The 113,709-nt window shown below is 63.6% G+C and carries 101 protein-coding genes and 1 tRNA gene (2 of these 102 running past the window's edge); 58 read left to right on the top strand and 44 right to left on the bottom strand.

What is annotated here, in order from left to right; translation table 11 throughout:
• A protein-coding gene (locus LB519_RS04835; RefSeq protein WP_013528951.1) for an IclR family transcriptional regulator C-terminal domain-containing protein crosses the window boundary here: on the bottom strand, positions 1 to 607 show its 5' portion. 164 nt of this gene lie to the left of the window's left edge; the window shows 607 of its 771 coding nt (coding positions 1–607); the start codon lies at positions 605 to 607; the stop codon falls past the left edge of the window.
• A 121-nt stretch (positions 608 to 728) separates the two neighbouring features.
• On the opposite strand from LB519_RS04835, the gene LB519_RS04830 reads away from it, so the two are divergent.
• The 7 genes from LB519_RS04830 (at position 729) to LB519_RS04800 (ending at position 8,510) form a co-directional block, all read left to right on the top strand.
• Positions 729 to 1,586, top strand: coding sequence for a CoA transferase subunit A (locus LB519_RS04830; RefSeq protein ID WP_013528952.1), 858 nt, complete (start codon positions 729 to 731; stop codon positions 1,584 to 1,586).
• Positions 1,583 to 2,383 carry a CoA-transferase subunit beta gene (locus LB519_RS04825; protein WP_127366786.1) on the top strand — a complete coding sequence of 267 codons (801 nt, stop codon included), beginning with the start codon at positions 1,583 to 1,585 and terminating at the stop codon, positions 2,381 to 2,383. The genes LB519_RS04830 and LB519_RS04825 overlap by 4 nt, the downstream gene beginning before the upstream one ends.
• Before the next feature lies 1 nt (position 2,384).
• Positions 2,385 to 3,590 carry a 3-oxoadipyl-CoA thiolase gene (gene pcaF, locus LB519_RS04820; protein WP_013528954.1) on the top strand — a complete coding sequence of 402 codons (1,206 nt, stop codon included), beginning with the start codon at positions 2,385 to 2,387 and terminating at the stop codon, positions 3,588 to 3,590.
• Between the two features lie 143 nt (positions 3,591 to 3,733).
• The gene (locus tag LB519_RS04815) at positions 3,734 to 4,765 is read left to right on the top strand and encodes a BMP family protein (protein ID WP_224618883.1); all 1,032 of its coding nucleotides are present in this window, start codon (positions 3,734 to 3,736) and stop codon (positions 4,763 to 4,765) included.
• A gap of 237 nt (positions 4,766 to 5,002) precedes the next feature.
• Positions 5,003 to 6,514, top strand: a complete 1,512-nt coding sequence (locus LB519_RS04810) for an ABC transporter ATP-binding protein (protein WP_127366317.1) — start codon at positions 5,003 to 5,005, stop codon at positions 6,512 to 6,514.
• Complete coding sequence (locus LB519_RS04805) at positions 6,514 to 7,569, top strand: ABC transporter permease (protein ID WP_224618881.1); 1,056 nt, start codon at positions 6,514 to 6,516, stop codon at positions 7,567 to 7,569. The genes LB519_RS04810 and LB519_RS04805 overlap by 1 nt, the downstream gene beginning before the upstream one ends.
• Complete coding sequence (locus tag LB519_RS04800; RefSeq protein ID WP_063169487.1) at positions 7,566 to 8,510, top strand: ABC transporter permease; 945 nt, start codon at positions 7,566 to 7,568, stop codon at positions 8,508 to 8,510. The genes LB519_RS04805 and LB519_RS04800 overlap by 4 nt, the downstream gene beginning before the upstream one ends.
• Before the next feature lie 27 nt (positions 8,511 to 8,537).
• On the opposite strand, the gene LB519_RS04795 is transcribed toward LB519_RS04800, so the two are convergent.
• Positions 8,538 to 9,305, bottom strand: coding sequence for an SDR family NAD(P)-dependent oxidoreductase (locus tag LB519_RS04795; RefSeq protein WP_024504731.1), 768 nt, complete (start codon positions 9,303 to 9,305; stop codon positions 8,538 to 8,540).
• Positions 9,306 to 9,594: 289 nt separating this feature from the next.
• Here LB519_RS04795 and LB519_RS04790 point away from each other — a divergent pair, with 289 nt between their 5' ends.
• Both LB519_RS04790 and LB519_RS04785 read left to right on the top strand, forming a co-directional pair.
• Positions 9,595 to 9,750, top strand: a complete 156-nt coding sequence (locus LB519_RS04790; protein WP_013528960.1) for a hypothetical protein — start codon at positions 9,595 to 9,597, stop codon at positions 9,748 to 9,750.
• A 111-nt stretch (positions 9,751 to 9,861) separates the two neighbouring features.
• On the top strand, positions 9,862 to 10,803 hold the full coding sequence (locus LB519_RS04785) for an LLM class flavin-dependent oxidoreductase (RefSeq protein WP_224618880.1): 942 nt from the start codon (positions 9,862 to 9,864) through the stop codon (positions 10,801 to 10,803).
• A gap of 6 nt (positions 10,804 to 10,809) precedes the next feature.
• Here LB519_RS04785 and LB519_RS04780 read toward each other — a convergent pair whose 3' ends face one another.
• The 5 genes from LB519_RS04780 to LB519_RS04760 all read right to left on the bottom strand — a co-directional run bounded on the left by LB519_RS04780 (position 10,810) and on the right by LB519_RS04760 (position 18,436).
• Complete coding sequence (locus tag LB519_RS04780; protein WP_013528962.1) at positions 10,810 to 11,496, bottom strand: cysteine hydrolase family protein; 687 nt, start codon at positions 11,494 to 11,496, stop codon at positions 10,810 to 10,812.
• 36 nt (positions 11,497 to 11,532) lie between these two features.
• On the bottom strand, positions 11,533 to 13,257 hold the full coding sequence (locus tag LB519_RS04775) for an ABC transporter ATP-binding protein (protein ID WP_224618878.1): 1,725 nt from the start codon (positions 13,255 to 13,257) through the stop codon (positions 11,533 to 11,535).
• 109 nt (positions 13,258 to 13,366) lie between these two features.
• Entirely contained in the window at positions 13,367 to 15,370 is a 2,004-nt protein-coding gene (gene fhuB / locus LB519_RS04770; RefSeq protein ID WP_224618876.1) for a Fe(3+)-hydroxamate ABC transporter permease FhuB, read from the bottom strand.
• Entirely contained in the window at positions 15,367 to 16,227 is an 861-nt protein-coding gene (locus tag LB519_RS04765) for an ABC transporter substrate-binding protein (RefSeq protein WP_063169484.1), read from the bottom strand. Before LB519_RS04765 ends, fhuB begins: the two co-directional genes overlap by 4 nt.
• A gap of 25 nt (positions 16,228 to 16,252) precedes the next feature.
• Complete coding sequence (locus tag LB519_RS04760; RefSeq protein ID WP_224618874.1) at positions 16,253 to 18,436, bottom strand: TonB-dependent siderophore receptor; 2,184 nt, start codon at positions 18,434 to 18,436, stop codon at positions 16,253 to 16,255.
• Positions 18,437 to 18,648: 212 nt separating this feature from the next.
• Here LB519_RS04760 and LB519_RS04755 point away from each other — a divergent pair, with 212 nt between their 5' ends.
• The 4 genes from LB519_RS04755 to LB519_RS04740 all read left to right on the top strand — a co-directional run bounded on the left by LB519_RS04755 (position 18,649) and on the right by LB519_RS04740 (position 21,890).
• Positions 18,649 to 19,440 (top strand): ATP-binding cassette domain-containing protein, encoded by a 792-nt coding sequence (locus LB519_RS04755; protein WP_224619138.1) that lies wholly within the window; start codon positions 18,649 to 18,651, stop codon positions 19,438 to 19,440.
• Positions 19,441 to 19,505: 65 nt separating this feature from the next.
• Complete coding sequence (gene exbB / locus LB519_RS04750) at positions 19,506 to 20,477, top strand: tonB-system energizer ExbB (protein WP_224618872.1); 972 nt, start codon at positions 19,506 to 19,508, stop codon at positions 20,475 to 20,477.
• 4 nt (positions 20,478 to 20,481) lie between these two features.
• Positions 20,482 to 20,949 carry a TonB system transport protein ExbD gene (exbD, locus tag LB519_RS04745; protein WP_013528969.1) on the top strand — a complete coding sequence of 156 codons (468 nt, stop codon included), beginning with the start codon at positions 20,482 to 20,484 and terminating at the stop codon, positions 20,947 to 20,949.
• Positions 20,946 to 21,890: a TonB family protein gene (locus tag LB519_RS04740; protein WP_224618870.1), complete on the top strand. Its 945-nt coding sequence runs from the start codon at positions 20,946 to 20,948 to the stop codon at positions 21,888 to 21,890. Before exbD ends, LB519_RS04740 begins: the two co-directional genes overlap by 4 nt.
• A 148-nt stretch (positions 21,891 to 22,038) precedes the next feature.
• On the opposite strand, the gene LB519_RS04735 is transcribed toward LB519_RS04740, so the two are convergent.
• From LB519_RS04735 to LB519_RS04710, 6 genes are all read right to left on the bottom strand, one after another.
• Positions 22,039 to 22,359, bottom strand: coding sequence for a hypothetical protein (locus LB519_RS04735; protein WP_024504723.1), 321 nt, complete (start codon positions 22,357 to 22,359; stop codon positions 22,039 to 22,041).
• Positions 22,360 to 22,487: 128 nt separating this feature from the next.
• Entirely contained in the window at positions 22,488 to 22,748 is a 261-nt protein-coding gene (locus tag LB519_RS04730; RefSeq protein WP_024504722.1) for a hypothetical protein, read from the bottom strand.
• A 4-nt stretch (positions 22,749 to 22,752) separates the two neighbouring features.
• On the bottom strand, positions 22,753 to 23,007 hold the full coding sequence (locus LB519_RS04725) for a hypothetical protein (protein ID WP_024504721.1): 255 nt from the start codon (positions 23,005 to 23,007) through the stop codon (positions 22,753 to 22,755).
• Positions 23,008 to 23,075: 68 nt separating this feature from the next.
• The gene (locus tag LB519_RS04720) at positions 23,076 to 24,038 is read right to left on the bottom strand and encodes a SagB/ThcOx family dehydrogenase (protein ID WP_224618868.1); all 963 of its coding nucleotides are present in this window, start codon (positions 24,036 to 24,038) and stop codon (positions 23,076 to 23,078) included.
• 530 nt (positions 24,039 to 24,568) lie between these two features.
• Positions 24,569 to 25,318, bottom strand: a complete 750-nt coding sequence (locus LB519_RS04715) for a helix-turn-helix domain-containing protein (RefSeq protein WP_013528976.1) — start codon at positions 25,316 to 25,318, stop codon at positions 24,569 to 24,571.
• Positions 25,319 to 25,649: 331 nt separating this feature from the next.
• Positions 25,650 to 25,725 (bottom strand) — tRNA-Ala (locus tag LB519_RS04710).
• A 160-nt stretch (positions 25,726 to 25,885) separates the two neighbouring features.
• Here LB519_RS04710 and LB519_RS04705 point away from each other — a divergent pair.
• Together LB519_RS04705 and LB519_RS04700 are read left to right on the top strand one after the other, a co-directional pair.
• Entirely contained in the window at positions 25,886 to 26,176 is a 291-nt protein-coding gene (locus LB519_RS04705) for a YggT family protein (protein WP_013528977.1), read from the top strand.
• A gap of 13 nt (positions 26,177 to 26,189) precedes the next feature.
• On the top strand, positions 26,190 to 26,507 hold the full coding sequence (locus tag LB519_RS04700; RefSeq protein WP_013528978.1) for a DUF167 domain-containing protein: 318 nt from the start codon (positions 26,190 to 26,192) through the stop codon (positions 26,505 to 26,507).
• 16 nt (positions 26,508 to 26,523) lie between these two features.
• On the opposite strand, the gene LB519_RS04695 is transcribed toward LB519_RS04700, so the two are convergent.
• From LB519_RS04695 to LB519_RS04685, 3 genes are read right to left on the bottom strand one after another with little or no spacing between them, the layout of a single operon-like run.
• Positions 26,524 to 27,405, bottom strand: coding sequence for a MurR/RpiR family transcriptional regulator (locus LB519_RS04695; RefSeq protein WP_013528979.1), 882 nt, complete (start codon positions 27,403 to 27,405; stop codon positions 26,524 to 26,526).
• 10 nt (positions 27,406 to 27,415) lie between these two features.
• On the bottom strand, positions 27,416 to 28,483 hold the full coding sequence (locus LB519_RS04690) for an ABC transporter ATP-binding protein (RefSeq protein WP_013528980.1): 1,068 nt from the start codon (positions 28,481 to 28,483) through the stop codon (positions 27,416 to 27,418).
• 2 nt (positions 28,484 to 28,485) lie between these two features.
• Entirely contained in the window at positions 28,486 to 29,274 is a 789-nt protein-coding gene (locus LB519_RS04685; RefSeq protein ID WP_013528981.1) for an SDR family oxidoreductase, read from the bottom strand.
• Between the two features lie 183 nt (positions 29,275 to 29,457).
• Here LB519_RS04685 and LB519_RS04680 point away from each other — a divergent pair, with 183 nt between their 5' ends.
• The 4 genes from LB519_RS04680 to LB519_RS04665 all read left to right on the top strand — a co-directional run bounded on the left by LB519_RS04680 (position 29,458) and on the right by LB519_RS04665 (position 34,372).
• Positions 29,458 to 30,690, top strand: coding sequence for an ABC transporter substrate-binding protein (locus LB519_RS04680; RefSeq protein ID WP_013528982.1), 1,233 nt, complete (start codon positions 29,458 to 29,460; stop codon positions 30,688 to 30,690).
• Positions 30,691 to 31,180: 490 nt separating this feature from the next.
• Positions 31,181 to 32,050: a carbohydrate ABC transporter permease gene (locus LB519_RS04675; protein WP_013528983.1), complete on the top strand. Its 870-nt coding sequence runs from the start codon at positions 31,181 to 31,183 to the stop codon at positions 32,048 to 32,050.
• Positions 32,047 to 32,871 carry a carbohydrate ABC transporter permease gene (locus tag LB519_RS04670; RefSeq protein WP_013528984.1) on the top strand — a complete coding sequence of 275 codons (825 nt, stop codon included), beginning with the start codon at positions 32,047 to 32,049 and terminating at the stop codon, positions 32,869 to 32,871. The genes LB519_RS04675 and LB519_RS04670 overlap by 4 nt, the downstream gene beginning before the upstream one ends.
• Before the next feature lie 25 nt (positions 32,872 to 32,896).
• Complete coding sequence (locus LB519_RS04665; protein WP_224618867.1) at positions 32,897 to 34,372, top strand: M81 family metallopeptidase; 1,476 nt, start codon at positions 32,897 to 32,899, stop codon at positions 34,370 to 34,372.
• Between the two features lie 164 nt (positions 34,373 to 34,536).
• Here LB519_RS04665 and LB519_RS04660 read toward each other — a convergent pair whose 3' ends face one another.
• The 6 genes from LB519_RS04660 to LB519_RS04635 form a co-directional block, all read right to left on the bottom strand.
• The gene (locus LB519_RS04660) at positions 34,537 to 36,591 is read right to left on the bottom strand and encodes a M3 family metallopeptidase (protein ID WP_224618865.1); all 2,055 of its coding nucleotides are present in this window, start codon (positions 36,589 to 36,591) and stop codon (positions 34,537 to 34,539) included.
• Positions 36,592 to 36,687: 96 nt separating this feature from the next.
• Positions 36,688 to 37,122: a hypothetical protein gene (locus LB519_RS04655; RefSeq protein WP_013528987.1), complete on the bottom strand. Its 435-nt coding sequence runs from the start codon at positions 37,120 to 37,122 to the stop codon at positions 36,688 to 36,690.
• On the bottom strand, positions 37,119 to 37,763 hold the full coding sequence (locus LB519_RS04650; RefSeq protein ID WP_013528988.1) for a carbonic anhydrase: 645 nt from the start codon (positions 37,761 to 37,763) through the stop codon (positions 37,119 to 37,121). The genes LB519_RS04655 and LB519_RS04650 overlap by 4 nt, the downstream gene beginning before the upstream one ends.
• 148 nt (positions 37,764 to 37,911) lie before the next feature.
• The gene (locus tag LB519_RS04645; RefSeq protein ID WP_224618864.1) at positions 37,912 to 38,682 is read right to left on the bottom strand and encodes a DUF429 domain-containing protein; all 771 of its coding nucleotides are present in this window, start codon (positions 38,680 to 38,682) and stop codon (positions 37,912 to 37,914) included.
• Positions 38,679 to 39,563, bottom strand: a complete 885-nt coding sequence (gene pdxY, locus LB519_RS04640) for a pyridoxal kinase PdxY (protein WP_064995967.1) — start codon at positions 39,561 to 39,563, stop codon at positions 38,679 to 38,681. Before pdxY ends, LB519_RS04645 begins: the two co-directional genes overlap by 4 nt.
• 13 nt (positions 39,564 to 39,576) lie before the next feature.
• Positions 39,577 to 39,828 (bottom strand): hypothetical protein, encoded by a 252-nt coding sequence (locus LB519_RS04635; RefSeq protein ID WP_013528991.1) that lies wholly within the window; start codon positions 39,826 to 39,828, stop codon positions 39,577 to 39,579.
• 163 nt (positions 39,829 to 39,991) lie between these two features.
• Between LB519_RS04635 and LB519_RS04630 the strand changes: the two genes are divergently transcribed.
• The 6 genes from LB519_RS04630 to ppa all read left to right on the top strand — a co-directional run bounded on the left by LB519_RS04630 (position 39,992) and on the right by ppa (position 44,460).
• On the top strand, positions 39,992 to 40,630 hold the full coding sequence (locus LB519_RS04630) for a LemA family protein (RefSeq protein WP_224618863.1): 639 nt from the start codon (positions 39,992 to 39,994) through the stop codon (positions 40,628 to 40,630).
• 177 nt (positions 40,631 to 40,807) lie between these two features.
• Positions 40,808 to 41,659: a TPM domain-containing protein gene (locus LB519_RS04625; protein WP_063173306.1), complete on the top strand. Its 852-nt coding sequence runs from the start codon at positions 40,808 to 40,810 to the stop codon at positions 41,657 to 41,659.
• A gap of 4 nt (positions 41,660 to 41,663) precedes the next feature.
• Positions 41,664 to 42,542: a TPM domain-containing protein gene (locus LB519_RS04620; protein WP_224618862.1), complete on the top strand. Its 879-nt coding sequence runs from the start codon at positions 41,664 to 41,666 to the stop codon at positions 42,540 to 42,542.
• Between the two features lie 8 nt (positions 42,543 to 42,550).
• Positions 42,551 to 43,189 carry a TPM domain-containing protein gene (locus tag LB519_RS04615; RefSeq protein ID WP_224618860.1) on the top strand — a complete coding sequence of 213 codons (639 nt, stop codon included), beginning with the start codon at positions 42,551 to 42,553 and terminating at the stop codon, positions 43,187 to 43,189.
• 118 nt (positions 43,190 to 43,307) lie between these two features.
• Positions 43,308 to 43,814 carry a GNAT family N-acetyltransferase gene (locus LB519_RS04610; RefSeq protein ID WP_013528996.1) on the top strand — a complete coding sequence of 169 codons (507 nt, stop codon included), beginning with the start codon at positions 43,308 to 43,310 and terminating at the stop codon, positions 43,812 to 43,814.
• Between the two features lie 112 nt (positions 43,815 to 43,926).
• Positions 43,927 to 44,460 (top strand): inorganic diphosphatase, encoded by a 534-nt coding sequence (ppa, locus tag LB519_RS04605; protein ID WP_013528997.1) that lies wholly within the window; start codon positions 43,927 to 43,929, stop codon positions 44,458 to 44,460.
• 9 nt (positions 44,461 to 44,469) lie between these two features.
• Here ppa and LB519_RS04600 read toward each other — a convergent pair whose 3' ends face one another.
• A complete protein-coding gene (locus LB519_RS04600) occupies positions 44,470 to 45,063 on the bottom strand; it encodes a hypothetical protein (RefSeq protein ID WP_224618858.1) in 594 nt (197 codons plus the stop codon).
• Positions 45,064 to 45,108: 45 nt separating this feature from the next.
• Complete coding sequence (locus tag LB519_RS04595; RefSeq protein WP_013528999.1) at positions 45,109 to 45,726, bottom strand: TetR/AcrR family transcriptional regulator; 618 nt, start codon at positions 45,724 to 45,726, stop codon at positions 45,109 to 45,111.
• A 74-nt stretch (positions 45,727 to 45,800) separates the two neighbouring features.
• Between LB519_RS04595 and LB519_RS04590 the strand changes: the two genes are divergently transcribed.
• Entirely contained in the window at positions 45,801 to 47,084 is a 1,284-nt protein-coding gene (locus tag LB519_RS04590; protein WP_224618857.1) for an MFS transporter, read from the top strand.
• Between the two features lie 195 nt (positions 47,085 to 47,279).
• Positions 47,280 to 48,839 carry an alkaline phosphatase D family protein gene (locus LB519_RS04585; RefSeq protein ID WP_263484558.1) on the top strand — a complete coding sequence of 520 codons (1,560 nt, stop codon included), beginning with the start codon at positions 47,280 to 47,282 and terminating at the stop codon, positions 48,837 to 48,839.
• A gap of 46 nt (positions 48,840 to 48,885) precedes the next feature.
• Here LB519_RS04585 and LB519_RS04580 read toward each other — a convergent pair whose 3' ends face one another.
• Entirely contained in the window at positions 48,886 to 49,167 is a 282-nt protein-coding gene (locus LB519_RS04580; protein ID WP_224618852.1) for a hypothetical protein, read from the bottom strand.
• Positions 49,168 to 49,364: 197 nt separating this feature from the next.
• Between LB519_RS04580 and typA the strand changes: the two genes are divergently transcribed.
• Entirely contained in the window at positions 49,365 to 51,194 is a 1,830-nt protein-coding gene (gene typA / locus LB519_RS04575; RefSeq protein WP_013529003.1) for a translational GTPase TypA, read from the top strand.
• 61 nt (positions 51,195 to 51,255) lie between these two features.
• Here typA and LB519_RS04570 read toward each other — a convergent pair whose 3' ends face one another.
• Positions 51,256 to 51,882: a DUF1062 domain-containing protein gene (locus tag LB519_RS04570; protein WP_224618850.1), complete on the bottom strand. Its 627-nt coding sequence runs from the start codon at positions 51,880 to 51,882 to the stop codon at positions 51,256 to 51,258.
• A gap of 394 nt (positions 51,883 to 52,276) precedes the next feature.
• On the opposite strand from LB519_RS04570, the gene LB519_RS04565 reads away from it, so the two are divergent.
• Positions 52,277 to 52,891, top strand: coding sequence for a LysE family translocator (locus tag LB519_RS04565; RefSeq protein ID WP_224618848.1), 615 nt, complete (start codon positions 52,277 to 52,279; stop codon positions 52,889 to 52,891).
• A gap of 9 nt (positions 52,892 to 52,900) precedes the next feature.
• On the opposite strand, the gene LB519_RS04560 is transcribed toward LB519_RS04565, so the two are convergent.
• Together LB519_RS04560 and LB519_RS04555 are read right to left on the bottom strand one after the other, a co-directional pair.
• Complete coding sequence (locus LB519_RS04560; RefSeq protein ID WP_013529006.1) at positions 52,901 to 53,224, bottom strand: hypothetical protein; 324 nt, start codon at positions 53,222 to 53,224, stop codon at positions 52,901 to 52,903.
• Between the two features lie 138 nt (positions 53,225 to 53,362).
• The gene (locus LB519_RS04555) at positions 53,363 to 53,926 is read right to left on the bottom strand and encodes a peroxidase-related enzyme (protein WP_013529007.1); all 564 of its coding nucleotides are present in this window, start codon (positions 53,924 to 53,926) and stop codon (positions 53,363 to 53,365) included.
• 136 nt (positions 53,927 to 54,062) lie between these two features.
• Here LB519_RS04555 and LB519_RS04550 point away from each other — a divergent pair, with 136 nt between their 5' ends.
• Complete coding sequence (locus tag LB519_RS04550; RefSeq protein WP_224618846.1) at positions 54,063 to 58,877, top strand: NAD-glutamate dehydrogenase; 4,815 nt, start codon at positions 54,063 to 54,065, stop codon at positions 58,875 to 58,877.
• 80 nt (positions 58,878 to 58,957) lie between these two features.
• Here the strand turns inward: LB519_RS04550 and LB519_RS04545 are convergent, their stop codons facing one another.
• Positions 58,958 to 61,102, bottom strand: a complete 2,145-nt coding sequence (locus LB519_RS04545) for a TonB-dependent siderophore receptor (RefSeq protein WP_224618844.1) — start codon at positions 61,100 to 61,102, stop codon at positions 58,958 to 58,960.
• 354 nt (positions 61,103 to 61,456) lie between these two features.
• Here LB519_RS04545 and LB519_RS04540 point away from each other — a divergent pair, with 354 nt between their 5' ends.
• Entirely contained in the window at positions 61,457 to 62,833 is a 1,377-nt protein-coding gene (locus LB519_RS04540) for an MFS transporter (RefSeq protein ID WP_013529010.1), read from the top strand.
• A gap of 250 nt (positions 62,834 to 63,083) precedes the next feature.
• Here LB519_RS04540 and purH read toward each other — a convergent pair whose 3' ends face one another.
• From purH to htpX, 4 genes are all read right to left on the bottom strand, one after another.
• Positions 63,084 to 64,700 carry a bifunctional phosphoribosylaminoimidazolecarboxamide formyltransferase/IMP cyclohydrolase gene (purH, locus tag LB519_RS04535; protein WP_224618843.1) on the bottom strand — a complete coding sequence of 539 codons (1,617 nt, stop codon included), beginning with the start codon at positions 64,698 to 64,700 and terminating at the stop codon, positions 63,084 to 63,086.
• Between the two features lie 85 nt (positions 64,701 to 64,785).
• Positions 64,786 to 66,510: a heparinase II/III family protein gene (locus LB519_RS04530; RefSeq protein WP_013529012.1), complete on the bottom strand. Its 1,725-nt coding sequence runs from the start codon at positions 66,508 to 66,510 to the stop codon at positions 64,786 to 64,788.
• A gap of 147 nt (positions 66,511 to 66,657) precedes the next feature.
• The gene (locus LB519_RS04525) at positions 66,658 to 68,085 is read right to left on the bottom strand and encodes an RsmB/NOP family class I SAM-dependent RNA methyltransferase (protein ID WP_224618842.1); all 1,428 of its coding nucleotides are present in this window, start codon (positions 68,083 to 68,085) and stop codon (positions 66,658 to 66,660) included.
• The gene (gene htpX, locus LB519_RS04520; protein ID WP_224618841.1) at positions 68,043 to 69,062 is read right to left on the bottom strand and encodes a zinc metalloprotease HtpX; all 1,020 of its coding nucleotides are present in this window, start codon (positions 69,060 to 69,062) and stop codon (positions 68,043 to 68,045) included. Before htpX ends, LB519_RS04525 begins: the two co-directional genes overlap by 43 nt.
• A gap of 105 nt (positions 69,063 to 69,167) precedes the next feature.
• Between htpX and LB519_RS04515 the strand changes: the two genes are divergently transcribed.
• On the top strand, positions 69,168 to 69,389 hold the full coding sequence (locus LB519_RS04515) for a DUF1674 domain-containing protein (RefSeq protein WP_024504209.1): 222 nt from the start codon (positions 69,168 to 69,170) through the stop codon (positions 69,387 to 69,389).
• A 7-nt stretch (positions 69,390 to 69,396) separates the two neighbouring features.
• Here LB519_RS04515 and LB519_RS04510 read toward each other — a convergent pair whose 3' ends face one another.
• Positions 69,397 to 70,062 (bottom strand): HAD-IA family hydrolase, encoded by a 666-nt coding sequence (locus LB519_RS04510; RefSeq protein WP_063169463.1) that lies wholly within the window; start codon positions 70,060 to 70,062, stop codon positions 69,397 to 69,399.
• Between the two features lie 165 nt (positions 70,063 to 70,227).
• Here LB519_RS04510 and LB519_RS04505 point away from each other — a divergent pair, with 165 nt between their 5' ends.
• The 3 genes from LB519_RS04505 (at position 70,228) to LB519_RS04495 (ending at position 74,736) form a co-directional block, all read left to right on the top strand.
• Positions 70,228 to 71,097, top strand: a complete 870-nt coding sequence (locus tag LB519_RS04505) for a transglutaminase-like domain-containing protein (protein WP_013529017.1) — start codon at positions 70,228 to 70,230, stop codon at positions 71,095 to 71,097.
• A gap of 527 nt (positions 71,098 to 71,624) precedes the next feature.
• Positions 71,625 to 73,103, top strand: coding sequence for a TadE/TadG family type IV pilus assembly protein (locus tag LB519_RS04500; protein WP_224618840.1), 1,479 nt, complete (start codon positions 71,625 to 71,627; stop codon positions 73,101 to 73,103).
• A 364-nt stretch (positions 73,104 to 73,467) separates the two neighbouring features.
• Positions 73,468 to 74,736, top strand: coding sequence for an SAM-dependent methyltransferase (locus tag LB519_RS04495; RefSeq protein WP_224618838.1), 1,269 nt, complete (start codon positions 73,468 to 73,470; stop codon positions 74,734 to 74,736).
• A gap of 1 nt (position 74,737) precedes the next feature.
• Here LB519_RS04495 and LB519_RS04490 read toward each other — a convergent pair whose 3' ends face one another.
• Both LB519_RS04490 and acs read right to left on the bottom strand, forming a co-directional pair.
• Positions 74,738 to 75,481 (bottom strand): MOSC domain-containing protein, encoded by a 744-nt coding sequence (locus LB519_RS04490; RefSeq protein WP_063169460.1) that lies wholly within the window; start codon positions 75,479 to 75,481, stop codon positions 74,738 to 74,740.
• Positions 75,481 to 77,436, bottom strand: coding sequence for an acetate--CoA ligase (gene acs, locus LB519_RS04485; protein ID WP_013529021.1), 1,956 nt, complete (start codon positions 77,434 to 77,436; stop codon positions 75,481 to 75,483). Before acs ends, LB519_RS04490 begins: the two co-directional genes overlap by 1 nt.
• 302 nt (positions 77,437 to 77,738) lie before the next feature.
• Between acs and LB519_RS04480 the strand changes: the two genes are divergently transcribed.
• The gene (locus LB519_RS04480; RefSeq protein WP_013529022.1) at positions 77,739 to 78,011 is read left to right on the top strand and encodes an usg protein; all 273 of its coding nucleotides are present in this window, start codon (positions 77,739 to 77,741) and stop codon (positions 78,009 to 78,011) included.
• Between the two features lie 241 nt (positions 78,012 to 78,252).
• Here the strand turns inward: LB519_RS04480 and LB519_RS04475 are convergent, their stop codons facing one another.
• Both LB519_RS04475 and LB519_RS04470 read right to left on the bottom strand, forming a co-directional pair.
• Complete coding sequence (locus tag LB519_RS04475) at positions 78,253 to 79,287, bottom strand: aldo/keto reductase (RefSeq protein WP_224618836.1); 1,035 nt, start codon at positions 79,285 to 79,287, stop codon at positions 78,253 to 78,255.
• A 51-nt stretch (positions 79,288 to 79,338) separates the two neighbouring features.
• Positions 79,339 to 80,520, bottom strand: coding sequence for an MFS transporter (locus LB519_RS04470; RefSeq protein ID WP_024504216.1), 1,182 nt, complete (start codon positions 80,518 to 80,520; stop codon positions 79,339 to 79,341).
• A 125-nt stretch (positions 80,521 to 80,645) separates the two neighbouring features.
• Here LB519_RS04470 and LB519_RS04465 point away from each other — a divergent pair, with 125 nt between their 5' ends.
• Entirely contained in the window at positions 80,646 to 81,548 is a 903-nt protein-coding gene (locus tag LB519_RS04465) for a LysR family transcriptional regulator (RefSeq protein ID WP_224618834.1), read from the top strand.
• Positions 81,549 to 81,592: 44 nt separating this feature from the next.
• On the opposite strand, the gene LB519_RS04460 is transcribed toward LB519_RS04465, so the two are convergent.
• The gene (locus LB519_RS04460) at positions 81,593 to 82,642 is read right to left on the bottom strand and encodes an aldo/keto reductase (protein WP_063169457.1); all 1,050 of its coding nucleotides are present in this window, start codon (positions 82,640 to 82,642) and stop codon (positions 81,593 to 81,595) included.
• A gap of 110 nt (positions 82,643 to 82,752) precedes the next feature.
• On the bottom strand, positions 82,753 to 83,415 hold the full coding sequence (locus LB519_RS04455; RefSeq protein ID WP_024504219.1) for a YggS family pyridoxal phosphate-dependent enzyme: 663 nt from the start codon (positions 83,413 to 83,415) through the stop codon (positions 82,753 to 82,755).
• Positions 83,416 to 83,570: 155 nt separating this feature from the next.
• Between LB519_RS04455 and leuS the strand changes: the two genes are divergently transcribed.
• From leuS to LB519_RS04440, 3 genes are all read left to right on the top strand, one after another.
• Positions 83,571 to 86,195: a leucine--tRNA ligase gene (leuS, locus tag LB519_RS04450; protein WP_127371019.1), complete on the top strand. Its 2,625-nt coding sequence runs from the start codon at positions 83,571 to 83,573 to the stop codon at positions 86,193 to 86,195.
• Positions 86,182 to 86,760, top strand: coding sequence for an LPS assembly lipoprotein LptE (gene lptE / locus LB519_RS04445; RefSeq protein ID WP_013529029.1), 579 nt, complete (start codon positions 86,182 to 86,184; stop codon positions 86,758 to 86,760). The genes leuS and lptE overlap by 14 nt, the downstream gene beginning before the upstream one ends.
• A 300-nt stretch (positions 86,761 to 87,060) precedes the next feature.
• Complete coding sequence (locus LB519_RS04440; RefSeq protein WP_224618833.1) at positions 87,061 to 89,742, top strand: DNA translocase FtsK; 2,682 nt, start codon at positions 87,061 to 87,063, stop codon at positions 89,740 to 89,742.
• A 103-nt stretch (positions 89,743 to 89,845) separates the two neighbouring features.
• Here the strand turns inward: LB519_RS04440 and LB519_RS04435 are convergent, their stop codons facing one another.
• Complete coding sequence (locus LB519_RS04435; RefSeq protein WP_127218570.1) at positions 89,846 to 90,229, bottom strand: hypothetical protein; 384 nt, start codon at positions 90,227 to 90,229, stop codon at positions 89,846 to 89,848.
• Positions 90,230 to 90,574: 345 nt separating this feature from the next.
• Entirely contained in the window at positions 90,575 to 91,231 is a 657-nt protein-coding gene (fsa, locus tag LB519_RS04430) for a fructose-6-phosphate aldolase (RefSeq protein ID WP_024504222.1), read from the bottom strand.
• A gap of 90 nt (positions 91,232 to 91,321) precedes the next feature.
• Between fsa and LB519_RS04425 the strand changes: the two genes are divergently transcribed.
• The 8 genes from LB519_RS04425 to LB519_RS04390 all read left to right on the top strand — a co-directional run bounded on the left by LB519_RS04425 (position 91,322) and on the right by LB519_RS04390 (position 100,172).
• Positions 91,322 to 93,505, top strand: a complete 2,184-nt coding sequence (locus LB519_RS04425) for a primosomal protein N' (RefSeq protein WP_224618830.1) — start codon at positions 91,322 to 91,324, stop codon at positions 93,503 to 93,505.
• Positions 93,506 to 93,559: 54 nt separating this feature from the next.
• Positions 93,560 to 94,255, top strand: coding sequence for an aspartate/glutamate racemase family protein (locus LB519_RS04420; protein ID WP_224618828.1), 696 nt, complete (start codon positions 93,560 to 93,562; stop codon positions 94,253 to 94,255).
• A 95-nt stretch (positions 94,256 to 94,350) separates the two neighbouring features.
• Positions 94,351 to 94,746, top strand: a complete 396-nt coding sequence (locus LB519_RS04415; protein WP_013529034.1) for a DUF4345 family protein — start codon at positions 94,351 to 94,353, stop codon at positions 94,744 to 94,746.
• Between the two features lie 246 nt (positions 94,747 to 94,992).
• Positions 94,993 to 95,553, top strand: a complete 561-nt coding sequence (locus tag LB519_RS04410; protein ID WP_224618826.1) for a F0F1 ATP synthase subunit delta — start codon at positions 94,993 to 94,995, stop codon at positions 95,551 to 95,553.
• Positions 95,553 to 97,082, top strand: a complete 1,530-nt coding sequence (gene atpA, locus LB519_RS04405) for a F0F1 ATP synthase subunit alpha (protein ID WP_013529036.1) — start codon at positions 95,553 to 95,555, stop codon at positions 97,080 to 97,082. Before LB519_RS04410 ends, atpA begins: the two co-directional genes overlap by 1 nt.
• A 32-nt stretch (positions 97,083 to 97,114) precedes the next feature.
• Positions 97,115 to 97,999 carry a F0F1 ATP synthase subunit gamma gene (locus tag LB519_RS04400; protein WP_224618823.1) on the top strand — a complete coding sequence of 295 codons (885 nt, stop codon included), beginning with the start codon at positions 97,115 to 97,117 and terminating at the stop codon, positions 97,997 to 97,999.
• A 70-nt stretch (positions 98,000 to 98,069) separates the two neighbouring features.
• The gene (atpD, locus tag LB519_RS04395; protein ID WP_024504228.1) at positions 98,070 to 99,662 is read left to right on the top strand and encodes a F0F1 ATP synthase subunit beta; all 1,593 of its coding nucleotides are present in this window, start codon (positions 98,070 to 98,072) and stop codon (positions 99,660 to 99,662) included.
• 102 nt (positions 99,663 to 99,764) lie between these two features.
• Complete coding sequence (locus tag LB519_RS04390; protein WP_224618822.1) at positions 99,765 to 100,172, top strand: F0F1 ATP synthase subunit epsilon; 408 nt, start codon at positions 99,765 to 99,767, stop codon at positions 100,170 to 100,172.
• Between the two features lie 51 nt (positions 100,173 to 100,223).
• On the opposite strand, the gene LB519_RS04385 is transcribed toward LB519_RS04390, so the two are convergent.
• Positions 100,224 to 101,744 (bottom strand): mannitol dehydrogenase family protein, encoded by a 1,521-nt coding sequence (locus tag LB519_RS04385; RefSeq protein WP_224618820.1) that lies wholly within the window; start codon positions 101,742 to 101,744, stop codon positions 100,224 to 100,226.
• 95 nt (positions 101,745 to 101,839) lie between these two features.
• Here LB519_RS04385 and uxaC point away from each other — a divergent pair, with 95 nt between their 5' ends.
• The 8 genes from uxaC to LB519_RS04345 all read left to right on the top strand — a co-directional run bounded on the left by uxaC (position 101,840) and on the right by LB519_RS04345 (position 109,087).
• Positions 101,840 to 103,300: a glucuronate isomerase gene (uxaC, locus tag LB519_RS04380; protein ID WP_063173284.1), complete on the top strand. Its 1,461-nt coding sequence runs from the start codon at positions 101,840 to 101,842 to the stop codon at positions 103,298 to 103,300.
• Positions 103,301 to 103,332: 32 nt separating this feature from the next.
• On the top strand, positions 103,333 to 104,310 hold the full coding sequence (locus tag LB519_RS04375) for a TRAP transporter substrate-binding protein (protein WP_024504231.1): 978 nt from the start codon (positions 103,333 to 103,335) through the stop codon (positions 104,308 to 104,310).
• Between the two features lie 59 nt (positions 104,311 to 104,369).
• Positions 104,370 to 104,897, top strand: a complete 528-nt coding sequence (locus LB519_RS04370; RefSeq protein ID WP_024504232.1) for a TRAP transporter small permease — start codon at positions 104,370 to 104,372, stop codon at positions 104,895 to 104,897.
• Positions 104,898 to 106,178, top strand: coding sequence for a TRAP transporter large permease (locus LB519_RS04365; RefSeq protein WP_013529044.1), 1,281 nt, complete (start codon positions 104,898 to 104,900; stop codon positions 106,176 to 106,178).
• A gap of 104 nt (positions 106,179 to 106,282) precedes the next feature.
• Entirely contained in the window at positions 106,283 to 107,056 is a 774-nt protein-coding gene (locus tag LB519_RS04360) for a FadR/GntR family transcriptional regulator (RefSeq protein ID WP_024504234.1), read from the top strand.
• Between the two features lie 22 nt (positions 107,057 to 107,078).
• Positions 107,079 to 107,930 carry a 5-dehydro-4-deoxy-D-glucuronate isomerase gene (kduI, locus tag LB519_RS04355; protein ID WP_024504235.1) on the top strand — a complete coding sequence of 284 codons (852 nt, stop codon included), beginning with the start codon at positions 107,079 to 107,081 and terminating at the stop codon, positions 107,928 to 107,930.
• A complete protein-coding gene (kduD, locus tag LB519_RS04350; protein ID WP_224618817.1) occupies positions 107,927 to 108,685 on the top strand; it encodes a 2-dehydro-3-deoxy-D-gluconate 5-dehydrogenase KduD in 759 nt (252 codons plus the stop codon). Before kduI ends, kduD begins: the two co-directional genes overlap by 4 nt.
• 66 nt (positions 108,686 to 108,751) lie before the next feature.
• Positions 108,752 to 109,087, top strand: a complete 336-nt coding sequence (locus tag LB519_RS04345) for a cupin domain-containing protein (protein WP_013529048.1) — start codon at positions 108,752 to 108,754, stop codon at positions 109,085 to 109,087.
• Between the two features lie 272 nt (positions 109,088 to 109,359).
• Here the strand turns inward: LB519_RS04345 and LB519_RS04340 are convergent, their stop codons facing one another.
• Positions 109,360 to 110,781, bottom strand: a complete 1,422-nt coding sequence (locus LB519_RS04340) for a coniferyl aldehyde dehydrogenase (protein WP_224618815.1) — start codon at positions 110,779 to 110,781, stop codon at positions 109,360 to 109,362.
• Positions 110,782 to 111,130: 349 nt separating this feature from the next.
• On the opposite strand from LB519_RS04340, the gene LB519_RS04335 reads away from it, so the two are divergent.
• Positions 111,131 to 111,892, top strand: a complete 762-nt coding sequence (locus tag LB519_RS04335; protein ID WP_318011906.1) for a sulfotransferase family protein — start codon at positions 111,131 to 111,133, stop codon at positions 111,890 to 111,892.
• On the top strand, positions 111,892 to 113,709 hold the 5' portion of the coding sequence (recQ, locus tag LB519_RS04330; RefSeq protein WP_127365758.1) for a DNA helicase RecQ. The gene runs 24 nt beyond the window's last position; only the first 1,818 of its 1,842 coding nucleotides appear in the window; the start codon lies at positions 111,892 to 111,894; its stop codon lies beyond the right edge, outside the window. Before LB519_RS04335 ends, recQ begins: the two co-directional genes overlap by 1 nt.

Raw genomic sequence — 113,709 nt, 5'->3', positions numbered from 1 at the left:
GGCCGAGTTCCAGTTCCTCGTCGACGATGGCAAAGCCGTCCGCTTTCGCCTTGCCGATGGCGTTGGCTAACAAACGCCTGTCGGTGATCGTCTTCGGCGTCCGTCTCTCGATCGTCGCCTGGCCGAGGAATGCGTCCAATTCCTGAGGCGTCAGACCGGCAAGCAGGATGCGTCCCATCGAAGTGCAATAGGCCGGCAGCCTGGTGCCGACATCAAGCGACACGCTGAGGATGCGGCGGCCGGGAATGCGGGCGACATAGACGACATCGGCACCCGACAGGATCGCCGCCGAACAGGCCTCGTTCAGCTGTGCGGCGACAGCGCGCATGATGGGTGCGGCGAAGGCCCAGAGCGAGGCGCCGCCGAGCCAGGTGCGGGCGATCGTCAGCAAGCGTGGCGACAGCGAGAACACGCGGCCGGCTTGCGTTGCATAGCCGGTGGCGGTGAGCGTCAGCAGAAAGCGGCGGGCGCCGGCGCGGGTCAGGCCCGCTTCCTCGGCCATTTCGGTCAGCGTCATGCCCGAGGGATGCCGAGCCAGGATCTCCATGACGGCAAGGCCACGTTCAAGCGAGCCGACATGATCACGGGAAGCGGCTTCTTCGTCCATCTCAACTCCGCGGGAACGGCATCGACGCCAGGATTGACTCCTCGCCCTCCCCCAGCGTAGAAAGTATCGCATATAAAACATATGTTCGCAATGCGAACTTTTTGAACCCGGAGCCGATGCGATGGTCAAGTTCCTGCCGCTCAAACAGGCCGTTGCGGAGAATTTGAACGATGATGACACGGTCGCCTTCGAGGGTTTCACCCATCTGATCCCGACGGCGGCGGCGCATGAGGCGATCCGTCAGGGTTTTCGCGACCTGACCCTGGTCCGCATGACGCCGGACCTGATCTACGACCAGATGATCGGTATGGGCATGGCGAAGAAAATTGTCTTCTCCTATGTCGGCAATCCCGGCGTCGGCCTGCTGCGGCGCGCCCGCGACGCCATCGAGAACGGTTTCCCCAGATCGATCGAGATCGAGGAGCACAGCCATGCCGGCATGGCCAATGCCTATGAGGCGGGCGCGGCCGGTCTGCCCTGCGCGGTGTTTCGCGGCTATCGCGGTGCTGGCCTCGCGGCGGTCAATCCGAACATCAAGTCTGTCACCTGTCCGTTCACCGGCGAGGTGCTGGCGGCTGTTCCTTCGATCAGGCCTGACGTCACCTTCATCCATGCGCAGAAGGCCGACAGACAAGGCAATGTGCTGGTCGAAGGCATCATCGGCATCCAGAAGGAAGCGGTGCTGGCGGCCAAGCGAGCGGTGGTGACGGTGGAGGAAGTGGTCGACAATTTCGACGATCTGCACCCCAATCTGACCGTGCTGCCGCGCTGGACGATCGCGGCGATATCCGTCGTGCCAGGCGGCTCGCATCCGTCCTATGCGCATGGCTATTATGCACGTGACAATGCGGCCTATCTGGAATGGGACGAGATCGCTGCCGACCGTGAAAAATTCCAGGCGTGGATGCAGGCCAATGTCTTGGAGAAGAGCGCCGGCGATTTCGCGGCCCGGGTCGAGCATTTGAGGAAAGCGGCATGAGCGACAATCCATTGGGTTTCACCCCCAACGAGATGATGACGATCGCCGCCAGCAGGGCGCTCAGGAATGACGATGTCTGCTTCGTCGGCATCGGCGCACCGTCCGCGGCCTGCAATGTGGCGCGGCTGACACATGCGCCTGACATCACGCTGATCTACGAGAGCGGCACGATCGGCACCGCGCCCGATGTGCTGCCGCTGTCGATCGGCGACGGCGAATTGTGCGAGACCGCCGTCACCACCGTCGCGGTGCCGGAGATGTTCCGCTACTGGCTGCAGGGCGGCCGCATCTCGATCGGCTTTTTGGGGGCGGCGCAGCTCGACAAGTTCGGCAACATCAACACCACGGTCATCGGCGACTATCTCCATCCCAAGACCAGGCTGCCTGGCGGCGGCGGTGCGCCGGAGATCGCGACCTCGTCGAAGCAGATCTACATCACAATGGCGCAGACCAAGCGCGGCATGGTCGAGAAGATCGACTTCTTCACCTCCTTCGGCCATGGCGAGGGTGGCGATCATCGCAAGCGGCTTGGCATCGACACATCAGGTCCGACCTTGCTGATCACCGATCTCGCCATCTGGAAGCCGGATCCGGTGACCAAGGAATTCACCGTCGTGTCGCTGCATCCAGGCGTCACCCGCCAGCAGGTGCAGGAGAGCTGTGGCTGGGTCGTTAAGTTTGCCGAGGCGCTTGACGAAACGCCGGCGCCAAGCGAACTCGAATTGAAGACATTGCGCGACCTGCAGGCCCGCACCAAGGCGGCGCATGAGGGAACCGGAAAAGCAAAGGCTGCATGACATGGCCGAGGCCTATATCTGCGACTACATCCGCACGCCGATCGGCCGCTTCGGCGGTTCGCTGTCTTCGGTACGATCAGACGATCTTGGCGCGATACCGCTGAGGGCGCTGGCCGAGCGCAATCCGGGCATCGACTGGCAGGCGATCGACGATGTCGTCTATGGCTGCGCCAACCAGGCCGGCGAGGACAATCGCAACGTAGCGCGCATGGCGCTGCTGCTGGCCGGGCTGCCAAAGGAGGTCCCGGGCTCCACCGTCAATCGCCTGTGCGGCTCCGGCATGGATGCGCTGACCATTGCCGCCCGAGCCATCAAGGCCGGCGAGGCGGAGCTGATGATCGCGGGCGGCGTCGAATCGATGAGCCGGGCACCCTTCGTCATGCCCAAGGCCGACACGGCGTTCTCGCGCAATGCCGAGATTTACGACACCACCATCGGCTGGCGCTTCGTCAACCCGCTGATGAAGAAGCAGTATGGCGTCGATTCCATGCCGGAAACCGGCGAGAACGTCGCCGAGGATTTTTCGGTGTCGCGGGCCGACCAGGACGCCTTCGCAGTGCGCAGCCAGAACAAGGCCGTCGCCGCACAAGCCAATGGAAGATTGGCGAAGGAGATCACCCCAGTGACCATCCTGCAGCGCAAGGGCGATGCGCTCATTGTCAGCAAGGATGAACACCCCCGCGCGGGCTCAACGGTCGAGGCGCTGGCCAAGCTGCCGACGCCGTTCCGGCAGGGCGGCACGGTGACGGCCGGCAACGCCTCCGGCGTCAATGACGGCGCGGCGGCGCTGATCGTTGCCTCCGAGGCGGCGGTGAAAAAGTATGGGCTGACGCCGATCGCCCGCATCCTCGGCGGGGCTGCCGCCGGCGTGGCGCCGCGCATCATGGGCATCGGCCCGGTGCCGGCGACGCAAAAACTCTGCGCGCGGCTTGGCCTGACGCCAAAACAGTTCGACGTCATCGAGCTCAACGAAGCCTTTGCCTCGCAAGGCATCGCCGTGCTGCGCCAGCTCGGCATTGCCGAGGACGCCGAACACGTCAACCCGAATGGCGGCGCCATCGCGCTCGGCCATCCCCTGGGCATGTCGGGCGCCCGCATATCCGGCACGGCGGCGCTGGAGCTTCGCGAGCGCGGCGGCCGGTATGCGCTTGCCACCATGTGCATCGGCGTCGGCCAGGGCATCGCGATCGCGCTGGAACGGGTCTGATCGGCAAGTCTCTCCGGCTAACTTCGAGAATCCGGTGCGGTCAAATTTGACCACGTGGACAAAAGTCCGGACCCGTTCCATAGTTCCTCGTCTGATTTTTAGAACAGCCGGCTCGACACGGCTGTCGAACAGAGGGGAATACAATGGAAAACCGAAAGAACAGATTTCAATCCGCACGCGAAGGGCTTTCGCGACGCAATGTGCTGGAGTTGGGCGCGCTTGGCCTGGCTGCGGCAATGCTGCCGGGCGCTGCCTTCGGCAAGGACAAGAAACTGAAGGTGGCGGCGATCTTCGCCACGCCGATCGAGGAGCCATGGGACAACCAGATCCATGTCGCCCTGCAGAAGGCCGAGAAGGAACTCGGCATCGAATACAAATGGTCGGAGAAGGTGCAGACCGCCGATTTCAGCCGCGTCATGCGCGAATACGCGCAAGGCGGCTACCAGCTGGTGCTGGGTGATGCCTTCGCCGCCGAGCGTGAGTCGCGCCGCACCGCCAAGCAGTTCCCGAAGACCGCCTGGCTGTTCGGCTCGGGTGCCGGGCCGGCGGAACCGAATTTCGGCGTGTTCGACAACTGGATCCACGAGCCCGCCTATCTCTCCGGCATGATCGCCGGCAAGATGTCGAAGTCGGGCACGATCGGCGCTGTCGCGGCGATGGGCATTCCGGAAGTGAACCGGCTGGTCAACGCCTTCTTCGCCGGTGCCAAGGAGGTCAACCCGAACATCAAGAAGAAGGTCGCCTTCATCGGCTCTTTCTTCGATCCGCCCAAGGCCAAGGAAGCGGCGGTCGCGCAGATCGACGCCGGCGTCGACGTCATCTATGCCGAGCGCTTCGGTGTCATCGAAGCGGCGGTCGACAAGAAGATCCTTGCCATCTCCAACATGTCCGACCAGTCGAGTCTCGGCCCGGATACGGTCATCACCGGCCCGGTCTGGGACATGTATCCGACGGTCGAACAGGCGATCAAGCTGGTCAAGGCCGGCGTCTTCACCGCGCAGGACTATGGCGACTTCTCGCGCATGGCCAAGGGCGGCTCGCATCTGGCGCCTTACCACAAGTTCGACAAGACGCTGCCGGCTGATGTGAAGGAGCTGGTCGAAAAGAAGAAAGCCGAGATACTCGAAGGCAATTTCCGCGTCGACTTGGACGAGAACACGCCGGTTTCGGATTGAGTTCTGGTTTGAGGGGCTGGTGCTAGGCGCCCCCCTCTGTCCTGCCGGACATCTCCCCCTCAAGGGGGGAGATTGGCAGCTTCGTCGGCGGCACTGTTCGACGTAGAAAATTGGCGAAAGCCGATATGACATCCAATCTCCCCCTTGAGGGGGAGATGGCCGGCAGGCCAGAGGGGGGTGCAGCGCATTCCTCTCAATCAAAGCTGAATCGCAAAGCCCGTCCGTTCAGGAGCCCCCTTGTCCGCCCCCCTCATCGAAATGCGCGGCATCACCAAGAGCTTCGGCGCCGTCAAGGCGAACGAGGCCGTTGATCTCAGCGTCGCGCCCGGCGAAATCCTCGGGTTGCTGGGCGAGAATGGCGCCGGCAAGACGACGCTGATGAATGTGCTGTTCGGCGCCTATGCGCCCGACGCCGGCGAAATTCTCATCCAGGGCAGGCCGGTGCGGATCACAAGTTCCGCCGATGCGCTAGCCGCCGGCATCGGCATGGTGCACCAGCATTTTCATCTGGCGCCAAGGCTGACGGTGCTGGAGAACCTGCTGATAGGCATTCCCGGCAAGACAGGGCGGATCGACCGCGCCGGCGGGCTGGCGCGGCTGGCCGAGATCGGCCGCCAGCATGGGCTGACGCTTGATCCCGATCTTCCGGTCTCGGCGCTGTCGGTCGGCGAGCAGCAGCGGCTCGAAATCGTCAAGGCACTGTTTCGCGGCGCCAGGCTCTTGATCCTCGACGAGCCGACGGCGGTGCTGGCGCCGAGCGAGGTCGACGGGCTGTTTTCGGCGTTGCGGTCGATGGCGGCGCAAGGGCTCGGCATCATTTTCATCTCGCATAAGCTCAACGAGGTGCGGGCACTGACGCATCGCTGCACGGTGCTGCGGCATGGGCGCGTCGCCGGCCGCGTCGACGATCCCGCCAACACGACATCGTCCGCAATGGCGCAACTGATGTGCGGCCATGAGATCGTGCCGCCGGCGCGGGGACCATCGACGCCGGGTGCCGCTGTGCTCACCCTCAATGGCATTTCCACCTCGCGTCATTCGGGTACGGCGCTGCGCGACGTGTCGCTTGCCGTGCGTGCAGGCGAAATCCTCGGCATTGCCGGCGTGTCGGGCAATGGCCAGCGCGCGCTGGCGGAGGTCATCTCCGGCGTGCGCGTACCTGACGCCGGCCGGATGACGATCGCCGGCCAGAAAGTCTCACGCTTTTCGCCGCGCGAGGTGCAGGCGCTCGGTCTCGGCCGTATCCCGGAAGACCGTATGACGACGGGGCTGGTTACCAACCTGCCGCTCGCGGATTCGATGGTGTTGCCGCGCATCGGCACCGCCGCGTTCAGCAGCAGAGGCCTGCTCAAGCCGGATGCGATCCGCGCCTTCGCGGAAGAGCAGATCAAGGCCTATGATATCAGGTGCCCTGGGCCGATGACCCGCGCGGGAGCGCTGTCCGGCGGCAATCTGCAGAAGGCCCTTCTGGCGCGCGAACTCGCTTTCGACCCGAAGGTTCTGATCGTCTCGCAACCGACGCGCGGGCTCGATATCGGCGCGGCGCGTTTCATCCACGAAAAGTTCCTCGACATGCGGGCCAAGGGCTGCGGCATCATCGTCATCGGCGAGGATCTGGAAGAGCTGCTGGTGCTCTGCGATCGCATCGCGGTGATGTATGAGGGCCGCATTGTCGGCACGCTCGACAGCGCCGATGCAACGATCGCACAGCTCGGCCTGATGATGACCGGGGCGGAGGGGCACAGCTGATGTTTCGCCTGGAAGTCCGCACCTCTACGCCGGCCTGGTTCAACCTCGCTTTGCCGCTGCTGGCTATCGGCGCGACGCTTGTCCTGTGCAGCGGCCTGATCGCGCTGGCCGGCCCCGGCGTGCTCGACGCGTATGGCGTGATGTTCACGGCCTCGCTGGGCGACAGCTATGCGATCACCGAAACGATGGTGCGCGCCGCGCCGATGATCTTCACCGGACTGGCGGTGGCGGTCGCCTTCCGGGCAAAATTCTGGAACATCGGCGCCGAGGGTCAATTGCTGGCCGGCGCGGTGGCCAGCTGCTTTGTCGGCGCCATCCCGATGCCGGGACCGCTCGCTATGGTGTTGATGGCGGTCGCAGGCGCTGCGGCCGGGGCCGCGGTCGCGCTGGTGCCGGCGACCCTCAGGGTAAAATTCAAGGTCGACGATGTCGTCAGTTCGCTGCTGCTCAACTCGGTCATCTACTACGCGCTGATGGCGCTGATCGAAGGACCGTGGAAGGACTCCTTCAGCGGCTATCCGATCTCGCCGCCGATAGAGGATTCGGCCAATTTCCCTGTGCTGATCGAAGGTACAAGGCTGCATCTCGGCGTTATCGTGGCGCTGCTGGCGGCACCGCTGATCTGGTTCCTGATCGTGCGCACCACGCTCGGCTTCAGGATAAGGGTCACCGGCGAAAACCCGGAAGCGGCCAGATATGGCGGCATCCATGTCGAGCGCGTGCTGATCTCGACAGCGCTGCTGTCCGGCGCGCTGGCCGGACTGGCCGGCGTCGGCGAGGTCGGCGGCGTGCATTTCCAGGTGATGAGCGACATCTCGCCGGGCTACGGCTATTCCGGCATCGTCGTGGCCATGCTGGCGCGGCTCAACCCGCTTGGCGTCGTGCCGGCGGCGATCTTCCTTGCCGCCGTGATGACCGGCGCCGAGGCGATGTCGCGGGCGACCGGCGTGCCGGCCTTCCTCAGCGATGTCATCCAGGGCACTGCACTGCTCGCCATGCTGGTGGCGCTGCTGTTCACCGCCTATCGCATCCGCCGCGTCGGGGTTGCCCGATGAGCGCGGTGTTCGAACAGATCTTCCAGGTCGGTTTTCTGGCCGCGATCATTCGTATCGCCACGCCGCTGGCTTTTGCAACGCTGGGCGAAATGTTCTCGGAACGGGCCGGCGTGCTCAATCTCGGCATCGAAGGCATCATGCTTTTGTCGGCGATGACAGGCTTCACTGCTGCCAGCCTCAGCGGCAGCCTGTGGCTCGGCGTGCTGGCGGCGGTGCTGACCGGCATGCTGATGGGCGCGCTGCATGCGTTGTTCACGGTGGTGCTCGGCCTCAGCCAGCATGTCTGCGGCATCGGCGTGACGCTGTTCTCGTCGGGCCTTGCCTATTTCCTCTACCGGCTGATCTTCGGCCAGCAGTCTGTGCCGCCCAACATCAATGGTTTTCAGACGCTGCCGATCCCCCTCCTCTCCGACATTCCGGTGCTCGGGCCGGCGGTGTTCAACCAGTTCGCGCTGGTCTACATGGCGATCCTGGCCATTCCGTTGGCCGCTTTCATACTCTACCGCACGCCATGGGGCCTGTCGGTGCGCATGGTCGGTGAAAATCCGCGTGCCGCGGATTCGGCCGGTGTCAGCGTCATCGCCACACGCTTCCAGGCGGTTGTCCTCGGCGGCGCGCTGATGGGGCTGGCCGGCGCCTTCCTGTCGATGGCGCAGTTCAACGCCTTCACCTTCGGCGTCGTCTCCGGGCGCGGCTGGGTGGCGATCGCGCTGGTCGTCTTCGGCCGCTGGGATCCATGGCGCTCGGCGGGTGCGGCACTTCTGTTCGCCTTCGTCGATGCCTTGCAGCTGCGCATGCAGGCGAGCGGGCTCGGACACATCCCCTACGAGGCGTTCCTGATGCTGCCGTTCATCTTCACCATCGTCGCCATGGCTGTGATGTCGCGCAACGCGGTGGCGCCGTCGGCGCTGCTCAAGCCATTTAGACGGGAAGAGCGCTGACAGCCGGGCGGCTGTCGGCGTAGCTGTTCACATCGCGGTAAAACCGTTGTCGACGAACAGATGCGTGCCGTTGACGAAGCTCGACTCGTCGCTGGCGAGGTAAAGCGCCGCCCTCGCCACCTCTTCCGGCTCGCCGATGCGGCCCTGCTGCGCGGCCAGCGCTGCGTCCGAGACATCGACGCCGAGCCTGCCGAGGTCGGCAACCTCGCGCAGGCCGTGCGGCGTGCGGATGAAGCCCGGGCAGACGGCGTTGCAGCGGATGTTGCGGTCGCGGAACTCGACGGCGATGGCGCGGGCGAACATGTGGCAAGCGCCCTTGGTGGTGTCGTAGAGCACTTCGTTGGGAGTAGCCGCCACCGCCGAGATCGACGAGGTGCAGACGATCGAGCCGCCGCCCGCCGCAATCATGCCGGGCAAAACGGCGCGCGTCATCAGGAACATCGAGCGCACATTGACGGCATGCAGCCAATCCCATTCCTGCACCGTGGTCTCCAGGAAGGGCTTTATCACGATGGTGCCGGCGTGGTTGAACAGCACGGTGATGGGCCCGAGTTTTTCGATAGCACCCTTCACGGCGGCTTCGACCTGTGCCTCGTCGGAGACGTCGGCGACAAAATGCTCGGCGACATGGCCGCGTGCCCTGATTGTCGCTGCGGTTGCGGCGGCCGCCTCGCCGTTGCGGTCGATGATCGCCACCTTGGCGCCTTCGGCGGCGAACAGCTCCGAGGCTGCTCCACCCATTCCCGTCGCGCCGCCCGAAATGATGGCGACCTTGCCGGCCAGTCTCGTGCCCATTTTTTCTGCCCCTATGTGACGATTTCGCTTTGCTGGTTGGGCGATGCTACCGCGCCGGCGACGGGCGGCCAATCCACGAATTGAATGCCGCGAGGGCAAGGCCATAGGTCCATTCGGACGCAGACCCGAAAACGGACGCGCCATACGGATCGGCCGCCCGAGTGCCCCTGTAAGCAAGTGGCTACCAACTTCCCATCACCTAGGAGAAAATTATTCTAGATTCGACCGAAAAATAGCAATCGACAAAGTCTACAAGTTTTATAGATTAACCGACGAGACGGAGGTCGATATGTCCTATATCCAGAACGCCCAGACGGATCGCAGTGGTCAGCGGGCGGCCAATGCCCAGACCTTCCGCCCGGCCTATGCCGGGGCTTTCGCCTATCTCGTCTTTGCCCTTGCGTTCGTGTTCACCGGGGCCGTTGTTCTGGGTCTTATTCCCTGAGTCGTCAGATCGACCGGGGTTAGCCGCCCCCACCGCTTACAAGCAATCGGAGTTGAATGAACCGAATCCTCGGCGTGCTTTCGCGCGCCCGACACCACGGAGGACATGGCAATGCCGATCGAGTTCACGCATATTCCCGGCAAGACCGCCGATGCCGCGGTTCCCTTTTTCTACGACTTTGCCGAGACCGCGACCAAGCTCGGGCTGATCGAGGACGGCGGCTTCCGCAAGATCGTCGTCGACGATTCGGCCGGACTGCTGACCAACATGGATCTTGCGGCCCAGGTGCTCGATCGCACCTCGTCGCTGGAAGTCGTGCTCACCCATTGGGCGGGCGTGGTCGAACCGACTGTGGCGGCCCGCCAACTGGCGTCGATCGGCAGGCAAAGCGGCGGACGCCTGGCGCTGAGAATGATCAGCGAGCCGCTGAGCGATGCCGACGCCGAAACACGGCCGGTCGGGCACACCGTCATCTGGCAGCGAATAGACGAATATCTGGTGCTGCTGAAGCGGCTGTGGTCGAACGACCGGCCCTTCGACCACGAAGGAACGTTCTACAGCATCAAGGGCGGCTACGTGCCGCGCAAGGGACCGCACGGCGCCGACCTGGTCATCCGCATGGGCGGGCAGTCCGGAACGGCGCTCAAGGTGGCCGGCCGACATGCCGATGTCTTTGAACTGGCGCCGGGCTCGATCGACGAGATCCGGCAATTGATGGAGCGGGTGCGCCGCTCCGCCGCCGAACATGGCCGGGCCGGCAAGCTGCGCTTCGCGCTTCCGGTCGGGATTCACCAAGGTGCTTCCGCCTCCGGCCACAAGGCGGTCGATGTTGCCGGGCCGCCAGCCCAGGCCGCCCTGTCGCTGCTTGCCTATGCAGCCCTCGGGATCGATGAATTCATGATTGTCGGCGTCGACACGCCACGCGAGATCGCAACGCTCGGCCGGGAAACGATCACCCTGCTGCGCAATTCGCTGGCGCGTCGCGAACACGAGGCATTCCAGCCTGGAGCATATGCGTCTCGTGCAGGATTGGAGACGCGCGCAACGGGCTGAAGTTCTTCAGCCTTTTGTTGCCTCGGGCCTGTCGCCAAGCCGCGACAGGCCTTCAATGACAGCGCCCGAATCCGCCAGCGCGCCGAAGACGCCATCTTCGACCGTCACCATATGAAGCGCGGCCTCGTGGGCTTGTTTGTCGCCGCTGGCGCAGGCGTCGGAAATCGTCAGGCATTGAAAGTTGCGGTCGCAGGCTTCGCGCAGCGTGGTGTGGACGCAGACATCCGTCGTGCATCCGGAAAACATGAGATGCGTGATGCCTTGCGCGCGGAGCACAAGCTCGAAATCCGTATAAATGAAGGCGCTGTTGCAGGTCTTGTCGACGATGATGTCGTGCGGTGCCACGTCGATCTCCGGAACGATCTGGAACCCCGTGCCCGAGCGCAGCAGGATATCGGTGCCGTCGAGACCGGAGCGCTTGCGGCGCCATTTTTCGTAAGGCGTCATATCGGCCATGTCGGCCCTATAGCCCTGCCTGGTATGGATGACCCTGACGCCGGCCTTGCGCGCGGCCGCGATCAGCCGGCTCACCGTCGGCAGGATCGCCCTCAGAGGCGACGGGTCATAGCCCTGCCTGGCGAAGTAGCCCGTCGTCGACAGGAAATCCTGCTGCAGGTCGATGACGATCAGCGCGGTGTTTTCGGCCACCAGCCTGCCGTCAAAGGGAAAGTCGAAGGGCGTTGCCTTGATCATCCGGGCGCTCCCTGCTTTGGCCGCTACCATAGTGGATCAACGCGATGACACCAGATGCTGGGCGTCGTGCAGGCGTCGATAGATTCCGCCGGCACGGATCAGTTCGCTGTGCGACCCCTGCTCGACGACGCCCGACTCCGAGACGACGACGATGCGGTCGGCGCCGCGGATCGTTGCCAGCCGGTGTGCGATGACCAGCGTGGTTCGGCCTTCGGCAAGTTCGGCCAACGACTTCTGGATTTCGCGCTCGGTCTCGGTGTCGAGCGCCGACGTCGCCTCGTCGAGGATCAGGATCGGCGGGTTCTTCAAGAACATGCGGGCGATCGCCAGCCGCTGCTTCTGGCCGCCGGACAGTTTTACGCCGCGCTCGCCGATGATCGTGTCATAACCGGCCGGCAGGCCTGATATCATGCCGTCGAGCTGCGCCCGCCGCGCGGCATCGGCGATGGCGTCGTCGGAGGCGCCTAGACGGCCATAGGCGATGTTTTCGCGGATTGAGCCGCCGAACAGGAAGACATCCTGCTGGACGATGCCGATCTGGCCGCGCAGCGAAGCGAGCGTCATGTCCCTGATATCGATGCCGTCGATGCTGATCCGCCCGGCGCTGACTTCGTAGAACCGCGGCAGCAGCGAGCATATGGTGGTCTTGCCTGCACCTGACGGCCCGACGAAGGCGATGGTTTCGCCGGCGCGGATGGTGAGATCGATATCCCTGAGCACCGGCTTGCCGTCGCCGTAGCCGAAGCTCACACCGCGATATTCGATGGAGCCCTTGAGGCCGCTGGCGGTAACGGCACCGGGCCGGTCGGCGATGTCGGGTTCGGTGTCGAGCAACTCTGTGTAGCGGCGGAAGCCGGCAATGCCTTTTGGATAGGTCTCGATCACCGAATTGATCTTCTCGATCGGCCGCACGAAGACGCCGACCAAAAGCAGGAAGCCGACGAAGCCGCCATTGCTCAGGCCTCCCGTAATGACGAGGTAGCTGCCGGCAATCATGACCACGAGCTGGATCAGCCTTATGCCCATGTAGTTCAGCGAATTGCTGGCCGACATGATGCGGTAGGCGTCGAGCTTGGTCTGGCGGTAGCGCTGGTTGTCATGTGCGAACAGCGTGCGCTCATGCTCCTCGTTGGCGAAGGCCTGGACGACGCGCATGCCGCCGACATTCTCCTCGATGCGGACGTTGAAATCGCCGACACGCCGGTAGAGCGCCTGCCAGTTGCGCTCCATGCGGTCGCCGTAGCGCATCGTCACCCAGGCGATCAGAGGCACGATCACCGCCGTGATCAGCGCCAGATGCATGTTGACCGTGAACATCAGCACGAAGGCGCCGGCGAACGTCATCATGGCGATGAACAGGTCCTCGGGGCCATGATGCGCGATCTCGCCGATCTCCTCGAGATCCTTGGTGACGCGACCGACGAGATGGCCGGTCTTGTGGTTGTCGTAGAAGCGGAACGACAGTTTCTGCAGATGATCGAAGCTCTTGCGCCGCATCTCGGTCTCGATGTTGATGCCAAGCATGTGGCCCCAATAGGTGACGACCGCCATCAGCACCGTGTTGAGCAGATAGATTACCAGCAGCCCGGCCGAGGCGATGATGATCAGCGTCCAGTCCTGCCGTGGCAGGAGCTGGTCGACGAAGGTGCGGACCGCCATGGGAAAGCCGAGTTCGAGCAGGCCGGCCAGCACCGCGCAGGAGAAGTCGAGCGCGAACAGCCCCTTCCAGGGCGCGTAATAGGACAGGAAACGTCTGATCATCGAGGTGAACCGCAAGCTGTCTTGATGGACGCGGCGAGGGCACCGGCCGCCATCGATGGGCGCTGCTTACAATCGGCAGGGCAGGGCCGGCAATATGCCAGGGCCGACTTCATTGCCTGCCTTTCCACATCAGCGCCATGAAATAGGGGCCGCCGACGAAGGCGGCGATGAGCCCGGCCGGCACCTGCCAGGGAAAGATCAGCGTCCGGCCTGCCCAGTCGGCGGCAACGAGGATCAGCCCGCCTGTCATGGCCGAGGCCAGAAGCTGCGGCACGGCACGGCGGAAGCCGAGCATGCGCGCGAGATGCGGCGCCATCAGGCCGACGAAGCTCAGCGGGCCGATGACCAATGTCGCGGTTGCGGTGGCCAGCGCGGTAAGTGCCAGCAGAATGGCGCGAACCCGTCCAAGCCGCAGGCCAAGGCCACGCGCGGCAGTTTCGCCGAGCGGTACTATATCGAGCCAGCGCGCCGTCAGCGGCGCCAGCGCGAGGACGGCGACCGCGACCGCAGCGGCAGTGAAGGCATCATTGGGCGTTGCGCGATAGGTCGATCCCGATAGCCAGGCGAGCAGGAAGCCCGTGCGCGGATCGCCGCTGGCCAGAAGCAGCGCGGCGAAGGCCGACGCGACCGTCGCCACGGCGACGCCGGCAAGCAGCAGCCGCGCCGGCGACAGTGCATTGCGCCGCCCGACCAGCACGACGATCGTCAGCGCCAGCAAGGCGCCCGCGAGTGCGGCGCCGAGCATTGCCGCGCGGTCGAAGCCGTCGCTGAGCAGCAGCAGCGCCAGCACGCCGAAAGAGGCGCCGCCGGAAATGCCCAGGACCTCGGGCGCGGCCATCGGGTTGCCGGTCATGCGCTGCATCAGCGTGCCAGCGACGGCGAGCAGGACGCCCGCCGACAGGGCGACGACGACGCGAGGCGCGCGCAGGGCAAGCAGCTCGGTCAAATCCGCGGATGCGATCCAGTGCCAACCGCCTGCGCCACGGCCAAAGCCCATTGCGACGACAACCGCGAGGATGAGCGCCAGCAGGCCGGCGATCAACGGCAGGCCGTTTGTCGGCAGGCGTACGGACGACATCATGTCGGCCTGCCTTTCGGGGGTGGTTCGCATTCGCGGCAACAGGAACAGCAGCAGCGGCGCGCCGAGCAAAGCGGTCGCGGTGCCGGCGGGGATTTCGCCGGCGAACGGCAGATGCTGCACCAGACGGTCGGTGAGCCAGAGCAGGGCGCCGCCGACCAGCGGCGACCATACCAGGCGGCGGCCAAGCGTGCGCGCTCCGGCCAGCCGCGCCAGCGCCGGGGCAGCGAGCGCTACGAACCCGATGACGCCGACCTCGGCGACGACCAACGCGCCAAGCGAGACGGCGACAGCCATGCCGGCAAGGCGGATGACGGCCGGGCGGGTGCCGAGCGATGCCGCGCCGTCGTCGCTGAGATCGAGCAGGCGTAGCGGTCGCCAGAGCAGGAACGCGGCGCAGATGCCGGCCAGCAGCCACGGCGCCAGAGCAACGACGGCCGCATCGCCATTCTGCACCAGCGAGCCGCTCTGCCAGATGAACAGCTCCTCGGTGTATTCGCGGTTGAGCGCCATCAGCAGCGCGCCGGCCGAACCGAAAGTGAGGCTGACGACGAGGCCGGCGATGATGATCGACACTGGCGAAAAGCTGCGCCCGCGCGCCAGTGCGAAAACGGCTGATGTGGCGAGAGCGCCGCCAGCCAGCGCCACCCCTTCACGGCCGCCTTCCAGCAGCCATGGTGCGTAGAGGGTGGCGGCCGCCAAAGCGAGGCTTGCTCCGGCATTGGTGCCGATCGTGGTCGGCTCGGCCAGCGGGTTGCGCAGCACATGCTGCATGACGACACCGGCGAGACCGAGCGCCGCGCCGGCCAGCACGCTGGCGGCGACACGTGGCAGGAAAGCATAGCGATACAGCAACTGCACTGGATCGGATGTGTCGGGGGCGGTGAGCGCCTGCCACCACAGGTGCGCCGGCAGAAGGTGGATGAGATCGATGACGCTCAGCACCAGCGCCAGACCCGCGGGCACGGCCACCAGCAGGATGAGCGCGCCGATGCCGTCGCGCTGTCGCGGCAGGGACATTGCCTGAGCGATCATGCCGCTGCCACGAATTCGGCGAAACGCGCGGCGGCAGTAAGACCGCCGAACGGCCAGACCGGCGGAATGGTCCGCACCTGGCCGTTCCGGACGCAGGGCAGATTGGCCCAGAGCGAGTTGCGGGCGATCCTGATCCTGACGTGCGGCGGGATCGGATCGAGCGAGATCAGTTGCGCCTCGCCGACGGCGACCAGTTCCTCGATGCCGACCGTCGAAAAACCCCATTCATTGGTGGCGCCGGTCCAGGCATTGACGAGGCCGAGCCGGTCGAGGACGTCCTGCAGCAGGCTGCCGGCGCCGTAGACGCGGACATGGCGATCGTCGAACATGCTGACGACGCAGACCGGTTTTTGCACCGCCCGCTCCAGCCTGGCACGCGCTTGGGCGATCGAGGCTTCGATGCGCCCGACAAGGTTTTCTGCTTCCGTCCCACGGCCAAGCATGTTGCCAAGCTGCAGCGTCACCTGCTGCGCCTGCGCGTAAGGTGGAGCCTTGCCGCTGTAGAACGGCACATTGAAGGTCGGCGCCAATCTGGTGAAGCTGTTCTCGTCCAAGCCATAGCCATAGGCGCCGACGATCAGGTCGGGCCGCAATTCCCGAAGCAGTTCGAGATTGGGCTCGCTGCGCGACCCCAGGTCGATGGTGGCCTGCGGCAGCGCCGGGCCCTGGACCCAGTCGCCATAACCCCTGGTGTCGCCGACGGCGAGCGGCGACACGCCGAGCGAGACCACCATTTCGGCCGATGTCCATTCCAGGCAGACGACGCGGGCAGGTGCCGCGCGTGCCGTGCCGCCCGGCAAAGCGAGACCGGTCGCGGCGAGGCCGGCAAGATACTGGCGCCGTGTCAGCGCCGCCATTTTGGACCGGCCCGCCACATTGCTTCTACCATGTGTATTTCACCGAACCGTTGATCCTGCGGCCCTCGCCGTAGAAGCAGCCGAAGCCCGAGGAGAAGCAGGAGGCGACGTAGCGTTTGTCGAACAGATTGCTGGCATTGAGGCTGAGCGTGGCGTTCTGCCAGGTATAATGGACCGCCGCGTCGGCGAGCACGACCGACGGAACCTTGAAGCTGTTGGCGTCGTCGCCATAGGTCGAGCCGACATAACGGACACCGGCGCCCAGGCCGAGACCTTCGAGCTTGCCGCTCATGAAGGTGTAATTGGCCCAAAGCGATGCGGAATGGGCCGGCACGCCGAAGGGCGTGTTGCCCTCGTTGCTGACCCAGACGCCGTTGACGTCTTCGACAGCGGTCGCCCTGGTGATCTTCGTGTCGAGGTAGGTGTAGGCCGCTCTCAGATCGAGGCCCGCATCCAGGCTCGCCACGGCTTCCAGTTCCACGCCGTGCGAACGGATCTCACCGGTCTGGAACAGATCGTTGGGTGAGCCCTCATTACCGGAACGCACGACATTCTGTCGGGTCAGGTCGAAAACCGATGCCGTAATGAAGGAATTCCAGCCAGTCGGCTGGTACTTCAGGCCGATCTCGTACTGCCTGCCGGTCTCGGGCACGAACAGATTGCCGTCGCTATCGGCGCCGGCCACCGGCTGGAACGACTCGGAATAGCTGACATAGGGTGCCAGGCCGTTGTCTGCGAGATAGACCAGGCCGGCGCGGCTGGTGAAGGCGTTGTCCTTCTGCTCGGGAATGTAGCCGCCGGCCAGATTGTCGTAGACCTTGGCATCCGACCAATCCTGGCGGCCGCCAAGGGTCAGCCGCCAGTTGCCGAACTTGACCTGGTCCTGGGCATAGAGACCGACCTGCTGCTGGGTGGTGTCGGTATCGGTGTAGGGCGTCAGATCGGTGATCGGGTACCCGTAAACCGGATCGAAGATGTTGAAACCGTCCTCGACGGTCCCTTCCGAGGCATAGTCGCGGTAAGTGTAGCGTTTGTAGTCGAGGCCGACGAGCAGCGTGTGGGCAAGCGGCCCGGTGTCGAAATCGGCTTGTGCCTGGTTGTCGATGGTGACGCCGCTGAGTTTGGTGCCGCCGGCATCTGCATAACGGTAGTAGTCGCCGCTTGAAGGTTCCAGGCCGTTCGAGTCCGTCAGTCCGCCACCAAAGACGCCCTCCTCGGTGTGGGTGAGGTGGACGTAGCGGGCATGCTGTCGCACCTGCCAGGTTTCGTTGAAACGGTGATCGAATTCGTAGCCGATCGAGGCCTGGTCGTTGTTGTAGGAGTCGAAGCCGGGTTCGCCGACGAACATGCTGTTCGGCAGGTACTTGCCGTCCTTGCCCGGTACGACCGTGCCGTAGGCAGGCAGGTACTGCATCGCCCATCCCGAGCGATCGCGCTGATAGTTGGCGAGGATGGTCAGGCTGGTGTCGGCATCGGGCTGCCAGGTGATCGCCGGCGCGATGAAGATGCGATCGTCCTTGACGAAATCGGTCTGCGTGTCGCCCATATGAGCGGCACCGGTGAGGCGAAACAGCAGCGACTTGTCGGCGTTCACGGCACCGCTGAAATCGAACTTGCCTTCATAGCGATTGAAGCTGCCGCCACCGAGTTCGATCTCGCGCAGGTTTTCCTCGGTCGGCCGCTTGCTGACATAGTTGATGATGCCGCCGGGGCTAGCCTGGCCGTAGAGCACCGACGCTGGTCCGCGCAGCACCTCGTAGCGTTCCGCGCCATAGGAATCGAGTGCGGTGAACAGGGTGAAATTGCTCTCCTTGAGCTGCAGCCCGTCCCTGTAGAAGACGCCGTTGGCGTTCGAAATGCCGCGCAACTGCAGGCCGAGGCCGCGATTGTCGGTGCCGTAGAGATCGCCGGTGGCGCCGGGCGTGTAGCGCAGAACGCCGCCGAGGTTGTCGATCGCCTGTGCTTCCATCTGGTCCTTGGTGATCACCGATATCGACTGGGGCGTCTCGATCAGCGGCGTGTCGGTCTTGGTGCCGGTGGAGCCCTTGGTGGCCACGTAGCCCTTGACCGGCCCGAAGGCGCTTTCGACACGTTCCTGGACGTTGATCGGGTCCAGGGTGGTGGTGACCGTCTCCTGGGCCAGTGCATGGCCGCAGCCAAGCAGGGCCGGCACCGACACCGCTGCGATCAGCAGGCGCTTTCGCGCCATCCGGTCCTGCCAAATCAGTCCACGTCCCGAGATCATCCTGCGCCCCCTTTTCCAAATTTCATGTCGATATTGCCGGTCGCGACGATTTGTTGATCGTTGCAGTCATCTTCAATGTTGACTAGTAAGGTCATGTTTCATAGTCAACCGGGCATGAGCCGTCGAAAGCCGGAATCTGGAAATGCGGGCGGCCGCACTGGAGAAAAGCCATGAGCATGGCTGGAATTGATGCCCAGACTGCCTTCCATATCGACGCGGTGCGCTTTGCCGTCGGCGAGCGGACGCTGCTCGGTCCGGTCTCGCTCGAACTGGAGCGCTCGCGCGTCTACGGGCTGATCGGCCACAATGGTTCGGGCAAGTCGACGCTGATCAAGCTCATGGCGCGCCAACAGCCGGCGAGTTCAGGCGCCATCACTTTCGCCAGGCGTCCGTTGCCGCAATGGGGCGCCCGCGAATTTGCCCGCGCGCTTGCCTATCTGCCGCAGACGACACCGGCGGCGACTGGCCTGACCGTGCGCGAACTGGCGACGTTGGGACGCTATCCCTGGCACGGCGCGCTTGGCCGTTTCCGCGCGCAGGACAGGCAGCATGTCGAGGAGGCGCTGGCCCTGACCGACATGGAAGGTTTTGCCGACCGGCTGGTGGACGAATTGTCGGGCGGGGAGCGCCAGCGCGCCTGGCTCGCCATGCTGGTGGCGCAGAACGCCGGCGTCATGCTGCTCGACGAGCCGATCTCGGCACTCGACATCGCCCATCAGGTCGAGGTGCTCGGGCTGGTCAAGGAGCTCAGCCGCAAACGCGACCTGTGCGTCGTCGTCGTGCTGCACGATCCCAACATGGCGGCGCGCTACTGCGACGAGCTGATCGCGCTCAAGGACGGCAAGCTGCTGACGCGCGGCACACCAGGCGAGATCATGCGCAGCGATGTGCTGAAAGGCATTTTCGGCGTGGAGATGGGCGTGTTCGCGCACCCCGTCACCGGCCAGCCTGTCGGCTATGTGCAGTGACGAGATCTGGTGCGGCGGCGGGAAATAGAAGGCGGCTGGCCGCTGTGAGAACAAGGAAGAAGCTGTTGTCGAGAACTGGTTTGTTGGCGGCGTTGGTCGCATCCGTCATCCTGTCGGCCGGCAGCGCGATGGCCCAGGAGCAACCGGCCGGTGCCGCGCCGGCGATTGATGCCCCCACCCCGGCTGCTCCCACGGCCCCAGCGCCGATTGCGCCGGCGCCCGCCGCACCGGCAGTCGCTCCGCCGGCCACGATGGCGCCTTCGCAGCCGGGCACCCAGCCGAACACGGCCGCGCCAGCCGAGGCCGGACCTTCGACGGCGATGGAATTGACCTTGCCGCATGACCTGTCGCCATGGGGCATGTTCATGGCGGCCGATATCGTCGTCAAGGCGGTGATGATCGGGCTGGCCTTTGCCTCCCTCGTCACCTGGACGATATGGCTGGCCAAGTCGCTGGAGCTTTTCGGCGGCAAGCTGCGCATCCGTCGCGCCGTGCGGGCGATCGGCGAGGCCGCCACGCTGAAGCAGGCCGGCAGTACCCTCGACCGCAGCGGCGGCCCGGGCGCGCTACTGGTGCGGGCGGCCGAGGAGGAGACCGCACTCTCAGCCGGCGCCCTCGATCATGTCTCAGGCGATGGCCTCAAGGAACGGGTTACGTCGCGCCTGTCGCGCATCGAGGCGGCGGCGGCGCGGCGCATGTCATGCGGCACCGGCGTGCTGGCGACGATCGGCTCGACGGCGCCCTTCGTCGGCCTGTTCGGCACGGTCTGGGGCATCATGAACGCCTTCATCGGCATCTCGCAGGCGCAGACCACCAATCTCGCCGTGGTCGCGCCGGGCATCGCCGAAGCGCTGCTGGCCACCGCGATGGGCCTGGTCGCGGCCATACCGGCCGTCGTCATCTACAACGTCTTCGCCCGCTCGATAGCCGGCTATCGGCAGATCCTCGCCGATGCCTCGGCAGGGGTCGAACGACTGGTCAGCCGCGACCTCGACTTCCGCACCGTCGCGCCGGCCGCGCCGCTGGCAGCGGAGTAGCGCCATGGGAAGCAGAATCCGACAGACCATGGATGACGATCTCGAGGAAAGCCACGAGATCAACGTCACCCCGTTCATCGATGTCATCCTGGTGCTGTTGATCATCTTCATGGTCGCGGCACCGCTGGCCACGGTGGATGTCAATGTCGACCTGCCGGGTTCGACCGCAACGCCCGCGCCGAGGCCCGAGACACCGCTGTTCCTGACGCTGAAGGACGATCTGACGCTGGCGATCGGCAATGACGGCGTGCCACGCCCGGCTTTCGCCGCGACGCTGGACGCCAAGACCAAGGGTGACAAGCAGACGCGCATCTTCCTGCGCGCCGACAAGGCGGTCGCCTATGGCGACCTGATGGAGGCGATGAACCTGTTGCGCGGCGCCGGCTATCTGAAGATCGCGCTGGTCGGCCTGGAGACGGCTCCCGCGTCCAATGCCCCCGCGCCCACGGCCACCGGTGCGGCGGCGCCATGACGCAAGCGGTCGCCATGCCCTCGGTCCAGATGTCGCGCTTCGGCTGGCGCGACCTTGGCTTGTGGGCCGGTGCTGCCGCGCTGGTCCTCGGAGCCCATGTCGCGGTCGCCTATGCAGTGCAGAATCTCACCATGGTCACCGAAGCGGACGGCGGTCCGCCACCGGCCCAGGTGATCGAGATGGCGCCGATGGTGGTGATGCCGGCCGTACAAGAACAGGTCGCCGCGCTGGACGCGGTGACGCCAGATCAGACCGAACCGACACCGACGACCGAGCCGACACCTGAAGAACCGGTCGAAAAGGCGGAGCCGGTTGTCGAGCCGCCGGAAGCGGTCGCGCCTGACGAGGCCGAACCCAACCGGACCGAAACGGCTGAACAGGCCGATCAGCCGCCGCCGGATGAGGTCATCCCGGATGTTGTCGAGGCCGTTACGCCAGACGTCGTCATTCCCTTGCCGCAGCCGAAACCGGTCGAAATTGTCAAAGACAAGAAACCGGTCGAGGCCAAGGCGAAAAAACCTGTCGAGAAGCCCAAGCCGCGGCTTAAGAAGGAGAAGGCGGCTCCGCCGAAGACGGCAACCGTCGCCAGCGCCGACGCACGGCCCGCGGCCAGGACCGCGGCGCCGAAGGCGGCGGAATCGACGTCGCGCTCCGGCGACTCCAGCAAATGGGACTCCCGTCTGGGCGCCTGGATCAAGCGGCACACGCGCTATCCCAGCTCTGCCAAGGCCCGAGGCGTGGAAGGCAGGCCGTATGTCGCCTTCACGGTCGACTCGTCCGGCCGGGTCCTGTCCGCCAAGCTCTCTCGTTCCTCCGGGGATGCGGATCTGGACCGTGCGGCGCTCGCCGTGCTGCAAGGCGCCACGGTGCCGGCACCGCCACCGGACCTCGGCTCGCGTCTGAGCCGTACAGCGCCGTTCGTGTTCAGCCTGCGCAACTAGAGCAGCTCACCGTTTCACGGAAACGGCCAACTACTCTAACTCTTGTTTTGACGCAATTCCCAAGGGAAAACGCTATGCGTATTCCCGGGAAAACCGTTTCACACTTTTCCTGGAATTGCTCTAGAGCCGAACTTGATCGGCTGGCCTGTCAATAGGTCAGTGACAGGCTCAGGGCCTCGACCTGTTCGAGGTAGAAACGGCATTTCGTGCGCAACAGCCCGAGGCTCGGGTCATCGGCTCCGTTGATCTCGATGGTCTGCATCATGAAGTCGAAATGGGCGTGGAAGGCGTCCACTGTACCCCAGAGACTGTCGGCCTGGCAGCTGTCGGCAATCGCCATCGAGACGAGTTGGCGGGCCTCGATCCGCGCGGCGTCAGGCGATGGCGGTCGCCTGGCGATCAAGACGTCGAGCCGACTGAAAATGCTTTCCCTGGCATCGACGCTTCTGATGTTGGCTATCATGTTCATGTGCAGGTCCCCCTTGGCATTCCAGGCGCGCAATAGGCTCCGGTCTGGAATTGCCTGAAAGCTGGTGATCAGAGCGGTTCAGCGGCGCTGAACCACTAAGCGCGTGGCGTTTGGGCGGGCGACTTGCATCAAGCCTGAGCGACCGGATGCCGGTCCTGCGGGCAGGATGCAATCAGGGTCGGGATCGCGGTTGCATCGGAGGGGTGGCCCCTGATGATGTTGGCGACCTCGGCATCGGCCTGCTCGAACCAGTAGACCATGTCGGCGCGGTGCAGATCCGTCGCGGCTTTCTTCAGCAGCGGCAGCAGGCTTTGCAACGCGCACAGCGTCTCCCAGCGGTTTGGCCGGGAGGTCGAGCCGGCCACCGCGCATGCGGCTGACGATTGCATGTCGCTACGCTCTCCGTGGCTGGGCGGCACGATTGTCTTTTGCCTGCGCCTTGGGGTGCAGCGGGTTGCCGCTGAGCTGCGCATGCCTGGCCGGCCGTGCGCCGCGAAGAACGTCGAAGGCCTCCGCATAGGCCATGCCCAGCAGATAGGAGATCATCGGAAAACGGCTTGATTCGGCCATTTGCACGAGCTCATTGGTCATCGACGAAATATATTGAAGACTATCGATTTCCGACTGGCGTAAGGATTGATTTGGCACGTGCTGCTCCTGTCTCTGGTTATACCCTGGGGAACGCGTTACTGGCCGGACTGCACATTGTTGGTCGACTAATTGATGGATTGGCTCGCGGTGGACGGGTCTCTTTCCGGGGTCGAGAGGGTCAAGGCATAGATCGGTGCGTCGGTGAGACTGTCGAGACCAAGCAGCCGCTTGATGGCGGAATGACTGAGCGCGGCTGTCGGGCACGCCGACAGGCCATGATTGGTCGCCGCCAGCATGATGTTCTGGCCGATATGGCCGGCCTCGATCAGCACGACACGATAGGCGTTGGCGTCCTCATATTTCCACATCGTGCGGTCGAGCCTGGCGCAAAGCAGGATCAGGCACGGCATGGCGTCAGCCCACTCCTGTCCGCCGACCAGTTCGGAGATCTTCGGCAGATGGTTCGCGGAAATCCTGCCAAGGTCGTGGTCGGCGGCGGAATAGTGATAGACACCGGGTTCGAGGCCATCGACGCCGAGCGCGACCACATAGGCCTCATAGGGATTTCGCGCGCCGCCGGAAGGGGTCATGCCAAGCGGCAGGGTGCCGACGCAATTGGCGGTCTCACCGATGATGCCGAGCCCTGCGAACAGGCAATCGGAAAGCTGTTTGGCCGTGATGGTGGGCTGAGCCGCCGTGCGGTTGGTGCGGCGCCGCGCCATCAAGCCAAGAAGTTCGTTGTCTTCCAGTGCATTCGGCAGCTGGATGGCGCCGGCGGAATTCTTGAGCAGGAGGTCCGGCTGCGGCGTATGGCCGGCGCGTTCCATCTGCCGCTCTTCCGCTTGCTCGATGGTCATGTATTCGCTGTCCTGGACGCAGAAATGCATCAGCGCCGTCGGAAGCCCCCAACTCCATTGTCCTGAAAACTGTTCCTCCTGCTCGGCGAGAGGCGATCCGGCGGTGACCAGGGCGGAAAAATCGAGCAACCGGGGAACGACAGCTTTCAGCTCGGACTTCGACCAGCCATGGGCGCGGGCAATGTCCGCCGTCGATGCCCATTTGTCCCACGATGCGAGAAGGCCGACCATATCAGGGCTGCATTCAAATACGCTTCTGGTCAGGAAGTTGCATGCCGTGACCTTGTTCGGGCCAGGGTAGAAAACAAGCGTTTTCGAAGAGCGCATTTTCATGAAGCTGGATGCCATCTGCGGAGCCGAAGCGCCGACAAGCGAACCGCTCGTCGGCGCAGAACGGCTTCAGCGCTTGTTGTAGTGCATGCCCTGCGAAAAGAAGACGGTCTGCGTGCCGGCGGCAATCGTCAGCTTCGGAGTATTGGTCACTTTCTTGGCCATTTTTATCCCTTTCCTGACCCCAATCTGGGATCCGTTGAAGGACCCCCGGAACGGGATCCGCGCGAAGAAAGGTAAGGTCGGAAGAGTTAATGGTTTGTTAAAATTATAGTAAAACCACGAGTCGAAGGCGGATGCGTGGATTATCTTTCTTGGTACCAAAGTGTAAAATATCGATTTTATTCAGATACAGAGTAGACAATCGTTGGCGTACGCTTTATCGGCGTACGCTTATTCTTAATTGGCGTAAGACACGGCGATCCGAGGGATTAGCCCAACCCGTCCCGGGTGAGGCTGACAACCAGTTGGTCGACGCCCGGATCGTCGAGACTGATGACATGCGCCATGCTGATGGCATCCCTTGCGTGGATGTTGGCAATGTCGCGCCGCATGATGACGGACACGAATGCCGGGCCGGCCTCCGTCAGAAGCATGGCCTTGCCCATCAGCACCGGTTCGGAGATGGGAGCCCATTGCACGGAGATCAGCGACGGCTCTCCGGTCTGGCGGCGATTGATGCCGCTGAAATAAATCCAGTTCAGCCGCGAGATCGCCACGCCATAGTGATTGCCGCGCGCTCGTGCCCAGGTCGATCCCCGGCGCTCCGACCACCCGGTGACCCGTCGAAAGGTGACCAATTCGGCTTCGCGCCGCACGAAGGTCACCGAGCGCACCAGGAGGTCGAGGCGGCCCGGGATCGAGAAATAGGTGAAATAGGTGCCGCCCGCGATCGAAGGGCTGGGAGGGCGGATCATCTGGTTGAACAGGCTCTCGGACACCGGCGGCAGGCCGCGCATCACTGGCTCGGGTGTGCCGGGATCCTGGTACAGTTCCGCCTCGTCGATGCGAAAGTAGTCGCATATCAGCTTGGCTGTGGCCTTGTTGGGAACGGTCTGCCCTTGCAGGTAGCGTTCGAACTGGGTGCGATTGATGTGCAGCTCACGGCATACCGCGCTTACGGAGGCATGGTCCTTGCACAGCCGTCTAAGGTTTGCAGCGAGATTCTCGCGAATTGACACGTCTTTGCTTCCGCAGGCGGATTTTTCATTTCGACTCGAAATCCATATAGCGTCTCCGGTCGCCCCCGCCGAAACGCCTTGGCCACAACGCACAGAAAAAACTGATTTGGTAACGTCAATTTAGTGGGGCGGTTTGCAAAAAAAACGGAAACAATCGACGAGCGCTTCCGCCATAAGTCCAATTGACAAAAGTCTTGCCGGAGATTGCGAAAACAGGCGGCGCGGCGCGCGGCCTTTTAGGCGCGCCGGCACGGCAAATGCCAGCCGTGGAGGCCAGCCCGGACGAGCGTCGCGGACTGCATATGGCGCGGAGAGCGAGGAATTAATCCGCTGGTGGAGCTGAGGAGGATCGAACTCCTGACCTCGTCATTGCGAACGACGCGCTCTCCCAGCTGAGCTACAGCCCCGTCCAGCGGATGGGCGCATTTATCGGGCGCCGCGGTTTCCTGTCAAGGCGGAGGTTTGCCGAAATCCAGTGGCCTGGCAGCCGTACCGGCGCACCGTGGCAGGCGGCCCTTGCCGGTTTCGCGTGCAATGGCTACATGTCGGCAACAATTGGAGACCGGCATGCTCGCCCTCATTCAGACAATCGTCATGGCGCTCGACCTCTACTGGTGGATCATCATCGCATCGGCGATCTTTTCCTGGCTTTACGCCTTCAACGTCGTCAACTCGCGCAATCAGTTCGTCGGTTCCATCGGCAACATGCTCTATCGGCTGACCGAACCGGCGTTGCGGCCGATCCGCCGTTTCATGCCGGACCTTGGCGGCATCGACATCTCGCCGATCATCCTGCTTCTGATCCTGTTCTTCCTGCGGCAGTTCATATTGACCAGTGTGGCGCCTCTGGTCCTGTGAGGCCGATGATCGTATGAGCGCGCCGTTTCGCCTGCGCGATGATGGCGTCGAGCTGTTTGTCCGGCTGACGCCGAAGGCTGCGCTGGACAGGCTCGAAGGCATCGAGACCACGGCGGACGAGCGAAGCCATCTGAAAGCGCGCGTCCGCGCCGTGCCGGAAAACGGCGCCGCCAATCATGCGCTCGAAAAGCTGATTGCCAAGGCGATTGGCGTGCCGGGGTCCGCCGTCTCGGTTGTCGCCGGCGGCACGGCGCGGCTGAAGACCGTGCGCATTGAAGGCGATCCGGAGACGTTGGCGAAAAGCATCGAGGCGCTCGGCCATCAGGCCTGATGTCCTTGCCGGAGGGTCAATCCCCCAGCGGCAAACGCGGATCGTCAACTTTCAACGTGTTGACGCTCTGCTTGATGCGGCGCAGATTTTCTAGAACCCTTGGTCCGCGCGTCTCGGCGACCGAGGTGACGATCATGTCGACGATCGACAGCAGCGCATAGCGCGACGATGTCGGCTTGTAGATATTGCCGTCTTCCAGCGACTGGAAATGGATGACCGTGTCGGCGACCTTGGCGAGCGCGGAGTCCGGCGGGGTGATGGCGATCGTCGTGGCGCCATATTGCTGGGCGACCTGCACCGCATCGATGACCGATCGTGCATAGCCGGAGACGGAGAAGGCGATCAGCGTGGTGTCGGGGGTGGCGACGGCGGCGTACATGCGTTGCAACTGTCCGTCGATTTGCGCCAGCACCGACACGCCAAGCCTGAACAGCCGGTTCTGCATTTCGGTCGCCATCATCGACGAAATGCCACCGGAGCCGATGCACAGCACATTGCCGGAAACCGCGATGCGTGCGGCGACGGCGACCAGCGTCGTCATGTCGAGGTTTTCGCTGGCGCGCTGGATGGCCGATATCGCCGCTTCGGTGATGGCGGAAGCGATGCGCTGTTCGCGGGCATCGCGGCTCAACGGCTCCGGCGACAGATACTGGCCGCCGATGGCGATGGCTTGCGCCAGATAGAATTTGAAGTCGCGCAGGCCCTCGCAGCCGAGGTTGCGGCAGAACCGCGTCACCGTCGGCTCGCTGACACCGACGCGCGCGGCAATTTCCGAAATCGCCGCCTTGGAAACGAAGTCGAGGTCTGCCAGCACGAAGCCGGCCAGCTTGCGATCCGACTTCGTTCCGTCCTGCGACATCAGCTGCAGGCGCGTGATGATGTCGGCCGGCGTCTTCATGCTGATATTTTCATAGAGGCAGGCCCGTCGCCTTGTCGAACAGATGGATGTTGCCGGGATCGACCGAGACCGGCAGCAGGTCTCCCGGCCTGACCGGCACCCTGTCACGGAACACGGCGCGTACCGTATCAGCACCGATAGCGCCATAGACATGTGTTTCGGAGCCGGTGGGCTCAACGACATCCACCCTGATCGCCATCGCGTCGACAGCCTCGCCGATGACAAAATGCTCGGGCCGGATGCCGGCCTCCACCGCGCTGTCCGCCGGCACCTGTTTGCCGGCAAGCGCCAGCCGCCCGCCGCCGGCCGATTCGAACCAGGTTTTCTCAAGCGTCGTCTTGAGCGAACCCGAGACGAAACTCATCGACGGCGAGCCGAGGAAGGAGGCGACGAACTTGTTGGCCGGCCTGTCATAGAGCTCCAGCGGCGCCCCGACCTGCTGGATCCTGCCGCGATCCATCACGACGATGCGGTCGGCCATGGTCATGGCCTCGATCTGGTCGTGGGTGACGTAGACGATCGTCGACTTCAGCCGCTGGTGCAGCGCCTTGATCTCGACTCGCATCTGCACGCGCAATTGTGCGTCGAGATTGGACAGCGGTTCGTCGAACAGGAACACAGACGGTTCGCGCACGATGGCGCGGCCCATGGCGACGCGCTGGCGCTGGCCGCCCGACAGCTGGCGGGGATAGCGGTCGAGATAGGAGAAGAGATTGAGGACCCCGGACGCCTTCTTGACCTTCTCATCGATTACCGTGCGCGTCTCGCCGCGTATCTTCGGGCCGAAACCGATATTGTCCGATGCCTTCAGATGCGGAAACAGCGCATAGGACTGGAACACCATGGCGATGTTGCGCTGCTGCGGCGGCAGCGCGTTGGCGCGCACGCCGCCGATCAACAGATCGCCGGAAGTGATCGTCTCCAGGCCGGCGAGCATGCGCAGCAAGGTCGACTTGCCGCAGCCGGACGGCCCGACCAGGACGACGAACTCGCCGCTCTTGATATCGAGGCTGATGTTCTCGAGGATCTTGTGCTGCCCGAAGGATTTCGACAGGTCGCGGAACTCGACGTCGGTCATGCTCACGCTCCCAATATGTCGTCGATGAAGGGCAGGCAACCGGCGGTCAGTCCCGCGTCCACGGGCATCACCACGCCTGTTACTCCCGATGCGCGATCGGACGCAAGGAAAGCGACGGCTTCCGCCACTTCCGCAGCGTTGACGATGCGACCGAGCGGATAGAGCCGCTGCAATTTGCCGAGGATTTCGGGATCCTTGGCAAGGCGGTGGTCCCAGGCGGCGGTGCGGATCGATCCGGGGCAGACGACATTGGCGCGCAGGCCGCTGCGGCCGAGCTCGACGGCGATCGCCTTGGCATAGGCGTTGATGCCGGCCTTGGCCGCGGCATAGGCGGGATTGCCGAAATGCGCGATGGCGTTGACCGAGGAGATGAAGACGACGCTGCCAGAGCCACGGCTGGCCATCGCCTTGACCAGCGGATCGGCGAAATTCATCACGCCGGTCAGGTTGAGGTCGAGTTCCTGCTCAATCCTGTCGGGGTTGAGCGCGGGGAGCGTCTCGGCGCGCGTCCAGCCGGCATTGTTGATGAGAATGTCGGGCACACCGTCCCGGTCGAGGATGGCGGCGATCGCCGTGGCTATCGACGCCTTGTCGAGAAGATCGAAGACGTGGCGGGCGGCAAAATGCGGGCTCTTCAACGCCTCGCTCGACTGGTCGCAGCCTACGACCCTGGCGCCCCTTTGCGCCATCAGCGCCACGATGGCCGTGCCGAGGCCGCCGCCCGCACCCGTCACAACGACAGTCTTGCCCTCGAATTCGGCCCTGCCTTCGAGTTCCGTTTGCGAAACCACCGTGCGTCATCCTCCGGGATCTTCGACAGGTCGGATCAGGCCTAGTCCACAAAATGTAATTAAGCAACAGAATAATCTGCTTGCAAGCCTTCAAATCCTCGATAATGTAGGAAAGTCACATAAATCTTCTGCTTGGGTAACGAAGAGGCGCGCAGGCGCAAAAATCAAAATGGGAGAGTTCAAATGAGTCTTGCAAAATGGACTGTCGGCCTGATGGCCGGAATGAGCATGCTGGCAATTGCGGCGCAGGCGGATGCGGGCGAGGTGCGGGTCACCGTGGCCGAGTACAGCGCCAAGACTGGCCCATATTTCGACAGCGTCAAGAAGGAATTCGAGGCGGCGAACCCCGGCATCACGGTCAAGTTCGAAGTGGTGCCGTGGGATGTGCTGCTGCAGAAGCTGACCACCGACATCACCGCCGGCACCAATGCCGATCTGTCGATCATCGGCACGCGCTGGCTGATCGACTTCGTCCAGCAGGATGTCGCCGAGCCGCTCGACGGCTACATCAAGCCCGACTTCAAGGACCGCTTCATCGACACCTTCCTGTCGCCCTCGATCATGGATGGCAAGACCTACGGCCTGCCGATCGCTGCCTCGGCGCGCGCCATGTACTACAACAAGGAGCTGTTCGAGAAGGCCGGCATCGCCAAGCCACCGGCAAACTGGACCGAGTTGCAGGAAGATGCGCGCAAGATCAAGGCTCTGGGGTCCGGCACGTTCGGCTTCGGCCTGCAGGGCAAGGAGATCGAGACCGACGTTTATTACTACTATGCGATGTGGTCCTACGGCACGGAAATCCTCAACAAGGACGGCACTTCGGGCCTGAGCACGCCCGGCGCGCTTGAAGCCGCCAAACTCTACAAGTCGATGATCGACGAAGGCCTGACCGAACCCGGCGTCACCTCCAACAACCGCGAGGACGTGCAGAACCTGTTCAAGCAGGGCAAGGTCGGCATGATGATCACCGCACCCTTCCTGTCCAACCAGATCAAGGACGAGGCGCCGAACCTGAAATACGGCGTTGCGGCCATTCCCGCTGGACCGACCGGCGCGCGCGGCACCTATGGCGTCACCGATTCCATCATCATGTTCAAGAACTCCAAGAACAAGGACGAGGCCTGGAAGCTGCTCGATTTCCTGTTCACCACGGAGCAGCGTGCCAAGTTCACACAGGGCGAAGGCTTCCTGCCGGTGAACAAGGAAGAGGCCAAGATGGACTACTACGTCAACAATGCCGATCTGGCCGCGTTCACCGCTCTGCTGCCCGACGCCCGCTTCGCGCCGGTCATCCCGGGCTGGGAAGAGGTCGCCCAGATCACGTCGGACGCCATGCAGAAGATCTATCTCGGCGGCGACCCCGAGGCCGGTTTGAAAGACGCAGCCGCCAAGGCCAATGCGGTGCTGAAGAAGTAGGGGCAGTGCTGAAGGAATAGGGCGTATCTCCCTGCGCCCGTGGCGCGCCCCAGATTCAGGCGGGGCGCGCCACATCTTGCAGCCTCGAGCAGAAAGATAGTTCGTCGATGTCAACGCCGCCCAGCCAGGCTCCTTTCCTCTCCCACCGGAGGGGGGAGAGGTGGCTCGGCGAAGCCGAGACGGAGTGGGGGAACCACCTGGCAGCCACCGCGAACGGATATAGGAAGAGCACCAGGCGCAAGCCTCGCCTTGCGCCCAAGGGGTCGACCCCCACTCCGTCGAGCTTCGCTCGACACCTCTCCCCCGATCGACGGGCGAGAGGAAAGGGGCCCTTCCGCAACTGCTGCGGAGAACGGACGAGCAGGTGAGGGCAGCGCCGACGGTTGCAAGGAATCCTGAAGCGGTGCCCTGAGAAGAACGAGGCCGGACCAAGTCAATCTGTTAAGCCAGCGAAATCCAATCTCCTCGCAACGCGGTACAAAGCCAGCCGATGCAAAATCGTTTCTTGCCCTATCTCCTGACCTTGCCCAGCCTGTTTCTGGCGGCGGTGGTCATCTTCTGGCCGGTCTGGGACCTGATCCAGATCTCGACGCATGACGTCAGCCGCTTCGGCCAGCTTCGTGACTTCAACGACCTCGCCAATTTCGCGGCACTCGCTGCCGATCCCGACTTCACGGCCGCGCTTTGGCGCACCGGCCAATGGACGGTGATGGTGGTCGGCGGCGCGCTTCTCTTGTCGATCCCGGTGGCAATGATCCTCAACACCGATTTCTATGGCCGCGGCATTGCCCGCGTCATCATCATGCTGCCCTGGGCGGTGTCGCTGACCATGACTGCGGTGGTCTGGCGCTGGGCGCTGAGCGGCGAAAGTGGCATGCTCAATTCGGCGCTGATCGGCCTCGGCCTCATCGATCACAACATCCAGTGGCTGGCGAGTGCCGAAACCGCCTTTCCGATGCAAGTGCTGATCGGCATCCTGGTGACGGTGCCGTTCACGACGACGATCTTCCTCGGCGGGCTGTCGTCGATCCCGGACGATCTCTACGAGGCGGCGGCGCTTGAAGGGGCGACGCCGCTGCAGCAGTTCCGCGAAATCACCTTTCCGCTCCTGAAACCGTTCATCAACATCGCCATCGTGCTCAACACCATCTACGTCTTCAATTCCTTCCCGATCATCTGGGTGATGACGCAGGGCGGGCCGGCCAACTCGACCGATATCCTGGTCACCCATCTCTACAAGCTGGCCTTCCGCATCGGCAAGCTGGGCGAAGCATCGGCGGTGTCGCTGGTGATGTTCGCCATCTTGCTGGTCTTCACCATGATCTATGTGCGGCTGGCGATGCGGGAGCAACGCGCATGACGAGCAAGCTCAAGCGTTCGATCATCGCCTGGCTGCTGCTGGCGCCGCTGATCGTGGTGACGCTCTTTCCCTTCGCGGTGATGTTCCTGACCGCAGTTAAGCCGAGACAGGAAGTGCTGTCGCCGACCTGGTGGCCGAGCGAATTCCGCTGGTCGAATTTTTCCGACATGTGGGTGGCGACGGGCTTCGGCCAGGCGCTGCTCAATTCGCTCTACGTGTCTGTGATCGCCACCGTCGGCGCCATCCTGATCTCGGTTCCGGCGGCCTATGCGATGTCGCGCTTCCGCTTTGCCGGCTACGGCGCCTTGCGCCAGTTCCTGCTGATTTCGCAGATGATCTCGCCGATCGTGCTGGTGCTCGGCCTGTTCCGGCTGATGGCCGCCTGGGGCCTGGTCGAGAGCACGACGGCGCTCGGCTTCATCTACATGGCCTTCAACGTCGCCTTCACGGTGTGGATGCTGCAGAGCTATTTCGACACCATCCCCCGCGATCTCGAGGAAGCCGCCTGGATGGAGGGCGCCGGCCGCTGGCTGACCTTGCGCAAGGTGTTCCTGCCGCTCTGCCTGCCGGCGATCGCGGTGACGGCGATCTTCACCTTCATCAACGCCTGGAACGAGTTCGTCGTGGCGCTCACCATGCTGCGCAGCCAGGAAAGCTACACGCTGCCGATCCAGGTGTTTTCGCTGGTCGCCGGCCGCTACACCATCGAATGGCATCACGTCATGGCCGCGACGCTGCTGGCGACCTTGCCGGTGGCCATCCTGTTCATCTGGCTGCAGCGCTACCTCGTCAGAGGCCTGGCGCTCGGGGCGGTCAAATAAGCGCCTATTCACGGACGGAGCTTTCATGCGCATTTTCACCGCCTCGCTGGCGACGGAAACCAACACCTTCTCGCCGGTGCCGACCGATAGGGCTTCGTTCGAGATGGCCTTCTATGCCGGGCCCGGCAAGCATCCGGAAACGCCGACGCTGTGCTCCTCGCCGATGGTGGCGCTACGCCGGCGTGCGGTGGCCGAAGGCCTCGACGTCATCGAAGGCACCGCCACCTGGGCGGAGCCGGGCGGCCTGGTGCAGCGGCAGACCTATGAGGCATTGCGCGACGAGATTCTGGGCCAGCTCAAGGCGGCGCTGCCGGTCGATGCTGTCATCCTCGGCCTGCATGGCGCCATGGTGGCGCAAGGCTATGACGATTGCGAAGGCGATCTGCTCGAACGGGTTCGCGCAATGGTCGGGCCGGAGGTGGTGATCGCCGTGGAACTCGATCCGCACAGCCATCTGACACCGAAGCGCGTGGCGGCCTCCGACATCCTCGCCTATTTCCTCGAATTTCCGCACACCGATTTCTACGAGCGCGGCGAACATGTCGTCGAGCTTGGCCTGGCAGCAGTGCGTGGTGAGATCAGCCCTGTCATTTCGACCTTCGACTGCCGCATGATCCAGGTGCTGCCGACCAGCCGCGAGCCGATGCGGTCCTTCGTCGATCGCATCAAGGCGCTGCACGGCAAGGACGGCGTGCTGTCGGTCTCCGTCATCCACGGCTTCATGGCGGCCGATGTGCCCGAGATGGGCACGCGCATCCTGGTCGTCACCGACAATGACAAGGCCAAGGGCGACGCGCTGGCGGAACGGCTCGGGCGGGAACTCTACGCGCTGCGCGAAAAGACGGCGATGACGATGCTGAGTGCTGCCGACGGCATCGATCGGGCGCTGGCCGTGCGCACAGAAAATCCGGGCAAGCCGGTGGTCATCGCCGATATCTGGGACAATCCCGGCGGCGGTGTGCCCGGCGACGGCACCTTCGTGCTGCGCCAGATGCTGGCGCGTGGCCTGGACAGGTTCGCCGTCGCGACCATCTGGGATCCGATCGCGGTCACCTTCTGCCTGGCGGCAGGCGAGGGCGCAGTCATCGACCTGCGCTTCGGCGGCAAGGCCGGGCCGCAAGCCGGCGAGCCGATCGATGCGCGCGTGCGCGTGCTGAAGGCGGTTGCGGAGGGCTGGCAGAGTTTCGGGCCAAGCCGGGTGACGCTTGGGCCGACGGCGCTGGTCCGCCTCGAAGGCACCGAGGTCGACATCATCCTCAACACCAACCGCACGCAGACCTTCGAGCCGGATATCTTTTCCAACATCGGCGTCGATCCGCTAGCCAAGGACATGCTGCTGATCAAGTCGACCAATCATTTCTACGCCGGCTTCGAGCCGATCGCCGCCGAGATCATCTATGTCTCGGCGCCGAGTTCGTATCCCAGCAATCCGGCGGTGACCGATTACAAGAAGCTGACAAGGCCGGTGTGGCCGAGGGTTGCGGATCCGTGGAAAGTGTAGGGTTCTCCCTTCTCTCCTTGTGGGAGGAGGTGGCCTCGCGAAGCGAGGTCGGATGAGGGGGGTTCCAGCGGAGTGAGGCGTTGGCATTTCCTGGAACACCCCTCATCCGTCTCGGCGCTACGCGCCGATCCACCTTCCCCCACAAGGGGGGAAGGGAAAGCCAATCACGCCAGCCCGCGCTTGGCCATCATCGCTTCCGGCGACGGCATCTTGCCGCGAAATGCGGTGTAGAGTTCTTCCGGATCCTTCGAGCCGCCGGCGGCGTAGATGTTCTTGCGCAGCCGCTCGGCGAGCGCCGGGTTGAAGGGGTCGCCGGTTTCCTCGAAGGCGGCAAAAGCATCGGCATCGAGCACTTCCGACCACATGTAGGAATAGTAGCCGGCCGAATAGCCTTCGCCGGAAAAGACATGGCCGAAATGCGGGGTGCGGTGACGCATGGCTATGGTGTCCGGCATATGCAGTTCTGCAAGCGTTTCGGCTTCGAAACGAAGCGGCGCTTCAGGCGCCTCCGCCCGCGCGTGATAGGCCATGTCCATCAAGGCGGAGGCGGTGAATTCGACCGTGGCGAAGCCGGCGCCGAAGGTGCGCGCGGCCAGCATCTTGTCGAGCAGCGCCTTGGGCATCGGCTTGCCGGTCTTGACGTGCAGAGCGTGCTTTTCCAGCACCGCCGGCACGGTCAGCCAATGCTCGTAGAGCTGCGAGGGCAGTTCGACGAAATCGCGGCTGACCGAAGTGCCCGAAACCGAGGGCCAGGTGACGTCGGTCAGCATGCCGTGCAGCGCATGGCCGAACTCGTGGAACAGCGTTTTGGCCTCGTCGACCGACAGCAGAGCCGGCTCGCCCACCGGCGGCTTGGCGAAGTTCATGATGTTGTAGATGACCGGGCTCGCACCGTGGCCGAGCCTGTAGCCGGATTGCAACGCGCTCATCCAGGCGCCGGATCGCTTTGACGGCCGGGCGAAATAGTCGGCCAGGAACAGGCCGCGCTCGCTGCCGTCGGCATTCTTCACCACGAAGACGCGGGCGTCCGGATGCCAGGCCGCGATGCCCTTTTTCTCTTCGAAGGTGATGCCGAACAGCCGTGTCGCCACGTCGAAGCAAGCGTCGATGATCCGGTCGAGCTGTAAATAAGGTTTCAGTTCCGCCTCGTCGAAGGCGAATTTCTCCGCGCGCAGCTTCTCCTGGTAGAAGCGCCAGTCCCAGGCAGCGAATTTTTCGTTGCTGCCGGCTGCGGTGGCCAGCCGTTGCAATTCGATCTGGTCGCTTGCTGCCTTCTCAAGCGCCTTCTCCCACACCGGATCGAGCAGCGCGTGCACGGCCTTCGGCGTCTTGGCCATGGTGTCGTCGAGCTTCAGCGCGGCGAAAGAGGCATAGCCGAGCAGCTTTGCCTTTTCGGCCCGCAGGCGCAGCATGTCGCGCACCACGTTCGTGTTGTCGGTGGCGCCGCCATTCTGGCCGCGCATGGTGAAGGCGCGGAAGGCGATCTCGCGCAGATCGCGGCGTTCGGAGAAGGTCGAGAACGGCTCATAGATCGAGCGCGACAGAGTGACGGCATAGCGGCCCTTCTGGCCGCGTATCTCGGCCGCTTCGGCCATGGAACTTTTCACGAAGTCCGGCAGGCCGGCAAGGTCGGCTTCATCGAGGAACAGCGCCCAGTCGCGCTCGTCGGCCAGAACATTCTGGCCGAAAGCCGTGCCGAGCGAGGACAATTCCTCGCTGATGCTTGCCAGCCGCTTCTTGCCGTCGGCGTCGAGCTTGGCGCCGGAACGGACGAAGCCCTTCCAGGTCTTTTCCAGCACCCGCAGGGTCTCGGCGTCGAGCCTCAGGCTCTCACGGCGCTGGTAGAGATCGTCGATGCGGGCAAACAGCCGCTCATTCATTGAAATCGCCGAGAAATGCCTGGACATTTTCGGCGAGATGTCGCGCTCCAGCGCCTGGATCGTCTCGTTGGTGTAGGCGCCGGCGCGGCACCAGAAGATCGACGAGACACGATCGAGCGCTTCGCCACCAAGTTCCAGCGCGGCAAGCGTGTTCTCGACGGTCGGCGCATCCTTGTTGCCGGCGATCGCCTCGATCTCGGCCTCGTGCGCCTTCAGCGCCGCGTCGAAGACCGGGGAGAAGTCGCCGTCGCCAATGCGCGTGAAATCGGGCAGGCCGAGCGGCCCCTGCCACGCGGTCAGCGGATGGGCGGCGAGGTCGACGGCTTTCGTGGAAGGCATGGACAGTCTTTCGTTGGTGGGGCGGGCAGGTGGGTCGTACCCGATGTAGGGCGCCGCCGGCGGACCCGCAATATGCGGATTTGGCCGATATCGCCCTCAAAAGCCGTCGCAGTTTTCGGCGATCGCCGCTTGTGAACTGGCGGTGATGCGGTTGTCGGTGACCGCGAAAGTTTCCTGCATCAGCATGTCGTTGTTGGGGAAATCGTAGCAGGCGACCACCGTGGTGACGCCGCCTTCGCTTTTCTCGATCCGGTGCCGGATCGCAGCACCGGCAACGGCACCTTTCCATTCGTCGATCGAAGCGATGAATTCCTGCTTGCTTTGCACGATGCCGAGGTCGTCCAGCTTGATGCGGACATCGTCGGCGAGCAGGTCGGACAGTTCCGTGCGGTCGGCGACCAGCAGCGCCGAATACCAGCGGCTGATGAGGGCACGATCATCGGCGCGGGCGGCAATAATCGCCAGCAGCAGTGCGGCCGCCACAAAAGCGACCGACCTGATGTTCACCAGCTTGCGCGCCGCCGCGTTCATCCCAGCTCCGGCCGTTCGAAATCGCCAGTCTCCTTGTTCATCGTCCAGAGTTCGCCGGTCGAGATATCGAACCAGGCCCCATGCAGCGACAGCCGTCCCTTGCCTTCGAGAATCGAGACGCAGGGAAAGGTTCTGAGATTGGCGATGGAATAGCGGATCGAGATGCGCTCCAGCGCGGTCTGGCGCTCCGAAGCGGTCATGAAGGTGCTTGAGGAGACGGTTTCGGCCGCCGGCGCGATCAGGCTCATCCACTTGCCGATGAAGTCGCCCGGCGACAGCGGCGTGGAATTGGTGTCGAGCGCCGCCCGGATGCCGCCACAGCGGCCATGGCCCATGACGACGATGTTCTTGACCTTGAGGCTCTGCACGGCGAATTCAAGCGCCGCCGAGGTCGAATGGAACTCGCCGTCGGGTGCATAGGGCGGCACCAGATTGCCGACATTGCGCAGCACGAAGAGTTCGCCCGGCCCAGCGTCGAAGATCGCCTCGGGCGCCGAACGCGAATCGCAGCAGGCGACGATCATTGTCTCCGGCGCCTGGCCTTCGCGAGCGAGATCGCGATAGCGCCCGCTCTCTGTGAGATAGCGGCCATTCATGAAATTGCGATAGCCGGCGAGAAGATGTTCAGGGAGATGGGACATGGGCGGCGTCTGGAGCCTTTCCGAGTTGGATGCGGCAGCTCGTTGCGGTCTAGAGAGGCTCTAGCGGCAAAAGCCGGTCGCGAGCAATGCAGAATTATGAGGGCTGGCTAGAAATGCCATGCATCGAGCGCAACGGTGGCCAACAGCGTCACGCCCAGATGGCGACGGGAATGCCAAAGCTGTCTCGGTCCGGCGGGTCGGGAAACGGCCGCGCCTCGCCGCTGGCGATGCGACCGGCGATCAGCGTCATCGCGGCTGCGTCGAGGAAGTCATCAGCGGCGGCACCGCGGGGCGGCGGCTGGTCGAGAAAGCCCTTATCATAGCCGTGCCGGCAGAGCAGCGCCTTGCGTTCCGCCATGCCGGCCGGATTGATGCTGCCCTTGATCTTCTTCGGCAGTTGCATGGCTTGATCGCCGTTCAAGCGGCAGAAAGCGACTTCCGGGTGCGATTCAAACACGCGGCTGCGCAAATCGGGCCGCGCGATCAGCAGGGCGTCGATCTCGCGGATCTTGGCAAAAATGCCGAACGCCTGGATCGAGACGCCGCGCGGCGGATCGGATGTGGTCAGGGCCACCGCGCTTGCCCTGATGTGCGCGGCATACCACGCTTCGATGGTGGTGAAGCCGTTGGTGTCCGCATAGAGCGCGGCACGGGACGGGATCGAGAAGACGCTGGACTGGCGTGCCCCGAGCAGCGGCCGCACCAGGGCTTCGGGGCCGCGCCCGCCCTTGCCCGAAAAGCCGGGCAGGCCGATCGGCATGTCGACGGCGATGACAGCGTCTTCGGGAAGGGATGCGAGCAGGGCAGTGAAGGTTGCAAAGACACCGACCGACGGTGCCATGCCAAAAGTTCGTCGGACGGCGATCCAGCCGGCCTTGCAGCCATCGACGCCGACAAGTACGGCCTCAGTCGATGTCACGCCCGGCGGCCCCGCCCCGGATGTGTGAGGTGGCGAAGCTGGACCATCGCCATCGGATGCGACAGGCTCTGCGCATCGGTTTCGAGCTGCAGTTCGTCGCCGCCGCGCTTGGCGGTGCGTGCCAGGATCTCGTAGACCGCCGCCGTCGTCGATTGCAGCGCCTTGATCGGTGGCTGGCCGGACAGGATGCGTGCCAGGTAAACGGCCGCCGTCAGATCGCCCAGGCCATTCGGCGGCTTGTCGATCAGGCGGTGTTCGGCGAGCAGCGCCTGGCTGCTATCGAGCAGGAGGTTGCCGGTGCCGCCCGTCATCATCGACGGCGCCGAGGTGACCAGCATGGTCGATGGCCCGGCATGCAGCGCCGCCGCGATCACCGATTTCATGTCTGGCAACGCGGCGCCGGCCATCCATTCCAGTTCGTAGCGGTTAGGGGTGGCTATGTCGGCGATCGGCATCAGCCGGTCGCGCATGGCGATGGCGGTCGGTTCGGGCACATAGAGGCCGCCCGAATCACCCATCACCGGATCGCAGATATAGACGGCGCCGGGCGTCCTTGCCTTGACCGCGGCGACCAGCGAGGCGACGGCCTCGGCCTGGCCCGCCTCGCCGAGATAGCCGGACAGCACGGCGCCGACCTCACCCAGCCATGGCGCCCGCTCGAGATCGGCCATCAGAGCCTTGAACTCGTCGAGCGGCGGCACGATGCGCGTCGCGCGCCCATGGCCGGGATGCCAGGGCAAGATGACGGTCGGCACCGCCCAGACCGGGAAACCCAGGGTCTCCAGCGCAAAGACGGCGGCACGGTTGCCGACCGAGCCACGCGCGACATGGCTGGAAATGACGATGACCGCACGCGGCGCGTCGGTTTGTTCGGCGCTCATTGTCGTTTGATTCCTAACTGCCCCGGATGACGTAAAGCACGAGCCAGACCATCAGGCCCAGCGCCAGCAGCAGGCCCAGCGTGCGGCCAAAGCGGGTGCCCCAGACTTCGATCGGATCGGCACGATCGGCATCGGCCGCGGTGACGTGATCGTGCATGCCTTTCGCTGCCCGCGCTACAAACGAGTTGCCGGCCGGATCCGTCTCGCGCGCAATGCGCTCGAGGATACGGCGCGATTCCTTGTCGCTGTCCTGGCGTTCCGCCATGATGATGTCCTGTTTTGCCGGACCTTATCGCGTTCGCACGGCCAATCACAGAGCCTTGCAGCGGCACCGGGCGTGCCAGGCGAGGGGCTGCCGGCGCGGGCGGTTTTCTTGCGCGCTGATTGTGGTAATGCTTCGCGTGCAACTTCTACCGAGGGACCCCATCATGTTTGCCCAGCGCCTTGCCTTGCCGTCCACGTTCCGCACGCTGCCCGCCTTCCTGATGATGGCGATCATGCTGCCGCTGCTTGCAGGCTGCGGCTATAACACCATCCCGACGGCGGAAGAAAATGCCAGGGCGGCATGGAGCGAGGTGCTGAACCAGTATCAGCGCCGCGCCGACCTCATCCCCAACCTGGTCGAGACGGTCAAGGGCTATGCCTCGCATGAAAAGGATACGCTCGACGCGGTGGTCGAGGCACGCGCCAAGGCAACGCAGATCACGGTAACACCGGAAACGCTGAAGGATCCCGAAGCCCTCAAGAAGTTCCAGGATGCCCAGGCGGGGCTGACCAGCGCGCTGTCGCGGCTGATCGCGGTCTCGGAGGCCTATCCGGACCTCAAGGCCAATCAGAACTTCCTGGCGCTGCAGGCGCAGCTCGAAGGCACCGAGAACCGCATCGCGGTGTCGCGGCGCGATTACATCCAGGCGGTCAGGGACTACAATCTGACGCTGAGGACGTTTCCCTCGGTGCTGTGGGCGACCTTCTGGTTCCGCGGCAACGAGCCCTTCGCCAATTTCACCGTCGCCGAAGACAAGATGCAGCCGCCGAAGGTCGATTTCGGCACGAAGCAGGGCGGGTGAACGTCCACTGTCATCGGAATAAATCCCGCGAAATGACGGGCTGCTGGCGTGCAAACACCCCCCTCTGTCCTACCGGACATCTCCCCCTCAAGGGGGGAGATTGGCAGCTTCGGCGCTGACGCCCATCTTGCGACGTTGAAAATTGGTGAAAGTGGAGATGGCGGCCAATCTCCCCACTTGAGGGGGAGATGCCCGGCAGGGCAGAGGGGGGCGCTCCGGAACGCAAGCCTAGGGTTCCTTTTCGCTCTTCTAAGCCTCCTCTTCCTCCCCTTCACCGCCCTCGCGGCCGATCTCCCGGCGCTGACCGGCCGTGTCGTCGACGATGCCGGCATCATCGACGCCGCGACCAGGGCGGCGCTGACCCAAAAACTCGCCGATTTCGAGACAAAAGGCTCCGACCAGATCGTCGTCGCGACGATTCCCAGCCTCGATGGCGAGGAGATCGAGCCTTACGCCAACCGGCTGTTCCGCTTCTGGAAGCTCGGCCAAGCGAAGGAAAACAATGGCGTCCTGCTGCTGGTGGCCCCGAACGACCGCAAGATGCGCATCGAGGTCGGCTATGGGCTGGAAGGCACGTTGACCGACCTGCACACCAAGCTGATCATCGAAAATGACATGGTGCCGGCCTTCCGCGCCGGGGACTTCTCCGGCGGTATCAGCAAGGCCGTCGACGACATGGTCATGGTGCTGGAAGGCAATCCGGAGGAGCTGGAGGCGCGCGGCGAGCGCAACCAGCAAGCGCCTTTCGATTCCGACGACCTGTTCTTCGCCGTCTTCATCAGCATCTGGGCGATCATCTTCTTCGGCAGCATTGCGGCTTCCGTGCTGCCGCCGATCTTCGGCCAGAAGCTTGGCCCCGGCCGCTACCGCTGGCTTGGCATGACCTTCGAGCCAAGCCGGCGATCCTCCAGTGGCGGCTGGTCGTCGGGGAGTTCCGGCGGCGGCTGGTCTTCGGGGTCAAGCAGCGGTGGAGGCTTTTCCGGCGGCGGCGGTTCGTCCGGCGGCGGCGGCTCGTCGGGAAGCTGGTGATGGCATGATGGTATCCAGCATCAGCCTGTCGAAACGCGACCGCCTCGCCTCGGCCGTCCTGATTGCTGCGGTCGTGCTGTTCTCCTGCGTCATGGCCTACGCGGCCGACCTGCCGGCGCTGACCGGCCGTGTCGTCGACAATGCCGGCATCATCGACGCCGCGACCAGGGCGGCGCTGACCCAAAAACTCGCCGATTTCGAGACGAAAGGCTCCGACCAGATCGTCGTCGCGACGATTCCCAGCCTCGATGGCGAGGAGATCGAGCCTTACGCCAACCGGCTGTTCCGCTTCTGGAAGCTCGGCCAGGCGGGCGAGAACAATGGCGTGCTGCTGCTGGTTGCCCCGAACGACCGCAAGATGCGCATCGAGGTCGGTTATGGGCTGGAAGGCACGCTGACCGACCTGCACACCAAGCTCATCATCGAAAATGACATGGTGCCGGCCTTCCGCGCCGGGGACTTCTCCGGCGGCATCAGCAAAGCCGTCGATGACATGGTCATGGTGCTGGAGGGCAATCCCGAAGAACTGGAAGCGCGGGGCAAGCGCAATCCCGCCGATGACGGCACGTCCATCGATCCGATCTTTGCCGTGTTCCTGATCCTGTGGGCGACGATGTTCTTCGGCGGGATGGCGATGGCGTTCCTGCCGCCGATGTTCGGCACGAAACTGTCGCCGGGCGTGTACAAATGGCTGGGCATGACGTTTCGTTATGGCCGCGGGCCGAGCGGGTACTCGGGCACTGGCTGGACAACCGGTTCGTCGTCGGGCGGCGGCTGGTCTTCGGGTTCGGGCAGTGGCTGGTCCTCGGGGTCAAGCGGCGGTGGCGGATTTTCCGGTGGCGGCGGCTCGTCCGGTGGTGGCGGTTCTTCAGGAAGCTGGTGAGACAGATCATGGCAACACGACCAATCAGCCCGCAGGATCATGAGCGCATCGCAACCGCGATCCGCGCCGCCGAGGAGAAAACCGACGGCGAAATCTACTGTGTCGTGGCGCATGGCAGCGACGGCTATTTCTTCCCGGCCGCCTTCATGGCGACCATGTGCATGCTGTTCGTCAGCCTGGCGGTCGGCTACGGTCTGGAGGCCTGGTGGCTGTCGATCCGGCTGCCGCATTTCGTCCTCGCCCAGCTCCTGGCGCTTGCCTGCGTGCTGGCCTTGTTGTGGGCGCTGCCTGGTATGCGCATCCACCTGGTGCCGAGGCGGCTGCGCTACCAGGCGGCGCACGCCAACGCGATCAAGCAGTTCCTCGCCCGCAACGTCCACCGCACCACGGCGCGCACCGGCGTGCTGGTCTTCGTCTCGATCGCCGAGCGCTATGCCGAGGTGGTTGCCGATTCGGGTATCGACGCCAAGGTCGGCCAGCATGTCTGGGATGGCGTCGTGCGCGACCTTACCGTGCATGCCGGCGACGACCGGCTTGCCGACGGCTTCGTCAAGGCGATCGAGTTGGTGGGTGCGGTGCTGGCCGAGCATTTCCCGGTCACTGCGGGCGACAGCAACGAGCTCGACGACCATCTCGTCGAGATTTGAGCCTTTCCACAGAAGTCTTGAAGGCCCCTCACCAGCGCGGTGATCGCCTGTGAGAAAGCAGTCGGCGGGCGGCCCGGACCCTTGCAATCGGGCGATGCGGGTTTATGGTTAACAAATCATGAATACGCTGACGATCGACATCCGGAAAGCCGACCCGCGCGATGCCAGTGCCATCGCCGAGGTGCATCTGGAAGCCTGGCGCGGCGCCTATTCCGGCATCATTCCGCACCGGACCCTGACATCGATGATCAACCGTCGAGGCGCCGACTGGTGGGCGAATGCGATTCGCCGCGCCGCCACCGTTCTGGTCGTCGAAATCGGCGGCAAGATCGCCGGCTATGCGACGATCGGCAAGAACCGCGCCCGTGAACTGCGCCAGCAGGGCGAAATCTACGAATTGTACCTGCGTCCGGAATATCAGGGCATCGGGCTCGGCAGCCGCCTGTTTTCGGCGGCCAAGGCGCGGCTGGCCGATCACGGGCTGAAAGGCATGGTCGTGTGGGCGCTGGAGGACAACCAGAACGCGCTTGCCTTCTATGCCGGCGCCGGTGGCCGCGATGTCGCCGAGGGCGTCGAGATCTTCGAGCAGAAGGCGCTGAAGAAGGTCGCTTTCGTCTGGGAATGACAACCCGGCCTTTCGGCAATTGGGCGTTCCATTCGCACCCAGCACCATTCGCCGCATTGCACCATGACGCGCCGCCCGCTATCGATCGTCCATCGAGAGAGGGATTTAAGCCATGCGCATTGAAGCCATAGCCAGCGGAAAGAATCCGCCTGAGGACGTCAACGTCATCATCGAGGTGCCGATCGGCGGCGAGCCGATCAAGTACGAGATGGACAAGGAGGCCGGCACGCTGTTCGTCGACCGCTTCCTGCACACCTCGATGCGCTACCCCGGCAATTACGGCTTCGTGCCGCACACGCTGTCGGGCGACGGCGATCCGATCGACGTGCTGGTCTGCAACACGCGCGCGCTGGTGCCGGGCTGCGTCATCAACGTGCGGCCGATCGGGGTGCTGATCATGGAAGACAATGCCGGCCAGGATGAGAAGATCATCGCCGTGCCGTCGCCAAAACTGACGCTGCGTTACGAGAACGTCACCGAATACACTCAGCTGCCCGACATTACGCGCCAGCAGGTGCAGCACTTCTTCGAGCACTACAAGGATCTCGAGCCCGGCAAATGGGTCAAGATCGAAGGCTGGCACGATTCCAAATACGCCAAGAAGATGATCGTCGACGCGATCGAGCGGGCCAAGGCGAGCAAGTAGCCCGACCGGTCAGTTGTCGACCCGGCCGAAGGCCGGCACTTTGCCGATGACGGTGTGTCTGTCCTTGCCGCAGGCGAAGGTGCGTGCCTTGTCGTCGGCAAGCTTGCGCGCCTGGTCGTTGGCGACGGGATTGCCGGTGGCCAGCACCAGGCCGACGGTGCAGCCGTCGCGGGCGTCCATCTGGCCGACCTTGGCGACGAGCAGCACCTCGGTCGGCTTTTTCTCGTCCTCGGGATTGCTGATCGAGCGGCGATGGATGACGGCATAGGGCACTGCCGTGTCGCCCTTGGTTTCGATGCGCCATTCGACTTTGGCTCCGGACGAATTGAGGCCGGAAAAGCTTTCCCAGACCGTCGTCATGTCGCCGCCGGGCGGAAAACCGTAGAACAGCGTTTCACGGGCGTCGTCATAGGCGATCAGTACGGGATAGCCGCGATAGCCTGAACAGGCGAGTTCGGCCCAGTCGCCGTCGCCTTCTTCTGCCTGCGCGTAGGTCACGCAGTCCGTTTTCGAATCCAGATCGGTGTAGGCGCTGGAAATGCCGTCGGCTTGCGCCGCCTGACCGAGACCGACCAGGACAAGCGGGATCAGAATGGCACGCATGGCGGTCAATCTCCGTTGCAAGCCGCCGCAGCGTAGCGCCAAACGCTATTTCTTCAAGCTGGCTTCGATCAGCAGGTCGGCATTGCGGGCAACCGCTTGCGCCGGACCGCCGAGGCCGAACAACTGGCCGCTGATATAGGCGCCCTCGATCAGCAGCAGCAGGCCGTCGCCGAGCGTGTCTGGGTCTTGCGCGCCCATCGCAGCCGCCATGGCGCGCAGGCGGCGGCGCAGTTCCTGCTTGTTGGCCTCGCTGACCACGCGAGCCGGGTGGCTGTGGTCGGGATATTCGACCGCCGCATTGGTCATGCCGCAGCCGCGATAGTCCGCCACCTGCGTGCGCTTGCCGATGCGGGTCAGGAAAGCCTTGATCTGAGCGCGCGGGTCGCCGGGATGAGCGGCGACCGCCTCGTCGAAGCGCTCCCAGTATTCACGGTCATATTGCCTGAGATAGGAAGCGGCCAGTTCGTCCTTGGACGGAAAGCTGCGGTAGAGGCTGGGCTTGGTGACGCCGGCACGCTTGACGATCTCGTCGACGCCGATCGCCCTGATGCCGCGCCGGTAGAACAGGTCATAGGCCACATCGAGGATCTTCTTGGCGGCTTTCGGCGGAGCGGATGCATGACCGTCGCTGATGGTCAGTTCAATATTTTTGTCGGTTGGCATCGTGTGACTCGATTGACAATGTTACCGATCGGTACGTATACATGTTCCCACCCTGCAACGTACCGGTCAGTAACATGATAACTCAATCTCGCCCCTTTGGCCAGCGCTACGCTTTCGTCGTGGTCGGCGTCATCTTCCTCAGCCTGCTGGTCGCGGCTGGCCTGCGCTCCGCACCCTCGGTCATGATGCTGCCACTCGAGAACAGTTTCGGCTGGCGCCGCGACGTCATCTCCCTGGCCGCCGGTGTCGGCATTCTGCTTTACGGTTTGACGGGGCCATTTGCCGCAGCCCTGATGGAGCGCATCGGGCTGCGCCGCACGCTGCTCGCCTCGCTGGTGGTGATGTCGGGCTCGACCATGCTCAGCCTGCTGATGACCAAGCCGTGGCATCTGTTCATCACCTGGGGCGTGTTCTCGGGCATTGGTTCCGGTGCCGTCGCCAGCGTGCTCGGCGCGACCATCGTCAATCGCTGGTTCAAGACCAATCGCGGCCTTGTCATGGGATTGATGTCGGCCTCCAGTGCCTCGGGCATGCTGGTGTTCCTGCCGCTGATCGCCGCTCTGGCACAGTCGGGCGGCTGGCAGCCGGTTGTCATTGCGGTCGCGATCGCGACCGCTGCCCTGATACCGCTGGTCTGGCTGCTGGTGCCGGAGCGGCCGGTATCGATCGGCATGGTGCGCTATGGCGCCGAGGCTGACGATGTGCCGCCGACCCCGCCTGCGTCACAGGGCAACTTTCTGGCGCATACGTTCTCGACGCTGCGCCGTGCTGCCGGCACGCGGGTGTTCTGGTATCTGTTCGCCACCTTCTTCGTCTGCGGCTTCACCACCAACGGGCTGATCGGCACGCATCTGATCGCGTTTTGCGGCGACATGGGCATTGGTGAGGTGCAGGCCGCCGGCCTGCTGTCGATGATGGGCATTTTCGATCTGATCGGCACGACATTGTCGGGCTGGCTCACCGACCGTTTCGACCCGCGCAAGCTGCTCGGCGTCTATTACGGCATCCGCGGCCTGTCGCTGATCTACCTGCCCTATTCCGGCTTCTCAGCGACCAGCCTGATCATCTTCGCCGTGCTCTACGGTCTCGACTGGATCGCCACCGTGCCGCCGACTCTGAGGCTCGCCAATGAGGCGTTCGGCGATCGCAGTGGGCCGATCGTGTTCGGCTGGATCGTCGCCGGCCACCAGATCGGTGCGGCGACCGCCGCCGCCTTTGGTGGCACCATGCGCGAGTTGCAGGGCAATTACGAACTGGCCTTCCTGATCGCCGGCATGACGGCAATAGCCGCTGCCTGTATCTCGCTGCTGATCAACACCAGCAAGCCGGCATTCGAGCCGGAGCCGCAGGCGGCGTAGGGAGAGACGCTACCGGCCAAGCTGCCATCTCCCCCACACGGAGGAAGATCGGCAGCTTCGCCGTCCGCGCAAACGCCCACCCGCCTGTTGATCGTCAGAAAAACTTCATGATCCCGAGATGTCCCTGAAACATTGACGCTGGATTTTGGTGGCACCGTTCAAGCCATCCAGGAGACAGCCGTGAACAAGCTTTCGATGACTCGCCGCGCTTTCGTCACCTCCGCCAGCGCCGTTGGCCTGGCCGGCGTCTCGAGCCTGGCGCTGCCCTACTATTCGCGCGCCAGTCAGCGGCCGGCCTTCACCCATGGCGTCCAGTCCGGCGATGTCGACGCAACCAGCGGCATGGTGTGGACGCGCACCGATCGCCCGTCGCGCGTCATGTTCGAAGTGTCGTCGACGGAGAATTTCGCCAATGCGACACGCCTGGCGCCGCTCGATACGTCGCCGGCCAGCGACTACACCGTCAAGCGGCTGCTCACCGACCTCGCTTCGGACCAGGATATCTTCTATCGCATGACGGCAGCCGATCTCGCCGACATCAACGCCGTTTCCGAGCCGATCACCGGGCGCTTCAGGACGGCGCCGGCCTCGAAGCGCGACATCCGCTTTGCCTGGTCGGGCGACACCGCCGGCCAGGGCTGGGGCATCGATGAGACCGGCATGAAGACCTACGCCACGATCGGCAAGCACACGCCCGACTTCTTCCTGCATTCGGGCGACACCATCTATGCCGACGGCGCCATGAAGGACGAGGTCGACCTGCCCGGCGGCGGCAAGTGGAAGAACGTCGTGCTGATCGACGGCAAGCGCAAGGTTGCCGAGACGCTGGACGAATACCGGGACCAGTGGAAGTACAACATGATGGACAGGAACGTGCTCGGCCTCAGCGCCATCTGCCCGACTTTCTACCAGTGGGACGACCATGAAGTCCTGAACAACTGGTCGGATTCGAAGGATCTCAGCGCCGACAGCCGCTATACGGAAAAATCCATCCACGTGCTGGCGGCCCGTGCGGCGCGGGCTTTCCACGAGATGACGACGATCCGCTACGAACCTTCCGAGCCCGGCCGCGTCTATCGCAAGATCGCCTACGGGCCGCTGCTCGACGTGTTCTTCCTCGACATGCGCTCCTATCGCGGCCCCAATGGTCCCGACATGCAGGATGAGATGACGCCGCAATCGCGCATGCTCGGCGAACAGCAGACGAAATGGCTGAAGCGCGAACTGGCGAATTCGAAGGCGACCTGGAAAATCATCGCCGCCGACATGCCGCTCGGCCTCGTCGTCTGGGACGACGGCACCAAGAAGGTTGGTGCCGAAGCAGTCAGCAATGGCGACAATGGCTTGCCAAAAGGGCGTGAGCTCGAGATCGCCGACCTGCTGCGCTTCATCAAGAATGCCGGCATCAGCAACACCGTCTGGCTCACCGCCGACGTGCATTACACGGCCGCGCATTATTACAACCCGGACAAGGCGCAGTTCCAGGATTTCAATCCGTTCTGGGAATTCGTTTCGGGTCCGATCCATGCCGGAACATTCGGGCCGAACGATTTCGACATGACGTTCGGTCCGGAGCTGAAGTTCATCAAGGCGCCGACCGCCGAACAGGGACAGAACCTGCCGCCCTCGGCAGGTCTGCAATTCTTCGGGCTGGTCGATATTTCAGGCGCCAGCGAGCAGATGACGGTGCGGCTGATGGATCGCGACGACAACGAACTCTACAAGGTGACGCTCGACCCGGTGCGGTCGGCATAAGCGCGCGCTGATGGAAAGGTGTCGCGCGTCTAGGGCGCGCGATGCCTTAGTCCGGGTAGCAGACCATAGGGATATTCGGCCAGACGGCGCTGTCGCAGTTGGCGGCGTCCTGCCGCTGCTTGAAGGCGGCGCTGACCGGGCCGGTCACCACCGGGTCGACGCCGTCGGGCGCGTCGGCGAAAATCTGCTCGGCCGACTGTGCCTCTGACGGCAAGGCAGGCCGTGATTCCTTCGTCGTCGCGGCCGACTGCGCGGCGTTGGCCGCCAGCAGGACGGCGAAGGCAACAGAGGCGATGAGCGGCCAGAATCGGTTGAGTTTATCGGTCATGACGTTCGAACTGCCCAGGCCCCGAAGGGTTCCCGCCTTGGTTAACAAAATCATCTCACACGCAGATGCTTAAGATTTGATGAGTATTTGGTGACGCGCCTCCTCTTTCGCAACTGCGAAAAACCCTGTATGAGCCGCGCAACCGAAAGAGGCAGCGCCTTATGGCCTGCTGCCTGCAACGCTTCCGAGACCAGAACATGAAAATCCGTAATATCGCGATCATCGCGCACGTCGACCATGGAAAGACCACCCTGGTCGACCAGCTTTTGAAGCAGTCCGGCTCCTTCCGAGACAATCAGCGCGTGGCCGAGCGCGCCATGGATTCCAACGACCTCGAAAAGGAGCGCGGCATCACCATCCTGGCCAAAGCGACCTCGGTCGACTGGAAGGATACCCGCATCAACATCGTCGACACCCCCGGCCACGCCGATTTCGGTGGCGAGGTCGAACGCATCCTGTCGATGGTGGACTCAGCCATCGTGCTGGTCGATGCCGCCGAAGGGCCGATGCCGCAGACCAAATTCGTCGTCGGCAAGGCGCTCAAGGTCGGCCTGAAGCCGATCGTCGTCATCAACAAGATCGATCGCCCGGACGCCCGTCATGTCGAGGTGGTCAACGAGGTGTTCGACCTTTTCGCAGCGCTCGACGCCACCGACGAGCAGCTCGACTTCCCGATTCTGTACGGCTCAGGCCGCGATGGCTGGGTTTCGGAAAATCCGGAAGGACCGAAGGACCAGCAATTGGCGCCGCTGTTCGACCTCGTCATCAAGCATGTGCCGGAGCCGACCGTTCATCCCGGTCCGTTCCGCATGATCGGCACCATCCTGGAAGCCAATCCGTTTCTCGGCCGCATCATCACCGGCCGCATCGAGAGCGGCACGCTGAAGGCCAACCAGCCGGTCAAGGTGCTGCACCATGACGGTACCCAGATCGAAACCGGCCGTATTTCCAAGATCCTGGCCTTCCGCGGCCTTGAGCGCCAGCCGATCGAAGAAGCGCAGGCGGGCGACATCGTCGCCATTGCCGGCTTGTCGAAGGGCACCGTCGCCGACACGTTCTGCGACCCGAGCGTGAGCGAACCGCTGCATGCGCAGCCGATCGATCCGCCGACCGTGACCATGTCGTTCCTGGTCAACGACAGTCCGCTGGCCGGCACCGAAGGCGACAAGGTGACCAGCCGCGTCATCCGCGACCGCCTGCTGCGCGAAGCCGAAGGCAATGTCGCGCTGAAGATCGAGGAATCGCCTGACAAGGATTCGTTCTTCGTCTCCGGCCGCGGCGAATTGCAGCTGGCCGTGCTGATCGAGACGATGCGGCGCGAAGGCTTTGAAATCGCCGTGTCGCGTCCGCGCGTCGTCATGCAGAAGGGCGAGAATGGCGAATTGTTGGAGCCGGTCGAAGAAGTCGTCATCGACGTCGACGAGGAGCATGCCGGCGTCGTCGTGCAGAAGATGTCCGAGCGCAAGGCCGAGATGGTCGAACTGCGCCCATCCGGCGGCAATCGTCAGCGCATTGTCTTCCATGCGCCGACCCGTGGCCTGATCGGCTACCAGTCGGAGCTTTTGACCGACACGCGCGGCACCGCCGTGATGAACCGGCTTTTCCATGCCTATGAGCCCTACAAGGGCGAGCTGCCAGGCCGCACCAATGGCGTGCTGATTTCCAACGAACAGGGCGAATCGGTCGCCTACGCCATGTGGAACCTGGAAGATCGCGGCCCGATGGTCATCGATCCGGGCGTCAAGGTGTATCAGGGCATGATCATCGGTATCCATAGCCGCGACAATGACCTTGAAGTGAACGTGCTCAAGGGCAAGAAGCTGACCAACATCCGTGCCGCCGGCAAGGACGAGGCGGTCAAGCTGACCCCGCCGATCCGCATGACGCTGGAACGCGCGCTGGCCTGGATCCAGGACGACGAGCTGGTCGAAGTGACGCCGAAGACCATTCGGCTGCGCAAGCTCTATCTCGATCCGAACGAGCGCAAGCGGTTCGAGAAGTCGTCCAAGGTGGTCGGCGCGGCGTAAGCTCTTATTTTTTCCAACAGCGGAGAGGGGCGGAGCAACCAGTGTTCCGCCTCTTTTTCGTTCATCCACCGGCAGCCGCGATGATGGCCTGCCGATCGGCCTCGCCGGCCAGATCGATGCGGATCGTGTTTCCCGCACGGGCCGGCTTGCGCAGGGCCTTTGCTCCATCCGGGTCAACGATGAGCAGCCGCTTCTCCTCCAGCGCCTGAAGCCGTGATCGCGAGATGCAGAGTTCGCTTGCGAGCAGCCGGTCGAGCCGCAGCGATGTCGGCATTTCGAGCCCGAGCTGGAGTTCCAACACGGTCGCGGCTTCCCTGGTGTCGCCGAGCCTGCGCTTGTGAACGCTGACATCGGAGAACTCCTCGACGCGCCCGATCCGGTTGCGCAACGCCACCGCATCGAAGGCATGACGGTGAGCGAGTGCAGGATCGTTGCTTTCGAGCGCCGCCAGCAGCGCCGGGTCGATGTCGCGGCGGTTGCAGCGTTCGAAAATGCCGAAATTCCAGGAATTGTCGCAGTCGATGCAGCGATAGATCAGCCACACGTCGATGCGTTTGCCATTGGCGTTGACGCGGAACTTTCCGCTGCTGCAATAGGCCCTCACGGTGCTGCAGCGGTTGCAATTGATGAGCGGTCGAGGTGCGGTCTGGGGTGCGATTGCCCAGTGGATACGCAGAAGTCCAGACATGCCGATAAGCCCTTCCCGTCGGGAAGTTCATCAGGCCGGCGATGTCGAGATGCCCATGCGGGCGCGGCGTGGCGGTCGCTTGCTATGATCGGAAATCGGATGTCACGGGCGGCAGCGCGCAACAACGGTTCAGCAGTGCCAAACCGGTCTCGAACCGCCGCCCAGAAGAACACATGAAAATGAAAACAGATACCGCAAATGCGGTGTCATGCAGTGTGTCGGGGGAGTTGGCGAGACCGGCGGTTACGTAGGCAAAGTGAAGCTCAAAATTGTTTCGCGATGGCCTTTCTAGCCGCGACATGCCGGACCGACAAGGGTCTTTTGTCGGTGCTACCGCAGCCGAGCCACTTGCGTTAATATCCGAAATCGAAGGTTTTCAACCAGAGACCCGGTTATGCACCCCACCTCGCTCCTGATTTTCGCCGCCGCTCTGTTCGTTGCCGCGGGCTCGCCTGGGCCATCGATCGCGGCGCTTGTCGCCCGCGTCATCTCGAAAGGGTTTCGCGACGTGTTCCCGTTCCTGCTCGCCATGTGGATCGGCGAGGGCATCTGGCTATCGCTGGCGGTGTTCGGGCTGGCTGTCGTGGCGCAGACCTTCCATTTCGCCTTCGTCGTGGTGAAATGGGTCGGCGTTGCCTATCTCGCTTACCTCGCCTGGAAGATGTGGGCCGCGCCTGTCGATGCAAAAGAGGGCGAGATGCCGCGCGAGGATTCGGCGATAAAACTGTTCTTCGCCGGCATGGCGGTGACGCTCGGCAATCCCAAGATCATGATGTTCTACCTGGCGCTGCTGCCGACCATCATCGACCTCGCTTCGGTCAGCATCGTCGGCTGGGTCGAGCTGACGGCGACCATGGCCGTGGTGCTGGTCGCCATCGATCTCGCCTGGGTGCTCGCCGCATCACAGGCGCGCAAGCTTTTGAAGAGCAAGCGCGCCATGAAGATCGCCAATCGCATCAGCGCCACGACGATGGCCGGTGCGGCGGCCGCCATAGCGACGCGGTCCTGAGCCGGCGCGTCACATCACTTCAATGATCGGCGCGATCTCGACGCTGAAGGCCGGGTTCATCAGGATCGGGCAGTCCTTGGCCTTGGCGACGGCATCGTCGATGTCTTTCGCTTCGACGATCGTGTAGCCGGCGGCCGGATTGCTGCCGCCATTGTTCTCGACCTTGCCGCCGGGCAGCACCATCTTCGACATGCCGACCGGATTGCCGCCGTCGACCACGGCCGAGCCGAGCTTGCCGTACCAGCCGTTCCAGGCGTCCATTGCGGCCTTCCGCTCGGCCTCGTCGGTCGGCATCTTGCCCGAGCCATGATAGACGTAGAGATACTTCGCCATGTTCTCCTCCCTTGGTGAGCGGCATCGAACCGGCATGCGGTCATGCCGCCTGCCGATCATCGGACCAAACCGGCAAACAAGCAACGAGAATGCGACACTGCTAATATAACGCCCCGGTCTGGCCCCTGCCGCAATCCGTCACCTTGCCATGGCGTGGTATTCGTCGTTCGGCCGCATATCGATTGCCGCAGCCACGCGGTTCGACATGTTGAAGAAGGCAGCGGTCGAGGCGATGTCCCAGATGTCGCGATCGGTGAAGCCGGCCTGACGCAGCGCGGCCCGGTCGGCCTCGACGATCTTGGCCGGCTCTTGCGTCAGCTTGACGGCGAATTCGAGCATTGCCGTCTGCCTGGGCGAAAGATCGGCGGCGCGGAAATTCATCACCATCATTTCGCCGAGCGGCGGGTCGCCGGAGAGCTGGCGCACCGCCGCGCCGTGCGCGGTCAGGCAATAGTAGCAATGATTGATCGAGGAGACGGCGACCGCGATCATTTCGCGCTCCAGCTTCGACAGGCCGGACTCACCCAGCATCAAATCGTTGTACATGTCGGTGAAGGCGCGCAGCTTCTTGTCGTCGAAGGCATAGGCCCTGAGCACGTTGGGGACGAGGCCGAGCTTCTCCTCGCATTTGGCGAAATAGGTTTTTGTCGCCTCGCTCAGCTCTCCCTGGCCAAGATCAAGCGCGCTGATTTTGCCGGTCATGGGTCATTTCTCCTCGTTGCGCGGCATCTTGTCGCCAAATTCCGATAATTCTTGGCAAGCCGTCAAACCTTTGTCGCCAAACAGCGGTCATCTGCTACCATAGTCGTAAAAGCATTCGACGGGAGGGACGTGCGTCATGGCCAGCGTGAAATCCGCGAGCAAGCCGAAGAAAAAAGCCACGGCAGCGCTTAAAGCGGAGGAAAGGCCAGCCAGGCTTGCAGACTATCTGCTCGCCCGCGCGCCAGCTGAAGACATTGCTCCCTACGATGTGGCCGACCTGGAGCGGGCTGCCGATCTCGCCGGCCAGGCAGTCGCCACTCATAGGAAAGGCGAGTGCGTCGTCGCCGTCGATGCCGATTCGGGCGTTGTGCGAGACGGCCGCCCGATGACGGTTGTCACGGTCGTCAACGACAACATGCCGTTCCTGTTCGATTCCATCCTCGGCGAGATCACCGAGACATCGGGCGAACCGACCCTGGTCACCCATCCGGTTATCGTGGTGCGCCACGGCAAGGGCGGCGTGGAAGAAATCCTCGGCGACGGCAATTTCGCCAAGGACGATGGCAGCCACGACCGGCTGAGCGTCATCCATGTCCACATCCCGCGGCTGACATCCGAGCAGGCGAGCGGATTGAGCGAGCGGCTGCGCAAGATCCTTGGCCAGGTTCATGCCGCCGTTCACGACTGGAGGCCAATGCTGGCCCGCCTCGATCAGGCGATCTCGGAATTCCGCTATACGGCCGTGCCGCTCGACAAGAAGAGCGTTGCCGAGGCTCTCGCCTTCCTAGAGTGGCTGCGCGACGACAATTTCACCTTCCTTGGCATGCGCGAGTTCAAATACACCGGCGGCGAGGAAAGCGGCACGCTGGAGCGCGCTGAAAAGCCTGGCCTCGGCATCCTGTCCGATCCCGACGTGCTGGTGCTCAGGCGCGGCACCGAAGCGGTAACGACGACGCCGGAGATCCGCGCCTTCCTGCATGGGCCGGAGCCGCTGATCGTCACCAAGGCCAATGCCAAGTCGTCCGTGCACCGCCGCATCTATCTCGATTACATCGGCATCAAGACCTACACCGCCAAGGGTACGCTCGCGGGCGAATTGCGCATCGTCGGCCTGTTCACCTCGACCGCCTACACGCGCTCGGTGATGAAGATCCCGTATCTGAGGTCAAAAGCCGAAACCATCATCGCCAAGTCCGGCTTCGACCGGCACGATCACTCCGGCAAGGCGCTGATCAACGTTTTAGAGAGCTATCCGCGCGACGAGCTGTTCCAGGTGCCGGTGCCGATCCTGCGCAAACATGCCGCCGCCATTTTGGGCCTGGTCGAGCGGCCACGCGTGCGGGCGCTGGTGCGCGCCGACCAGTTCGACCGTTTCGTGTCGATCCTCGTCTTCGTGCCGCGCGACCGTTACGACAGCGTCGTGCGCGAGAAGATTGGCTCCTATCTGAAAACCGTATTCGAAGGCCGGCTGTCGGCCTACTACCCGGCCTTTCCCGAGGGCGGGCTGGCGCGCGTGCACTTCATCATCGGCCGCTCCGGCGGCAAGACGCCGAAGGTCGAGCAAGCGACGATAGAGGCGGCGATCCGCGACATCGTGCGTACCTGGGAGGACGCCCTTTCCGATGCGGCCGAGGCCAGTGGCGGCGACCAGGCTTTGAAGGCGATCGCCGCGCGGCTGCCGGAAAGCTACCGCGATTCGTTCAGCGCGGCGGTGGCGCTGGCCGATGCCGGGCGCATTGCCAAGATCAGCGCCGGCAATCCGATCGCCATCGACTATTATCGCCATGCCGAGCAGAAGCCGCATCAGGCATCGCTGAAAATCTATCACCATGGCAGCCCGGTGGCGCTGTCGCGCCGGGTGCCGGTGCTGGAAAACATCGGCTTCCGCGTCATCAGCGAGCGCACTTTCGAGGTCGGCGACGACCAGGTCGGCACGATCAATAGTGATCGGCCCGGCTTAGTCTTTATTCATGACATGGAGCTTGAGAACAGCTACGGCCAGCCGATCGACCTGACCGATGGCGGCGCGCTGTTCGAAGATGCGTTCCTCTCCGTCTGGCGCGGCGACGTCGACAATGACGGCTATAACGGCCTCGCCCAGACCGCCGGCCTGTGGTCTGGCGAGATCACCATCCTGCGCGCCTATGGCCGTTATCTGCAGCAGGTCGGCATTCCGCAAAGCCAGGATTTCATCGCCGCCGCGCTCAACCGCTATCCCGACATAGCGCGTGGCCTGCATGCGCTGTTCATCGCCCGGCTTGGTCCGACAGCCGAGACCGAAGGCGTGGTGGCCGCAAAGCATCTCAAGGCCAAGATCAAGGATGCGTTGGAGGATGTGCCGAACATCGACGACGACACCATCATCCGGCGCTACCTCAATCTGATCGAAGCCACGCTGCGCACCAATCATTTCGTTGCCGATACGAAAGAAAAGGGCCAGTCGCTGGCGATCAAGCTGGACTCGCACGCGGTCGAGGGCTTGCCGGCGCCGCGGCCGTGGCGGGAGATCTTCGTCTACGGCTCCGAGGTCGAAGGTCTGCATCTGCGCTTCGGTCCGGTGGCGCGCGGCGGCCTGCGCTGGTCCGACCGCGCCCAGGACTACCGCACCGAGGTGCTCGGCCTGGTCAAGGCACAGCAGGTCAAGAATGCCGTCATCGTGCCGGTGGGCGCCAAGGGGGGCTTCTATCCGAAGAAGCTGCCGATGAGCGCCGGCCGCGACGCGATCTTCGAGGCCGGTACTTCGGCCTACAAGAACTTCGTCTCCAGCCTGCTGTCGATCACCGACAATATCGGCCTCGACGGCGTCATCCCGCCGGCCGGCGTTATCAGACGCGACCCGGACGATCCGTATTTCGTCGTTGCCGCCGACAAGGGCACGGCGACCTTCTCCGATACCGCTAACGCGATCTCGGAGAAGCACGGCTTCTGGCTCGACGACGCCTTCGCCAGCGGCGGCTCGGCCGGCTATGACCACAAGAAGATGGGCATCACCGCCAAGGGCGCCTGGGAAGCGGTCAAGCGGCATTTCCGCGAGATCAACCGCGACATCCAGACCTCGTCCTTCACCGTCGTTGGGGTCGGCGACATGTCAGGCGACGTGTTCGGCAACGGCATGCTTTTGTCGCCGAAAACCCGGCTGATCGCGGCCTTCGACCATCGCGACATCTTCATCGATCCCGATCCCGACATGGCAGCCTCGATGGCCGAGCGCGAGCGCATGTTCGCGCTGCCGCGTTCGAGCTGGCAGGACTACGACAAGACGAAACTGTCGGAAGGCGGCATCATCGTCTCGCGCAACCAGAAATCGATCACCTTGCCGGCGGCGGCGGCGGCGGCGATCGGCCTGGCCAAGACCACCGCCACGCCGGTCGAGATCATGACCGCCATCCTCAAGGCGCCGGTCGATCTCCTCTGGTTCGGCGGCATCGGCACGTATCTCAGGGCATCGACCGAGACCAATGCCGAGGTCGGCGACCGCGCCAACGATGCCATTCGCATCACCGCGCTCGACGTCCGGGCGAAAGTGATCGGCGAGGGCGCCAATCTCGGCGTCACGCAGCGGGCGCGCATCGAGTTCGGCATGAATGGCGGCCGCTGCAACTCCGACGCCATCGACAATTCGGGCGGCGTCAACTGCTCCGACGTCGAGGTCAACATCAAGATCGCGCTGGCTTCCGCCATGCGCAAGGGGTCGTTGACACGCCCGGCACGCAACAAGCTGCTGGCCGAGATGACCGAGGAGGTCGGCTCGCTGGTGCTGTCCAACAACTACCAGCAGACGCTGGCGCTTTCGATCGCCCGCAAGCGCGGCCTTGCCGACATCGCGCATCAGAGCCGTTTCATGACGGCGCTGGAGGCGCGCGGCCTGCTCGACCGTGCCGTCGAGACGCTGCCGTCGCCGGCAGCGCTGGCCGAGCGCGAAGCGCGTGGCGAACCGCTGACCAGAGCGGAACTCGGCGTGCTGCTCGCCTATGCCAAGATTGTGCTGTTTTCCGACATCGTCGCCAGCGACGTGCCTGATGACGCGCATTTCGACCGCGACCTGATGGGCTATTTCCCCGACCGGATGGCGAAGAAATACGCCGCCGAGATCCATGGCCACAGGCTGCGCCGCGAGATCATCACACGGGTCGTCGCCAACGATCTGGTCAATCGCGGCGGCCCATCCTTCGTCAACCGGCTGCAGGAGGCCACCGGGCGCACCGCCGGCGACGTGGTGCGGACCTTCGCGGTGGTGCGTGACGGTTTTGCCTTGCCGGCGCTCTATCGCGAGATCGACGCGCTCGACAACCAGATCGACGGCCAGGTGCAGCTCGATCTCTATCAGATGGTCAGCCGGCTGATGTATGTGACCAGCGGCTGGTATCTGAAGAACGATGCCGGCACGGCACCCCTCAGCCAGCGCATTGCCGAGTTGCAGGAAGCCCGCAAGGCGCTGGAGCCCAAGCTCGTTTCGCTGCTGCCGGCCTTTTCACGCGAGCGCATCGAGGAGAAGCGGCATGGGCTGTTCAAGGCCGGCGCGCCGGAAAGCTTGGCCGGGCAGCTGGCACTGAGCGAGGTGGCGGAACTCATCCCCGACATCGCGCTGACGGCGCGCACCGCCGGCGCCGATATCGTCGCCGCGGCCAAGGCGTTCTTCGCCGTCAGCGATGCCTTCCGCATTCCGCGTGTCGAGGATGCCGCACGCTCGATCACGCCATCGGACTACTACGATCAGCTGGCGCTTTCGCGCGCCACCGACACGATCGATGCGGCACGGCGCGGCATCGCGGTGGCGGCGCTCACCGGCCACGCCAAGACGGCCGATCCGGTGGCTGCCTGGCTGGACGCCGGCGGCGAGCGGGTGGCGCGCATCCGCGAGCGGCTGCAGGCGTTGACCGAGGGCGGCGACATCACCGTGTCGCGGCTGTCGGTGGCGTCGGGGCTGATGAGCGATCTGACGGGGATGTGAACCGTCGATGATTGCCACACGCATTGTCGGGTGCGTGTGGCGCCTTTTCCAATGTTATCGGCGCTTGGCGTTCAGCAAGCTCACCAGGAATGTTTGAGGGTGCCGACGATTTTCAGCCGGTCGCCGTAGAATTCGGTCCCGTAATAGCTGGTTGTCAGATACTTCCGGTCGAACAGGTTCGTTGCGTTCAAGGCCAACGTCACGTCCTTGGTCATCTTGTAGCTAATCGCCGCATCCACCAGTGCGTAGCCGCCAATCGAAATGGTGTTCGCGTCATCCCCGTAGGTTTGTCCGATATAGCGCACGCCACCGCCGATGGTCAGGTCGCCACGCGGTCCTTCCTCGGGAAGCGTATAGTCGACCCAGGCTGACGCCAGGTGGCGAGGAACGCGCTGCGGCCGATTGCCGGCATTCCCGCCAATGCCGTCTTCCAGGATCTCGGCATCCCAGTAGGAATAGGCAAGCGTCAGGTTCAGGTTTTCCGCGATGGCGGCCTTACCCTCGAGTTCGATGCCGCGGACGCCAACCTTGCCGATCTGCTGCTGGACAACAGGCGTGACATAGGTCGGAACATTGGTTTGGGTAAGGTCGAAGACCGCGGCTGTGAACAGGCCGTCGAAGCCGTCGGGCTTGTACTTGATGCCTGCCTCATACTGTTTGCCCTCCTGAGGCTTCAACGAGCCCGAGACCGCATACCCGTTGGCGCTTGGCGACACGAGCGGCTGGAAGCTTTCCGAATAGTTGGCGTAGACCGCGAGGTTCGGCGTGAATTTGTAGGTCAGGCCGGCGCGCTTGGTGAAGGCCGATGCGGTGTCGTCGTCCTGCGTTCCCAGATCGAGATAGTCCGCCGTCGTATGGACACGGTCCCAGCGCCCGCCCAGGGTGACGATCCAGCGGTCGTCAAACGTCAATTGCTCCTGGGCATAGACACCGACCGCCTGCTGCTTGACCCGCCAGTTCACATAGGGACCGAGGTTGATGCAGGACAGACCGCAATAGGTCGGGTTGTCGATGTCGATGGGGCCGGCGGTGCCGAAGAGGATGTTTTCGCGGGTCTTGTCGTTGGCGTAGTCGACGCCGACAAGCGTCTTGCTGGCGACCCGGTCCCAGCCCGTATCGTATTGCAACTGATTGTCGAAGGCATAGCGGTTGGACAGGCCGCCGACGGAAAATGCCGTGCGGTCCGCCGTGGGGTCAAGCGACGCGCCGTAGACCTCGGCGTAGTCGAGGCTCAAATGCGTGTAGCGGGCATTGGAGCGGAAGGTGAGGTTCTCGTTGAATTCATGTTCGAACTGGTAGCCGATATCGACCTGCTCGGTGTTGAAGCGGTTGAAATCCGGCTCGCCCAGGAAGGTGCCGATGTCGATATTGGCGCCGGCCGGGGTGCCGCGTGCGCCTGTGCCATCTCGCTTGTAATAGTCAGTCAGGATGGTGAGCGAGGTTCCTTCCTCGGGCTTGATGGTCAACGCAGGTGCGATGTAAAGCCGGTCGTCGTTGGAATAATCCCACCCTTGATCGCCATCCTTGGCCAGCCCGGTGAGCCGATAGGTCCACACGCCATCGGCGTCGATCGGCCCGCCAAAATCAACGCCAATCTCCTTGGTGCCGTCGCCATAGGACGTGTAAATCTCCCCCTGCTTCTGGTCCAGCGGCCGCTTGGTGATGGCGTTCACCAGTCCGCCAGGACCGTTGAGACCAAATAGCGTCGATGTCGATCCCTTCAGGACCTCCACGCGCTGAAGTCCGTAAGGTTCGAGACGGCTGGCCGTGAACCATGCGGGGATGCGCGCCGTCAGGCCGTCGCGATAGGTACCGAGCGATGTCTGGTCGAAACCGCGGATGCGAATATAGTCGTATCGGTCATCGTTGCCGAACTCGTCGGTGAGGACGCTGGATGTGTAGGCCACGGCCTGCTGGAGGCTTTCGACATGGCGCGCCTCCAGTTCCTTTTGGGTTACAACTGAAACCGAGGTGGGAACGTCGACGATCGGCGCATCGGTCTTGGTGGCGGTCGCCGTATCCTTGGCGACGATCGTTTGATCGGGCCCGCCAACGCGGTCCGACTTGCCGGTGACGACGATCGTTTCCAGTTGAGTTGCATCGTCCGGCGAAACGTCCTGGGCCCGGCCGGTCCCCACCATTCCAAAAGATGCCGCTATCAAGGCACTGCTCGCAATCAATCGCCTTGCCTGAATGCGCAGCAATGCCTGTCGACCAATCGTCATCTCTTATTCCCTGTCAGACCAATTTCGAGCAGTTCGGCCGGTCACCGTTCCGGCCCTGCGCGAGCGCAATTAGTCAAAGCGGACAAAAAGAGTCAACTTAATAATCAAGAGATCCACGCCGGCGACAATCGTTGCGAAGCAGGGGGTGGAGGACGGCGCCGGACCTACGGTCCGGCTTCCCCCACGAGAAAAATACGGGCTTGGTTCGCGTAGCGGACGAAAGCCGGTTGCATGGCTTTCGAACAGTGAACGCCCGGCAACGTCAAGGGTACGGCACCGAGCTTCGTTCATTGCATGAGCGCATGAAACATGCAGACATGGCGCCCGACACGGAACCGGTGCCGAGGGATCATGATGACGGTAGAGACAGTGCAGCGTGCGTCCGGGCGCGGCATCTGGGGATGGATGCTGTTCGACTGGGCGGCGCAGCCGTTCTTCACGGTCGTGACGACCTTCATCTTCGGACCTTACTTCGTCTCGCGCATGGCGAGCGATCCGGAGACCGGCCAGGCGGCCTGGGGCTACGGCATTGCCGCGGCAGGTCTTGTCATCGCCGTGCTGTCGCCCATCCTCGGCTCGATTGCCGACCAGACCGGCCCGCGCAAGCCCTGGATCGCATTCTTTGCCGCGGTCAAGGTCACCTGCCTTTGCATGCTTTGGTTCGCGGCCCCCGGTTCGAACCTTTTCCTGGTCGTGCTGTTCTTTTCGCTGGCGTCGGTCGCGGCCGAGTTTTCGACCGTGTTCAACGATTCGATGATGCCGCGCCTGGTGCCGAAGAGCGAGATCGGCCGAATCTCCAACATGGCCTGGGGCCTTGGTTATCTCGGCGGCATGATCGCGCTGATCTTCGTCGTCGCTTGCTTGGCCGGTTCGCCGGAGACCGGCAAGACGATCATCGGCACCGACCCGCTCTTTGGGCTCGACCCGAAGCTCGGCGAGGACGCGCGCGCAACCGGGCCTTTGTCAGCCGGCTGGTACTTCCTGTTCATCCTGCCGATGTTCTTTTTCACCCCCGATGCCATCAAGGGCCTGCCGATCGGCCCTGCGGTGCGAGAGGGGTTGGCGGAGCTGAAAGTGACGCTGGGCGAGGTGCGCAAGCGCAGCGGCATCTTCCGCTTCCTTGTCGCCCGCATGATCTATCAGGACGGTGTCAATGCGGTGCTGGCGCTGGGGGGCACTTTCGCAGCAGCGATGTTCCACTGGTCGATCACCGAAATCGGTATTTTCGGCATCATTCTCAACGTCGTCGCCATCTTCGGCTGCCTGGTTGCGGCCCGTCTCGACACGGCGCTTGGCTCAAAAACCATCGTCATGATCTCGCTGGTCCTGCTCAGCATCGCCACGATCGGCATCGTCTCGACCGGACCGGGCTATACTTTGTTCGGCCTCTGGATGATGCCTGGACCGGACAGTGGCGGCCTGTTCGGCACCGCAGCGGAAAAGGCCTACATCTTCTTCGGCCTGTTGATCGGTGTGGCTTTCGGGCCGGTGCAGGCGTCGTCGCGATCCTACATGGCGCGCAGCGTCACGGCGGCAGAATCCGGCCGCTATTTTGGCATTTATGCGCTGGCCGGACGGGCGACCAGTTTCCTGGCGCCGTTCATGGTCGCGTCCGTCACCTTGGCCAGCGGCTCGGCACGGCTCGGCATGGCGGTGATCGTGCTGTTCCTCGGGATCGGCATGGCGATCCTGGTCAAGACGCCCTATCCAGCGGACCGGCCGGCGGATTGAGTTCTTTCTTCCTTCTCCCCCTGTGGGGTGAGCGGCCGGTTCGCGAAGCGAATTCATCGTGCCAGTGGCACGATGAAAGGCTGGCGAACGCCGGGACGCTGCGGAGCAGCGGGGACCCGGCAGGGCGGATCGTCCACCGCCCGGCCCTTCGCGGGCTCAGGGCGTTCGAAGCTCGAAAAGCCAGGCAATTGGCTTTTCGTTCGCTGCGCGAACCGCTTCTCACCCCGCAAGGAGAGAAGGAAGAAGTGCGTCAATGCCTGAAATGCCGGACGCCCGTAAACACCATGGCGATGCCGTGCTCGTCGGCAGCGGCGATGACGTCCTTGTCGTTCATCGAGCCACCCGGCTGGATAACGGCAGTGGCGCCGGCGGCGATCGCCGACAGCAATCCGTCGGCGAAGGGGAAGAAGGCGTCGGAGGCGACGACCGAGCCCTTGGTCAGCGGTTCGGCAAGGCCGGCGGCCTCGGCGGCGTCGAGTGCCTTGCGGGCAGCGATGCGTGAGGAGTCGACCCGGCTCATCTGGCCGGCGCCGATGCCGACGGTGGCGCCGTCCCTGACGTAGACGATGGCGTTGGACTTGACGTGCTTGGCGATGCGGAAGGCGAATTTCAGGTCGGCCATTTCGACCGGCGTCGGCGCCCTCTTGGTCACCACCTTCAGTTCGAGGTCGTCGACGACGGCGTTGTCCCGGCCCTGGATGAGCAGACCGCCGGCGACGGATTTGACCGTCGTGCCCGGCGTGCGCGGATCCGGCAGCCCACCGGTGACCAGCAGGCGCAAATTCTTCTTCGCCGCGACGATGGCCGCTGCCTCGTCAGTGGCGCCGGGCGCTATGATGACTTCGGTGAAGGTTTTTACGATCTCTTCCGCCGCCTCGGCGTCGAGGGTGCGGTTGACCGCGACGATGCCGCCGAAGGCCGAAACCGGGTCGCAGGCGAGCGCCTTGGCGTAGGCGGCTTTCAGCGAGGTGCCTTCGGCAACGCCGCACGGGTTGGCGTGCTTGATGATGGCGACGGCGGCGGAACGCGCCGGATCGAACTCGCCGACCAGCTCGAAGGCGGCGTCGGTGTCGTTGATGTTGTTGTAGGACAGCTGCTTGCCCTGCAACTGACGCGCCGTGGCGACGCCCGGCCGCTTGTCGCCATTGATATAGAAGCCGGCGCTCTGATGCGGGTTCTCGCCATAGCGCATCACCTCGACCAGCCTGCCGCCAAAGGCACGCCACGTCGGGTGTTCGATCTCGAGCGCTTCGGCGAACCAGCCGGAGATCGCCGCGTCATAGCTGGCGGTGCGGGCGAAGGCCTTGGCGGCCAGCTTCTTGCGGAAATCCAGCGACAGCGAGCCGATGTTCATCTCCAGCGCGTTCAGCACCGAGGCATAGTCGCCGGGATCGGTGACGATGGCGACATAGGCGTGGTTCTTGGCCGAGGCGCGGATCATGGCCGGGCCGCCAATGTCGATGTTCTCGACGATCGATGCGTAGTCGGCGCCGGAGCGGCGGACCTCCTCGAACGGATAGAGATTGGAGACGACGAGATCGATCGGCTCGATGCCGTATTTGCGCATTGCCGCTGAATGCTCCGGATCGTCGCGCACGCCAAGCAGCGCGCCATGCACGCCGGGATGCAAGGTCTTGACGCGGCCATCCATGATCTCGGGAAAGCCGGTGAGCTCGGAGACGTCGCGCACCGGAAGGCCCGCGTCAGCGATCGCCTTTGCCGTGCCGCCGGTCGAGACCAGCTCGACGCCTGCGGCTGCCAGCGCCTTGGCGAAATCGATGAGGCCAGTTTTGTCGAAAACGGAGAGCAGGGCGCGACGCACGGGAACCAGGTCTGGTGCGGGAATGTTCTTGGCGGCGACGGCCATGGGCTGGCGGCCTTTCACGACTGGTGTGGTGGATGCCCGGCCCGTAGCACATGCCGCCCGGAAATCAAACCAGCGGTCAGGTGGGTCAGTTGTTTTCCGGGTAGCCGGCGATGCTGGTGCGGGTCAGCTGCCAGTGGACTTCGGCGATTTCCGAGGCCTTGAAGGCAAGCACGATCTGGCGGCTGCGGCGCGGGCCGCCAAGACCGGCGAAATAGATCGATTCCTCGACCTCCGGCACCACTTCGGCCGATGTGAACACCCAGGTGTCGGCCTGATCGGCGGCCAGCACCAGGCGGTCATGCTCGTCCTGCAAAAGGTTGACATCGGGATGAACGTGGAAGCGGACGGTGACGAAGTCGCGGCCATTGTTGCGGATCGCGGCACTGCCGGGGCGCTGGAAGCGGTCCCGGCCGGCCAGCACATTGCCGTTCGACGACAGCTTCAGCTCGCGCTCATGCAGGAAACCAAAGCGCGCGACATAGCCGTCATGGCGGGCGATGAAACCCTGAACGCCTTTCTGATCGGTGCGCTTGCACTGCACATGCTGCGGGCCGCCGATCAACGGCGAACCGAGCAGGTCGTTGACGCGCAACGAGTGGCTGAAGCGCGCCGACGAGGTGTCGTTGATGGTGGCGGTCGAGTGCGCGGCGGTGGCGCGCGCCAGCGGCCGGAATTCAGCCGCGCCGTAGGTGTCGATGCCGGCATTGACGATGTAGTGCTGGCGCCCGGACGACAGTTCGAAGGCAAGGCAGCTGGCATGTGCGGCATTGGACACATCGACCGGCGGCGGCGGGCCGGTGTCGGCGATGACCGTGGTGCCGCCCATAGACAGGCGCTCATAGCCGGAATGCGGCGCATGCAGCAGCGGCGCGCCAGCGGTGTCGTCGTGGCGCAGGATGGTGGCGATGCGGTCGTGGATGGTGGCGCCCATGCCGTTGAAGCGGGCGAGGCTGCCATCCTGATGGCGGAAGAAGCGCAGCGCCGGCAGCATGCGGTCGATGGCGCCGATCAGCGCCTGCGGCGGGGTTTCCGCCTGGTTGGCATAGGTCTGGCGCAGTGGCAGGAGGTCGGCGAGGATTTCCAGGACGACCATCGGATTGCGCGAAATGTGCCCGCCATCGGCGAGGATCTGGCGGTCGAGTTCCTCGGCAAGATTGCGGGTCGCGCCACGCAGCGCCGATGCCGGCGCCGGCAGGGACAAGGCAGCGAAGGCGAGCGCGATGCGGGCCCGCAGCCTGTCCTTGCCGTCGGGCATTTCGCGCGCCATCGACCTGAGGTAGCGGATCTGCATGGCAACCGATTTCAGGAAGGCGCGGTAGAATGGGAATTCGGCGCCCTGCAATACGACCGAGGAGTGCTGCAACCAGGCGATGATGCGCTTGGCCGTCGTGCCGGGCTCCCAGGCGATGCCGGAAATATGGCTGCCATGCATGGTGATCCAATCGGAGACCAGGGCGCGGGCATTGGCAGCGGCAAGCTCCGTGCCGGCGGCGCGCATATGGCGCAGCCAGCGAAAGCCGTGCAGCGTCTTCTGCCAGCCGTGATTGGGCACGTTGATCTGGAAAGGCGACTTGCCGCCGGTCTCGACCAGATGCCCCGACAGGGGATAGCGGCCGTAATAGATCTCGAGTGCGATCTGCGGGTCGGCGAGGCGCAGGTCCGGCGGTGCGATCAGCACACGTTCCGGCGTGCGGCCGGAATAGCGCCAGCGATAGACAGGCCCGGCGCGCAGGCGCCGGCGCGTTTTGCGCCAGAACTCCTTCGCGACAAGCGTCCACAGACGCGTCGTGCTGCTGGCAGCCAGTGCCAAAACCCCTCCTGATCGTCCTCTACCCCGGCGCCGAGTCTACATGATTGCACGATTCGTGCGAAGGCGAATTCCACGAGCCCGGGCCGGTTCACCTGCTTCTGCCCCCGGTCCTGCCTAAAAAAGGCAGCAAATCCGGCAGTTCAAGCCCTAGCCGGCTCGCCGCATGCGAGCGGCGAAGAAGCCGTCGAGGCCTGAGCGTTCCGGCGCGCCGAGGTCCAGGTCGGCGGGCGTGGTGCGCAGCGTGCCTTGCGGCGTCAGGAATGGATCGATGCCGGCGATCTCGCCTTGCAGCAGCGGATCATTGGTGATTTCAGGCGTGCCGGCGAGAAAGGCGCGACAGAGATCCTCGCCTTCGAGCGGATCGAGCGAACAGTTGGAAAAGACGATCCTGCCGCCGGGCTTCACCAGCGTCACAGTGCGGGCGAGCAGCCTGCGCTGCAGGTCGGCCAGTTTTTCGACATCGGCAGAAGTCTTGGTCCATGGCACGTCGGGGTGCCGCCGCACCGTGCCGGTCGACGAGCAGGGCGCGTCGAGGAGAACGGCGTCGAACAATTCCTTCGGCTCGAATTTGAGCAGGTCGGCCTGGACGATCTCGGCGGACAGGCCGAGGCGCTCGAGATTCTGCGTCAGCCGCGCAAGCCGGTTTTTTGACGTGTCGACGGCGGTGACCTTCGCGCCGGCAACGATCAGCTGCGCGGTCTTGCCGCCGGGCGCGGCGCAGAGATCGGCAACCCGCAATCCCGTGACATCGCCGAACAGTCGGGCGGGCAGGCTGGCCGCGGCGTCCTGGACCCACCAGGCGCCCTCGGCAAAGCCAGGCAATTCGGTGACAGGACCGACAAGATTCTCGACCCGCACCGTGCCGGTCGGCAGGACGATGCCGCCGAGTTTTTCGGCCCAGAGTCCGGGATCGGCCTTGACCGAGAAGTCGACCGGCGCCTCAACGCGGTGCGCTTCGAGGATCTGTCTGGCCTTTTCGTTGCCGTAGGTAGTCTTCAGCCTGTCGGAAAACCATTCGGGCGCCTCGTCGGTGGCGGCAAGGGCGGCAGGCAATTCCGTTTCCTTGGCCCGTGCCAGTGTGCGCAGCACGCCATTGACGAGGCCGGAGAACCGCACCGTGCGCGGATCGGACTTGGCATGGGTCACCGCAATGTCGACGGCGGCGCTGTCGGGAATATCGAGGAACAGGATCTGTGCGGCCGCCACATGCAATATGTGCGACAGCGCCGTGGCATTGGGCGGCAGCGGCTTTTCCAGGCGCCGCGCCAAGAGCCCCGATATGGTCATGCGATAGCGCAGCGCGGTGACCAGAATGGCGCGGACAAGGCCGCGATCGCGCAAATCGAGCGCCTTGTATTGCGGGTGGCCGTTCTCGTGATCGGTCAGCCCGTCAAGCGGTGTCCTGGCATCGATGACGGCGGCCAGCAGGCGGGCCGCTGCCTTGCGCGCGGCGAGACCGGCGACGAAGTCGCCGCCGTCCCTGTGTTCCTGATCACCTGAAACCGTGCGTCGAGGTCCTCTGTCCGCCACGCTCACGACCACCGGCCCCTGGGCCCGGTCGGATTGCGACCCCATGGGTTGGATTTGGGCTTGGCGGGCTCCGCCGGCTGCTCGGGCCGTGCTGTCTGATCCCACGGGCCGGATGGCCGCAGTTCGTCCGCCTGGCGTGGCGTTGAGGCCTGGCGCGGTGCAGCCCGGGTTTCGCTGCCGGCCATGTCGCGCGCCATCGCCTGCAAGGCTGCAATGCGGTTCTCAGTGGCGGGGTGGGTGGAGAACAGGCTGTCCATGCGCTCGCCGTGAAGGGGATTGATGATGAAGAGATGCGCGGTCGCGGGATTGCGCTCGGCATCGGGGTTGCGGATGCGTTCGGCGCCGCGGGCGATCTTGTCAAGCGCCGATGCCAGCCAGAGCGGGTGTCCACAGATTTCGGCGCCACGTCGGTCGGCCTCGTATTCGCGGGTGCGGCTGACCGCCATCTGCACGACCATCGCGGCAAAGGGCGCTACGATCATCGCCGCCAGCACGCCGACAAAGCCGAACGGATTGTTGTCGCGATTGCCACTGAAAAAGAAGGCGAAATTGCCGAGCATCGAAATGGCACCGGCAAAGGTGGCGACGATCGTCATGGTCAGCGTGTCGCGGTGCTGCACATGGGCGAGTTCGTGCGCCATGACGGCTGCGACCTCTTCAGGCGTCAGCGCCTGCAACAGGCCGGTGGAGGCAGCGACCGCCGCGTTCTGCGGGTTGCGGCCGGTGGCAAAGGCGTTCGGCTGCGGATTGTCGATCAGGTAGGTCTTCGGCATGGGCAGGCCGGCCTGTTTGGCGAGCGACTGGACGATGGCGTAATATTCGGGCGCGTTCTTCTCGTCGACCTCGACGGCACGGTTCATCGACAGCACCATCTTGTCGGCATTCCAGTAGCTGAACAGATTGGTGCCGGCGGCGATCAGCAGCGCGATCATCATGCCGCCGGTTCCGCCGATCAAAAAGCCGACGCCCATGAACAGCGCGGTCATCGCGGCAAGAAGCATGGCGGTGCGAAGTGTGTTCATCGTCTGCTCCTGTCCAGGTGATAGCGAAAAGGGGTCGATCCGCTTCGTCTCATCGCTATATGATGGGAAACACCAGTTCCCGTTTCAATCCGCTGGAAATATCGCATGAACGACGAAGCCAGTAAAACCGATGCCGAGCTTGCCCATGATGTCGAGCCAAAGGCGCTGACGCCGGAAGCCAGACGTGCGCTCGCGGAAGCCGAAGCAAGGCGTGTAAAGTACCTGGAAAAGGAAGCCTCGGCGCCGAAGGAAATCGGCGGCCGCGGCGGCAAGGAGCCCGGCCGCTACGGCGACTGGGAGGTAAAGGGCCTGACCAGCGATTTCTAGACGCGGCCTAGGCGGCGTTGCGCTGCGGCTCGAGCGCGATCCAGCCACGCTCGTCGACGGTGATGCCCACCATGTCGTAGCCCGCGATCGCGGCGTGTTGCGTTGGCAAGGGGTGCTTGTGCGTGGCGCTGATGACCATGACCGCCGCGCCCGCCGCTTCGGCTGCCGCTATGCCGGCCGGGGCATCCTCGAACACGAGGCAGTCGCGCGCGTCGAAGCCGAGCCGTTCCGCGCCAAGCCGGAAGCAATCGGGCGCCGGCTTGCCGCGGGAGACATCTTCCGCTGCGACGATGACGGCCGGGACGGGGATGCCCGCGGCCTTCATGCGCAACAGCGCCAGCTCACGTGGGGCGGAGGTTACGATCGCCCAGCGTTCGGGCGGCAGCGAATCGAGAAATGCCACGGCGCCGGCGATCTGGATAATGCCTTCGAGATCGGCCGCCTCGGCCTTCAGCAGCAGATCAGCCTCGTGTGCCGGGTCGACGCCCGGCAGCGCCAGGCCGGTGATGGTCTCGATCGCGCGTACGCCATGGATCGTCGGCAGGAAGGCAGCGACGTCGAGGCCCTGGCGGCGTGCCCAATCGCTCCACACCCGTTCCGCCGAGGCGATGGAATTGATGAGCGTGCCGTCCATGTCGAAGAGGAAGGCCGCGAATTTTCTGCTTGAATACATGATTTTCCTTGAGTCCGGGGAGCGCTGGTGGGGTTGCCGAACCTAACGTCTCGACCGCGGCAGGGGAAGACACGGGGTGGGCTTTTCGATCGGCCCAGGGAACCACGGTATCCTCCGGGCGTTTGGGAAGGACTGCTTCTCACAAGATCGAAGGGGGGACCAACGATGCTGATCCGGCTCGGCTATGAAATCGCCATCGAATGCGTAGCCGCCACGCCGGTGATTTCAGTGCTCGAGATCCATCGGGACAGGCAGGCTGATATCAAGCGGCAGACGCGGGTGCTGACCTCGCCCGCGGTGCCGACAAGGCTGTACCACGATCTGCATGGCAATGCCTGCCGGCGCTTCACAGCGCCCGCCGGTGGTTTTCGCATCCTGTACGACGCGGTCGTCGAGGACAGCGGCGAGACGGACGAGGTAAACACCCTGGCCAGGGAAGTGCCGGTGGCGGACCTGCCGGACGAAGTTCTCGGTTATCTCCTGGGCAGCCGCTATTGCGAGACGGATCATCTGAGCAGCCTGGCCTGGCAGCTCTTCGGCGACATTCCGTCCGGCTGGGCGCGCGTGCAGGCGATCGTCGACTATGTCCACAACCGGCTGTCGTTCGGCTATGGCTATGCGCGCTCGACCCGCACGGCGGCTCAGGCGCATGAGGAACGCGTCGGGGTCTGCCGCGACTTCGCTCATCTGGCGATCACGCTTTGCCGCTGCATGAATATTCCGGCACGCTATGTGAACGGCTATCTCGGTGATATCGGCGTGCCAGCCGATCCGGCACCGATGGACTTTTCGGCGTGGCTGGAAGTGTTCCTCGACGGCAAATGGTACACGTTCGATCCTCGCCACAACACGCCAAGAATCGGCCGCATCGTCATCGCCCGCGGCCGCGACGCCACCGACGTGCCGCTGCTGCATAGTTTCGGCGCCCACCGGCTCAGCCTGTTCAAGGTATGGACCTATGAACAGGAAGGCAATCTGTTCAACCCGCCCTACCACGGTATCGACAGGACCGTCGGCGCACAGATGCTGGCCTAAAGGTATGTCGATTCAGGTGAGGCCGGTCTGCAAATGACGGCTTTCTGCGCTTCCGGTGCTCACTGACCAAATGTCCGCTCCGCTCCGGTTCTCGAAAGCCATCATTTTCGACCTGGCCTGACCTGAATCTCAACACCCCTTGAGGCGCGCGGCCAAAAAGCGGCCCTGGTTTTTCAAACGTGATGGCGCTTTGGTCTTTCGACGGCCGGAGGCGTTGGATCCGATCATTTCGCGCCCTGCAGTCTAGGGACAACTGGCCCGCTTCGGCACACGGACCCTGTCCCGCAACAGGACGTCATCGGGATTCCGTGATTGCTTCGTCTTGAGCATGGTAACCGGCTCGTAAACGCAGCCGCGGCCGCGCTTTTCTGTTTACCAGTCATTCACCTTTGCGGAGCTTGAAGCCGAACAAAAACAATGATTTGGCGGCAAGCGGCCGGCCTTCTACCAGCCAGCGGCGTCATCCGGCGGGAATCCTGCATTGCCCTGTCCGCGGCGACGAGGCCGAGGCGAATGGAGGCTGTAGGATGCGGAATTACGGGGGTCTTGTTCACGCGGTCGGCGGGTTCGCCAGGGATCGCGGTGGAAATTTCGCAATCCTGTTCGGCCTCAGCGCCTCGGTCTTGGCGCTGGCTGTTGGCTTCTCGGTCAACGTATCGCAGCTCTACAATGCCAGATCGAGCCTCCAAGGCGTCGTCGACGCCGCGGTCACATCGACGGCACGCGACCTAACGACCGGCGCCATCAAGGAAGCCGATGCCAACAAATCGGTGCAGGCCTTTCTTGACGCCAACAGCCAGGCAGGCATTCTGCAGGCCGACCAGATCGTACTCGACAGGCTGATCGTCAACAGGACCGCCAAGACGGTCCAGGCCGACGCCCATGTCGATGTCGGGCTGTATTTCCCGATTTTTGGCACGGGCGACATGAAACGCGTCGCCGCCTCCACGACGGCGCTCTATTCGGACAAGACCGTAGAAGTGGCGATGATGCTCGACATAACGGGGTCGATGGCCAAGCGCGGCAAGGTCGACAAAATCGGCGATCTGAAAACAGCTGCAAAAAACGCTGTCCAGACGATGCTGCAGAAACAGGATCCGCAGAACCCCCGCATCCGCGTCGCGATTGTGCCTTACGCATCTGGCGTCAACGCCGGCAAGCTGGCGGAAAACATCTATGCCGAGAAGCAAGGCAGCTCTGAGCTCCCACCCATCGTCGGCAGTCCGCTTCTCGTCGCCAAGACAGGCAAAAATCTGCTGCCGTCCTTCAGCGACTACATCTCCATTGTCGGCGCGGCGATGCCACGCCCCGACAATTGCGCCACCGAGCGCAAGGACAAGAACGGCAACGCGGATATGAGCGCCGACGGCCCGGATACTGTCCGCACCGACGGGAACGGCAAGAAATTCTATGCCCTGGTCAACCGGGACGATCATCTCGGTGACGGGGACATGAACAGGTGTCCTGATGCGAAAGTGATCCCGCTGACCGCCGATTCCGATGCCTTGCTTGAATCGATCGAGGACTTCCGGGCCAATGGGTTTACGGCCGGCGCGATCGCCATTCAGTGGACCTATTATATGCTGTCGCCGCAATGGCGCACTGCGATCAGGAATGCCGGTCTTGGCAAGGGTGCCTCGGATGCCGATCCGAAGAAGATCGCCAAGGTCGCGATCCTGATGACCGATGGCCAGTTCAATACGGCCTTCGCCGGTGCTGGGGACAGCTACAACAGGCAGGGCACCCTTGCGCGCGGCAACGCCGAAACGCTGTGCGACAACATGAAAAACGACGGCATCGAGATTTTCACCATCGGCTTCGATCTGGACGACAAGGATATGTCGACAACCGAGCGGGACCAGGCAAAGGCGGTGCTGAAGGATTGTTCGTCGAAGGATACCTCCGCCGCCAAGAGGCATTTCTTCGACGTGTCCACCGGAGCCGAATTGGACGACGCCTTTCAGGAAATCATTCGCAACACCGAAAAGGTCGCATTGACCCAGTAGTCTGGTCCGCAAACGGAAAAGGCCGCCGCTTCTTTCGAAGCCGGCGGCCTTCCGTGTTTCCGTCCGTGGCGCGGCCCATGGCGATGACCTATCAGGTCAGCCGCCGCGCATTTCGCGCCTTAACGGGAAGACTGCTTCCCGAAAGTGCAATCCGCTGAGGCCACGTTCTGGAAAACGAAATCACTCGACATCGGATCACCTCCTTTCGATTTGTTGAACACATACTCATGATGGGGTGCATTGCAGCAAAAGACAAGGTGCAGGTCTGAAATTAACCAACGGGCGGGCCTGGTGCGGGCCGGCTTGCGATTGCCAGGCCGACCGGGCAAACTTCTGCCCCGGAGCCAGCATTCGGAGGAATCGCATGGAGGCAGCCGAAAAGGCCGCTCGCATCGTTCGAACGGTGATCGAAACATTGAAGCCGGGTTTTGCGGTCAGGCTGTGGACCGGGGAGCGGATAGGCCCCGCCACTGGTCCGGTGCTCACCATCAACGACCAGGACATCGTCTGGCAGATCGTGAAGCGACCGTCCCTGTCGACGCTGATCGAGATGTGGATTTCCAAGACCATCGACATCGAAGACGGGACGATCTTCGATTTTTATGCCCTGCCGTCGCAAGGCAAGCTCAGAACCAAGCTCAAGTCGCTGCCGAAAATGGCGATCCTGCGCGACCTGCCTTCCGTGCTTTTGGCACGCAAGCAGATGAGCGCGCGGACCGATCTGTCGGGGCGCAATCCCTATGTCAGCGGTTCGAGCCAGGAGGCGATCCAGCATCACTATGACATCTCGAACGCCTTCTACCGGCTCTTTCTCGACGAGCGCATGGTCTATAGCTGCGGCTACTTCAAGGATTTCGCCAATGGCATCGACCAGGCGCAGGTCGACAAGCTCGACCACATCTGCCGCAAGCTCCGGCTGAAACCGGGCGAACGACTGCTCGACATCGGTTGCGGCTGGGGCGCCATGCTGATCCATGCGGCGAAGAACTACGGCGTCGTCGGCCACGGTGTGTCGCTGTCGCAGGCGCAGACCGAGCTGGCCCGCGAACGCATTCGCGCCGAGGGGCTGGAGGACCGCATCACCATCGAGATCAAATCCTATGCGGAACTCACCGGCAGCTTCGACAAGATCTCGTCGATCGGCATGTTCGAACATCTCGGGCTCGCCAACCATGCGACTTATTTCAAGACCATTCATCGCCTGCTGAAGCCGGGCGGCATCTATCTGCACCACGCCATCACCCGGCGCAGCAAGGGCGACATCAAGAAGACCTTGCGCAAGGGGCCGGAGTTCAAGGCGCTGCTCAAATATATCTTTCCCGGCGGCGAACTCGACACCATCGGCATGACAACAGGCAATCTCGAGGCGCATGGTTTTCTCGTCTACGATGTCGAGAACCTGCGCGAGCACTATGCCCGCACCTGCAGGCTGTGGGCCGAGCGGCTGCAGGCCCGCTTCGATGAGGCAATCGCCGAGGTGGGCGAGGCCAGGGCGCGGCTATGGCTGCTTTACCTGACGGGCTGTTCGATCACCTTCGAGCGCGCATCGGCACAGATTTTCCAGACCGTCGTGACCAAGCGCGCGCGCGGTCCAAGCGGCCTGCCGCCGACACGGGCGGATCTGTATCGATAGCTTACAGGAAGCGCATCGCGTCGCCGACTTCGACGCGTGCCGGCCGGTCGACCGTGCAATAGACGCCGAGATTGTGGGCGTTGTGGCGGACCAGGTTGCGCAGGATCGCCGGATCATGGTCGAAGCCATCCTGGGCGACGATGGTGAAACCGCAGCGGCGGCAGGGTTCCGAGATGGTCAGCAGGAGATCGCCGACGGCAAGCTTGCGGCCGATCCATTCCGTTTCGGGAAACGAGCCTTCGATGGCCGCCATGTCGACAACGATGTTGGGGCGGAAGCGGCGCGGGTCGGCGACCCCTTCCGGGTGCAATGCTTTCAGGCGTGCCAGCGAAGCCGTGGTCAACAGATGAATCGGCGCCTTGCGGTAGCGCTCCGCGGTCAGCGGGCCGGAATAGTCAGGCCCGGCATTCTCGCGGCGAAACGGACGGAGCGAGGCCTCGAAGCCGAGATAGGCCGACACCGCGCGGTCGCTCTCGATGCTTGGCGCGGCCAGCCAGTCGCCCTCGGGAACGGCAATCTCGAGTTCCAGGGTCGGCGACAGCCGGGTGCGGATGCGCGGCACCTTGTGCCATTTCGCGTCGCGGTCCGGTCGTGCGATCTCGTTGTCGGACACGTCGACAAGGCCGAACAGGCGGTCGCCGTCGATGCTCTCGACGTCGACCGAGATTGTTTTCAGGCGCTCGCCGGCAAGCGAACTCGCCGGATAGCGCCAGAGTTCGCTGACAGTGCCCAGCGCGGCCTGCATCAGCTCTTCTTGTTCTGCCGGTTGGCGACCAGATCATCGACGACGGCCGGGTCGGCCAGCGTCGAGGTGTCACCCAGGGCAGAAAAATCGTCCTCGGCGATCTTGCGCAGGATGCGACGCATGATCTTGCCGGAACGCGTCTTCGGCAGGCCCGGCGCGAACTGGATCTTGTCGGGCGAAGCGATGGCGCCGATCTCCTTGCGGACATGGGCAACAAGCTCCTTGCGCAGCTCTTCGGTCGGTTCGGCACCCTTCATCAAGGTGACGTAGCTGTAGATGCCCTGGCCCTTGATGTCGTGCGGATAGCCCACGACCGCGGCCTCGGAAACCTTCTCATGGCTGACCAGCGCCGATTCGACTTCGGCCGTGCCCATGCGGTGGCCGGAAACGTTGATGACGTCGTCGACGCGGCCGGTGATCCAGTAATAGCCGTCGGCGTCGCGGCGGCAGCCGTCACCGGTGAAGTACTTGCCCTTGTAGGTCGAAAAATAGGTCTGCACGAAGCGGTCGTGATCGCCATAGACGGTGCGCATCTGGCCCGGCCAGGAATCGGTGATGCACAGATTGCCGTCGGCCGCACCTTCCAGCACCTTGCCCTCGCCGTCGACCAGCTGCGGCTTGATGCCGAAGAAAGGCCGCGTCGCCGAACCCGCCTTGAGGTCGGTCGCACCTGGCAGCGGCGTGATCAGGATGCCGCCGGTCTCGGTCTGCCACCAGGTGTCGACGATCGGCACCTTGCCGTTGCCGACGACGTTGAAATACCACTCCCAGGCTTCCGGGTTGATCGGCTCGCCGACCGAACCCAGCACGCGCAGCGACTTGCGCGACGTCTTCTTCACGTGCGCATCGCCGGCGCCCATCAGCGCGCGCAACGCCGTCGGCGCGGTGTAGAAGATATTGACCTTGTGCTTGTCGATGACTTCCCAGAAGCGCGACTGCGACGGATAGTTCGGCACGCCTTCGAACATCAGCGTGGTGGCGCCGTTGGCGAGCGGGCCGTAGACGATGTAGCTGTGGCCGGTGACCCAGCCGACATCGGCGGTGCACCAGTAGATGTCGCCGTCATGGTAGTCGAAGACATATTGGTGGGTCATCGAGACGTAGACGAGATAGCCGGCGGTGGTGTGCAGCACGCCCTTCGGCTTGCCGGTCGAACCCGACGTGTAGAGAATGAACAGCGGGTCCTCGGCCTTCATCTTCTCGGGCTTGCATTCGGCTTTCACCGTCGCGATCTCGTCGTGATACCAGACGTCGCGGCCTGAAACCCAGCCGGTCTTGCCGCCGGTGCGTCGCACGACCACCACCTTTTCGACTTTCGTTCCGGCTTTCGCGGCGATCTCGATCGCCCTGTCGGTGTTTTCCTTCAAAGGGATCGGCTTGCCGCCGCGCAGGCCTTCGTCAGCGGTGATAACGAAGGTCGATTTGCAGTCGTCGATGCGGCCGGCCAGCGCATCCGGCGAGAAACCGCCGAAGACGATCGAATGGACGGCGCCGATGCGCGTGCAGGCCAGCATCGCATAGGCGGCTTCCGGGATCATCGGCATGTAGATGGTGACTCGATCGCCTTTCTTGACGCCGTGTTTCTTCATCACATTGGCGAGCCGGCAGACATGCTCGTAGAGCTCGTTATAGGTGACCTTCTTGTCGTCGTAGGGATTGTCGCCTTCCCAAATGATGGCGGTCTGGTTGCCGCGCTTCTTCAGATGCCGGTCGATGCAGTTGTAGGATACGTTGGTCAGTCCGTCCTCGAACCATTTGATCGAGACCTTGCCGTCGAAGGAGGTGTTCTTGACCTTGCTGAACGGCTTGAACCAGTCGATGCGCTTGCCGTGCTTGCCCCAGAATTTGTCCGGGTTCTTGACGCTGTCGGCATACCATTTCAGGTAGGTGTCATTGTCGATCAGCGCGTTTTTCTTCCACGCCGGCTGGACGCGATGGACATGAACCTCGGACATTCCTGACTTTCCTCCCGAACCAATCGCCGGCTTGAAATGCCGGCGGGATCGCGGCGACACGGCCGCGAATTCGGCGGCATTATTACCAGTTCCGCCGTTACGGCAACATTAGACGTTGGATTCGCGCGGCGGGATGCCGCAGGGAGCTTCTCCAGGGCTGTCAGCACTCGAAGAGGTGCGCTGCTAACTGCATGTTTTCGCATGCTAAAGCCGGTTCAGATGAAGAAAAAATCAATAGACGGTTAATCAGCGGCGCGCACAATCAGCCGTGGGAGGACAGGCGAATCAACCTGGGGACCGTCATGCGCGACCATGCCGAAATGGACCTGATGCTCAAAGGCTATGGCTTGACCACTGCCAAGATTCTTTATCACTTTCCCGATCACCCGCATCTGCTGCAGAGCTTCATCTGGCAGGACTACGATCTCGCGCCGAAGTTTCCGGTGCTGATCAAGTTCATCGAATTCTGGAAGGCCAAGCTGGACGGGCCGCTGCATTCGATCAGCTACACCCACCAGAAGCTGATCGCGCCGAATGAATGGCGCAAGGTGGATGGGGAGTTTGTGCTGCACTAGGGGCAAGTTTCGCAGCAACGGCTTCTTGAGGTCGGCGTTCTACGACGCCCCCCTCTGTCCTGCCGGACATCTCCCCCTCAAGTGGGCAGATTGGCAGCTCCACCGACAACGCCGCCCCTTGTTACGCCTGCGATTGGCGAAAGTCGCCGCGACATCCGATCTCCCCCCTTGAGGGGGAGATGTCCGGCAGGCCAGAGGGGGGCGCTGGCCGCGAACCTTGCGCCATGACGGCCCGATGCGCTCAAACCACCGGCGGGTTCAACCGGGCAAAGCCTTCCTGGCGGCGGTAGGGGAAGTACGGGTAGGGTGCTGTGACCTCGCTCGCTGCGTCGAGCTTTTTCACCTGCTCCGGCGTCAAGGTCCAGCCGACGGCGCCGAGGTTCTGGCGCAACTGCTCCTCGTTGCGGGCGCCGATGATGACCGACGATACGGTCGGGCGCTGCAGCAGCCAGTTGATGGCGATCTGCGGCACGGTCTTGCCGGTTTCCTCGGCCACGACATCGAGGGCATCCATCACTCGATAGAGATGCTCGTCCTCGACCGGCGGACCGAAGCTTGCCGTGTCGTGCAGCCGGCTCTGTTCCGGCAGGAGCTGGCCACGGCGGATCTTGCCGGTCAGGCGGCCCCAGCCAAGCGGGCTCCACACCAATGCACCGACACCCTGGTCGAGGCCGAGCGGCATCAGCTCCCACTCATAGTCGCGGCCGACCAGCGAATAGTAGACCTGATGGGCGACATAGCGCGGATAGCCTTGGCTGTCGGCTTGCGCCAACGACTTCATCACTTGCCATCCGGAGAAGTTGGAGACGCCGACATAGCGCAGCTTGCCGGCACGGATCAGGTTGTCCAGCGTCGACAGCACCTCCTCGATCGGCGTGCCGGCATCGAAGGCGTGTAGCTGCAAAAGGTCGATGTAGTCGGTGCCGAGGCGCCTCAGCGCATCATCCACGGATCTGATCAGCCGCGAACGTGACGAGCCGTAATCGCCCGGCCCATCGCCCATCGGCAGCGCGGTCTTGGTCGAGATCAGCACGGCATCGCGGCGGCCTTTTATCGCGTCGCCAAGCACCTGTTCAGAAGCGCCGTTCGAATAGACGTCGGCCGTGTCGAACAAATTGACACCAGCCTCCAGGCAGATGTCGATCAGCCGCCGCGCTTCCCTGGCGTCGCTGTTGCCCCAGGCGCCGAACAGCGGGCCGGAACCGCCAAAGGTTCCCGCGCCGAATGAGAGTGCGGGCACTTTCAAGCCCGATGCACCGAGACGTCGATAATCCATCTTTTTACTCCTGGTGGTATGAAGGGTGTCGGAAGGGTTTGCCGAGGGTAGTCACGAGCGGATGGAGGCAGGTGCGCCGAGCGCCGGGGTACGATCGAGACGCAGCGCCAGTCCGGCCACGCCGAGCGCCGTGAGCGGCAGCAAGGCGGCGACCCAGGTCAGGGCACCCAGGCCAAGCCCTTGGGCAATCACCGCGCCGCCAAGCCAGGCGCCTGCGGCGTTGCCGAGATTGAAAGCGGCGATGTTGAAGGACGAGGCGAGGCTCTGGCCGGCACCTTGCGCCTTGTCCAGCACCCACATCTGCAGCGGCGCCACGGTAGCAAAGGCGGCGGCACCGAGCAGGCCGACATAGATGACGGCCATCACCTGGCTGTGGATGGCGAAGGTCATCGTTGCGAGCACCAGGGCCAGCACCACGAGGCTGCCCAGCACGGCCGGCACAAGCCAGCGGTCGGCGACCTTGCCGCCAAGCAAATTGCCGGCGATGAGACCGCCGCCGAAGACGAGCAGGATCGGCGACACGGCTGCTTCCTTGAAGCCGCTGATCTCGGTCAGCAACGGAGCGATATAAGTGAAGACGGCGAAGACGCCGGCATAGCCGAGCACGGTGGTGGCGAGGCCGAGCAAGACGGGGGTGCGGCGCAAAACGGCGAGATCGGCGCGCAGGTCGCTCTTTTCGGGCGCCGTCCGGCTGCGTGGCACCAGAGCCAGGATGACGGCGAAGGCGGCCACACCGACCACTGTCACGGCCCAGAAGGTCGCGCGCCAGCCAAAGGCCTGGCCGAGCCATGTGCCGAAGGGCACGCCGAGGATGTTGGCGATGGTCAGGCCGGTGAACATCAGCGCGATCGCCGAGGCTTGTCTGTTGGGTGCGACCAGCCCTGTGGCGACCACCGAGCCGACGCCGAAGAATGTGCCGTGGGCAAAGGCGGTGATGATGCGGGCGCCCATCAGCGTCCAGTAGTCGGGCGCCAGCGCGCAGGCGAGATTGCCGAGCGTGAAGATCGCCATCAGCGCCAGAAGCACGGTCTTGCGCGGCCAGTTGCCGGTGGCGATGGTCAGCAAGGGCGCGCCGATGACGACGCCAAGCGCATAGCCCGAAATGAGCTGGCCGGCAGCCGAGATCGAAACGCCGAGATCCTTGCTGACATCGAGCAGCAGACCCATGATGACGAATTCGGTGACGCCGATGCCGAAGGCACCGGCGGCGAGGGCGTAGAGAGCAAGAGGCATGGCGGTTCCCACTTCGGCGATGATGAGCGCCTTGTCCAAATCCGCGCCCGACCCGGAAGATCGTGTTGCCATGCATTGTGAACCAGACTTGCTCCAGGCATATTTTCTGTGAAATAGATTCACAGATGGCCAGATCCGACATCAACCGCTCCGGCGAGATCGAAGTCTTCGTGCACGTCGTCGAGGCGGGCAGCTTTTCGGCCGCGGCGCGCGCCTTGCGCATGACGCCATCGGCGGTTAGCAAACTGATCGCGCGGCTGGAAGCCAGGCTCGGCGCCCGGCTGGTCAGCCGCTCGACGCGCAAGCTGCAACTGACGCCGGAAGGCAGCGCATTCTACGAGAGCGGGCTGCGCATCCTGGCCGACATGGCGGCGGCCGAGCGCGAGGCTGCGGCGGGTGCGGCGCCGCGCGGGCGGCTGCGCGTCAACACCTACGTGCCCTTCGGCGTGCACCGGCTGATCCCGCTTTTGCCGCGCTTCCTCGAACGCTACCCCGAAATCTCGGTCGATCTGGTGCTGACCGACAGCGTCATCGATTTGATGGCGGAGCGTGCCGATGTCGCCATCCGGGCCGGGCAACTCGGCGAGTCACGGCTGGTGGCGCGCAAGCTCGGCCAAAGCCGGATGGTGGTGGTTGCCGCCCCGTCCTATCTTGGAGCGCGTGGGACACCGCGCCTGCCTGCCGAACTCGACCGTCATAATCGGCTTGCCTTCGGCTTTGCCCGCTACAGCGACGGCTGGCCGTTCGCGGACGGTACATCCTTCACGGTTCCCGTCAGCGGCAATGCGATGGCCAGCGATGGCGAAGCGATGCGGCTGATGACGATTGCGGGTGCGGGCATTGCCCGGCTGGCGCGCTGGCATGTCCAGCCCGATATTGCCGCCGGCCGGCTGGTGCCGGTGCTGGAAGACTTCAACCCTGGCGATGTCGAACCGACACATGCCGTTTATGTCGGCCACGGCAAGCACCTGCCGGCCAGAGTGCGGGCCTTTCTCGATTTTCTGGGCGAGAGCGTCCGGCTGACCTGACATCCCCGGAGCCACGGCTCCCGAGATGTCAGCGTGGGCTGTATTTATGCTTTCGGCGTGAACGCCGCCGGACGGCGGCCCGCTGCCTGGCGCTCCAGCATCCAGCCTGGATATTCGGACGGCAGGGCGCTGACCTCGTCGAGACGAACCAGATCGTCGGTGTCGAGCTTCACCTCAGTGGCGGCAAGGTTCTGCTCCAGCTGCTCCATGCGGCTGGCGCCGATGATGACGCTCATCACGAAGGGCTTGGCCAGGACATAGCCGAGCGCCACCGTGGCGACGCTCACATCATGTTTTTTGGCTATGTCGCGCATGACGGCAACGGCCGCCCAGGCGCGGTCCTCATTGACCGGCGGGAAGTTGAAGGACGCGCGGCGGCCTTCGCCATTGCCGGGTGCGCCGGGGCCATATTTGCCGGAGAGCAGGCCACCGGCCATCGGCGACCACACCATCAGGCCGAGCTTCTCCTCATTGAGCAGCGGCACGATTTCGCGCTCGAGATCGCGGCCGGCGATCGAATAATAGGACTGCACGGTCTCGAAACGGGCGAAACCCTTGCGCTCGGCAATGCCGAGCGCCTTGGCGATGCGCCATGCCGCCCAGTTGGAGACGCCGACATAGCGGACCTTACCGCTGGCAACGAGATCGTCGAGCGCCCGCAGCGTTTCGTCGATCGGCGTCACGGTGTCGGTGCCGTGCAACTGATAGAGATCGATATGGTCGAGTTGCAACCGCTCCAAGCTGGCATCGACCGAATCCATGATGTGGCCGCGTGACGAGCCGCGCTGGTTGGGGCCTTCACCCATGGCGCCATGCGCCTTGGTGGCGATGACCACATTCTGCCTGTTGACCTTGAGATCCCTGAGCGACTGGCCGAGCAACCGTTCGGATTCGCCAAAGGAGTAGACGTCGGCCGAATCGAAGAAATTGACGCCGGCGGCAAGCGAATGGGCAACGATCTCGTTGACGCCCTTCTGGTCGAGGCTGGCGATCAGGCCCCATTGGGCATTCTGGCCGGCGGCGCCGAAGGTCATGGTGCCGAGGCACAGTTCGGAGACGAACATCCCCGTATTTCCAAGCTGGTTGTAGCGCATGGTGGCGGCTCCAGAGAGTTTGTGATGACGCAAAGCAAATAGGAACGGTACGTTTCGTTTCCAGTCCTGGAGCAACGAGCCTGTCGGATTGGCCCAAAGGCCGTTGCGTCTCAGCGAGTGCCGAAGATCGCCGAACCGACGCGGACGCTGGTGGCGCCGAAGGCGATTGCTGTTTCGTAGTCGCCGGACATGCCCATCGAGAGTTTGGCGACGTCGGCTTCCTTGCTAAGCTTCTCCAGCAGCGCGAAGTGGGGACCGGGGTTCTCATCGGCCGGCGGGATGCACATCAGGCCTTCGATAGCGAGGCCGTGCACGTCGCGGCAGCGGGCGACGAAGGCCACGGCGTCGCGGGGCTCGATGCCGGCCTTCTGCGGCTCGGAGCCGGTGTTGACCTGGACATAGAGTTTTGGCGCGCGGCCCTGTTTGGCGATCTCCTTGGCGAGTTCGGCGGCGATCTTCTCGCGATCGACCGTCTCGATGACGTCGAACAGTGCTACCGCTTCCCTAGCCTTGTTGGATTGCAGCGGGCCGATCAGATGCAGTTCGATGTCGGGAAATGCGTCCTTCAGATCAGGCCATTTGGCTTGCGCCTCCTGCACCCGGTTCTCGCCGAAGACGCGCTGGCCGGCTTCGATGACCGGGCCGATGTCGGCGGCATCAAAGGTCTTTGAGACCGCGACCAGGGTCACGGCGCCGGCTTCGCGGCCGGCCTCGCGTTCGGCGGCGGCGATCTTCGCCTTGACCGCGAAAAATTGCTGAACGGCGTCACCCATATGCAAATCCTGCTGTTTTGACCGGCGTTTTTGTCAGACGCGGTACCCATATGGTTGACGGGTTTGCCAAACCATGGTGAACACCCGGACCACATTCCCTGAACTGCCGAGCCATCGCCCGCAGTTCGCGCATGCTTTTAAGTGAAAAACGTCCTATGGCAACCGAACGATACAATCCGCGCGCGTCAGAGCCCAAATGGCAGAAGGCCTGGGACGCCAAGAAGCTGTTCGAAGCGCACAATGACGATCCGCGCCCGAAATACTACGTGCTGGAGATGTTCCCCTATCCGTCGGGGCGCATCCATATCGGTCATACCCGCAATTACACGATGGGCGACGTGGTGGCGCGCTACAAGCGGGCCAAGGGCTTCAACGTGCTGCACCCGATGGGCTGGGACGCCTTCGGCATGCCGGCCGAAAACGCGGCGATGCAGAATAAGGTCCACCCCAAGGAGTGGACCTACCAGAACATCGCCACCATGCGCGAGCAGCTCAAGGTCATGGGGCTGTCGCTGGACTGGGCGCGCGAATTCGCCACCTGCGACGTCGATTACTACCACCGCCAGCAGATGCTGTTCCTCGACTTTGTCGAGAAGGGGCTGGTGACGCGCAAATCCTCCAAGGTCAACTGGGATCCGGAGGACATGACGGTGCTTGCCAACGAGCAGGTCATCGACGGGCGCGGCTGGCGCTCGGGCGCGCTGGTCGAACAGCGCGAACTGACGCAGTGGTTCTTCAGGATCACCGACTTCGCCCAGGATCTGCTGGATTCGCTCGAAGGCCTCGACGAATGGCCGGAAAAAGTGAAGCTGATGCAGCAGAACTGGATCGGCCGCTCGGAAGGCCTGCTGATCCGTTGGCCTCTGGCCGACGCCTCTGATGGCGAGCATGAGCTGGAAGTCTATACGACAAGGCCCGACACCATCTTCGGCGCTTCCTTCATGGCTGTCGCCGCCGATCATCCGTTGGCCAAAAAGGCCGCTGCGCACAATCCGGCGCTGGCGAAGTTCATCGAGGATATCGGCCACATGGGCACCTCGGTCGCGGCGCTGGAGACAGCTGAGAAGAAGGGTTTTGACACCGGCCTCCGCGTCGTCCATCCGTTTGACGACAACTGGACGCTGCCTGTCTATGTCGCCAATTTCGTGCTGATGGAATACGGCACCGGCGCCATTTTCGGCTGCCCGTCCGGCGACCAGCGCGACCTCGACTTCGCCAACAAATACGGCCTGCCGGTGATTCCGGTGGTGATGCCGGAAGGCGAGAATCCGGCGACGTTCCAGATCATCGATGAAGCCTATGTCGATGACGGCGTGATGATCAATTCGCGCTTTCTCAACGGCATGAAGCCGGATCAGGCTTTCGACGAAGTCGCCAAACTGCTGGAGCAGAAGACGATCGGCAACCGGCCGATGGCCGAGCGCAAGGTGAATTTCCGTCTGCGCGATTGGGGCATTTCGCGCCAGCGCTACTGGGGCTGCCCTATCCCGATGATCCATTGCGAGGCTTGCGGCGTGGTGCCGGTGCCGAAGGCGGACCTGCCGGTGAAGCTGCCCGACGATGTCGATTTCGACCGCCCGGGCAATCCGCTCGACCGTCATCCGACATGGCGGCATGTGAAATGTCCGCAATGCGGCAGGGATGCGCGGCGCGAAACCGACACGATGGACACGTTCGTCGATTCGTCGTGGTATTTTGCCCGCTTCACCGCGCCGTGGGCACATGAACCGACCGATCCCAAGGCGGCCAACGAATGGCTGCCGGTCGACCAGTATATTGGCGGGATCGAGCACGCGATCCTGCATCTGCTCTATTCGCGCTTCTTCACCCGCGCCATGCGCGAGGCCGGCCATGTCGATCTGGCCGAGCCGTTCAAGGGCCTGTTCACGCAAGGCATGGTGGTGCACGAAACCTATCGCGTTGGCTCGGCATCGAACGGCCGCTGGCTGGCGCCCACCGAAGTTCGGCTGGAGGACGTCGACGGCAAGCGCAGCGCCATCGAGATCGCCACCGGCGAGACCGTCTCCATCGGCCCGCTGGAAAAGATGTCGAAGTCGAAGAAGAACACGGTGAGCCCGGAAGACATCACCGATGGCTACGGCGCCGATACGGCGCGCTGGTTCATGCTGTCGGATTCGCCTCCCGAGCGCGATGTCGAGTGGACCGACGATGGCGCCGCCGGCGCGCATCGCTTCATCCAGCGCATCTGGCGCCTGGTGTCGACGGCGGCCGAAACACTGGCCGGCATCAAGCCCGTGGCGGCCAGCAGCGGCGAGGCCGCGGTGGTTTCCAAGGCCGCGCACAAGATCCTCAAGGCGGTCGGAGAGGATATCGAGAAGCTCGCTTTCAACCGCGCCATCGCCCGCATCTACGAACTGGCCAACGCGCTGACCACGCCGCTTAACGAGGTGGCCGAAGGCAAGGCCGATGCAGCGCTGAAAGGCGCCTGCCGGCAGGCGGTGGAGATTCTCGTGCATCTGATCGCGCCGGTCATGCCGCATCTGGCCGAGGAGTGCTGGGCAACGCTCGGCGGCACCGATCTCGTTGCCGAACGGCCCTGGCCGGTCTTCGATCCGGCGCTGGTCGTCGACAACGAAGTCACCTATCCGGTACAGGTCAACGGCAAGAAGCGGGGGGATTTGACAATTGCCCGCGACGCGGACCAAGGTGCGGTCGAAAAAGCGGTATTGGCTCTCGACTTCGTGCAGAAAGCACTCGAAGGGAAGGCTCCGCGCAAGGTGATCATCGTGCCGCAGAGGATCGTCAATGTCGTTGCCTGATCGGGAAAAGACAGAGTTGAGCCATTTGCTGCGCCGCATGGCGCTTGCCGGCCTGATAGGTTCGCTCGCGCTTGTCTCGGCCTGCACGGTGCGGCCGCTCTATTCGAGCGCGCCACTGTCGGGTTCGCAGGCCAGTGCCAGTGCCGAACTGGCGTTGATCGGCATCAAACCGGTCAATACGCGTTACGGCCAACAGGTGCGCAACAATCTCATTTTCGGGTTTGGACGAGGCGCCGGCGAGCCGGCCTCGCCGGCCTATTCGCTCAATCTCGGCGTGACCGAAGCGGTCGAGTCCGCGGCACTTGTGCAGGTCGGAACCGACGAAGACGAGCCGACCGCCGGTTCCGTGACGCTGACCGGCAGCTATACGCTGGCCGATGCGAAGACCGGCGTGGTGATCGCATCCGGCAAGCGTTCGATCACCTCGTCCTTCGACAGGCCGCGTCAGGAATTCGCCGCATACCGGGCGCAGATCGACGCCGAGAATCGCGCGGCGCGAGAGTTGGCGGAAGCGCTGCAGCTGTCCATTGCCCAGGACCTTGTCCGGCACGGCAAGACCGGCTAGCGCACCTCATCTGCTTCACGAAAACGGTCTGGCGCCCCAGGCATGACGGGATGATCGTGGGATCATGACCAGATTCCCGAACAGAGCCAGATTCTGAACAGAGATTGGCCGAAGAGACCCATCGGCCTGCTACGGCACAGCGAGTAGATCGCGCCACCGGCGAGGCGACGATCGTGCCACGTCGCTCGCAGACTGCCGCGAAGATTTTGGCGCTCAGGATCGTCGGCGACCCATCCGGGAAGCAACTGTTAACCACTCGCTCCCTATTGCTCGGCAGACATTTCAGAGTGAGTCTTGAGAATGGAAGCCAAGCGTTTTTCCCGGGTCAATTTGTCGACGGCCGCACCGCCTGATGATCCCGAGGGGAAGCGCTTCGAGAGCATCGGCGACAGGGGTGATCAGCGAAGTTCTTCCGCCGCAGGCGCCCTTGATCGTATGGCTCGCAAGGAGCCGGACGGTCGGCAGCCCGCCACACGCCAGGCCGGCTATTCCGCGCCTATGGTCGATCTCGGCGGCAACAAGCGGCCCTATATGGAGCCGCGGAGTGGCTCCGACGACACGCCTTCGAAAATCGGCGATATCGAGAGCCCTGCCTGGCAGGAATATTTCTTCCTTGCACCCAACGTGCGTTTTACACGCACGCCGGATTATGAGGCCAGGAAGCATCATCCGCAGCACGAGCGTGTCGTCGAACACGGCGCGACGCGCCCGGCACAGCAAGCCGTTGCGCAACCCATGGTCGGCAGGGCGTCCTCCGCGCCCTCGCTCCTGGCATTGCCGGCGTCGGTGAAAAGCCCTGCCTCCCAGCCGCAGACCGGGCGCGCCACGCAAGGGCCACTGCCGCCGGCTGCTGCCTTTGTCCCGTCGGTGCGCGCCAGGGAGAGGGCGCCAGCCGTTGCGCCGGTGCCGCCGAGGACGGTCGCAACGGGACGGGCATCCGCGCGTGCGTCCGTTGCTCCGGGCGCCCCGACCAAAACCGAAAGGCAGCGCTGGCCCTATCTTTCGGATCATGCCTTCTTCGAGGCTATGGCACCCTATCTGGTCGACGTTTCGCCGTCGGCCCGGCAAACCGGTTCAGCGTCGCCTGCGCCGCTCGCCGCAGCGCCAGTCACCACTATGCCGATCGACATCCGCCCGACGACAGGGACCGATGCCACCGCCTTGTTTCGTGTCATCGACTGCCTGCCGGGCCAGGCCTTGAAGCCGTTGCCGGATGTTTGGCCGGCCAATTCGAACCAGGCCGTCGCCCAACCTGACGTGCCGGCGAGCAATGCGCCGTCGCCGATCCAGCCTGTCGCAATTCCAGCCGCCAAAAGCGTCGCCGTTTCCGCGCCGGCCGCGCCAAGTGCGAACGTCCCTGCCAAGGCCGTTGGCGCCCGCTCTGCACGCTTGCCTGGGGCTGGAAAGGTCGTGCTGTCAACCGCGGGCGATCCCTATGAGCTTCCCTCGGAAGAGCTGTTGCAGCAGCCACCGGAGGGACAAGGCTTCTACATGTCGCAGGAGCGGCTCGAGCAGAACGCGGATCTCCTGGAAAGCGTGCTCGAAGACTTCGGCGTGCGTGGCGAGATCATTCATGTTCGTCCCGGCCCGGTCGTCACGCTCTATGAATTCGAGCCGGCGCCGGGCGTCAAATCTTCTCGCGTCATCGGGCTTGCCGACGATATCGCCCGCTCCATGTCGGCGATTTCGGCGCGCGTCGCCGTCGTGCCCGGCCGCAACGTCATCGGCATCGAGCTTCCGAACGAGATGCGCGAAACCGTCTATTTCCGGGAACTGATCGAATCCGAGGGCTTCCGCAAGACAAGCTGCAAGCTGGCGCTGTGTCTCGGCAAGACGATCGGCGGTGAGCCGGTCATCGCCGAGCTGGCGAAGATGCCGCATCTGCTCGTGGCCGGAACCACCGGCTCCGGCAAGTCGGTCGCCATCAACACCATGATCCTGTCGTTGCTCTATCGGCTGAAGCCGGAAGAATGCCGGCTGATCATGGTCGATCCCAAAATGCTCGAACTCTCTGTCTATGACGGCATCCCGCATCTGCTGACGCCCGTCGTCACCGATCCCAAAAAAGCCGTCACCGCGCTCAAATGGGCGGTGCGCGAAATGGAGGACCGCTATCGCAAGATGGCGCGCCTCGGCGTGCGCAACATCGACGGCTACAACGAGCGCGCCGCCCAAGCCCGCGACAAGGGCGAAACCGTCGTCATGACGGTGCAGACCGGCTTCGAAAAGGGCACCGGCGAACCGCTTTTCGAACAGCAGGAAGTAGACCTGGCGCCGATGCCCTACATCGTCGTCATCGTCGACGAGATGGCCGACCTGATGATGGTCGCCGGCAAGGAGATCGAAGGCGCCATCCAGCGTTTGGCGCAGATGGCGCGCGCTGCTGGCATCCACCTGATCATGGCAACGCAGCGCCCCTCGGTCGACGTCATCACGGGCACGATCAAGGCCAATTTCCCAACCCGCATTTCCTTCCAGGTGACGTCGAAGATCGACAGCCGCACCATCCTGGGCGAGCAGGGCGCCGAGCAGCTGCTTGGCCAGGGCGACATGCTGCACATGATGGGTGGGGGACGCATTTCCCGCGTGCACGGTCCCTTTGTCTCCGACGCGGAGGTCGAGCATGTGGTCGCACATCTGAAGGCACAGGGCCGCCCCGAATATCTGGAAACCGTGACGGCCGACGAGGATGAGGAAGAGGAGGAAGACGACCAGGGCGCGGTCTTCGACAAGGGATCGGTTGCAGCCGAAGACAGCGATGCGATCTACGACGAGGCGGTCAAGGTGGTGGTGCGCGACAAGAAGTGTTCGACCTCCTACATCCAGCGCCGCCTCGGCATCGGCTACAACCGCGCCGCATCCCTGGTCGAGCGTATGGAAAAGGAAGGATTGGTCGGCGCACCCAACCATGTTGGCAAACGCGAAATCATCATGGGCCGGCGCCAGCCGGCGACCGTGCCTGAGGATGACGGCGCGGACTGAGCGACCCCGGCCGTTATGGGATCATGCTTCAGGGGATGCTTCAGCTGCGGGTCAAGCTCGTGAATTCCATCACCTATCCCAGCCTAAACCTTAAGCATCTACACTAGCGGTTAGTGACGGCCTTTCCAATGCTGACGACCACATAGGATAACCAGCCAATGACATGCCCGAAGAAATAGATGCACAGTCCCAAATATGTAAGCAACGCAATCACAAATAGCTTCTCACCTAACGCAACATTCGTCACGAAGCCTTGAGGCAACAGGGCAAGAATCCAACCGAAGTGAAGGCCCCAGCTACACCCCCATTGACCACACGTCCGGTTGGCACTCAGCACCGTTGCGCCAAGCCACACGACCGAAATCACTATGAAACTCACCCACGAATAACGTTTGTCCCGAATGAGGCCGTAGATTGAAAATGCCTTTGCGAAAGCGAGTCCTATTGATGCAAGAACAGAAAAGGCGATTGAGATTAGAAGGCTCATGTTCGACCCAGTAGCTAAAACATCGAAGCTACAGCCAGCACCTTTACAAAGGGTTCGACCAAGTCATCGTTTTTTAAGTTCGTCGAAGGGCATCTCTCTAGCGTGATATCCAGGGTATGCTTCAGCAGCGTGTCGATCTGGTGAACTCGATCAAATATCCTGTTTTGAACTTGTCGCTCTCGATTTCAGCTGGATGCAATGCTGCGATGCAGTAAAGCCAAAAGAGCTAGTGCAAGGCACGCAAAAACAAAGACATGGAAAGTCACCCCACCCGCAGCACATAAAAAAGACCGGTTGCCCGGTCTTTTTTCACTGCAAGCGCATTGGCTTCAGCCGATCGCCATCTCAGCCAATCGATTGGCCGGTCTTGGCCCAGTCGGCGAGGAAGGCGGCGAGGCCCTTGTCGGTCAGCGGATGGTTGACCAGGGCCTTCAGGGTCGCCGGCGGCGCGGTCACGACGTCGGCGCCGATCAGTGCCGCCTGCTTGACGTGGTTCACGGTGCGCACCGAGGCGACGAGGATCTCGGTCTGGAAATCGTAATTATCATAGATCTGCCGGATCTCCTGGATCAGCTCCATGCCGTCGATGCCGATGTCGTCGATGCGGCCGACGAAGGGCGAGATGAACGAGGCGCCGGCCTTGGCCGCAAGCAGCGCCTGGTTGGCCGAAAAGCACAGCGTGACATTGACCAGGCGGTTCATCTCGGTGCGGATGGTCTTGCAGGCCTTGAGGCCGTCCAGCGTCAGCGGCACCTTGATGCAGACATTGTCGGCGATCTTGGCCAGAACCTTGGCTTGCTGCATCATCTCGGAATATTCGGTGGCGGTGACTTCAGCCGAGACCGGACCCTTGACGATGTCGCAAATCTGTTTGGTGACCTCGGCGATCTTGCCGCCGGATTTGAGGATCAGCGAAGGATTGGTGGTGACGCCGTCGAGCAGCCCCAGATCGTTCAGTTCACGGATATCCTTGACGTCGGCGGTGTCGACAAAAAATTTCATGGCGGGTCTCCTGAAGATTTTCATGTGCATGTCATGCACATTTGGGGTCGGCCTTTGATCTAGACCAAAGTCAGGGCAAGGTCACGCCTCATGATCGAAGATTCGCCCTTTGTCGCAGCCGCACCGGTGCTGGTGCCGATGCCCGCCGAACGCCCCTACACCTATGCCGTGCCGGCCGGCATGCGCGTGGTGCCGGGCTCGATCGTGCGTGTGCCGCTCGGGCCGCGCCAGGTCGCCGGCATCGTCTGGGATGGCGCGGTCGAGAAGGTCGACGCGAAAAAGCTGCGCCCCATCGAACAGGTCTTCGACTGCCCGCCGATCGACCGCGCGATGCGCCGTTTCGTCGACTGGGTGGCGCAGTACACGCTATCGCCACCGGGCATGGTGGCGCGCATGCTGCTCAGGGCGCCGGAGGCTTTCGACCCCGAACCGTGGATCGAGGGGTTGCAGCGCACGCTTCTCGCACCCGACCGGATGACGGGTGCCAGGCAGCGCGTGCTGGAGACGGCCGAAGGCGGCCTTGCCTGGACGCGCTCCGGCCTCGCTCACGCCGCCGGCGTGTCCTCGACGGTGATCGACGGCCTGAGGGCGCAAGGCGTGTTCGAGACCGTGATGATCCCGCCGCGCCCGGTGGTGGCCGCGCCCGATCCCGGCTACGCTATTCCGGAACTGATGCCGGACCAGGGCGCCGCGGCGCAGATGCTGCGCGCCAATGTCGCAGCCGGCGTGTTCAACGTCGCGCTGCTCGACGGCGTCACCGGTTCGGGTAAGACCGAGGTCTATTTCGAGGCGGTGGCGGCTGCGCTCGACCAGGGGAGGCAGGTTCTGATCCTGCTGCCGGAAATCGCGCTGACGCATGCCTTTCTCGAGCGCTTCCAGCAGCGCTTCGGCGCCAAGCCGGGCGAATGGCATTCCGACCTGCCGCCGCGGATGCGCGAGCGGGTTTGGCGGCAAGTGGCGGAGGGCGGCGTGCGGGTCGTCGCCGGCGCGCGCTCGGCGCTGTTCCTGCCGTTCAAGGAGCTCGGCCTTATCGTCGTCGACGAGGAGCACGACCCTGCCTACAAGCAGGAGGACCGCGTCTTCTACAATGCGCGCGACATGGCGGTGGTGCGCGGCCATATCGGCAGCTTCCCCGTGGTGCTGGCGTCGGCGACGCCGTCGGTCGAAAGCCGGGTCAATGCCAGCCAAGGTAAATATAACAGGGCGGTGCTTTCCGCTCGCTTCGCCGAGGCAGCACTTCCGCATCTGAAGGCGGTCGACATGCGGCGTGCGCCGCCGGCGCGTGGCGGTTTCCTGTCGCCGGTTCTGCTCGACCAGATGCGCCAGACGCTGGAGAGGCAGGAGCAATCGCTGCTGTTCCTCAACCGGCGCGGCTATGCGCCACTGACGCTGTGCCGGGTCTGCGGCCATCGCTTCGGCTGCCCGGTCTGCTCGGCCTGGCTGGTCGAGCACCGGTTTCGCGGGCAACTCGTCTGCCATCATTGCGGCCACAATGAGCGCCGCCCCGAAGCCTGCCCGGAATGCGGCACGCTGGATCATCTGGTCGCCTGCGGGCCGGGTGTCGAGCGCATCGCCGAGGAGGTCGTGACGCATTTCCCCGACGCGCGCACCATCGTCTTGTCGTCCGATCTGATGGGCGGCGTGCGGCGGCTGCGGCTGGAGCTGGAAGCGATCGCCGATGGCGAGGCCGACATCGTCATCGGCACGCAGCTCGTCGCCAAGGGCCACAACTTTCCCAACATGACTTTGGTCGGCGTCGTCGATGCCGATCTCGGACTTGCCAATGGCGATCCGCGCGCCGCCGAGCGCACGTTCCAGCTGCTCAGCCAGGTCACCGGCCGCGCCGGCCGCACCGGCAAGAAGAGCCTTGGCCTGCTGCAGACTTTTCAGCCCGACCACCCGGTGATGCGGGCGATCGTCTCGGGCGACGCCGAGGCATTTTACGAACGTGAGATCGCCGAGCGCGAACGGGCTGCCCTGCCGCCCTTCGGCCGGCTCGCGGGTGTCATCGTCAGTGCGGTGACACGAGCGGAAGCCGAGGGCCACGCACGTGGCCTGCGCCGCGCCGCACCCGAGGCGTCAGATCTGTTCGTGCTGGGGCCAGCCGAGGCGCCACTGTCACTGCTCGGCGGCCGCCACCGCTTCCGGCTGCTGATCCAGGGCGAACGGCGCGCCGACATGCAAGGTTTTATCAGGGCCATGCTGGCCAACGGGCCGAAGCAACGCGGCTCGGTCCGGGTGCAGGTCGACGTCGACCCGCAGAGTTTTTTGTAAGGTTGCGCTTTCAGCGATAGGTTGCCCGCAAGCCAGCGAGATGTGGAAACTCATATGAAGACCCTTGGCCTGCTCGGCGGCATGAGCTGGGAATCGACCGCCATCTACTATCGCCTGCTCAACGAGATCGTGCGCGAACGGCTGGGTGGGCTGCATTCCGCGAAACTGCTTCTGTGGTCGTTCGACTTTGCCGAAATGGCCGAGCGGCAGCATCACGGCGACTGGGACGGTGCCGGCGTGCTCCTCGTAGAAGCGGCGCGCAAGCTTGAGGCCGGCGGCGCGGAAGGTCTGCTTCTGTGCACCAACACCATGCACAAACTGGCCGATCAGGTGCAGGCGTCGGTGTCGATCCCGCTGATCCACATCGCCGATGCCACCGCAGTGGCGGTCAAGCGTGCCGGAATGCAGCGTCCGGCGCTGCTGGCGACGCGCTTCACCATGGAGCAGGATTTCTACAAGGGCCGGCTCGCTGACAGATTTGGCTTGGACCCCGTGGTGCCGGATGCGGCCGGGCGCGACATGGTGCACCGTGTCATCTACGAGGAACTGTGCCAGGGCATCGTCACCGAAACATCCAAGGCGGCCTATATCGCCGAGACCGAACGCCTGCGCCGCGAAGAGGCGGCCGACAGCGTCATCATGGGCTGCACCGAGATCACCATGCTCATCGGCCAGCAGGATTTCGACATCCCGGTCTTCGACACGACGCGCATCCATGCCGAGGCGGCTGTGGAATTCGCGCTCGGTTGATGCGCGCTGCCTAAAGTACCTGGGCCCATCTGGCGCGGGGGCTTTCCTCCGTTAGAATGCCCGGAATTTCAAAACAGGCATTTCGAGGGGACAAGATGGATTTTGCGCTTCCATGGCCGACGAGCCAGGGCGAATGGCTGGCTTGGTCGAGCGCCGTCTTCACGGTGCTGCTCGGGCTTTTGTTCTTCCTGGCGCCGGGTCTCGCCTTTCGTGCCCTGCGCCTGCAGGTCAAGCCAGAGAAGGCTGCGGCGATCGCCGAGGGGCGCGGCAGGATGTCGGGCTTTTATCTCGGTGTCGGCCTGTGCTGTATCCTGCTGGCGCAGCCGCTGATCTACATGGCGCTTGGCTTCTCCTGGCTGTTCACTGCCTTCGGCCGGCTGCTGTCGATGATGTCTGATGGCGCCAACACGCCTTTCAATTGGGTTTCCATTGTGCTGGAATTGGTCCTGGCGGCGTTGCCGCTCGCCTTCGCCTTCGGCTTTCTGCCTTGAATCATTGGGTATTCCGCGATGGAAGACGGGCGACTTTCGCCGGATGCGACAATAGTGCCTGAAAACCATGCGGAACGACGCATTGCGGTCTTAAAATGCCTGTGCTAGACGGCAATCGACTTTCGGCCGGGGATAGCGGAAGCCGCGCCTCCGTGCTCGAAAAAATGCAGTAAGGTCAAAGATTTAGCCAGAGTTTTTGCTCGCGCCAACAATCTACGGCCTGTCAGACAAGAGAAAAGACGGTCCGTGGCTCAATCGTCATCGCCAATCTCAGGTGTCGCAGAACGCTATGCGGGTTCGCTGTTCGAACTCGCCCTGCAGGCAAATTCCGTGGCCAAGGTCGAAGCCGACCTCAACAGTTTCGAAATCATGCTCGCGGGCAGCGCTGATCTCACCCGGCTGATCAACAGCCCGGTGTTCTCCAGCGAGGACCAGGCGAAGGCCATCGCGGCGATCGCCGACAAGGCCGGGATCACCGGCCTTACCGGAAGTTTCCTGCGTGTCGTCGCCCGCAACCGCCGGCTGTTCGCCATTCCCGGCATGATCAGGGCGTTCCGCCAGATATCAGCCGAACACCGTGGCGAGACCGCTGCTGAAGTGACGTCGGCTCACGCGCTGACGGCTGTCCAGCAGACCGAACTCAAGGCGGCGCTGAAGAGCGTTGCCGGCAAGGATGTGGCTATCTCCGTCACCGTCGATCCGTCGCTGCTCGGCGGGCTGGTGGTCAAGATGGGCTCGCGCCAGATCGATACGTCGCTCAAAACCAAACTCAATTCGCTCAAGCTTGCACTGAAAGAGGTCGGCTGATGGACATCCGCGCCGCGGAAATTTCCGCAATTCTGAAAGACCAGATCAAGAATTTCGGCAAGGAGGCCGAGGTCTCCGAAGTTGGACAGGTGCTGTCCGTCGGTGACGGTATCGCTCGTGTCTACGGCCTCGACAATGTCCAGGCCGGCGAGATGGTCGAATTCCCCGGCGGCATCCGCGGCATGGCGCTCAACCTCGAAGCCGACAATGTCGGCGTCGTCATCTTCGGCGCCGACCGCGACATCAAGGAAGGCGACATCGTCAAGCGCACCGGCGCCATCGTCGACGTTCCCGTCGGCCCAGGCCTGCTCGGCCGCGTCGTCGATGCGCTCGGCAATCCGATCGATGGCAAGGGTCCGATCAAGGCAGTCGAGCGCAAGCGCGTCGACGTCAAGGCGCCCGGCATCATCCCGCGCAAATCGGTGAACGAGCCGATGTCGACCGGTCTCAAGGCCATCGATGCGCTGATCCCGGTCGGCCGCGGCCAGCGCGAGCTGGTCATCGGCGATCGCCAGACCGGCAAGACCGCCATCATCCTCGACACGATGCTCAACCAGAAGTCGGTGCACGACAACGGCCCCGAGAAGGAAAAGCTCTACTGCGTCTACGTCGCCGTCGGCCAGAAGCGCTCGACCGTCGCGCAGTTCGTCAAGGTGCTGGAAGAGCGCGGCGCGCTCGAATACTCGATCATCATCGCCGCCACCGCTTCCGACCCGGCGCCGATGCAGTTCCTGGCGCCGTTCGCCGGCTGCACCATGGGTGAATATTTTCGCGACAACGGCATGCACGCGCTGATCAGCTATGACGATCTGTCGAAGCAGGCCGTCGCCTATCGCCAGATGTCGCTGCTGCTGCGCCGCCCGCCGGGCCGCGAAGCCTATCCGGGCGACGTGTTCTACCTGCACTCGCGCCTGCTCGAGCGCGCCGCCAAGCTCAACGACGATCTGGGCGGCGGGTCGCTGACCGCTCTGCCGATCATCGAGACGCAGGCCAACGACGTGTCGGCCTACATCCCGACCAACGTGATCTCGATCACCGACGGCCAGATCTTCCTCGAAACCAACCTGTTCTTCCAGGGCATCCGTCCTGCGGTGAACGTCGGTCTGTCGGTGTCGCGCGTCGGCTCGGCCGCGCAGATCAAGGCGATGAAGCAGGTTGCCGGCTCGATCAAGGGCGAGCTCGCGCAGTACCGCGAAATGGCGGCCTTCGCGCAGTTCGGCTCGGATCTCGACGCCGCCACGCAGCGCCTGCTCAACCGCGGATCGCGCCTGACCGAACTCCTGAAGCAGCCGCAGTTCTCGCCGCTGAAGACGGAAGAGCAGGTCGCGGTGATCTTCGCCGGCGTCAACGGTTATCTCGACAAGCTGCCGGTCAACCAGGTCGGCAAGTTCGAGCATGGCCTGCTCAGCCACATGCGTGCGGCCGGCAAGGACGTTCTCGACGCCATCCGCAAGGAAAAGGCACTGTCGGACGATCTGCGCGCCAAGCTGAAGGCCGAGATCGACGCTTTCGCCAAGACCTTCGCCTGAGCGAAGCGACAAGACGGGATCAGGTTTGAAGCATGCCTTCATTAAAAGACCTTCGTAACCGTATCGCCTCGGTCAAGGCGACGCAGAAGATCACCAAGGCGATGCAGATGGTCGCTGCGGCGAAGCTGCGCCGTGCGCAAGAGACTGCGGAAGCGGCGCGCCCCTATTCGGAGCGCATGGGTTCCGTGCTGGCGAACATCACCCAGGCGATCGGCGGCGGTGGCGATGCCCCGGCGCTGATGACCGGCACCGGCAAGGATGATGTGCATCTGCTCGTCGTCTGCACCGCCGAGCGCGGCCTGTGCGGCGGCTTCAATTCGCAGATCGCCCGTCTTGCCCGCGACCACATCCGCAAGCTTTTGGCCGACGGCAAGCAGGTCAAGATCATCTGCGTCGGCAAGAAGGGTTTCGACATCCTGCGCCGCGACTACGCGTCGCTGATCATCGATCGCGTCGATCTGCGCGAGGTCAAGACACTCGGTTTCGTCAATGCCGATGCCATCGCCAAGAAGGTCATCCATCTCTTCAACGAGGGCGGCTTCGACATCTGCACGCTGTTCTATTCGCAGTTCAAGTCGGTGATCAGCCAGATCCCGACCGCGCAGCAGATCATTCCGGCGGGCGTTGCTTCGGCTCAGGCGGAAGTGACGGATGGCGGCAACGCTGTCTATGAATACGAACCGGAGCCGGGCGAAATCCTCTCCGATCTCATTCCGCGCAACATTTCCGTGCAGGTTTTCCGGGCACTGCTCGAAAACGCGGCCGGCGAGATGGGCGCCAAGATGAGCGCCATGGACAATGCGACGCGCAACGCTGGCGAGATGATCAACAAACTGTCGATCACCTATAACCGCCAGCGGCAGGCGCAGATCACCAAGGAACTGATCGAAATCATTTCGGGCGCCGAGGCGCTCTAGGCGCGGTCCGCGGGTTTTTTGCCCGCGACCGGACCGCGTGAGAAACAAAGGACGAAAAAGGGTAAAGACGATGGCGAAAGCAGCGACCCCCCAGAAGGCAGCCCCCAAGGCCGCAGCCGCGAAGGCAGCAGCCCCCGCGAAGGCGGCAAAGGCTCCAGCAGCAGCCGCGAAGGCGGCCCCGGCCAAGGCAGCAGCCCCGGCGAAGACCGCAGCTGCCAAGACATCGGCAGTGGCCAGCAAGGCAACCGGCGTTGTCGGCAAGGTCCGCCAGGTCATCGGCGCCGTCGTCGACGTGCAGTTCGGCGATCACCTGCCGGCGATCCTGAACGCGCTCGAGACGACCAATGTCGGCAACCGTCTGGTGCTCGAAGTCGCCCAGCACCTGGGTGAAAACACCGTGCGCTGCATCGCCATGGACTCGACCGAAGGTCTGGTTCGCGGCCAGGAAGTGCGTGACACCGGCGCGCCGATCACCGTGCCGGTCGGCCCGGGCATGCTCGGCCGCATCATCAACGTCATCGGCGAGCCGGTCGACGAAGAAGGCCCGGTCGACGCGATCGAAATGCGCTCCATCCACCAGCCGGCTCCGACGTATGTCGAGCAGTCGACGGAAGCACAGATCCTGATCACCGGCATCAAGGTGCTCGACCTCCTGGCTCCCTACGCCAAGGGCGGCAAGATCGGCCTGTTCGGCGGCGCCGGCGTCGGCAAGACCGTGCTGATCCAGGAACTGATCAACAACATCGCCAAGGCGCATGGCGGCTATTCGGTGTTCGCCGGCGTCGGCGAGCGCACCCGCGAAGGCAACGATCTCTATCACGAGTTCATCGAATCCGGCGTCAACAAGAAGGGCGGCGGCGAAGGCTCCAAGGCCGCGCTCGTCTACGGCCAGATGAACGAGCCGCCGGGCGCGCGCGCCCGCGTCGGCCTGACCGGCCTGACGGTTGCGGAGTATTTCCGCGACCAGGGCCAGGACGTGTTGTTCTTCGTCGACAACATCTTCCGCTTCACGCAGGCTGGTTCGGAAGTGTCGGCTCTGCTCGGCCGTATTCCTTCAGCCGTGGGCTATCAGCCGACGCTCGCCACCGACATGGGCGCGCTGCAGGAACGCATCACCACCACCACCAAGGGCTCGATCACGTCCGTGCAGGCGATCTACGTGCCCGCCGACGACTTGACCGATCCGGCGCCGGCGACCTCGTTCGCCCACCTTGACGCGACGACGACGCTCAACCGCGCCATCGCCGAAAAGGGCATCTACCCGGCCGTCGATCCGCTGGATTCGACCTCGCGCATGCTTGATCCGCTGGTCGTCGGCGACGAGCATTACGGCGTCGCGCGCCAGGTGCAGTCGATCCTCCAGCGCTACAAGTCGCTGCAGGACATCATCGCCATCCTGGGCATGGACGAGTTGTCGGAAGAGGACAAGCAGACCGTGGCCCGCGCCCGCAAGATCGAGCGCTTCCTGTCGCAGCCCTTCTTCGTCGCCGAAGTGTTCACCGGCGCGCCGGGCAAGCTGGTCGACCTCGCCGACACCATCAAGGGCTTCAAGGGCCTCTGCAACGGCGACTACGATCACCTTCCGGAAGCTGCCTTCTACATGGTCGGCGGCATCGAGGAAGCGGTCGAGAAAGCACAGCGCCTCGCGGCTGAAGCGGCGTAATCAAGCGAATAGCGAATAGGGAGTAGCGAATAGGGAATATGGGCCGGCGAATTCTTCTTCTGACTACTCGCTGCTCGCTATTCGCTATTCGCTAAATTGATCATGGCTGAAGCTTTCAAGTTCGAACTGGTCTCGCCGGAGCGCCTGCTTGTTTCCGAGCAGGTTGAATCCGTCGTCATTCCGGGCGCCGAAGGCGAGATGACCGTGATGGCGCATCACGCGCCGGTCATGACCACGATCAAGCCGGGTGTCGTCACCGTGAAGACCGCAGCGGGCAACGAAGAGCGCTATGTGGTGTTCGGCGGCTTCGCCGACATCGTTCCGGCCGGCTGCACGCTGCTGGCGGAATCGGCTGTCGCGGTGAAGGATGTCGACCGCGCCGATCTCGCGCGCCGCATCCAGGAAGCCAAAGAAGACGCCACTGATGCCAAGGACGACGAGGCTCGCAGCAAGGCGGAACAGTTCCTTAGCCAGCTCACCACGCTGGAAGGCGCCATCCTGCCGGCTTGAAATTCGGTTCGATGAAAGAGTAAAAAGCGGGGCCTTGCCTCGCTTTTTTGTTTAAATGCCCAAGGCTGCGAAAGCCAATGTCGGGCCGTCTCGTCGCAGGTGGACGAGATGCACGGCCACGAGCTCGATCAAGGTCTGGCGCTCGGCATGGTCCTTGGCGAAGCCGGCGAGGTCGAACACAGCGGTCACGGTTTCGTTCGCCGGCAGTTGCTCGCCCAAAAGTGCCGTCAACGCCGCGTCGAGCGGGTCGGTGAAATGGCCCTCCGGCAAGGTTTTTCCTCGTGCGGCGCAAGCAGCGATCCAGGCAGCCACCACCAACGTGAGATGGACCAGCTCGGTACCGGCTTCTAGACATTCGATGGCGGAAGCGACGATGCGCTGCGGCAATTTCTGGCTGCCGTCATTGGCGATCTGAGCCGTACGGTGGGCAAGTGCAGTGTTGGAAAAACGCTCAGCGAGCTCCGCGGTGTAAGCGCTCGGGTCGAGCCCGGCATCCTCGGGCAGGGTCGGGATGGCTTCCGCCCACAATGCATCGACGAATTGCCGGATCGCCGGGTCGGCGAAGGCGCGGTCGACGGTGGCATGACCGCTGAGCAGGCCAAGATAGGCGATGGCCGAATGCGAGCCGTTGAGCAGCCTGAGCTTCATGTCCTCGAACGGGCCGACGTCGCGAACCATGGTGACGCCGAACTGTTCCCAGTCCGGGCGGCCCGCTGGGAAATTGTCTTCGACCACCCATTGGCAGAACGGCTCGGTCATGACAGGCCAAGCGTCCTCGGCACCGAGTTCTTCAGCGATCCGCGCCCGATCGGCATCGGTGGTTGCCGGCACGATGCGGTCGACCATGCTTGAAGGAAAGGCGACCTGATGGGCGACGTGATCGGCAATTCCGACATCACTCGATTGGGCGAACCCGGCATCTCGCAACTGGGCGAATTCAACCAACAGCCGATGCAGCGTGGCGCCGTTGGCCGGCAGATTGTCGCAACAGAGCACGGTAAAGGGCGGCGTGCCGGCGGCGCGTCGCCGGGCAAGCGCCTCGGTCAGGAAACCATGCGCTGTCTTCGGCATCTGCGGATTGGCCAGATCATGGGCGATATCGGGATGAGCAGCGTCCAATCCGCCGCCAGCCGCCCTCAGATAGGCCTTTTCGGTGATCGTAAGTGTGACGATGCGGGTGCGCGGATCGGTCAGCGCGGCCAGCACCGCGCCCGGATCCTCCGGCGCCACCAGCATCGCGGTAATCGAGCCGATGACCTGAAGTTTTTCGGTTCCACTGCTTCTGATCGCCAGCGTGTAGAGCCCATCCTGCGGCGTGAGTGCGTCGCGCGTGTCGGCGCTGCGCAGCGAAACGCCTGTTATGCTCCAATCCGTCTCGCCGGCCGCCAGGCAATCGTCGACATAGGCGGCCTGGTGGGCGCGATGGAAGGCGCCGACGCCAAGATGCACGATGCCCGGGACGATGCGGCTGCGGTCATACGAAGGCGTCGCGATCGAAGCCGGCAGTGCGCGCACCGTCTTCGTGGAAAGGCGTTCGGTCGTCGTAGTGCGACTGGTCTGGTCGGATGACATGAGTGGCCTCGGCAGGGATCGGCAAAGCGGCGTAACATTCGATTTCCCGCCACACAATGGGCCGAAAAGTCATCATACAACAATCTAGTTTTTGTATGTTGACATTATTTCTTGCCGCCCCTACCGATAGCGGCCCTGGGAGGATTGCCGTGCCACTGACCGATGCGGATCTGCTGTTTCCCGCCGATGCACATTCGCGCTCGGTTGCCCGCGATCTCTATGCCGGGATCAAGGATCTGCCCCTGGTCAGCCCGCATGGCCACACCGATCCGCGTTGGTATGCGCTGAACGAGCCTTTTCCGGATCCGGCGCAACTGCTCATCGTTCCGGATCACTACATCTTCCGCATGCTGTTCAGCCAAGGCATCCGCCTTGAGGATCTCGGCGTGGCGACGCTGGACGGCGCGCCTGTCGAGACAGACGGCCGGACGATCTGGCGTCGTTTTGCCGAGCACTATTATCTGTTTCGGGGCACACCGACCCGGCTGTGGTTCGATCATGTGCTTGCCGATCTGTTCGGCATCGACGAACCGCTGAACGCGGCGACCGCCGACCGCCACTACGACACCATCGCAACGCTGCTGCAGTGGGAGAATTTCCGGCCCCGTGCGCTGTTCGAGCGCTTCAACATCGAGGTCATCGCGACCACGGAAGGTGCGCTCGACGATCTCAAATGGCACCAGATGATCCGCGACAGCGGCTGGCAGGGCCGTGTGGTCACCGCTTATCGGCCCGATGCTGTCGTCGATCCCGATTTCGAAGGGTTTTCGACCAATCTCGACCGGCTCGGCGAAATTACCGCCTGCGACACCGGCAGCTGGGCCGGCTATCTCGATGCGCATCGGCAGCGGCGCGCCTTCTTCAAAAGTTTCGGCGCGACCTCGTCCGACCACGGCCACCCGACGGCCGAGACCGCCAATCTTTCGGATGCGGCGGCGCAAGAGCTGTTCAATCGCGTTCGCCGTGGTTCCGACGACGAGCGTGAGCGAAAACTGTTCCGCGCCCAGATGCTGACCGAGATGGCCAAGATGAGCCTCGACGACGGGCTGGTTCTGCAGATACATCCCGGCTCCTGGCGCAATCATTCGTCGGCTGTTTTCCAAAAATTCGGCCGCGACAAGGGTTTCGATATCCCGACCCGGACCGACTATGTCACGGCGCTGAAGCCACTGCTCGACTGCGTCGGACTTGAGCGCGACCTCACAATCGTTCTCTTCACGCTCGACGAAACAAGCTATGCGCGCGAACTGGCGCCACTCGCCGGTGTCTACCCGGCGCTGAAGCTCGGGCCGGCCTGGTGGTTCCACGACAGCCCGGAAGGCATGCGGCGCTTCCGCGAGATGACCACCGAGACCGCCGGCTTCTACAACACCGTCGGCTTCAACGATGACACCCGTGCCTTTCCCTCGATCCCGGCGCGCCACGATGTGGCGCGGCGGGTCGACTGCGCGTTCCTGGCGCGTCTCGTCGCCGAGCATCGGCTGCGCGAGGACGAGGCGCATGAGCTGGCGCGGGAGCTTGCCTATACACTTGCGAAAAAGGCCTACCGGCTCTGAGCCGGGCGTTTTGGTTTCATAGGGAGGAAGTCATGTTGCATCTTTCGAAATTGACGGCAGTAACATTCGTTTTCGGCTCGTTGCTGGTCGGCATCGCCAACGCCGAAACCGTGCTGCGGTCGTCCGATACCCATCCCGACGGCTATCCAACCGTCGAAGCGGTCAAATATATGGGCGAGCTGATCAAGCAGCGCACCAATGGCCGCTATTCGGTCGAGGTCTATCATTCGGCGCAGCTCGGCGAGGAGAAGGACACGATCGAGCAGACGCAGACCGGCGTCATCGATCTCAACCGCGTCTCGATGGGGCCGTTCAACGGCATCGTTCCGCAGACCGCGGTGCCGTCGCTGCCCTACATGTTCCGCTCGGTCGAGCATATGCGCCATGTCATGGACGGGCCGATCGGGGACGAGATCCTGAAAGCCTTTGAGACTCACGACCTTGTCGGTCTCGCCTTCTACGATTCCGGGGCACGCTCCTTCTACAACACCAAGAAGGACATCACCTCGATGGCCGACATGAAGGGCATGAAGTTCCGCGTCATCCAGTCCGACGTGTTCGTCGACATGGTCAATGCGTTGGGCGCCAACGCCACGCCGATGGCCTATGGCGAGGTCTATTCGGCTTTGCAGACAGGCGTCATCGACGGCGCCGAGAACAACTGGCCGAGCTTCGAATCCGCCAAGCATTTCGAGGTCGCCAAGCATTACACGCTCGACCAGCACCAGATCGTGCCCGAGGTTCTGGTGATGTCGAAGGCGAGCTGGGACAAGCTCGCCCCGGAAGACCAGGCGATCGTGCGGCAGGCGGCCAAGGACAGCGTCGTCAAGATGCGTGAATTGTGGGACGCGCAGGAGAAGAAGTCCCGCGACATCGTCGAGAAAGCCGGCGTCAAGGTCAGTGAGATCGACAAGCAGCCGCTGATCGATGCGATGAAGCCCGTCTACGAGAAATATCTCTCGACCCCCGAGTTGAAAGATCTCGCCGCGCGCATCCAGGCGACCAAATAATCCGTTCGCGGCAATGGTGGCGCGAGCTTGCGCGCCACCGTCCAGGGGGAAGCGCGCATATGAAACCATTCTGGCTGGCAATAGAACGGCTGCTGTCAATGCTGGCGAGGCTTGCGCTGTGGGTCAGCGGCATCGGCCTGACGCTGATGACCGTGATCATCTTCTGGCAGGTGTTCTCACGCTATGTGCTCAACAGTTCGCCAAGCTGGACGGAACCCTTCTCGGTGATTTTGATGGGGTGGTTCATCTTTTTGGGCGCGGCCGTCGGTGTCCGCGAACGCACGCATCTGGGCTTCGATGTGCTGCTCTATTTCCTGCCGCCCGCCGCAAAGGCGGTACTGCGCAGCATTTCGGATGTCGTCGTGCTCGCCTTCGGTCTCGGCATGATCGTCTACGGCGCCCAGCTCACCCGGCTGACATGGAACACGGTGATGCCGTCTCTCGCTTTCCCGGGCGGCGTCAGTTTCCTGCCGGTCATCCTGGGCGGCGCGCTTGTCTGCCTGTTTTCGCTCGAGCGGCTTGCCGGGCGGTTTGCCGGACTGCCGGTCGATGCCGATCAGTACGCCACGGGCGAGGAGGGTCTCTAGATGGCATTGACGGTTCTGTTCGGCACCTTCGTCTTTCTTCTGATCATCGGCACACCGATCGCCTTCTGCCTCGGTGTCGCCAGCTTCGCCACGGTTCTGGTGCTGGGGCTGCCGCCGCTGGTGGTGTTCCAGCGCCTCAACTCCGGTGTCAGCGTGTTTTCGCTGATGGCCATCCCGTTCTTCATCTTCGCCGGTGACCTGATGGTGCGCGGCGGCATTGCCGCTCGCCTTGTTGCGCTCGCCGGGGCGTTGGTCGGCCACCTGAGAGGCGGGCTCGGCCAGGTCAACATCGCCGCCTCCACCATGTTCGGCGGCATTTCCGGCTCGGCGGTGGCCGATGCCTCGGCGGTCGGCGGGCTGATGATCCCGCAGATGAAGGCGCGCGGCTACGGCGTCGATTATGCTGTCAACATCACTTCAGTCGGCGCCATCATTGCGCTGCTGATACCGCCTTCGCACAACATGATCATCTATTCGATTTCGGCCGGCGGCCGGATCTCGATCGCCGATCTGTTCACCGCCGGCATCATACCGGGCCTGCTGCTGGCGCTATCTCTGATGGTCACGGCCTATTGGGTCGCCAGCCGCCGCGCCTATCCGACCGAGCCGTTCGCCGGCTTCGGCAGGGCGCTGCAATTGCTCGTTGCCGCAATTCCCGGGCTGATCCTGATCGGCATCATCTTCGGCGGCGTTCGCTCCGGCGTCTTCACCGCCACCGAAAGCTCCTGCATCGCCATCGTCTATGCTTTCCTGGTGACCCTGCTGATCTATCGCTCAATGAGCTGGAACGACTTCGTCACCGCGACCACCGCTGCCGTGCGCACAACCGCAATGGTGCTGATGATCATCGGCTGCGCCGCCGCCTTTGGCTGGCTGCTGGCCTATCTCCGGGTGCCGGCCGCTCTGGTCGCCTTCCTGCAGTCCGTATCCGACAACAAGCTGGTCATCTTGCTGTTGATCAACGTCGTACTTCTCATCCTCGGCACGTTCATGGACATGTCGCCGCTGATCATCATCACCACGCCGATCTTCCTGCCGGTGGTCATGGCCTACGGCGTCGATCCGGTGCATTTCGGCGTGATCCTCATTCTCAATCTCGGCATCGGCTTGTGCACACCGCCGGTGGGGGCCGTGCTGTTCGTCAGCTGCGCGATCGGCCGGATCCCGATCTGGACGGCGATGCGTTCGATCTGGCCATTCTATGGGGCGGCTTTCGCTGTGTTGATGCTTGTCACCTACGTGCCGGAAATTTCGTTGTGGTTGCCGCACCTGTTCCACTAGAGCAGTTCACGGGAACGGCGAACTGCTCTAACCCTTTGTTTTGACGCAATTCCGGACGGAAACCGTTTCACATTTTTCCTGGAATTGCTTTAGGAGACCATCACGTGTCCGCTGCATCCGCCGATCTCAGGGTCGAGAGAAAACCCAAGCTGTCGGAGACCGTCGTTGCGGCGATCCGCAAGCAGCTGCAGGCGGGCGAAATCCTGCCTGGCCACAAATTGCCGACCGAGGGCCAGCTGACCGAGACCTTCGGCGTCAGCCGCACCGTAATCCGCGAGGCGCTGGCCAAGCTTGCCGCCGACGGCCTGGTCGAGTCGCGTCAAGGCGCCGGCGTCTTCGTCACCGAGCATATCTCGACGATGTTCGGAGCGCTTGCCGCCGACATGGGAGCCAAGGATTCGATCGCGCTCAACGTGCTCGAGGTACGCCTGGCAATCGAGATCGAGTCGGCCGGGATCGCCGCTATTCGCCGCAACGCCGCGCAGGAGGCGGCGATCCAGGAAGCCTTCTTCGAATTCGAGCGGCTGCTGCTTGCCAGCGAGCCGACCGGCCCGGCCGACCTCGCCTTCCACCGCGCCATCGCCAGCGCGACCAACAACCCGTTCTATGTCGAGATGCTCGACGTGCTCGGCCGGCGCGCCATTCCGTGCGACGTGACCTCGCCCTGGTCGACCGAACTGGCGCAATCCGACAGCTACCAGCGCGGGCTGCAGCGCGAACACCTGGTGATCCTCAATGCGATCACATCGGGCGATGCCGAAGCGGCGCGCGAGGCAATGCGCGCGCACCTCACAGCCAGCCAGCAGCGCTACCGCGAACGCCTGCATGCGCGGCAGGCTTTCTATGCCAGTTCGGTCAGGGCCGCCGCCGGCGAATGACCCATTTCAAGTCAGGACGAAAATGAGCCAGAGCCATACCGATTACACATCCCGCTTTGCCATAGACCCGGTTGCCGCCGCGGCGATGGGAACCGATGAACTCCGTCACAATTTCCACATTGACGGTCTGTTCCAGTCCGGCCGCATCAGCCTGACCTACACCCACTACGACCGCATGATCGTCGGCGGCGCCGTGCCGATAGGCTCGCCGCTCCAACTGGAAGCGATCAAGCCGACCGGCACCAAAGGTTTCCTCGACCGGCGCGAGTTGATCGCCGTCAACATCGGTGGCGTGGGCGTCATCACGACCGGCGGCCAGTCCTTCGAATTGCAGGCGCGCGACATGCTCTATCTCGGCATGGGCACACAGGATGTGTCCTTCGCCTCGGCGGACGAGGGGGCGCCGGCGAAGTTCTATCTGCTCAGCGCGCCGGCGCATCTGGCTCATCCCAGCCGGCTGATCCGCATCGGCGATGCAAAGCGCCTCGATCTTGGCAGCAAGGATGCCTGCAACGAGCGTTCGATCTTCCAGTTCATCCATGCCGATGGCGCAAAGACCTGCCAGCTGGTGGTCGGCATGACCCAGCTGGCGCCGGGCTCTATCTGGAACACCATGCCTTGCCATGTGCATGACCGGCGCATGGAGGCCTATCTCTATTTCGACCTGGCCGAGACGGCGCGCGTCTTCCACTTCATGGGCGAGCCGGACGAAACGCGCCATATCGTCATGGCCAACGAAGAGGCCGTGCTGTCGCCGGGCTGGTCGATCCACTCCGGCGCCGGCACTTCCAATTATGCGTTCATCTGGGCGATGGCCGGCGACAATGTCGACTACACCGATGTCGACCCGGTGGCGTTAGGCGATCTGCGGTGAGCGACCCCTTCAGCCTTGCCGGAAAACGTATCCTGGTCACCGGCGCCAACACCGGCATCGGCCAGGGCATCGCCGTATCGATCGCACGCGCCGGCGGCACGGTGATCGGCGTCGGCCGCTCGTCGATGGACGATACGGCAAGAAAAATCGCAACGATGGGCGGGCAATTCGAGGCGGTGAGCGCCGATCTTGCCGACACGTCAGCCGCCGGCCCCTTGCTCGACCGCGTGTGGGACGAAGGCGGCCCGCTCGACGGGCTGGTCAACAATGCCGGCATCATCCGGCGCGCCGATGCCGTCGATCTCAGCGAGGCCGATTGGGACGACGTCATGGATGTCAATCTGAAGGCGGTTTTTTTGCTCTGCCAAAGCTTTGCCAGGCGTGCCTTGGCCGCTGAGCGGAAAGGCAAGATCGTCAACATTGCCTCGGTGCTGAGCTTCCAGGGCGGCATTCGCGTGGCGTCCTACACCGCCTCGAAGCATGGCGTGCTCGGCATCACCCGGCTGCTTGCCTGCGAATGGGCGCAGAAAGGCATCAACGTCAACGCTATCGCGCCAGGCTATATCGAAACCAACAACACGCAGGCGCTGCGCGCCGATCCCGACCGCAGCGCCGCCATCCTGGCGCGCATCCCGGCCGGTCGCTGGGGCGAGGCGGGCGACATTGGCGATGCCGCCGTCTTCCTGCTGGCGCCGGCGTCGAACTACATGCATGGCGCGGTGGTGCCGGTGGATGGCGGCTGGCTGGCGCGCTAGGTTTTGACGCAATTCCGAACGGAAACCGTTTCACACTTTTCCTGGAATTGCTCTGAGGAGACGACGATGACCGCAAAGATCTTCGCGCATGCCGGCGAGGGCGCCTGGACGGCGACACCGGACGGCAACAGGCGCCGCATTCTCCTGCACACTGACGAGTTGATGCTGGTCGAATTCGGCTTCGACAAGGGTGGCGTCGGCGCCCTGCATTCGCACCCGCACGTCCAGGCAAGCTATGTCGCCGAAGGCCGCTTCGAGGTGACCATCGACGGTCGGACCGAGATCGTTGGAACGGGCGGGAGTTTCATCGTGCCGTCGGGCCTGGTGCACGGGGTCAAGGCGCTCGAAGCGGGGCGGCTGGTCGACAGCTTTACGCCGCACCGGGCCGATTTCCTCGGCTAGAGCATTTCACCGTTTCACGGAAACGGCGAGCTGCTCTAACTCTTTGTTTTGACGCAATTCTAGACGGAAAACCGCTTCACACTTTTCCTGGAATTGCTCTAACGAGGGGTAAGAGATCGAGTGGGGAATGACCCGCACCCCAGAAAGAGGCGCGGGTCTGTTGCCTGGGCGCTTGTGGCGCCGCGGTACTCAAGACATCACCGCAGGATGAGGACCCTGCCGCACCGTGGTGAAGATAGTCTTAATGCACCGGGGCTGCGTAGCTCGGTCGGTCAGGTGATATGCCGCAGGAGGCTGAAAAGCCGCTCGAACGTCTTGCCGTAGGGCGGGCGCAGCAGGCTTCCCGCGCTCAGCCGCGACTGCAGGAAAACCGGTTTCTCCTTGCTGAAGGTGCGAAAGCCCCATTCGCCGTGATAGGCGCCCATGCCGCTGGCGCCGACGCCGCCAAAAGGCTGGTTTTCCTGTACCAGATGCAGCATGCAGTCGTTGACGGTGACGCCGCCGGCAATTGTCTCGCGCAGGATGCGTTGACGGTTGCCGCTGTCGCAGCCGAACCAGTAGAGTGCCAGCGGGCGGTCGGCCCCGTTCACATGGGCGATCGCCTCGTCGATCCCGGTGTATTCTACGATGGGCAGCACCGGCCCAAAGATCTCTTCGCGCATCAGCCGCAGGTTTGCGCCGGCATTGCGGACCAGGGTCGGCAGCAACTTCCCGCTATTGGCGTCAAGTTCCTCGCCGGCCGGGTTGATTTCGGTGACATCGGCGCCGGCGTCACGCGCTTCAGTGACCATGTCGCGCAGGCGCTGGTGGTGCCGATCGCTGATGATGGCGGTATAGTCGGGGTTGTCGCGCAGGGTCGGGTAGAGCTTAGCGATCGCCGTTGCGAGCCTGGCAGCGACCGTGCCTGCTTGCCCCTTCGGCACCAGAAGGTAATCCGGCGCGATACAGGTCTGCCCGGCATTCAACAGCTTACCGTAGGCAATGCTCGATACTGCCGCGTCGAGGTCGCATGACGGATCGAAGATTGCCGGCGACTTGCCGCCGAGTTCGAGCGTGACCGGGGTCAGGTTGGCGGCCGCGGCGATCGCGACCTGGCGTCCGACCGCGGTCGAGCCGGTGAACAGCAAATGATCGAAAGGCATCGACACGAAGGCCTTTCCCATCTCCGCATCGCCGCTGATGACGCTGAGCTCATCGGCTGCGAAATGCTCGGCAACGAGTTTGGCCAGCAGCGCGGAAAATGCCGGCGTCAGCTCGGAAGGTTTGATGAGCACGCGGTTGCCGGCGGCAAGGGCGGCGGTCACCGGCGCGACGGCGAGCTGGAAAGGATAATTCCAGGGCGACACGATGCCGATGACACCGAGCGGCTGCGGGATGAGGCGATTTCTGCCGGGCAGGAACGGCATGGTGGTGGCAACGCGGCGTTCGCGCATCCAACCCCTGAGGTGCGACAGCGCGTGGCGGATGCCGGCACGTACGACGAACAGTTCCGCAAGACGCGTCTCATGCGCGGAACGGCCGCCAAAGTCGGTGTCGATGGCGGTGCAGATGTCGGCTTCATGCCGCTCGGTCAGCGCGAGCAGGCGTTTGAGGCGATCCTTGCGAACGTCAAAGTTGGGGAAAGGCTGCGCCTCGAAGGCGGCGCGCTGCAGGTGGAACCGCTCGCCGAGAACATTCTGTCTGGTCTGCAGCATCACGCCCTCCCTGGCTTGCCGGACGGAGCTTACATCGTGGTGCGTGGCGGAATCCAGCGGGGGTGCAGGTGTCCTAGGGGAAGCCGCTTTCGGATGTGCACGGCATCCGGCTGGCAGGCGCCGATGGCCGCATCAACGACAGGTTCCTGCAAAGGGGGCGTTGTGGTTGGATGACGGCTGCGCTACTCCAAAGCGTCACGCCAGAGAGTCGTCTTGACCGGTTTCCACATCCTCTCCAGTCTACGAAATTCCAGCCCGGTGTCCGCCTGATGCTGATATCGGTGACAAGCATCTTGGCCATGGACCCCAAGCGGCGCGTTCCGCCCCCCGCGGCCCAGCGGAATTGCGGATGAAGGGCGCTCACAGGCTTGAGGCTGCGTTTGGAGCGGCTGCGCGAAGGGTTGTGCGGGAGTTTCTGCGGTTCGTGCCGCTGTCTCTGAGACAGCGCATGCAAAGACGCAGATATGCACGCGCGACGCCCGCCAACAGAATTTTCATTTCGGGCTGCGCACGCAGCGGGACGACGCTGACACAGCGGCTGATGAGGTGTTTCGAGGACATTTTCGTCCATCCGCCCGAAGCGCGATACGCAATGCTGGACATGCTGGACCGGCCGGAATCGAACCTCGTCGTCAAGCGCGATGCGCGCGGTTTTGCGCATCTGGCGAAGCTACCGACCTCCATCGGCTTGATCTATTGCGTGCGCCATCCATTCGACACGCTGACAAGTTCGCATCCGCAAACACGCAACCAGCGTCGGTTCCACGTCACGCCGCAACGCTGGCTGACCGAATACGACGCGCTGATCCGGCTGAAGAAGGCACAACCGCACCGGCAGATCCTTTTCGTCCGCTACGAAGACATGATCGGCGCGCCCGATGCGCAGCAGGACAGAATCGCGCAGTCATTCGGACTGACACCGCGCATTCGTTTCAGCGAGGACCCGGACAATCCGATCCGGGTGGCTTCGTTGAGAAAATGGGAACGGAATGAAGAACTCAGGACCTATCTCGGCGGCCTGCCCCCGGCATTTCTCGCCCGCGTCCAACGTTTCTGCGCCGAGTTCGGCTATGACATGCCAACAAGCACGCCGACCGTGGACGCGCGGTGATGCAGGCACCGGCGGCCCTCGCGACAGAAGAGCTGGATCCCAAGCGGCGCGTGCTGAAGGACGTGTTCGGCTTCGATGATTTTCGCCCCGGGCAGGCCGATGTCATGGACGCGCTGCTGGCCGGGCGTCATGTGCTGGCTGTGATGCCGACTGGTGCGGGCAAATCGCTTTGCTACCAGGTGCCGGCGCTTGTCCTGGGCGGGCTCACCATTGTCGTTTCGCCGCTGGTGGCGCTGATGCAGGATCAGGTCGCCGCCTTGCGGCTTGCCGGCGTGGCCGCCGATACGATCAATTCCTCGATCGACCGCGATGCCAATATTGCCGCATGGCGTCGCGTCGCCTCGGGCCAGACGCGCCTGCTCTATCTCGCGCCGGAGCGGTTGATGACCGAACGGATGCTCGAGGCGCTGGCCAGGCTCGATATCAGCCTGATCGCCGTCGACGAGGCGCATTGTATCTCGCAATGGGGGCCGGCGTTCCGGCGCGAATACGAGGACCTGTCGCGTCTGCGCGGCATCTTTCCCAGCGTGCCGATCATCGCGCTGACGGCAACGGCGGACGAAGGCACGCGCACCGACATCGAATCCCGGCTGTTTGCCGAGCGCGTCGAGACCCTGGTGCTGGGCTTCGACCGGCCGAACATCAAGCTTGCCATCGAGGCCAAGCAGGACAGCAAGCGCCAATTGCTGCGCTTCGTCGAGCGCCATCCCGGCCGCAGCGGCATCGTCTATTGCCTGTCGCGCAAGAAGACGGAGGAGATGGCGGCCTTCCTCGAGAAGAACGGCGTCACCGCGCTCGCTTATCACGCCGGCATGAGCAAGGAGGCGCGTGACGCCAACCAGAACAGCTTCATGACCTTGTCCGGCGTCGTCATGGTGGCGACCATCGCCTTCGGCATGGGCATCGACAAGCCTGACGTCGCCTATGTCTTCCACACCGACATGCCGGGCAGCCTGGAGGCCTACTACCAGGAGATAGGCCGCGCCGGCCGCGATGGGCGGGACGCCGAGGCGCATATGCTGTTCGGCCTGGGCGATATCCGCATGCGCAGGTTGTTCATCGACGACGAGGATGCGCCGCCCGAGCACAAGAGGCGCTCGCATGGCCGGCTCGACACGCTGATAGGCTATTGCGAGACGGCGCAGTGCCGCCGCCAGGTGCTGCTCGGCTATTTCGGCGAGGAAGCGCAGCCTTGCGGCAATTGCGACACCTGCCTCGACCAGGCACCGCGCGCCGATGGCGGAGCCGAGGCTCGGATCATCCTGACGGCGATCGCCCAGAGCGGTGAGCGTTTCGGTGCCGGTCATGTCATCGACATCCTGCTCGGCCATGAAACCGAGAAGGTGCTTGCCAGGAACCACCAGAGGCTCACGAGTTTCGGCAGCGGTCTGGCGCACAAGAAGGATTTCTGGCTGTCGCTGATCCGGCAACTCGTCGCCGGCGGGTTCCTGATGCCGGATCCGGCCGGCCATGGCGGCCTCGCCATCGCCGAAAAAGGCCATGCGCTTGGCCGTGGCGAGATGCCGTTCCATTATCGCGTCGAGGTGCGCAGCCGCGCCTTGCGCGGCAAGATGCGCTCGGGGCAGGATCTCGGGCAGTCGGCTGTGGACACCGGGCTACTGGCCGCGCTTAAATCCTTGCGCCTGCGGCTCGCCAAGGAGCGCCAGGTGCCGGCCTATGTGGTGTTCTCCGATCGCACGCTGATCGACATGGCCGAGCGCCGCCCGCACGACCTCGACGCCTTCGCTGAAGTGAATGGGGTTGGGGCGGCAAAGCTCAAGGAATTCGGCCAGGTTTTTCTGAGTGCGATTGCCGAG

Origin of the sequence: Mesorhizobium sp. AD1-1, from assembly GCF_020164655.1 — a bacterium.
Taxonomy (GTDB): domain Bacteria; phylum Pseudomonadota; class Alphaproteobacteria; order Rhizobiales; family Rhizobiaceae; genus Mesorhizobium; species Mesorhizobium ciceri.
The sequence above is the reverse complement of the archived record's forward strand: the minus strand, read 5'-3'. Positions and strand labels throughout refer to the sequence as shown.

What these genes read in the sequence shown, in the direction of transcription:
- LB519_RS04830 (WP_013528952.1), top strand. Translation starts at nt 729, where the DNA reads ATGGTCAAGTTCCTGCCGCTCAAACAGGCCGTTGCGGAGAATTTGAAC.
- LB519_RS04825 (WP_127366786.1), top strand. Translation starts at nt 1,583, where the DNA reads ATGAGCGACAATCCATTGGGTTTCACCCCCAACGAGATGATGACGATC.
- pcaF (WP_013528954.1), top strand. Translation starts at nt 2,385, where the DNA reads ATGGCCGAGGCCTATATCTGCGACTACATCCGCACGCCGATCGGCCGC.
- LB519_RS04815 (WP_224618883.1), top strand. Translation starts at nt 3,734, where the DNA reads ATGGAAAACCGAAAGAACAGATTTCAATCCGCACGCGAAGGGCTTTCG.
- LB519_RS04805 (WP_224618881.1), top strand. Translation starts at nt 6,514, where the DNA reads ATGTTTCGCCTGGAAGTCCGCACCTCTACGCCGGCCTGGTTCAACCTC.
- LB519_RS04800 (WP_063169487.1), top strand. Translation starts at nt 7,566, where the DNA reads ATGAGCGCGGTGTTCGAACAGATCTTCCAGGTCGGTTTTCTGGCCGCG.
- LB519_RS04795 (WP_024504731.1), bottom strand. Translation starts at nt 9,305, where the DNA reads ATGGGCACGAGACTGGCCGGCAAGGTCGCCATCATTTCGGGCGGCGCG.
- LB519_RS04790 (WP_013528960.1), top strand. Translation starts at nt 9,595, where the DNA reads ATGTCCTATATCCAGAACGCCCAGACGGATCGCAGTGGTCAGCGGGCG.
- LB519_RS04785 (WP_224618880.1), top strand. Translation starts at nt 9,862, where the DNA reads ATGCCGATCGAGTTCACGCATATTCCCGGCAAGACCGCCGATGCCGCG.
- LB519_RS04780 (WP_013528962.1), bottom strand. Translation starts at nt 11,496, where the DNA reads ATGATCAAGGCAACGCCCTTCGACTTTCCCTTTGACGGCAGGCTGGTG.
- LB519_RS04775 (WP_224618878.1), bottom strand. Translation starts at nt 13,257, where the DNA reads ATGATCAGACGTTTCCTGTCCTATTACGCGCCCTGGAAGGGGCTGTTC.
- fhuB (WP_224618876.1), bottom strand. Translation starts at nt 15,370, where the DNA reads ATGATCGCTCAGGCAATGTCCCTGCCGCGACAGCGCGACGGCATCGGC.
- LB519_RS04765 (WP_063169484.1), bottom strand. Translation starts at nt 16,227, where the DNA reads ATGGCGGCGCTGACACGGCGCCAGTATCTTGCCGGCCTCGCCGCGACC.
- LB519_RS04760 (WP_224618874.1), bottom strand. Translation starts at nt 18,436, where the DNA reads ATGGCGCGAAAGCGCCTGCTGATCGCAGCGGTGTCGGTGCCGGCCCTG.
- LB519_RS04755 (WP_224619138.1), top strand. Translation starts at nt 18,649, where the DNA reads ATGGCTGGAATTGATGCCCAGACTGCCTTCCATATCGACGCGGTGCGC.
- exbD (WP_013528969.1), top strand. Translation starts at nt 20,482, where the DNA reads ATGGGAAGCAGAATCCGACAGACCATGGATGACGATCTCGAGGAAAGC.
- LB519_RS04740 (WP_224618870.1), top strand. Translation starts at nt 20,946, where the DNA reads ATGACGCAAGCGGTCGCCATGCCCTCGGTCCAGATGTCGCGCTTCGGC.
- LB519_RS04735 (WP_024504723.1), bottom strand. Translation starts at nt 22,359, where the DNA reads ATGAACATGATAGCCAACATCAGAAGCGTCGATGCCAGGGAAAGCATT.
- LB519_RS04730 (WP_024504722.1), bottom strand. Translation starts at nt 22,748, where the DNA reads ATGCAATCGTCAGCCGCATGCGCGGTGGCCGGCTCGACCTCCCGGCCA.
- LB519_RS04720 (WP_224618868.1), bottom strand. Translation starts at nt 24,038, where the DNA reads ATGGTCGGCCTTCTCGCATCGTGGGACAAATGGGCATCGACGGCGGAC.
- LB519_RS04705 (WP_013528977.1), top strand. Translation starts at nt 25,886, where the DNA reads ATGCTCGCCCTCATTCAGACAATCGTCATGGCGCTCGACCTCTACTGG.
- LB519_RS04700 (WP_013528978.1), top strand. Translation starts at nt 26,190, where the DNA reads ATGAGCGCGCCGTTTCGCCTGCGCGATGATGGCGTCGAGCTGTTTGTC.
- LB519_RS04695 (WP_013528979.1), bottom strand. Translation starts at nt 27,405, where the DNA reads ATGAAGACGCCGGCCGACATCATCACGCGCCTGCAGCTGATGTCGCAG.
- LB519_RS04690 (WP_013528980.1), bottom strand. Translation starts at nt 28,483, where the DNA reads ATGACCGACGTCGAGTTCCGCGACCTGTCGAAATCCTTCGGGCAGCAC.
- LB519_RS04680 (WP_013528982.1), top strand. Translation starts at nt 29,458, where the DNA reads ATGAGTCTTGCAAAATGGACTGTCGGCCTGATGGCCGGAATGAGCATG.
- LB519_RS04675 (WP_013528983.1), top strand. Translation starts at nt 31,181, where the DNA reads ATGCAAAATCGTTTCTTGCCCTATCTCCTGACCTTGCCCAGCCTGTTT.
- LB519_RS04670 (WP_013528984.1), top strand. Translation starts at nt 32,047, where the DNA reads ATGACGAGCAAGCTCAAGCGTTCGATCATCGCCTGGCTGCTGCTGGCG.
- LB519_RS04665 (WP_224618867.1), top strand. Translation starts at nt 32,897, where the DNA reads ATGCGCATTTTCACCGCCTCGCTGGCGACGGAAACCAACACCTTCTCG.
- LB519_RS04660 (WP_224618865.1), bottom strand. Translation starts at nt 36,591, where the DNA reads ATGCCTTCCACGAAAGCCGTCGACCTCGCCGCCCATCCGCTGACCGCG.
- LB519_RS04655 (WP_013528987.1), bottom strand. Translation starts at nt 37,122, where the DNA reads ATGAACGCGGCGGCGCGCAAGCTGGTGAACATCAGGTCGGTCGCTTTT.
- LB519_RS04650 (WP_013528988.1), bottom strand. Translation starts at nt 37,763, where the DNA reads ATGTCCCATCTCCCTGAACATCTTCTCGCCGGCTATCGCAATTTCATG.
- pdxY (WP_064995967.1), bottom strand. Translation starts at nt 39,563, where the DNA reads ATGAGCGCCGAACAAACCGACGCGCCGCGTGCGGTCATCGTCATTTCC.
- LB519_RS04635 (WP_013528991.1), bottom strand. Translation starts at nt 39,828, where the DNA reads ATGGCGGAACGCCAGGACAGCGACAAGGAATCGCGCCGTATCCTCGAG.
- LB519_RS04630 (WP_224618863.1), top strand. Translation starts at nt 39,992, where the DNA reads ATGTTTGCCCAGCGCCTTGCCTTGCCGTCCACGTTCCGCACGCTGCCC.
- LB519_RS04620 (WP_224618862.1), top strand. Translation starts at nt 41,664, where the DNA reads ATGATGGTATCCAGCATCAGCCTGTCGAAACGCGACCGCCTCGCCTCG.
- LB519_RS04615 (WP_224618860.1), top strand. Translation starts at nt 42,551, where the DNA reads ATGGCAACACGACCAATCAGCCCGCAGGATCATGAGCGCATCGCAACC.
- LB519_RS04610 (WP_013528996.1), top strand. Translation starts at nt 43,308, where the DNA reads ATGAATACGCTGACGATCGACATCCGGAAAGCCGACCCGCGCGATGCC.
- ppa (WP_013528997.1), top strand. Translation starts at nt 43,927, where the DNA reads ATGCGCATTGAAGCCATAGCCAGCGGAAAGAATCCGCCTGAGGACGTC.
- LB519_RS04600 (WP_224618858.1), bottom strand. Translation starts at nt 45,063, where the DNA reads ATGCGTGCCATTCTGATCCCGCTTGTCCTGGTCGGTCTCGGTCAGGCG.
- LB519_RS04595 (WP_013528999.1), bottom strand. Translation starts at nt 45,726, where the DNA reads ATGCCAACCGACAAAAATATTGAACTGACCATCAGCGACGGTCATGCA.
- LB519_RS04590 (WP_224618857.1), top strand. Translation starts at nt 45,801, where the DNA reads ATGATAACTCAATCTCGCCCCTTTGGCCAGCGCTACGCTTTCGTCGTG.
- LB519_RS04585 (WP_263484558.1), top strand. Translation starts at nt 47,280, where the DNA reads ATGACTCGCCGCGCTTTCGTCACCTCCGCCAGCGCCGTTGGCCTGGCC.
- LB519_RS04580 (WP_224618852.1), bottom strand. Translation starts at nt 49,167, where the DNA reads ATGACCGATAAACTCAACCGATTCTGGCCGCTCATCGCCTCTGTTGCC.
- typA (WP_013529003.1), top strand. Translation starts at nt 49,365, where the DNA reads ATGAAAATCCGTAATATCGCGATCATCGCGCACGTCGACCATGGAAAG.
- LB519_RS04570 (WP_224618850.1), bottom strand. Translation starts at nt 51,882, where the DNA reads ATGTCTGGACTTCTGCGTATCCACTGGGCAATCGCACCCCAGACCGCA.
- LB519_RS04565 (WP_224618848.1), top strand. Translation starts at nt 52,277, where the DNA reads ATGCACCCCACCTCGCTCCTGATTTTCGCCGCCGCTCTGTTCGTTGCC.
- LB519_RS04560 (WP_013529006.1), bottom strand. Translation starts at nt 53,224, where the DNA reads ATGGCGAAGTATCTCTACGTCTATCATGGCTCGGGCAAGATGCCGACC.
- LB519_RS04555 (WP_013529007.1), bottom strand. Translation starts at nt 53,926, where the DNA reads ATGACCGGCAAAATCAGCGCGCTTGATCTTGGCCAGGGAGAGCTGAGC.
- LB519_RS04550 (WP_224618846.1), top strand. Translation starts at nt 54,063, where the DNA reads ATGGCCAGCGTGAAATCCGCGAGCAAGCCGAAGAAAAAAGCCACGGCA.
- LB519_RS04545 (WP_224618844.1), bottom strand. Translation starts at nt 61,102, where the DNA reads ATGACGATTGGTCGACAGGCATTGCTGCGCATTCAGGCAAGGCGATTG.
- LB519_RS04540 (WP_013529010.1), top strand. Translation starts at nt 61,457, where the DNA reads ATGACGGTAGAGACAGTGCAGCGTGCGTCCGGGCGCGGCATCTGGGGA.
- purH (WP_224618843.1), bottom strand. Translation starts at nt 64,700, where the DNA reads ATGGCCGTCGCCGCCAAGAACATTCCCGCACCAGACCTGGTTCCCGTG.
- LB519_RS04525 (WP_224618842.1), bottom strand. Translation starts at nt 68,085, where the DNA reads ATGGGGTCGCAATCCGACCGGGCCCAGGGGCCGGTGGTCGTGAGCGTG.
- htpX (WP_224618841.1), bottom strand. Translation starts at nt 69,062, where the DNA reads ATGAACACACTTCGCACCGCCATGCTTCTTGCCGCGATGACCGCGCTG.
- LB519_RS04515 (WP_024504209.1), top strand. Translation starts at nt 69,168, where the DNA reads ATGAACGACGAAGCCAGTAAAACCGATGCCGAGCTTGCCCATGATGTC.
- LB519_RS04510 (WP_063169463.1), bottom strand. Translation starts at nt 70,062, where the DNA reads ATGTATTCAAGCAGAAAATTCGCGGCCTTCCTCTTCGACATGGACGGC.
- LB519_RS04505 (WP_013529017.1), top strand. Translation starts at nt 70,228, where the DNA reads ATGCTGATCCGGCTCGGCTATGAAATCGCCATCGAATGCGTAGCCGCC.
- LB519_RS04500 (WP_224618840.1), top strand. Translation starts at nt 71,625, where the DNA reads ATGCGGAATTACGGGGGTCTTGTTCACGCGGTCGGCGGGTTCGCCAGG.
- LB519_RS04495 (WP_224618838.1), top strand. Translation starts at nt 73,468, where the DNA reads ATGGAGGCAGCCGAAAAGGCCGCTCGCATCGTTCGAACGGTGATCGAA.
- LB519_RS04490 (WP_063169460.1), bottom strand. Translation starts at nt 75,481, where the DNA reads ATGCAGGCCGCGCTGGGCACTGTCAGCGAACTCTGGCGCTATCCGGCG.
- acs (WP_013529021.1), bottom strand. Translation starts at nt 77,436, where the DNA reads ATGTCCGAGGTTCATGTCCATCGCGTCCAGCCGGCGTGGAAGAAAAAC.
- LB519_RS04480 (WP_013529022.1), top strand. Translation starts at nt 77,739, where the DNA reads ATGCGCGACCATGCCGAAATGGACCTGATGCTCAAAGGCTATGGCTTG.
- LB519_RS04475 (WP_224618836.1), bottom strand. Translation starts at nt 79,287, where the DNA reads ATGGATTATCGACGTCTCGGTGCATCGGGCTTGAAAGTGCCCGCACTC.
- LB519_RS04470 (WP_024504216.1), bottom strand. Translation starts at nt 80,520, where the DNA reads ATGCCTCTTGCTCTCTACGCCCTCGCCGCCGGTGCCTTCGGCATCGGC.
- LB519_RS04465 (WP_224618834.1), top strand. Translation starts at nt 80,646, where the DNA reads ATGGCCAGATCCGACATCAACCGCTCCGGCGAGATCGAAGTCTTCGTG.
- LB519_RS04460 (WP_063169457.1), bottom strand. Translation starts at nt 82,642, where the DNA reads ATGCGCTACAACCAGCTTGGAAATACGGGGATGTTCGTCTCCGAACTG.
- LB519_RS04455 (WP_024504219.1), bottom strand. Translation starts at nt 83,415, where the DNA reads ATGGGTGACGCCGTTCAGCAATTTTTCGCGGTCAAGGCGAAGATCGCC.
- leuS (WP_127371019.1), top strand. Translation starts at nt 83,571, where the DNA reads ATGGCAACCGAACGATACAATCCGCGCGCGTCAGAGCCCAAATGGCAG.
- lptE (WP_013529029.1), top strand. Translation starts at nt 86,182, where the DNA reads ATGTCGTTGCCTGATCGGGAAAAGACAGAGTTGAGCCATTTGCTGCGC.
- LB519_RS04440 (WP_224618833.1), top strand. Translation starts at nt 87,061, where the DNA reads ATGGAAGCCAAGCGTTTTTCCCGGGTCAATTTGTCGACGGCCGCACCG.
- LB519_RS04435 (WP_127218570.1), bottom strand. Translation starts at nt 90,229, where the DNA reads ATGAGCCTTCTAATCTCAATCGCCTTTTCTGTTCTTGCATCAATAGGA.
- fsa (WP_024504222.1), bottom strand. Translation starts at nt 91,231, where the DNA reads ATGAAATTTTTTGTCGACACCGCCGACGTCAAGGATATCCGTGAACTG.
- LB519_RS04425 (WP_224618830.1), top strand. Translation starts at nt 91,322, where the DNA reads ATGATCGAAGATTCGCCCTTTGTCGCAGCCGCACCGGTGCTGGTGCCG.
- LB519_RS04420 (WP_224618828.1), top strand. Translation starts at nt 93,560, where the DNA reads ATGAAGACCCTTGGCCTGCTCGGCGGCATGAGCTGGGAATCGACCGCC.
- LB519_RS04415 (WP_013529034.1), top strand. Translation starts at nt 94,351, where the DNA reads ATGGATTTTGCGCTTCCATGGCCGACGAGCCAGGGCGAATGGCTGGCT.
- atpA (WP_013529036.1), top strand. Translation starts at nt 95,553, where the DNA reads ATGGACATCCGCGCCGCGGAAATTTCCGCAATTCTGAAAGACCAGATC.
- LB519_RS04400 (WP_224618823.1), top strand. Translation starts at nt 97,115, where the DNA reads ATGCCTTCATTAAAAGACCTTCGTAACCGTATCGCCTCGGTCAAGGCG.
- atpD (WP_024504228.1), top strand. Translation starts at nt 98,070, where the DNA reads ATGGCGAAAGCAGCGACCCCCCAGAAGGCAGCCCCCAAGGCCGCAGCC.
- LB519_RS04390 (WP_224618822.1), top strand. Translation starts at nt 99,765, where the DNA reads ATGGCTGAAGCTTTCAAGTTCGAACTGGTCTCGCCGGAGCGCCTGCTT.
- LB519_RS04385 (WP_224618820.1), bottom strand. Translation starts at nt 101,744, where the DNA reads ATGTCATCCGACCAGACCAGTCGCACTACGACGACCGAACGCCTTTCC.
- uxaC (WP_063173284.1), top strand. Translation starts at nt 101,840, where the DNA reads ATGTTGACATTATTTCTTGCCGCCCCTACCGATAGCGGCCCTGGGAGG.
- LB519_RS04375 (WP_024504231.1), top strand. Translation starts at nt 103,333, where the DNA reads ATGTTGCATCTTTCGAAATTGACGGCAGTAACATTCGTTTTCGGCTCG.
- LB519_RS04370 (WP_024504232.1), top strand. Translation starts at nt 104,370, where the DNA reads ATGAAACCATTCTGGCTGGCAATAGAACGGCTGCTGTCAATGCTGGCG.
- LB519_RS04365 (WP_013529044.1), top strand. Translation starts at nt 104,898, where the DNA reads ATGGCATTGACGGTTCTGTTCGGCACCTTCGTCTTTCTTCTGATCATC.
- kduI (WP_024504235.1), top strand. Translation starts at nt 107,079, where the DNA reads ATGAGCCAGAGCCATACCGATTACACATCCCGCTTTGCCATAGACCCG.
- LB519_RS04345 (WP_013529048.1), top strand. Translation starts at nt 108,752, where the DNA reads ATGACCGCAAAGATCTTCGCGCATGCCGGCGAGGGCGCCTGGACGGCG.
- LB519_RS04340 (WP_224618815.1), bottom strand. Translation starts at nt 110,781, where the DNA reads ATGCTGCAGACCAGACAGAATGTTCTCGGCGAGCGGTTCCACCTGCAG.
- LB519_RS04335 (WP_318011906.1), top strand. Translation starts at nt 111,131, where the DNA reads ATGAAGGGCGCTCACAGGCTTGAGGCTGCGTTTGGAGCGGCTGCGCGA.